This is a genomic window from Acinetobacter colistiniresistens (assembly GCF_000413935.1).
GTDB classification, from domain to species: Bacteria; Pseudomonadota; Gammaproteobacteria; order Pseudomonadales; family Moraxellaceae; genus Acinetobacter; species Acinetobacter colistiniresistens.
The window spans coordinates 1-92616 of record NZ_KE340378.1 but is presented as its reverse complement, the minus strand read 5'-3'; the positions used below and the strand labels follow the sequence as shown (position 1 = coordinate 92616).

At 41.7% G+C, this 92616-nt stretch carries 83 protein-coding genes, 1 pseudogene and 1 riboswitch; of the genes and pseudogenes, 26 read left to right on the top strand and 58 right to left on the bottom strand.

Annotated features, from left to right (window positions below):
- Positions 1 to 163: 163 nt before the first annotated feature.
- Genes F907_RS14900 through F907_RS14910 form a run of 3 tightly spaced genes read left to right on the top strand, consistent with a single transcriptional unit; the run spans position 164 to position 3937 of the window.
- Positions 164 to 355 carry a hypothetical protein gene (locus F907_RS14900; protein ID WP_016651362.1) on the top strand — a complete coding sequence of 64 codons (192 nt, stop codon included), beginning with the start codon at positions 164 to 166 and terminating at the stop codon, positions 353 to 355.
- Positions 352 to 3222, top strand: coding sequence for an HsdM family class I SAM-dependent methyltransferase (locus tag F907_RS14905; RefSeq protein ID WP_016651361.1), 2871 nt, complete (start codon positions 352 to 354; stop codon positions 3220 to 3222). Before F907_RS14900 ends, F907_RS14905 begins: the two co-directional genes overlap by 4 nt.
- Before the next feature lies 1 nt (position 3223).
- Positions 3224 to 3937 (top strand): hypothetical protein, encoded by a 714-nt coding sequence (locus F907_RS14910; RefSeq protein ID WP_016651360.1) that lies wholly within the window; start codon positions 3224 to 3226, stop codon positions 3935 to 3937.
- A 73-nt stretch (positions 3938 to 4010) separates the two neighbouring features.
- On the opposite strand, the gene F907_RS14915 is transcribed toward F907_RS14910, so the two are convergent.
- The 7 genes from F907_RS14915 to F907_RS14945 all read right to left on the bottom strand — a co-directional run bounded on the left by F907_RS14915 (position 4011) and on the right by F907_RS14945 (position 12703).
- Positions 4011 to 4427, bottom strand: coding sequence for a hypothetical protein (locus tag F907_RS14915; RefSeq protein WP_016651359.1), 417 nt, complete (start codon positions 4425 to 4427; stop codon positions 4011 to 4013).
- A 1-nt stretch (position 4428) separates the two neighbouring features.
- A complete protein-coding gene (locus F907_RS14920; RefSeq protein WP_016651358.1) occupies positions 4429 to 6546 on the bottom strand; it encodes a hypothetical protein in 2118 nt (705 codons plus the stop codon).
- Positions 6539 to 8095 (bottom strand): site-specific integrase, encoded by a 1557-nt coding sequence (locus F907_RS14925; protein WP_016651357.1) that lies wholly within the window; start codon positions 8093 to 8095, stop codon positions 6539 to 6541. Before F907_RS14925 ends, F907_RS14920 begins: the two co-directional genes overlap by 8 nt.
- Positions 8088 to 9314, bottom strand: coding sequence for a site-specific integrase (locus tag F907_RS14930; protein ID WP_016651356.1), 1227 nt, complete (start codon positions 9312 to 9314; stop codon positions 8088 to 8090). Before F907_RS14930 ends, F907_RS14925 begins: the two co-directional genes overlap by 8 nt.
- 155 nt (positions 9315 to 9469) lie before the next feature.
- Positions 9470 to 10051, bottom strand: coding sequence for a single-stranded DNA-binding protein (ssb, locus tag F907_RS14935; RefSeq protein ID WP_016651355.1), 582 nt, complete (start codon positions 10049 to 10051; stop codon positions 9470 to 9472).
- A gap of 51 nt (positions 10052 to 10102) precedes the next feature.
- On the bottom strand, positions 10103 to 11464 hold the full coding sequence (locus F907_RS14940; protein ID WP_005238204.1) for an MFS transporter: 1362 nt from the start codon (positions 11462 to 11464) through the stop codon (positions 10103 to 10105).
- 156 nt (positions 11465 to 11620) lie between these two features.
- Positions 11621 to 12703, bottom strand: a complete 1083-nt coding sequence (locus F907_RS14945; RefSeq protein WP_005275612.1) for a DUF475 domain-containing protein — start codon at positions 12701 to 12703, stop codon at positions 11621 to 11623.
- A gap of 172 nt (positions 12704 to 12875) precedes the next feature.
- Here F907_RS14945 and tenA point away from each other — a divergent pair, with 172 nt between their 5' ends.
- Entirely contained in the window at positions 12876 to 13550 is a 675-nt protein-coding gene (gene tenA / locus F907_RS14950; protein WP_016651354.1) for a thiaminase II, read from the top strand.
- Positions 13551 to 13702: 152 nt separating this feature from the next.
- Here the strand turns inward: tenA and F907_RS14955 are convergent, their stop codons facing one another.
- On the bottom strand, positions 13703 to 14056 hold the full coding sequence (locus F907_RS14955; RefSeq protein WP_016651353.1) for a DUF1304 domain-containing protein: 354 nt from the start codon (positions 14054 to 14056) through the stop codon (positions 13703 to 13705).
- A 52-nt stretch (positions 14057 to 14108) separates the two neighbouring features.
- Positions 14109 to 14681 (bottom strand): DUF2939 domain-containing protein, encoded by a 573-nt coding sequence (locus tag F907_RS14960; protein ID WP_016651352.1) that lies wholly within the window; start codon positions 14679 to 14681, stop codon positions 14109 to 14111.
- A gap of 265 nt (positions 14682 to 14946) precedes the next feature.
- Between F907_RS14960 and uvrA the strand changes: the two genes are divergently transcribed.
- Positions 14947 to 17784: an excinuclease ABC subunit UvrA gene (gene uvrA, locus F907_RS14965; protein WP_016651351.1), complete on the top strand. Its 2838-nt coding sequence runs from the start codon at positions 14947 to 14949 to the stop codon at positions 17782 to 17784.
- 488 nt (positions 17785 to 18272) lie between these two features.
- Positions 18273 to 18989 carry a YoaK family protein gene (locus F907_RS14970; RefSeq protein ID WP_016651350.1) on the top strand — a complete coding sequence of 239 codons (717 nt, stop codon included), beginning with the start codon at positions 18273 to 18275 and terminating at the stop codon, positions 18987 to 18989.
- A 47-nt stretch (positions 18990 to 19036) separates the two neighbouring features.
- Here F907_RS14970 and F907_RS14975 read toward each other — a convergent pair whose 3' ends face one another.
- Positions 19037 to 20758, bottom strand: coding sequence for a GGDEF domain-containing protein (locus F907_RS14975; RefSeq protein WP_016651349.1), 1722 nt, complete (start codon positions 20756 to 20758; stop codon positions 19037 to 19039).
- A gap of 655 nt (positions 20759 to 21413) precedes the next feature.
- Entirely contained in the window at positions 21414 to 22247 is an 834-nt protein-coding gene (locus F907_RS14980; RefSeq protein ID WP_016651348.1) for an OXA-286 family carbapenem-hydrolyzing class D beta-lactamase OXA-670, read from the bottom strand.
- A 732-nt stretch (positions 22248 to 22979) separates the two neighbouring features.
- Between F907_RS14980 and omp33-36 the strand changes: the two genes are divergently transcribed.
- Positions 22980 to 23876 carry a porin Omp33-36 gene (omp33-36, locus tag F907_RS14985; protein ID WP_016651347.1) on the top strand — a complete coding sequence of 299 codons (897 nt, stop codon included), beginning with the start codon at positions 22980 to 22982 and terminating at the stop codon, positions 23874 to 23876.
- Between the two features lie 122 nt (positions 23877 to 23998).
- Here omp33-36 and F907_RS14990 read toward each other — a convergent pair whose 3' ends face one another.
- Positions 23999 to 24649 carry a response regulator transcription factor gene (locus F907_RS14990; protein ID WP_005275592.1) on the bottom strand — a complete coding sequence of 217 codons (651 nt, stop codon included), beginning with the start codon at positions 24647 to 24649 and terminating at the stop codon, positions 23999 to 24001.
- A gap of 350 nt (positions 24650 to 24999) precedes the next feature.
- Between F907_RS14990 and msuE the strand changes: the two genes are divergently transcribed.
- Positions 25000 to 25740 carry an FMN reductase gene (msuE, locus tag F907_RS14995; RefSeq protein WP_005275590.1) on the top strand — a complete coding sequence of 247 codons (741 nt, stop codon included), beginning with the start codon at positions 25000 to 25002 and terminating at the stop codon, positions 25738 to 25740.
- A gap of 25 nt (positions 25741 to 25765) precedes the next feature.
- Positions 25766 to 26872 (top strand): dimethylsulfone monooxygenase SfnG, encoded by a 1107-nt coding sequence (gene sfnG / locus F907_RS15000; protein ID WP_005275589.1) that lies wholly within the window; start codon positions 25766 to 25768, stop codon positions 26870 to 26872.
- Positions 26873 to 26947: 75 nt separating this feature from the next.
- Here the strand turns inward: sfnG and F907_RS15005 are convergent, their stop codons facing one another.
- Positions 26948 to 27361 carry an AsnC family transcriptional regulator gene (locus tag F907_RS15005; protein ID WP_016651346.1) on the bottom strand — a complete coding sequence of 138 codons (414 nt, stop codon included), beginning with the start codon at positions 27359 to 27361 and terminating at the stop codon, positions 26948 to 26950.
- A gap of 104 nt (positions 27362 to 27465) precedes the next feature.
- On the opposite strand from F907_RS15005, the gene F907_RS15010 reads away from it, so the two are divergent.
- Positions 27466 to 28011, top strand: a complete 546-nt coding sequence (locus F907_RS15010) for a cysteine hydrolase family protein (protein WP_005275585.1) — start codon at positions 27466 to 27468, stop codon at positions 28009 to 28011.
- A gap of 55 nt (positions 28012 to 28066) precedes the next feature.
- Here the strand turns inward: F907_RS15010 and acs are convergent, their stop codons facing one another.
- Positions 28067 to 30010: an acetate--CoA ligase gene (gene acs, locus F907_RS15015; RefSeq protein WP_005275583.1), complete on the bottom strand. Its 1944-nt coding sequence runs from the start codon at positions 30008 to 30010 to the stop codon at positions 28067 to 28069.
- 284 nt (positions 30011 to 30294) lie between these two features.
- Between acs and F907_RS15020 the strand changes: the two genes are divergently transcribed.
- Both F907_RS15020 and F907_RS15025 read left to right on the top strand, forming a co-directional pair.
- A complete protein-coding gene (locus F907_RS15020) occupies positions 30295 to 30858 on the top strand; it encodes a DUF805 domain-containing protein (RefSeq protein ID WP_016651345.1) in 564 nt (187 codons plus the stop codon).
- 123 nt (positions 30859 to 30981) lie between these two features.
- The gene (locus F907_RS15025; protein ID WP_005275580.1) at positions 30982 to 31953 is read left to right on the top strand and encodes a mechanosensitive ion channel family protein; all 972 of its coding nucleotides are present in this window, start codon (positions 30982 to 30984) and stop codon (positions 31951 to 31953) included.
- On the opposite strand, the gene F907_RS15030 is transcribed toward F907_RS15025, so the two are convergent.
- The 5 genes from F907_RS15030 to prfB form a co-directional block, all read right to left on the bottom strand.
- Positions 31942 to 32652: a 16S rRNA (uracil(1498)-N(3))-methyltransferase gene (locus tag F907_RS15030; RefSeq protein WP_016651344.1), complete on the bottom strand. Its 711-nt coding sequence runs from the start codon at positions 32650 to 32652 to the stop codon at positions 31942 to 31944. The two genes, F907_RS15025 and F907_RS15030, sit on opposite strands and share 12 nt — an antisense overlap.
- Entirely contained in the window at positions 32649 to 33971 is a 1323-nt protein-coding gene (locus F907_RS15035) for a 3-deoxy-D-manno-octulosonic acid transferase (RefSeq protein ID WP_016651343.1), read from the bottom strand. Before F907_RS15035 ends, F907_RS15030 begins: the two co-directional genes overlap by 4 nt.
- A gap of 108 nt (positions 33972 to 34079) precedes the next feature.
- The gene (locus F907_RS15040; RefSeq protein WP_016651342.1) at positions 34080 to 35144 is read right to left on the bottom strand and encodes an alkene reductase; all 1065 of its coding nucleotides are present in this window, start codon (positions 35142 to 35144) and stop codon (positions 34080 to 34082) included.
- 27 nt (positions 35145 to 35171) lie between these two features.
- Positions 35172 to 35474 (bottom strand): ArsR/SmtB family transcription factor, encoded by a 303-nt coding sequence (locus tag F907_RS15045; protein ID WP_010590065.1) that lies wholly within the window; start codon positions 35472 to 35474, stop codon positions 35172 to 35174.
- 162 nt (positions 35475 to 35636) lie between these two features.
- A protein-coding gene (gene prfB / locus F907_RS15050) for a peptide chain release factor 2 (protein ID WP_096911324.1) occupies positions 35637 to 36732 on the bottom strand; the annotation gives its coding sequence in 2 pieces (ribosomal slippage) (positions 35637 to 36659 and positions 36661 to 36732; 1095 coding nt in all).
- Positions 36733 to 37140: 408 nt separating this feature from the next.
- Between prfB and F907_RS15055 the strand changes: the two genes are divergently transcribed.
- Both F907_RS15055 and F907_RS15060 read left to right on the top strand, forming a co-directional pair.
- Entirely contained in the window at positions 37141 to 37947 is an 807-nt protein-coding gene (locus F907_RS15055) for a putative porin (protein ID WP_016651341.1), read from the top strand.
- A gap of 204 nt (positions 37948 to 38151) precedes the next feature.
- Positions 38152 to 39009, top strand: coding sequence for a putative porin (locus F907_RS15060; RefSeq protein ID WP_016651340.1), 858 nt, complete (start codon positions 38152 to 38154; stop codon positions 39007 to 39009).
- Between the two features lie 50 nt (positions 39010 to 39059).
- Here F907_RS15060 and recJ read toward each other — a convergent pair whose 3' ends face one another.
- The 10 genes from recJ to F907_RS15110 all read right to left on the bottom strand — a co-directional run bounded on the left by recJ (position 39060) and on the right by F907_RS15110 (position 52427).
- Positions 39060 to 40760, bottom strand: coding sequence for a single-stranded-DNA-specific exonuclease RecJ (recJ, locus tag F907_RS15065; protein WP_016651339.1), 1701 nt, complete (start codon positions 40758 to 40760; stop codon positions 39060 to 39062).
- Positions 40761 to 41411 carry a pyridoxamine 5'-phosphate oxidase gene (gene pdxH, locus F907_RS15070; protein WP_016651338.1) on the bottom strand — a complete coding sequence of 217 codons (651 nt, stop codon included), beginning with the start codon at positions 41409 to 41411 and terminating at the stop codon, positions 40761 to 40763. It abuts the gene before it with no gap.
- Positions 41412 to 41423: 12 nt separating this feature from the next.
- Positions 41424 to 42761, bottom strand: a complete 1338-nt coding sequence (glmM, locus tag F907_RS15075) for a phosphoglucosamine mutase (protein ID WP_016651337.1) — start codon at positions 42759 to 42761, stop codon at positions 41424 to 41426.
- Between the two features lie 128 nt (positions 42762 to 42889).
- Positions 42890 to 44356, bottom strand: coding sequence for an IMP dehydrogenase (guaB, locus tag F907_RS15080; protein ID WP_016651336.1), 1467 nt, complete (start codon positions 44354 to 44356; stop codon positions 42890 to 42892).
- A 267-nt stretch (positions 44357 to 44623) separates the two neighbouring features.
- On the bottom strand, positions 44624 to 45430 hold the full coding sequence (locus F907_RS15085) for an oxygen-binding di-iron domain-containing protein (RefSeq protein WP_016651335.1): 807 nt from the start codon (positions 45428 to 45430) through the stop codon (positions 44624 to 44626).
- A gap of 164 nt (positions 45431 to 45594) precedes the next feature.
- Positions 45595 to 46170: a TMEM165/GDT1 family protein gene (locus F907_RS15090; RefSeq protein ID WP_005238156.1), complete on the bottom strand. Its 576-nt coding sequence runs from the start codon at positions 46168 to 46170 to the stop codon at positions 45595 to 45597.
- A gap of 83 nt (positions 46171 to 46253) precedes the next feature.
- A riboswitch (yybP-ykoY riboswitch) is annotated at positions 46254 to 46395 on the bottom strand.
- Positions 46396 to 46429: 34 nt separating this feature from the next.
- Complete coding sequence (locus F907_RS15095) at positions 46430 to 46717, bottom strand: hypothetical protein (protein ID WP_005238154.1); 288 nt, start codon at positions 46715 to 46717, stop codon at positions 46430 to 46432.
- Positions 46718 to 46838: 121 nt separating this feature from the next.
- Positions 46839 to 48800, bottom strand: a complete 1962-nt coding sequence (locus F907_RS15100; protein ID WP_016651334.1) for a 2-oxo acid dehydrogenase subunit E2 — start codon at positions 48798 to 48800, stop codon at positions 46839 to 46841.
- Between the two features lie 2 nt (positions 48801 to 48802).
- Positions 48803 to 51520, bottom strand: a complete 2718-nt coding sequence (gene aceE, locus F907_RS15105) for a pyruvate dehydrogenase (acetyl-transferring), homodimeric type (protein ID WP_016651333.1) — start codon at positions 51518 to 51520, stop codon at positions 48803 to 48805.
- A 205-nt stretch (positions 51521 to 51725) separates the two neighbouring features.
- Positions 51726 to 52427, bottom strand: a complete 702-nt coding sequence (locus F907_RS15110; RefSeq protein ID WP_016651332.1) for a M23 family metallopeptidase — start codon at positions 52425 to 52427, stop codon at positions 51726 to 51728.
- A 105-nt stretch (positions 52428 to 52532) separates the two neighbouring features.
- Between F907_RS15110 and F907_RS15115 the strand changes: the two genes are divergently transcribed.
- Positions 52533 to 52973 carry a hypothetical protein gene (locus F907_RS15115; protein ID WP_005275544.1) on the top strand — a complete coding sequence of 147 codons (441 nt, stop codon included), beginning with the start codon at positions 52533 to 52535 and terminating at the stop codon, positions 52971 to 52973.
- Positions 52974 to 53071: 98 nt separating this feature from the next.
- Here F907_RS15115 and lpxC read toward each other — a convergent pair whose 3' ends face one another.
- The 9 genes from lpxC to F907_RS15160 form a co-directional block, all read right to left on the bottom strand.
- A complete protein-coding gene (lpxC, locus tag F907_RS15120; RefSeq protein ID WP_005275543.1) occupies positions 53072 to 53974 on the bottom strand; it encodes a UDP-3-O-acyl-N-acetylglucosamine deacetylase in 903 nt (300 codons plus the stop codon).
- 111 nt (positions 53975 to 54085) lie between these two features.
- On the bottom strand, positions 54086 to 55267 hold the full coding sequence (ftsZ, locus tag F907_RS15125; RefSeq protein WP_016651331.1) for a cell division protein FtsZ: 1182 nt from the start codon (positions 55265 to 55267) through the stop codon (positions 54086 to 54088).
- Positions 55268 to 55431: 164 nt separating this feature from the next.
- Positions 55432 to 56694, bottom strand: a complete 1263-nt coding sequence (gene ftsA, locus F907_RS15130; RefSeq protein ID WP_005275541.1) for a cell division protein FtsA — start codon at positions 56692 to 56694, stop codon at positions 55432 to 55434.
- 61 nt (positions 56695 to 56755) lie between these two features.
- Positions 56756 to 57613 (bottom strand): cell division protein FtsQ/DivIB, encoded by an 858-nt coding sequence (locus tag F907_RS15135; protein WP_005238130.1) that lies wholly within the window; start codon positions 57611 to 57613, stop codon positions 56756 to 56758.
- Between the two features lie 7 nt (positions 57614 to 57620).
- Complete coding sequence (locus tag F907_RS15140; protein ID WP_016651330.1) at positions 57621 to 58547, bottom strand: D-alanine--D-alanine ligase; 927 nt, start codon at positions 58545 to 58547, stop codon at positions 57621 to 57623.
- A 39-nt stretch (positions 58548 to 58586) separates the two neighbouring features.
- Positions 58587 to 60032 carry a UDP-N-acetylmuramate--L-alanine ligase gene (murC, locus tag F907_RS15145; RefSeq protein ID WP_016651329.1) on the bottom strand — a complete coding sequence of 482 codons (1446 nt, stop codon included), beginning with the start codon at positions 60030 to 60032 and terminating at the stop codon, positions 58587 to 58589.
- A gap of 13 nt (positions 60033 to 60045) precedes the next feature.
- Entirely contained in the window at positions 60046 to 61143 is a 1098-nt protein-coding gene (gene murG, locus F907_RS15150) for an undecaprenyldiphospho-muramoylpentapeptide beta-N-acetylglucosaminyltransferase (protein ID WP_081402430.1), read from the bottom strand.
- 227 nt (positions 61144 to 61370) lie between these two features.
- Complete coding sequence (gshB, locus tag F907_RS15155) at positions 61371 to 62315, bottom strand: glutathione synthase (protein ID WP_016651327.1); 945 nt, start codon at positions 62313 to 62315, stop codon at positions 61371 to 61373.
- Between the two features lie 225 nt (positions 62316 to 62540).
- Entirely contained in the window at positions 62541 to 63020 is a 480-nt protein-coding gene (locus F907_RS15160) for a glutathione peroxidase (protein ID WP_004657140.1), read from the bottom strand.
- 177 nt (positions 63021 to 63197) lie between these two features.
- Here F907_RS15160 and F907_RS15165 point away from each other — a divergent pair, with 177 nt between their 5' ends.
- Entirely contained in the window at positions 63198 to 63650 is a 453-nt protein-coding gene (locus F907_RS15165; RefSeq protein WP_016651326.1) for a MarR family winged helix-turn-helix transcriptional regulator, read from the top strand.
- Positions 63651 to 63839, top strand: coding sequence for a DUF3565 domain-containing protein (locus tag F907_RS15170; protein ID WP_016651325.1), 189 nt, complete (start codon positions 63651 to 63653; stop codon positions 63837 to 63839). It abuts the gene before it with no gap.
- A gap of 275 nt (positions 63840 to 64114) precedes the next feature.
- On the opposite strand, the gene F907_RS15175 is transcribed toward F907_RS15170, so the two are convergent.
- Together F907_RS15175 and F907_RS15180 are read right to left on the bottom strand one after the other, a co-directional pair.
- Complete coding sequence (locus tag F907_RS15175; RefSeq protein ID WP_016651323.1) at positions 64115 to 65269, bottom strand: hypothetical protein; 1155 nt, start codon at positions 65267 to 65269, stop codon at positions 64115 to 64117.
- Positions 65269 to 66399 carry a hypothetical protein gene (locus F907_RS15180; RefSeq protein WP_016651322.1) on the bottom strand — a complete coding sequence of 377 codons (1131 nt, stop codon included), beginning with the start codon at positions 66397 to 66399 and terminating at the stop codon, positions 65269 to 65271. Before F907_RS15180 ends, F907_RS15175 begins: the two co-directional genes overlap by 1 nt.
- A gap of 470 nt (positions 66400 to 66869) precedes the next feature.
- Between F907_RS15180 and F907_RS15185 the strand changes: the two genes are divergently transcribed.
- A complete protein-coding gene (locus F907_RS15185) occupies positions 66870 to 67589 on the top strand; it encodes an SDR family oxidoreductase (protein ID WP_016651321.1) in 720 nt (239 codons plus the stop codon).
- A 138-nt stretch (positions 67590 to 67727) separates the two neighbouring features.
- Here the strand turns inward: F907_RS15185 and F907_RS15190 are convergent, their stop codons facing one another.
- Both F907_RS15190 and pyrE read right to left on the bottom strand, forming a co-directional pair.
- Positions 67728 to 67928, bottom strand: a complete 201-nt coding sequence (locus tag F907_RS15190) for a hypothetical protein (RefSeq protein WP_016651320.1) — start codon at positions 67926 to 67928, stop codon at positions 67728 to 67730.
- A 100-nt stretch (positions 67929 to 68028) separates the two neighbouring features.
- On the bottom strand, positions 68029 to 68679 hold the full coding sequence (pyrE, locus tag F907_RS15195) for an orotate phosphoribosyltransferase (protein ID WP_004657130.1): 651 nt from the start codon (positions 68677 to 68679) through the stop codon (positions 68029 to 68031).
- A gap of 41 nt (positions 68680 to 68720) precedes the next feature.
- Between pyrE and F907_RS15200 the strand changes: the two genes are divergently transcribed.
- Entirely contained in the window at positions 68721 to 69545 is an 825-nt protein-coding gene (locus F907_RS15200) for an exodeoxyribonuclease III (RefSeq protein WP_005270296.1), read from the top strand.
- Positions 69546 to 69970: 425 nt separating this feature from the next.
- Entirely contained in the window at positions 69971 to 70321 is a 351-nt protein-coding gene (locus F907_RS0117820) for an arsenate reductase (protein ID WP_032861808.1), read from the top strand.
- Between the two features lie 70 nt (positions 70322 to 70391).
- Here the strand turns inward: F907_RS0117820 and F907_RS15205 are convergent, their stop codons facing one another.
- Positions 70392 to 70829: a DUF2147 domain-containing protein gene (locus tag F907_RS15205; protein WP_005270293.1), complete on the bottom strand. Its 438-nt coding sequence runs from the start codon at positions 70827 to 70829 to the stop codon at positions 70392 to 70394.
- Positions 70830 to 71034: 205 nt separating this feature from the next.
- Here F907_RS15205 and F907_RS15210 point away from each other — a divergent pair, with 205 nt between their 5' ends.
- Both F907_RS15210 and F907_RS15215 read left to right on the top strand, forming a co-directional pair.
- Positions 71035 to 71946, top strand: coding sequence for an alpha/beta hydrolase (locus F907_RS15210; RefSeq protein WP_016651318.1), 912 nt, complete (start codon positions 71035 to 71037; stop codon positions 71944 to 71946).
- A gap of 271 nt (positions 71947 to 72217) precedes the next feature.
- Complete coding sequence (locus F907_RS15215) at positions 72218 to 73405, top strand: GGDEF domain-containing protein (RefSeq protein ID WP_016651317.1); 1188 nt, start codon at positions 72218 to 72220, stop codon at positions 73403 to 73405.
- 38 nt (positions 73406 to 73443) lie between these two features.
- On the opposite strand, the gene F907_RS15220 is transcribed toward F907_RS15215, so the two are convergent.
- The 6 genes from F907_RS15220 to F907_RS15245 form a co-directional block, all read right to left on the bottom strand.
- Positions 73444 to 74151, bottom strand: a complete 708-nt coding sequence (locus tag F907_RS15220; RefSeq protein ID WP_032861753.1) for a glutathione S-transferase family protein — start codon at positions 74149 to 74151, stop codon at positions 73444 to 73446.
- A gap of 1 nt (position 74152) precedes the next feature.
- On the bottom strand, positions 74153 to 74815 hold the full coding sequence (locus F907_RS15225) for an IS1595-like element ISAcra1 family transposase (protein ID WP_016651315.1): 663 nt from the start codon (positions 74813 to 74815) through the stop codon (positions 74153 to 74155).
- Between the two features lie 71 nt (positions 74816 to 74886).
- Positions 74887 to 76737 (bottom strand): protein-disulfide reductase DsbD, encoded by a 1851-nt coding sequence (dsbD, locus tag F907_RS15230; protein ID WP_016651314.1) that lies wholly within the window; start codon positions 76735 to 76737, stop codon positions 74887 to 74889.
- Positions 76738 to 76816: 79 nt separating this feature from the next.
- Positions 76817 to 77584 (bottom strand): transporter, encoded by a 768-nt coding sequence (locus tag F907_RS15235; protein ID WP_016651313.1) that lies wholly within the window; start codon positions 77582 to 77584, stop codon positions 76817 to 76819.
- Positions 77585 to 77615: 31 nt separating this feature from the next.
- Positions 77616 to 78161: an ankyrin repeat domain-containing protein gene (locus F907_RS15240; protein WP_016651312.1), complete on the bottom strand. Its 546-nt coding sequence runs from the start codon at positions 78159 to 78161 to the stop codon at positions 77616 to 77618.
- A gap of 143 nt (positions 78162 to 78304) precedes the next feature.
- On the bottom strand, positions 78305 to 78679 hold the full coding sequence (locus F907_RS15245; protein WP_005270277.1) for an HPF/RaiA family ribosome-associated protein: 375 nt from the start codon (positions 78677 to 78679) through the stop codon (positions 78305 to 78307).
- A gap of 369 nt (positions 78680 to 79048) precedes the next feature.
- Here F907_RS15245 and F907_RS15250 point away from each other — a divergent pair, with 369 nt between their 5' ends.
- The 3 genes from F907_RS15250 (at position 79049) to F907_RS15260 (ending at position 81272) form a co-directional block, all read left to right on the top strand.
- Positions 79049 to 79774 carry an outer membrane protein OmpK gene (locus F907_RS15250; protein ID WP_005270274.1) on the top strand — a complete coding sequence of 242 codons (726 nt, stop codon included), beginning with the start codon at positions 79049 to 79051 and terminating at the stop codon, positions 79772 to 79774.
- A 127-nt stretch (positions 79775 to 79901) separates the two neighbouring features.
- On the top strand, positions 79902 to 80453 hold the full coding sequence (locus F907_RS15255; protein WP_016651311.1) for a GNAT family N-acetyltransferase: 552 nt from the start codon (positions 79902 to 79904) through the stop codon (positions 80451 to 80453).
- 81 nt (positions 80454 to 80534) lie between these two features.
- Positions 80535 to 81272, top strand: a complete 738-nt coding sequence (locus F907_RS15260; RefSeq protein WP_016651310.1) for a hypothetical protein — start codon at positions 80535 to 80537, stop codon at positions 81270 to 81272.
- 301 nt (positions 81273 to 81573) lie between these two features.
- Here the strand turns inward: F907_RS15260 and urtE are convergent, their stop codons facing one another.
- The 7 genes from urtE to F907_RS15295 all read right to left on the bottom strand — a co-directional run bounded on the left by urtE (position 81574) and on the right by F907_RS15295 (position 89918).
- The gene (gene urtE, locus F907_RS15265; RefSeq protein ID WP_004776300.1) at positions 81574 to 82272 is read right to left on the bottom strand and encodes an urea ABC transporter ATP-binding subunit UrtE; all 699 of its coding nucleotides are present in this window, start codon (positions 82270 to 82272) and stop codon (positions 81574 to 81576) included.
- Positions 82273 to 82281: 9 nt separating this feature from the next.
- Positions 82282 to 83109 carry an urea ABC transporter ATP-binding protein UrtD gene (gene urtD / locus F907_RS15270; protein WP_016651309.1) on the bottom strand — a complete coding sequence of 276 codons (828 nt, stop codon included), beginning with the start codon at positions 83107 to 83109 and terminating at the stop codon, positions 82282 to 82284.
- A complete protein-coding gene (gene urtC / locus F907_RS15275) occupies positions 83110 to 84180 on the bottom strand; it encodes an urea ABC transporter permease subunit UrtC (protein ID WP_016651308.1) in 1071 nt (356 codons plus the stop codon). It lies immediately after the preceding gene.
- 4 nt (positions 84181 to 84184) lie between these two features.
- On the bottom strand, positions 84185 to 85807 hold the full coding sequence (gene urtB / locus F907_RS15280) for an urea ABC transporter permease subunit UrtB (protein WP_016651307.1): 1623 nt from the start codon (positions 85805 to 85807) through the stop codon (positions 84185 to 84187).
- 86 nt (positions 85808 to 85893) lie between these two features.
- Positions 85894 to 87171 carry an urea ABC transporter substrate-binding protein gene (urtA, locus tag F907_RS15285; RefSeq protein WP_005238077.1) on the bottom strand — a complete coding sequence of 426 codons (1278 nt, stop codon included), beginning with the start codon at positions 87169 to 87171 and terminating at the stop codon, positions 85894 to 85896.
- A 258-nt stretch (positions 87172 to 87429) separates the two neighbouring features.
- Complete coding sequence (gene parE, locus F907_RS15290) at positions 87430 to 89313, bottom strand: DNA topoisomerase IV subunit B (protein ID WP_005238075.1); 1884 nt, start codon at positions 89311 to 89313, stop codon at positions 87430 to 87432.
- 14 nt (positions 89314 to 89327) lie between these two features.
- On the bottom strand, positions 89328 to 89918 hold the full coding sequence (locus tag F907_RS15295; protein ID WP_005270254.1) for a YqiA/YcfP family alpha/beta fold hydrolase: 591 nt from the start codon (positions 89916 to 89918) through the stop codon (positions 89328 to 89330).
- A gap of 262 nt (positions 89919 to 90180) precedes the next feature.
- Between F907_RS15295 and F907_RS15300 the strand changes: the two genes are divergently transcribed.
- Positions 90181 to 91527 carry a PGAP1-like alpha/beta domain-containing protein gene (locus F907_RS15300; RefSeq protein WP_005238071.1) on the top strand — a complete coding sequence of 449 codons (1347 nt, stop codon included), beginning with the start codon at positions 90181 to 90183 and terminating at the stop codon, positions 91525 to 91527.
- A gap of 80 nt (positions 91528 to 91607) precedes the next feature.
- Here the strand turns inward: F907_RS15300 and F907_RS15305 are convergent, their stop codons facing one another.
- Together F907_RS15305 and F907_RS15310 are read right to left on the bottom strand one after the other, a co-directional pair.
- A complete protein-coding gene (locus tag F907_RS15305) occupies positions 91608 to 92156 on the bottom strand; it encodes a hypothetical protein (RefSeq protein WP_016651306.1) in 549 nt (182 codons plus the stop codon).
- A 46-nt stretch (positions 92157 to 92202) separates the two neighbouring features.
- Positions 92203 to 92520 (bottom strand): annotated as a pseudogene (locus F907_RS15310) (hypothetical protein); the annotation flags it as partial.
- Positions 92521 to 92616 lie beyond the last annotated feature (96 nt).

Genomic DNA, 92616 nt, shown 5'->3' with positions numbered 1-92616 from the left:
TGTATTTCTGTATTTCTGTATTTCTGTATTTCTGTATTTCTGTATTTCTGTATTTCTGTATTTCTGTATTTCTGTATTTCTGTATTTCTGTATTTACATCATAATCGAAATATGTTACTGTTTTTGATAAAATTTTATTTCATCTTTTTAGTCAGGAGGTTGTATGTCTAAAATTCAAAATCAACCTCATAAAGAGGGGAAAAAACTATCTGCAAAAACTGAAAGCTCATTAAATTTTAAGGTTAGTCCAGAAGAAAAAAGAGAATTTAAATTATTTGCAGTTGAACAAGGAATGACTATGCTCGCCTTGTTAAAAGAGGGATTTGAACTATCAAAGGAAAAGCGTAAAAAATGACTACTGATAGCTCTATTTCTGATAACAACACTGATTGGCTTTTTCAATTTAGCACAAATAGAGAACCACCCATTGTAGAAGGTTTGGTTTATGTAGATTCGTATACTCCTGTTGATCATCCTCCTGAAGTTGTTTCCGTAATGGAAAAGGCTCAGTTATTTGGTGCAAAAGCTGTTTTATTTGAATCTGAACAAAATGGACGGCTTACCCCTCAAGCTTTTATTTTTAGTGCTTCAGAAGGTGATTCTGATCAAGAATTTGCTATGTTACACAAACGCCTTTGGAGTTGGGGGGGAGTCCCTTTAATCTATAGGGCGACTTCTGGCTGTATTCAACTTTTTCGTTGCGCACATAAACCAGATTTTATAAAGAATAATAATGAACAACTTATTTTTAATCCTATCCGGACTTTAAAGTTAGGTACAAAAATTGCACAGAGCGAATTATGGTGGGATATTACACGACTTCGTAATGGTACAATTTGGGATAATAAACAGGCATGTGATTTGTTGTTATCTGCACACAAATCTGCACATCGTAAATTAGTAGAAGAAGTTAGGTCTCTAAGCAACTTATTAACAAAGAAAAATTTGCTAAATAGCAGTTTGCGCAGAAGACTACTTATTTTATCATTATTAATTGCTTATCTAGAAGAGCGCTCTATTTTATTACCTACCGATTTTGAAAAAATTAAAACTAATGCTAAAAGTTTTTTTGATATCTTACAGGATGGCTCTGCCCTTATAGACTTACTGTATGTTCTTGAAGACCGATTTAATGGGCATGTGTTTTCTTTAACAGATGAGGAACGCAGTTTACTTCTGAACAGTAATGATCTTCATTACTATGCCACATTAATTAATGGTTATACTGATTCAAATGGTCAACTTAACTTTTGGAAACTTTACTCATTTAAAGATCTTCCTGTTGAGTTGATTAGTAATATATATCAACTTTTTGTAAATGACACAGCTAGCTCTATCTATACTCCCCCTGCTTTAGTTCGATTAATATTAGATGAAACCTTAAGCTGGAAACGGCTTGATGATTTAATGGCAGGCACTGGTATAATTCTTGATCCTGCTTGTGGTTCAGGTGTCTTTCTAGTTGAAGCATTTAAAAGGCTTATTCTTCACTGGCGTTTACGAAATAATTGGAAAAAACCAAATGTTGATACTTTACGGCTATTAATCCAAAAAGTACATGGAATCGATCTGGAACGAGGTGCAGTCGAATTAGCTGCTTTTAGTTTATGTTTAAGCCTTTGTGATGCATTAGAACCAGAAGATATTTATAAAACCCATAAACTTTTTCCAAATCTAATGGGAAATACATTACATGCCAGCTGTTTCTTTGAAGCAAAAGAACTAGGTTTAGTTAAACAACCAATTTCCATTGTAATTGGTAATCCGCCTTTTATATCTTCACTATCGACAGAAGGAGCTAAACGTAGCTATCACTCATATTCTCTTCAACATGGAAAATTACCAGATAAACAATTAGCATACCTATTTTTACATGATGCTATGGAGATGATTTCCAGTGGTGGCATATTGGCGATGATTGAACCATCAGGGTTTATATATAATCAAAATGCTAATCAATTCCGCAATGATTTTCTTTTAAAATGGAAAGTACGGGAAATATTAGATTTCGTATCTATTAGAGGGTTATTTAAAAAAGGTGATGCTGATCCCAAAATTGTGATTGTTATTGCTGAGTCTTTAAAACCAATATCTGATGATAAAATACTGCATGCAGTATTTAGACGAAATGGTCGGGCAAAAGCGGAACAAAGATTTGATATTGATTATTACGATTTGCATTGGTTAACAAATGAGTTAGCTATTAAATCAAATTACATTTGGCGTGCGAATTTATTTGGTGGGAGACGTTTTTTATCCTTTATTGAAAGATTACAAAAATATCCTACTTTACGTGAATATGTAAAACAAAATGATTGGGATATTGGTGAAGGCTATATTGCAGGATTACAAAGCAAGCACAAACCTATAGATCATTTAATTGGTAAACCGTTACTACCCACAAATGCTCTTACAAATCAAGGGATTGATAATTCTTTAATTACCACTGTTCCTAATAGAACAATTGAAAGCCCTAGATCCGTAAGACGCTTCACTCCACCATTACTATTAATAAAAGAAAGTGAAAATTTACAAAATGATCTTTGGACTGATCATTATTTAACATATAAGAATGAAATTGTTGGCATCTCCTGCTCAACGAATGACATAAATAAACTTCAGAATGTAAAAACTTGGTTAGATAAAGAATCCATTGCTTTGCAAGCTTATGTTGCAGGTATAAGCTCTAGACTTATTACTCAAAGGGCTACTGTCATTTTTGCAGGCGATATTTTCTCTTTGCCATATTTAGAAAATGGAGATCTTGATCTTAGTATTAACGATAAAATAATTGCTGAAGATATTGTTAACTATCAAAGAGATTATATTCGTCTCGGCTTAGATTCTATTCTTATGGATCAGGTAAAAGAGGATGAATTAGCATCCTTTGATTCAGTCTTTACATCTCTAATTAATAAAATCTATTATAAAAATCAATTGAAAGAGATTGATTCTCACACTTGGTCTGGTGCAATTTGTAAAGTTTATGCTTTTGGCGAAGGTAAGATAGATTGGACAGGCTCTGAAGAGTTGCATAATAAAATCGACCTATTATTAAAAGAGCATCATGGGACATCTTTATCCATCACTCGTATAACACGTATTTATGATCAAAATTTTATATTTTTATTAAAACCAGATAATCATAGATTTTGGACTAGATCTATAGCCTTACGAGATGGTGATGATGTATTAGCCGATCTTCGGCTACAGGGGTTTTAAAATGTTGGCAGATAAAAATAACTACCAAAGCCTTACAGGAAGATTAAGCAAAGGAACTCATCTTCCAGGTGAGTGGCTAGCTACTTTAACTAAATTTATTTTCGATACATTAGTAGAATGGCGTGACAATCCTTTACGCCCAAAAGAAAGCAGTGAAACTATACTATCATCACAATTATGTAGTGATCTAAATAGTGCATCAAGACATCAAGGATGGGATTTTGTACAATTCAAACAAGAAGAACCTGACGGTGTCTACACAAATAGAAGAATTGATCTAGCTGCCACACCATGCGGTACTATAATTTGGCTCGAAGGAGTCCAATATAATCAATATCAAACTTTACTTCCCATAGAATGTAAACGCCTCCCAATCCCTACAGACCCCAAAAGAGACCCTAGAGAATATTTATATACCAATCTGTCAAGTACAGGTGGTGTTCAACGCTTTAAAACGGGGCATCATGGAGCAAAACATATACATGCTTTAATGATTGGCTATGTGCAAAAGCAAAATATTTTATATTGGAATAAACAACTAAATGAATGGGTTCAACAGCTATGTGATGAAAGCTTGCCAAATTGGTCACTAGATGATCAATGTATATTAACTGAACATAAAATGACGGAAAAAGTAGCAAGGTTAAATTCCATACATAGCCGGAGCACTCCACTTCCACCGATTAACATCACTCATCTCTGGGTGGAAATGTAAAAATCTATATCATCAACTTTAAGAAAATCTATAACGCTGATTAACTTTAACAAATTGCTTATTCAAGTATATATTAATCTGAACTTTTTTTGCTCATCGGCTCATTCAATTTAGCAATACTTAGTCCATATTTATGAGCATTGTATTGCCACACTACAAACTGCTCTAACAGCATAGCGTTTTCTTTTTCCAGTCTGGCATTCTTGACTTCCAAAGCCTCAATTCTAGTTTGAGCAATTTTTAAACTAGGAGGTAATTTCTGTGTTGGATTACTCTTAACCCGTGTAGATTTTGGTTTTTTGCATTGATCATAGGCATTCTTAATTCGTACATATTTCTGTAATGTTTGACGAGTTGGCGCAGGCACAAACTCTAGCTGTAGCTCAATAGCGTTACATAGGAGTTCCCAGGTCAATTTCTGATCTAAAGGCCAATAATCAAGAAGCTCTACAATATTCTCGATGTCTTTATCGGTTAAATGCTGTGCCATATCAAATCCATAAATCCATTTGCAATGCAGGACTGAGCAAATGTGGTTCATCCTCTATCTTTTTACGTTGAGTATTCTCAATAACGGGGATACGTTTATGACCTGCTTTTTGATATGCTAAATCGAGATGTGTAACATCGTCAGAAGGGGGCAGACTCAAAGGTGTTCCATCGGGAATGTTTGGATCATCCAGTAGAGTAATCATCTGTTCACAACGTTTGATTGTAAGCTCTCTAGTTTGCAACCAGACCGTTGCACCAGTAACATTTTTACTCACAGCCTCTTTATCCTTTACCCATAAGAGTTTTTCTTTTCTAAGTCGATCTTGAAGCCGTTTTTTCTTTTCTTCATCCCCCTTAATACAGACATGCTCTGTACAATTCAAACAGTTTCTATACTTTAGGCAGGGCTCATCAATATATGAATGTGTGCAAAGCCCAAACTCAGTTGTATGCATGGACAATGTTGTTCTAGTATTTAACTCCTGTAGAGTTCGAGGTGTAGCGATCTGGAATGCAAATGTACTATCAGTATTTACTGAACCAACCTCATTTTTCTGCATCTCAATTAAGCCATAATTACGATCTTCAACAGTTGTATGGTCATATACTCGATTTTGCTTCATATCAGCTCGGCCTGACCATTTGGCGAGTAATATGCTATCCATTCCATTAGTATTTGCTATCGTATTCAATAAATGTCGAAACTGATGGGTAGACATACTATAGTCACCATATCCCCACCGTTGAAAAATAGATTGGACATTTGATAACTCATCTTTTCCTCTTAATTTCTTTTTGGTTGGTGATAAATCTTCATTTAAGGTATCAATATGTGGTATCCATAATTCTGAGAAAATAGTCGCTTTATCACTATGGAATTGGTTTGCGAAACAACAAAATAAGGCTTCTGACCATTTAACCTGAATACCATTACCTGTTTTAAAAGGTATATAAGGAAAACCTTTAGGTAATCTATTTCTCAGAATAATATTTAAATCATTTAGGCAGACTTCGTAATCACTAATAGGAATACCTCTTGTTTTTAAAAACTTTATACCGGCGTTATTCGAGTTTTCATAAGAAGATATATCCAATCCCATCGCTAATAGTACATCAGAACGCTTTAAGAACTGATCATCAGGCACTTTAGGACAAAGCTCATGTCTTGGAAATTTATCGCTTGTCTCAAGCAAATATGCTAAATGTCTAGGCTTTTCTGACATCTTTTTTAAACGTGCAATTGCCCGTTTGGCCGTTGGAATCATGGTACTCGGAATATATTTAATGTCATACCCAAAATTTTTTTGTCCATACCATCTAATACCGAATACTTTTTCAAGATTAGAACCATCTGCCACAAGCCCTAAACTGCTCTTAGAGAGCGCTTGGACTTCTTCTTCGTGGATACAATTATGCTTTAAGAAAAACAGTTCTGATGCTCGTTCTGGTGCAGATAGAAGCAACCCAACAGCACTGGTGACAAAAATATCTCTATCTGACAACTCAGAATCTTTCCGTGAGAAAATATCAGCTAATGCAAAAATCGCATCTTCATCTGGAAGTTTAGATGCTCTATGTTCCTCGGACTCTGTATCTAATACAATTGATTTATCAGAAGGCTTTTTAATCGGATTTTTCCATTCTGGTAAAGCAACTATTTTTAATTTCCGAATAAAGTCCAATAGAATTTTTAATTGTCTACCTACATGATACGCAGAACTTGCTTTATAGTTTATCTTTGCATTCTCAGCAGCTAAGTCAAAATCTGCAATAACCAATTTAGTTAAATCAACTTCACCATATCGGTCTAAGCATATTTGTTCTATTGCCCGAATTGAAAGAATTGTATCTTGCGTTTTTAACTTACTATTAGTCCTTTGATACTTAACATACGCCTTGGCAAACTCTATAATTGAATGATGCAAAAGATTTTCAGGTGATCTATCTTTGGATGAAATACCTGTTTTGACAAAGTTTACTTCGCCTTTCCAATAATTCTTTTCAAATCTAATATCTTCATTTAATTCTGGTAACTGTTTAACAAAATCAATAAACCGCTTAATTTCGGAGTAAGGAGACTGGATTTTATCAGATAGAAAATATATTAAATTATCCATGATTAAACTCCTTACAAGCATCAATTACTTGCTGAACAGCAATAATTGTTCGATCATTCACGGCAACGATTTCAAGGTTACACCCCATCTTAACTAGATCATCTCGTTCTTGAATTAATTGCTCTAAAATCAGATGATGCGGTGCATTTGCCCAAGGCATAAACTTACTACATAGATAACATGCGATTGGCGCATAATCGTTACAGTATTGATGCGTACCACATGAGCCAACGTCACAATCCTGCTCTACGCAAGAAATTCTATTAGCATCTTTAATTTGTGATTGGGCTTCTATCTCATCCTTTACAACTTTTCCCTGAAAAGCATCTGCATATTTGCGTAAACTCTCATCCATGATAGATGATATTTGCTGTGCAATTTCTGGCACACTTTGTACATAGCAATGTGCATTTTGGGTGTCATGGTGATCCAATAATTTTGCAATGACATTTACGCCTGCTTTTTGCCTCGCAGCATTTGTACCAAGCGTATAGCGGAACCTATAAGAAGTTACGAATATTGGTTTACCTGTTTCCCTTGAACGAACCCCAAGCTTTCTTACCGCATCTTTTAATTTTTGGGTGAGTTGAACCGTGGGCAAATGAATAATTTCATTCGGTAAAATTTGCGAAATTTCCTTTTCATTGCCCCAATCTAACTCTGTTAGTTTTTCAAGATCATAAAATAATGGTAGTTCATCAACTTCCTGTTTTAATAATTCTCGATTAATTGCATTACTCAATATTTGTTCCAGAATCCGAATATGCTCAAATAAAATTTGAGCGATACTTTCACGAATTCCAACTTCACTAAAAGCAAATCGGAATCCACTAGCACTTCTAACTTTAGCTCTCGGAATGTTAAGTATATGAACTTCATTTTTATCATTAAAATTATACTTATCCGATACGTATAAGTCTTTTATCTTTAATCCTGCAATTTGGATTGGTCTTCTACCAGTCGCACAGAAAATACGAATTAAAGCAGCCTCGTAATAAGAAATCTTATTTTCTGCTAAATATTCGTTGGTTCTAGTGATAATTGCTTGAAATTCAAATGGGCTAAATGGGCCTTCATCTGGATCAAGGGAAAGGACTGCTGCTCCTTTTTCATTGCCACTTAATCTCCATGAATCCATTAAATCATAAATTTCATCATCTACTGAGGAAAAACCCAAATCATATAGTTTTTTCAAAAAAACTCTTAGCATTGCTACTTTGTATTCATCCTTTTTTGATGAATAAAAATTTTTATAATTTAAAAGACCTTTAATTGAAAAATGATCTTCTCCTGTAATATCGGAATATTTAACAATATATTCACACATGTTTGCTGTATGTGAACTTGAGCTATACTTAGCAAAATGAGCCAAAGTCATGACAATTTCTGATTGAACAGAAAATTCATAATTTCGTACTCGAGAGATATCTATAGTTTTATTGATATCTAATACCCATTTCTGATCATCGATAGTAAATTCATATCCTTTGAATGAGGTAAAGGTATTTTGTGATTCATCGAAACTATCGGTTTGAATTGATTTATTCATTTTCATCCTCAAATTTTTCTTGGATACTTAAATAAATCTCTACAGCACGCTTATTCTCTGCACGTCTTGAATATCTTCTTGCACTTTGTGAGTTAGGTATCCATCCCATCAGATATGCACGATCATTTTCAACTTGTGATTCTGTGGTTTTGCCTTTTTCCACTAGGATTTGTGACTTCTCAGAAAATTTATCATTCCAAGTATGTCTAAATGCATGAGCATGTACATTGAATAAAACAACTTTAGAAATTTCATAAAATATTTTATCTAAAGCATTGATTGATAAAGGCTGGCCTTTATTTGATAAAATCAAAAAGTCTGTTAGCTCTGCATTAGGTACTGTTGACCTATAATTTAAAATATAAGTTTCTAATTTTCTCTTCAGATTTTGATTGACTGCAATTGATCGACTTCTGGTTTTAACCAAAGGTTGATATAGCCTAGAATCACGTTCATCATGAGGATTACGCTTAATAGTAAGATATGATGTAACACCTTGAGAGGGGGTTATATCTGTAATCTTTAAATTTAATAATTCACCTTTACGACATCCAAGATATAAAAACAAATAGATAATTAGCTCATTTCTATAAGTAAGATAATCTGATGTCCAGATACGATTCTGATTATCAGGATCAACCGCCTTGAGAATTTTATTTAATTGATTACTATCAAAAGATTTGTATTCAGACTGAATATCCATGAACTTACGAGGTCTACGAGATTTTAACAAACGTTTTGTACTTGTTATTGCTGATGAATGAAGATGCGTCTCAAACCATCCAATATATTCAGCAAAATTAGTTAACCGCCTATATATTAATTGTTTAGATACATAGTCCTGAGTAACAACCAATTTTGCTCTAGATCGCTCTTTATTATTACTTTTTGGAAAACTTATGATCTTTGTTTTTGAATCTGCCCCACCTAATCGACTGCGATTGAAACTGGTTAAATTTACTATGGCTTCTATTTCGTTTAGTTTTAAAAAATCTTTACTTTTTATCCTTTGTTCCAAGTCAATTCCTAACTTATCCAACAACTGAAAGAGCAACTTAATATCTTCCAAAATAGCTGAAATTGTATTGATTGATTGACCACGATTTCTTAAATGAATGATCGTATATAAATTTGGATAAGTCATAGGAACACCATCACTATTCAAAAGAACAGCGAATCGCTCACCACTACTCATTACAAATCTTTTAACAGACATCATGGTTAAATTTAACAAAATATCTCAGTATCAAATATCATAATATATAAGTAAAAAAATTTACAGAACCATTTCTAGTATCTGTAAATTTTATTTGTAACTAACTACTAATAAAGAATAATTTAATAAACTTTACAAAACATAGTCTCTAGGGTGTGTCAGAACGGTAAATCGTCGTCTAAATCCGCAGGTGCTGCTGCAGCCGGTTGCGGTGCTGCTTTTGGTGAATTAAAACCATTACCTGCTTGAGGGCTACCTGCATAATTGCCTTGATTGCCACCAGCTTGACCATAACCACCTTGGTTGTTGTTATTGTTATAGCCCGTATTTTGGTAACCACCACCTTGGTTATTATTGTTGTTAAAACGGGGCTGATTAAAGTCACCACCGCTCTGCTCACCTTGTTGACGGCTATCGAGCATTTGCATTTGATCACCACGGATTTCAGTGCTGTAACGCTCTTGACCATTTTGGTCTGTCCATTGACGGGTACGCAATGAACCTTCGATATACACTTTTGAACCTTTACGCAGATATTGTTGCGCAATTTCACCTAAACGGTTGTGCAACACGATACGGTGCCATTCTGTTTGCTCTTTACGCTCACCCGTACTTTTATCCATCCACGATTCACTGGTTGCAATCGAGAATTGAGTCAATGATCCACCATTTGGAAAGGTTTTCGTTTCTGGATCTTTACCTAAAGTACCGACTAAAATAACTTTATTCACACCACGCATTAGCTGTCTTCATCCTATATATTTCTATGTTTTACTTTATAAGAGTTATGATTAAATGGCTACCTCTTTGCCAATCAAGTGCGTTAAATCTTGTCGCCCAGTATCATCAATGCTCTGTTTATCGACTTTAATATACGCAACTTGCTGTTCAGGCATCACCACGACTTCTTCAATACCACGAATTGCCAACAGTTTTGAAGTCCATTCATCTGTTTGTATTGCCTGAGGTAAAGGCAATACAATGGAAGATAAATATCTTGGCTGAGCCAGACCAAAACTAATCAGCAGCCATATTATAGCAATCCCCGTCAGCACACTCCACCCGAGCGCAGTATTCTGTAACATCAAAAGCTGTCCACCCAAAGTACCACCAAAGAAAGCCCCTAAAAACTGGCTACTGGCATTGACGCCCATTGCCGTGGCTTTAGATTGAATCGGTGCGGCTTTAGACAGCCACGAAGGCAATAACGCCTCCATCACATTAAAAGCAATAAAGAATAAACCCAGTCCTGCCAGCAATACATATTTAGACTCATAGCCAAAAATCAGAATCAGCAACCCGCCAATAATCCCCGCGATTGCAGTGAGAAAAATGCCGCGCATTTTGCGATATTTTTCCGCAATGATAATACTTGGAAAGGCAAAAAACAGACTGATCACCAACAGCGGTAAATAGACTAAACCATGCTTTGCCAATGGAATTTGCGCATACTCAATCAACTGCGAGGGCACATAGATAAACATCGCCGTGAGGAGTAAATGCAAGGCAAATACCGACACATGCAGTCGGTTCAACTCACCCATTTGAATCACTTGTTTGAGTTGGGTCAAATAGCCTTGTTGATAATTGCGGTGATGTCGCGTGACTTTGGGCACCAGAAGCAACATCAAAATCGCAGCCAAACCCATAATGGTGGTGACAAAGAATAAGCCAGAAATACCGACCAGACTGGTGAGCCATGGCCCTAAACTAAAAGCGACAACAAAGGATAAACCAATACTCATACCCATCGCCGCCATGGCTTTGGTACGCTGTTCTTCACGAGTGACATCGGCCAGTAATGCCATCACCACGGCAGAGACCGCGCCGGCACCAGCAATGGCACGACCAATAATCACGCCATAAATGGTGTCGGATAAGCCTGCGATTGCACCGCCAATGGCGAATAACAATAAGCCAAGCACCACCAACGGCTTACGGCTAAAACGATCAGCCAACAAACTAAAGGGGATCTGTAAAATCGCCTGAGTTAAGCCATAAACCCCAACAGCGAGACCAATCAAGGCGGGCGTAGCATATTGGTAAGATTGTCCTGCGACTGAAAACACAGGAATAATCATGAACAGGCCCAACATGCGTAAGGCAAAAATGCTACTTAAGGCAAAGGTTGAACGACGTTCTAAAGCATTCATTGTTGATAAGACACTATAACTGGCTCAGCGAATTATAAGCCATTCGCCTACAAAGGTTGTAAGAGATTATGAAAAACACAATCTTTCTGCAGAGAAAAAATAAAGGAGCGACTATCGCTCCTTTATTTAAAATAGCTGACCAAGCTGAAAACAAGCTTAAGAGGCTTGCTGTTCCCGCTTGCTATATTGAATCGAGGCAATCACCGCCCAGACAATAAAGGCCACACCAATCAGACCTGTCACAATTTCAGGGACATGTAAGCCGGTACCGCTGGCGATCATGATAAATGCCAAGGCACCAATCGCATAGTGTGCGCCATGCTCTAGGTAGATATAGGCATCCAATGTACCTTTCTCCACCAAATAAATGGTCATCGAACGGACAAAGATCGCACCAATTGCCAAACCGAGCATGATGATCACGACATCACTGGTAATCGCAAAGGCACCAATCACGCCATCAAAACTGAACGATGCATCCAGTACTTCAAGATAAAGGAAGCCACCAAAACCTGCTTTCACCACACCCGAAGCTGCACCGCTTGAGTCATGCGTCACCGCATTGCCGTCTTCATCAATCTCAGGTTCTCCACCCAATAAATGGCTCAAGACCTGCACCCCGATATACACCACAATGCCCCAAATCCCCGCCATGGTCACCGCCAAACGGGCAGATTCATCTACATTGGCCGCCATGATAATCATCGCAATCAAGGCAAGGAAAACCGACATCGCTGGCACACTGGCCAAATGCGCCAGTTTCGCTTCTAGCCACTTGAACCAGTGCGTTTCCTTACCATCATCAAAAAAGAAATTCAGGAAAACCAGCAACAGGAAAGTTCCACCAAATGCTGCAATTTCAGCATGGTGTGCCATTAAGCGTTCAGAATAGGTCTTCGGATCATTGAGAGCCAATTTGGCCACTTCAATCATGCCCATATCAGCGGTCACGGCAACAATCACCACAGGGAAGATTAAGCGCATACCAAATACAGCAACCAGAATCCCAACGGTTAAGAAAATCATTTTCCAGAAATGATCCCAACCACGAAGTACAGATGCATTGACCACGGCATTATCAAAAGATAAAGAAACTTCCATAACTGCCAAAATTGCAGTAATGGTCAATGCCTTTAACATGGTCGCAACACCCGCTTCAGGGCCGTGCGTATAGCCCCAGTAAGCAGATAGTGCCAAGCACACTACCGTAAAGAAAATTGAAAAACGAAAATGCTTCATGAGCAGCCTTTTATTCAAATCGTCGAGTTATAAAAATGTGTCTATTGTAGGCGAGTTTTCAGTAAAAGTTAGAAAAGATTGTTGCACTTGTTTTGAAGAAAAAAATATCCGAATCAGACTCTGTTATAGTTCAGCAAGATTAATTTTTTCGCGTTTTAACAGGTTCAAATCCATGACGTTTTCTCAAGATGTTTGGCAACGCAATCAAGACTTATATCAAAAAATATTGGCCCTGCCGTTTAATCAGGAACTGGCGGCAGGCACATTGGAGCGCGACGTTTTCTGTCATTATGTAATTCAGGATGCACACTACTTATTGGCTTATGGTCGAGCACTTGCGGTTGCCGCCGCAAAAGCCTATGCAGCTGATGACGTGATTCAATTTTCTGAAGCGGCTAAAATTGCCATTATTGTAGAACGCAGTTTACACAATGATTTTATGCAGGAATTTGATGTCAGCAAAACCGAGTTTGAAAACACACCACTGACGCTGGCGTGTCATCATTACACCTCTTTTCTGACGGCAACCGCATGGTCAGAAAGCTATCCGGTGATTTTAGCAGCCTTATTGCCATGCTTCTGGATTTATGCAGAAGTAGGGAAAGATATCGTCAGCCAGTCGGTTGCCAACAACCCTTATCAGGCATGGATCGATACCTACGCAGGTAAAGAATTTAATACGGCGGTGCGTAATGTAATTGCAACTGTAGATAAAGTCGCTGCCCGTTGTGATGAAGATACCTTAGCCAAAATGCATGCGGCCTATACCATGGGGGCAAAACTGGAATGGTTGTTCTGGGACGGCGCTTATCAGCAACGCCAATGGTTGGGGCTTGATCCAGCCTAAACCATACCCTTGTGCATTTTCTTTAGACATAAAAAAGCCCCACTTAAGGGGCTTAGTCGTATATCGTATCGTCCGATATACTGTATGAGGCTCATCTCAAACTAGGCGCATTAAAGCATAAATCAGATCAAATGCCTACTTTTATTGCTGGGTTAAAAAACATTCACCACAATTAAAGCCAGCAATGCAGGGATTGCCTGAATATAAATAATCTTTTTGCTTGCGGTCAGTCCGCCGTATATACCCGCGATCAGCACACAGCCTAAAAAGAAATTGGCAATTGCCGTGGCATAGTCTGCGGGTGCCAGTAATGCCCAGAATAATCCAGCAGCCAGAAAGCCATTATACAACCCCTGATTTTGTGCCAGAACCTTGGTGAGTTGTGCTTTTTCCAGACTATTGCCAAACGCTTTTAAACCATAGGGCTTATCCCACAAAAACATTTCCAGCACCAAAATATAAACGTGTAATACCCCAAGCAATCCAATCAGTATCTTCCCTAACATTTTTATTTGTCCTTATCTGTACGCTTGTGCGATATTTCAATCTATCACCAATCTATTGCAATTGCTCCATAGGCAATTGGATTTGTGTGACTTTCCAGCTCAAACCCTGTCTTTGCATGATCACATTCATCTTCGACCGCTGTTCAGCCTGTTGAATTTCCACCACAAACTGATTCAAGGACTGATAGTGACTCCGATAGTTAACCTGTTCTTGTGGTGACTGTTTCTGGGTCTCAGCCTGCACAGGTTGCGGTTCAGAGTGTGCCGAGTAAGGCAAACCTTCTTTTAACTTTTTGCCTTGCAACAACATCGAAACCCCTTGTGGGCTCACCATCATATCGACCATTTTATCCACCATGGATGAGGCTAACATCGCACCGAGTGCAGCAAAGCCTCCTTCGCGACCTCGTTCATCTGCCGGGAATTTTTTTAATAAGGCTGTATTGAATTGATCTTTAAGATTCTGGCGTACACTTGGAAAGTCCACATAATGGGCTAAAGCGGTCGTGTCCTCATTTTTCAAAGCTTGACGGATTTGATAAATCGTCAAATAAGGCAATGCATAAACATAAGCCACAACCAGCAAAAGCAGCGCAACTATGGAGATTTTCAATTTTTTTGACATGCAGCCCTCAATTTTAGCACTTTATTTTTTAATCAATGCTTGAAACCGTTCACAGATAAACTGTGATTTCACATGAAAATTTATGTTAAAAACAGTGTTGAAATCATTAATCCGACACAATCTGACGTTTAAAATCGTTTTGTTACAGCTTGAACAATTTTAAATCGTTATTATATAGAAGGTCTGGAGAAACTTCTCAGCAACACGCTGGATAGAAGCATCAACAGACCTTAATTTTTCATATTCAGCTTATTGAGATGTATTTATGAGTCAAAGTCATATCCGTATTCGAGGCGCACGTACCCATAATTTAAAAAATGTGTCACTCGATATTCCACGTGACAAGTTTGTGGTGATTACGGGACTTTCTGGCTCAGGTAAATCCTCCTTGGCCTTTGATACCTTATATGCCGAAGGTCAACGCCGTTATGTTGAATCGCTTTCGGCTTATGCACGTCAATTCCTGTCACAAATGGAAAAACCAGAAGTCGATTCGATTGAAGGTTTATCTCCTGCAATTGCGATTGAACAAAAGTCAACCAGCCACAACCCTCGCTCGACCGTGGGTACCATTACCGAAATTTATGACTATTTGCGTTTGCTCTATGCACGCGTGGGTACGCCGTACTGCCCAGAACATGACCTCCCTATGGTGGCACAAACCATTTCGGAAATGGTCGATGCAGTAAAAAGTCTTGAAGAAGGTACTGCACTGATGTTGCTCGCCCCTGTGGTACGTGAGCGTAAAGGTGAATACACCCAACTGTTTGAACAGCTCCAAGGTCAGGGCTTTGTGCGTGCCCGTGTCGATGGTGAAATCATTGATATCGATACCCCACCAGAACTGGATAAAAAGAAAAAGCACACCATTGAAGTGGTGGTGGATCGCTTTAAAGTGCGTGATGATCTGGGGAACCGTATCGCAGAATCCTTTGAAACTGCCTTGCGTTTAGGCGGTGATATCGCGGTTCTATCCTGGATGAATGGCGAACACCCTGAACGCGTATTCTCAGCTAAACACTCTTGCCCAGAATGTGACCGCGCTGTGGCTGAACTTGAGCCACGCCTATTCTCCTTCAACAATCCATTTGGTGCCTGCCCAGTGTGTGATGGTTTGGGAACCCGTAGCCATTTCAGTGCGGACAAACTGATTCCAAATCCAGAGGTTTCGATCAGCCAAGGGGCAATTCGGGGTTGGGACAGACAGCGTCCGTATTACTACACCATGCTGCAAAAAGTCGCAGATCATTTCAATATTGACCTCGATCAACCATGGAATCAGCTGGATAAAGACACGCAAAAGAAATTCCTGCAAGGCACAGGCAAAGAGAAAATCGATCTGAGCTATATCGATGAACGAGGTCGTAAACACAGTCGGGTGCAGGCCTTTGAAGGAATTTTGCCGCATCTGGAACGTCGCTATCGTGAAACCGAATCGAATTATGTACGTGATGATTTGGCACAGTATCTGTCGAATGCAGCCTGTGATGCCTGTGGTGGTTCACGTCTGAATGAAATTTCGCGCCATGTTCGGGTGAAAGACAAGACCATTGCCCAAATTACCAAGATGTCGATTGGCGATGCTGAACACTATTATCAAGACCTGAACCTTGAAGGAGCCAAAGGTGAAATTGCCGATAAAATCTTTAAAGAGATCCGTGAGCGCTTACATTTTCTGGTCAGCGTTGGCCTAAATTATCTCAGCTTGGCACGTTCAGCCGAAACTCTTTCTGGCGGTGAAGCACAACGTATTCGTCTGGCGTCACAGATCGGTGCAGGTCTTATGGGCGTGATGTATGTGCTGGATGAACCATCGATTGGTCTACATCAACGGGATAATGATCGCTTATTACAAACCCTGATTCGTTTACGTGATTTGGGCAATACCGTGCTGGTGGTTGAACATGATGAAGATGCAATTCGTGCCGCTGACCATATTATTGATATCGGGCCAGGTGCAGGGATTCATGGCGGTGCCGTGATTGCTGAAGGCACCTACGATGAGTTGGCCAATCATGCCGACTCACTGACAGGTCAATATCTTTCAGGTAAGTTGAAGATTGAAGTACCGAAACAACGCACCTTGTCCCCTCGTCCAGATGAAGTGATCAAATTGTCTGGTGCAAGCGGACATAACTTACAAAATGTCGACTTGACCATTCCTCTTGGCATCATGACCTGTGTGACGGGGGTTTCAGGTTCAGGTAAATCAACGCTGATTAACCGTACCTTATTACCTTTAGCTGCAACTCAACTGAATGGCGCAACCACATTGACTGCGGAAAAGTTTGATTCAATTGATGGCTTACAGCATCTGGATAAAGTGGTTGATATTGACCAGAGTCCAATTGGGCGTACCCCTCGTTCCAATCCAGCCACCTATACCGGTTTATTCACGCCGATTCGTGAGTTATTCGCACAGACACCTGAAGCCAAAGCACGTGGTTATAGTGCAGGCCGTTTCTCGTTTAACGTGAAAGGCGGTCGCTGTGAAGCCTGTGAGGGTGACGGTATGATCAAAGTGGCGATGCACTTCCTGCCAGATATGTATGTGCCTTGTGATGCCTGTCATGGCAAGCGTTATAACCGTGAAACCTTAGAAGTCGGTTATAAAGGCAAGAACATTTCAGATGTATTGGAAATGACCGTGGAAGATGCAGCGGAGTTCTTTAGTGCGATTCCTGTGATTCATCGTCGTTTAGATACCTTGACCCAAGTGGGTCTGGGTTATATCCGTTTGGGTCAAGCAGCAACCACCCTTTCTGGTGGTGAAGCGCAACGGGTGAAACTGGCACGTGAATTGGCCAAGCGCGATACCGGTCGAACCTTGTATATTCTGGATGAACCGACTACAGGTCTGCATTTCCATGATATCGCCAAGTTGCTCGATATCCTGTATGAGCTACGCAATAAGGGCAATACCATTGTGGTGATTGAGCATAATCTGGATGTGATCAAGACTGCCGATTGGGTCGTTGACTTAGGTCCTGAAGGCGGTTCGGGTGGTGGCCAGATTATTGCTGAGGGCACACCAGAGCAAATTGCTGAGGTTGCAATTTCACATACAGGTCGATTCTTGAAACCGATGTTGAAATCAGTTTAATTACTGTGCAAATATGAGGGTAAATTTAAGCTGGTTCCATCTCTCTAGCTTGAATTTACCCCATCCTTTTAAGGCAGGCACTCATTCACGGATCAAGTCTATTTAACCGCAGCAATATCAATCCAGGCTTGCTTAGCACCAAGCCCAGTTAAAGTACCATGTACTGTTCCGCTATTTTACAATCAACAAGACTTAAAACGATAAAAAGACCCAAGCATCATTAACCCTTACCTATATGTTAGTTATTCTAAATATTTTCGTTTAAATAGTGTACAGCTCAATTTTCAAACCAAGATAATTGTATTAAATATAATGGCTATAGAGCGTTTTATTCAGCATAGAAAAATACGCTCTCTTTCTTAGATCTACCCTGTTCACAGCTTAAAGGAATATCAATCAGCGATGGAACTGCAAAGCGGATAAGTTAAGCAGAAATAAAGAATAACTTATTCAATAAAGTCCTTTGTTCATCCAGAGCTTATTGTTTTATGCCTAAACGCTATATTCCAGTTAAAGAACGTTGGCAGCATTACCATGAAGCATCCATTCTGGCTTTTGTTGGAGGATGGGTGAATACTGTGGGATTTATTGCCTTATTCGGTATTTACACCAATCATGTTACCGGTTATATCGTTACCGCAGGTAAAGAAACCATTCTGGGTGGACTCGGAGTATGGGCCTTATTTTTGGGCAGTTTTATCCTAACCATCGGCATCACGGCTTGGTGTGAACAACGCTGGAAACAGAGATATCCGAATATTCTTCTGGCTTTTTTGATTACTGAGACGCTCTTGCTCACCCTGTTCATGCTGGCTGGTATTTTTTTCAGTCCATTTGAGAGCTTAGTGGACACGGGTGCAATTATTACGGCAATGCTGGGCATTTCTGCCATGGGAATCCGCAATGCTGTCATTCGTACTTTATTATCATCTATGGCAACCTCTACACTGATGACTGGCAACATTGCTCAACTGACCATTGATACCGTCATCGCGTATGGTTCAACCACCTCATCCAGCGAAACCAAGGATTCAGCTCGGCAGAATATTTCAAAGATTTTACCGAGTGTGCTTTCCTTTGCCTTCGGTGCATTGCTAGGCGCCCTCGCATATATCCTGTTTTCTTTTATCTGTATCATTGTGCCCATCTTGCTCATGACTTACCTGTGTTATCGAGAGTCGGACTTTGGCTTTTCACAAGCATAATAAAAAAGAATAACTTGAAGTTAGCGCAAATAAGCGAAGGGCGAAGATCAAAACTGTACGGCATTCTTCCCTTTCGACTTCGCTTTTAATAACGATTGATCCGCTTTTTCTAACAGTTCTAGCCAACTCTGCGCCCCTATCGCAACGCCAATACTGACCGAAACCTGAATCGACTCAGCCCCATTCAAAACCATAATCCGCTCTTTTAAAATTGCCGAGCGAATACTCTCAGCCACGACGCTTGCCGCACCCATTTGGATATTTTCAATGACCACCAAAAACTCATCACCACCATAACGCACGATTAAATCCGACGCCCGCACATTATGTTTCAGCTGATCGGCAATCATGCTAATCACCTGATCCCCCACAATATGTCCATACTGGTCATTCACGAACTTAAAATTATCAATATCAATGGCAATCACACAGGTCTGTGACAATGACTCAGGCTTGGATTCAAGCATTTGAATATATTCATCCAGAGCCAAACGGTTAGCAACGCCTGTTAACACATCCGTATTTGCAATTTTCTTCAGTTGCAACTCCATCGTATCACGCTGCTTTAGCATGCCTTTTAATTTATCAATCGCTTCAAATAGCGAGAAAAACTCTTCCTTATTATTTTTATTTACAGGAAGCACATCCGAAGTCCCCGAGAGACGCAAGATCATATTACGGGCATGAATCAAAGGACTGAATACTCTTCTCTTGGCATAAATCATAGTGAAAATTGCAATCAGCAAAGATAGGCTTGAAATACACAGGGTAAAAATAAACTGTCGCTTCGCTAACTTATTCTGCTCAACGGCTACAGCAATACTGTAATCAAGAATATAATTTTGTAGATCCATGACTGGGGTAAATTTCCCCACCATCCGTTCAGTCAGTTCAGTCCCCGAGAGAAAGTATGCTTTATTGTTTTTACTTTCATCGAGCAAACGCGCAATAATCGGTAATCCCCGATCTAAAAACTCCGTTTTCACACGTCGATATAAACTTACATATTCTGGCGTTTTCGATTGTTCAGGCTGAATGGTATCAATTAACTCCCAAAGATAAACCGCTTGATGTTGGGTTTGTAATGCTCTTGCTCGGTTTTCATCTGGAATTTTTTCATCAAAAGTCACCGGCGCCATAATATTCGAGGCAATTCGTCCTGCTTGGTCGCGCATATCGGTCAGTATCAGGATTGAGGTAAAGTAATTCGACATGCTGCTGTTCTTGCTATTTGAACGCACCAACAACCAAGTTAAAAACTCACGACTTTCATCCCAAACACTGAACATCGATAAAATAGCATGATCATATTGTTTTGACGTGCGCTCATTCTGTGGGGTATTGGCATATACATCGACAATATGACGTGCTGTAGCTAACTTAACTTTTAAGTCCGTTTCCAACTCATGCGCAATCAACTTAAACCCATTTTGTTTTAACACCTCAATCGTGTCATCAATTTGCGCATCAACCCCGTTACGGTATCCTTCTAATTCTTTTTGATTCTTCAATAAGACATCTGCTTGGCTTGACATCACTTTATTTGAAGGTGCCCGCTCTCTGGAAATCTTATTCGCTGTTTTGACCAGCGCTCGAAGACTGGTAATTTCCGTCAGGGTTTGCTCAGATTTTATATATTCTTGATAGCTATTGATAATTAAAGGAAGAGAGAGATAAAAAATTGAAAAGATAATGGCAATCATACAAAAGAAAAGACGACGGCTAATCTGCTCAGAACGTAATTTTGAGCTTTTTAATTTACGCCCCATTCACACACCTTGCACTTTTCAAAAACGATCTCAATGGATTTTTAAACAGAACTCAATTTTACCTGAATTATAAATCACACTACCACGCTTAAACCGAGGTTTTTGGTTACAGTCATCAAGACTGATTTTATTTAATCGCTGTTTCAAGCGCTAAATTATTACTCAGGATTAAATTTGAGAATGATTTTTATTTAATTTAAATCATCTAAACTATTTATATTTCTATAATAAATATTTTAAAAATTGGATAAGGATTTAATTCAAGATAAAAATCAGAGCACTTTTTTCTGAATAACTTGATCTAAAATGATCTTAGAATTAATACTCATAATACCGCTCATCTTATTCAATTTATTAATAATGAATTGTGAAAACGCATTCAAGCCCTTAGTGGCAACATATAGCCCATCATTCACTCATCTGCAAGCACATCTGCAAGAAATTTAGAACTTTTAGACCAGTTGCATTTGAATCGAAAAATCCTATTTAAAAAATAAAAATTATCAATTTTACAAATCACCCTTCAAGACAGATAATTTAAGCATAGAAAGATTTGAGAATTTAAAAGCGAAACCCTCTAGGATGTTTCTCTCCCCAAGCTAAACATCCTTTCTCAACCCAGCTTTCCCCAAAAGTTGGGTCTTTTTTTGAATATTTAATTGGCTAACAATCCCAGCTCTTGCAATGCTTGATAAACAATCACTTTACGTGCATCTGCATGCTCAGGTTGGCTCATTTGCATATTCAGTGAAAATGCAATGATTTTGCCATTTGGCTGTTCAATCCAACCTGTCCACCATCCAACCTGCGGGGTAACGTCCATGCCCCAACCGCTCTTGGCATAGATCTTGGTTCCCTGATGCTCATCCACCAATAACATGCCTTTCACTTGCTGTTGAGTTGACTGGTCAAACGGTAGTTTTTGCTTGGCCAATGCATAGACAAATCGAACTTCTTCTACAGGTGTAATTTTCAAAGGCCCGACCAACCAAAAATTATCGACTTGGGTTCCAATATTTTTATTGCCATAGCCAACACGCTTCACCTCACGGGTCATGAGTTCTAGACCAATGCGTCGCGCTAGCTCCTGATAGACAGGTACAGCCGATGCCTGCATAGCTTCAGCTAAACTTAAATCTTTTTCCCAACTGCTAAAGGCACGTTTTTGACCATCCCATTTAAAGACTTCATTTGGCGTGGTTTTATGATGCTGTATACCAATCAGTGCATTCAGTATTTTAAAGGTTGAGGCTGGGATAAAACGTTGATCTGCACGGCGTGTTGCATTGCCGTATGTTTGAATTTGTTTGCCATCATAGATGACCAAAACCCCTATTGTTTGCGCCTGCTGGAATAAATTCGCCACCCGCTGTTGCTCATTTAATGACACGACTTGCTGTTTTTTTTGGCTAGAACTCTGACAAGCAGTCAATGGAAGGATCAAAATTAATGGCGTAAGAAGCGCTAGGCATTTTAATTTTTTCGACATGATCATCAAACAGGAAAAGTGGAATAAATTCGCCACTATAAGGCTTTTAACAGACTTATTCTGTAGCGTTATCTCATCTACAATTTTAAAAAACAGATAAAAAAAAGCTCAGCCTTGGGGAAAGCCGAGCTAGTAAAACAGTGATGTAAAAACATCAAAATACTTAAAAGAAAATGTTATGAGATATTTAAATGCAAATTAGATATCCCTTGCTTTGTATTATGTGAATCAGCTCTCAAAAAGTAAAGTTGATTAAATAGATCGGATTTATTGTTACAATCGATTTTGTTAATTGATCATTAAAAGTCCGATTTTCTCGTGATTTTTAGTTTATATTAATTGAGAATAAGTATCATAAAATTGTAAAGTTTGTCGCAAAAAAAGCGAGAATAGAATTTGATCTCACATTTTCTACCGGTGGATTATGACATTAAGAAGAATTAATTGAATGAAAAAAACGATCAATATTATCGTTTAAACCAATTAAAAAAAGAGCGATGTGACATTATTATTTCATTCATTATCTTGTGCAAAAATAAACTTATCTATTTGTTAGATATGTATTTTATAATTGGTTGACAAGATTACTTTCAAGTGATTAATTTTCAACCACAACTCGGTCGAGATTTACGCACTGATCCCACGGCCCAATTTATTACATTGACTTCATACTTTGTTACAATACAATGGCTCCAACTTTACTCTTTAATTGTTTTAAAGCTGGAAATCATTATGAAAAAACTCGGTTTAGCCACTGCTCTAGTTTTAGCCATGACCGGCGCTCATGCATACCAATACGAAGTTCAAGGTCAGTCTGAATTCATTGAAGCAAAAGCTTTAAATGATCAAGACTATACTGGTGCTGCTAAAGGTACTTACTACTTCAAAAATGTAGATGCTTCTAAAGGTCCTTTAGCTGAAGCTGCATTCTTAAACCAAGCTTCTAATGTTTCTGCTGCTTATAGCTATGCAAAATTAAGCGGTGATGAAGTACAAACTATTAAGAACAACTCATTTGGTGTGAAAGGTGAAGCTTACCTTCCAACTCCATATGTACCTGCTTATGTAAGTGCTGCATATAACCACTCTCAAACTAAAGTTGAAAACTTTAAAGACAATGGCGACCGCTACTCTGTAGAACTTGGTGCTATGGTTGTACCTAACTTCTTGGTTGCTGTAGGTTATGCTCGTGTTGCTGACCAAATTGCTTTAGATGCAAACAAAGTTCTTGAAAATGGCGTATTCAGCGCTGTAGCTGATGCAGCAACAATTGGTGACAAACAAGACGTTGTAACTGCACGTACTAAATACGTAGGTAACATCGACGGTACAAATATGGCTGTAGGTTTTGAAACTGGCCTTGTATACGGCGAAAACCAAGCTTACGGTTTAAAAACTGATCTTTATGTAACACCTCAGTTAAGCGTTGGTGCTTCTTATGCTGAAGCAAACTTCAGCAAAAACCCAGCTAACGACAACTTCTCTCCAATCAAATCTGCTTGGGGTGCGAACGTAAACTACTTCATTACTCCAGCTGTAGCTGTAGGTGCTAGCTACGTAAATGCGAATGCAGTACATGCAAACGTAGATACGCAAACTGTTGGCTTAAACGCGAAGTTCCGTTTCTAATATTGAGTTAAGATTCTCATTTGAGAAGACTTAATTCATAATAAAAAACCAGTTCTGATGAACTGGTTTTTTATTCTCTGAATCTCAATAAACTGTGAGATTCAGATACTCATTTGAAAGTATTACATCTTCTTATCTTCAATATTCAATGCACTGATCGCCAAAACCGCCTGAGTACGGTTCTGTACGCCCAATTTACGGAAGATTGCAGTTACATGCGCTTTAATGGTTGCCTCAGATACCTCTAGTTCATAAGCAATTTGCTTATTCAGTAGGCCTTCTGCCACCATCATCAATACACGGAACTGCTGTGGAGTCAGCGATTGTAAACGTTCCGCCAAAGCGGTTTCATCTGCTGCACGAGGATCAAAGCTGGCATGACTTGGTAAATTCGGCGGTAACCAAATCTCTCCCTCTAATACATGTTTAATCGCTTCACCAATATGACTTGGATGTGAAGACTTTGGAATATAACCCATGGCACCGTGTGCAATGGCACGTTGAATAATCGAAACTTCTTCGTGGGCTGAAACAATAATAATTGGAATCGCAGGATATTGCGCGCGCACATAAACCAAAGCAGAAAAACCTGATGCGCCCGGAAGGTTCAAATCCAGTAAGACCAGATCAGGCTCTGCACCATGTTCTAAACGCGCATAGAACTCATCAACATCGGCCGTTTCCTGGATCTGCGCTTGTGGCAAACTATAACGAACCGCTTGAATCAAAGCATGTCTAAAGAGTGGATGGTCGTCTACAATTAAAATATTCATAAGCGCTTAAGCTGTCTGCAAGTACGTCACTGTACGATGTTTATTTAAATTCAATCCGTCTAAGCCTATTTTCAATTACAGCTGAGGTCAAGCATAAGCATTGATTTATTTCCTTTTCGCGCAAAATAAATCAAATATTCATATAAACCACACCAATATCATCATAAATAAAAAAACAACGATAAATACTCAGTAGAAACAGTGAATTAAATATTGATTGTTATCAATCTAAAGCAAATTATGGATATATCTATAAAAAAGATAAGCTTGCAGCATTTCCTTATTTTACAGCCGAGGTCGAGCTATAGATAAATAAATAGCAATTCGAAATGATCTTTTAGGCCGTTATTATGTCCAATCACAATACTCCCTTAACCCCACTCAATATCGTTGCTGTATCTGGCGGTTTAAACAGTCCATCAAAAACAGAAAGTCTGGTTCAGGCGATTCTGGATGAACTTTCAGAAGCAATTAATATCAAAGTACATTTTGTCAAACTCAGCGAAATTGGACCTTTACTCGGTGGCGCAATTTATCGCAATCAGCTACCGCAACGGGTACAAGATGATCTTGCTGCGGTGGAAGCAGCAGATGCCCTGATTGTCGGCACCCCTGTTTATCGTGCATCTTTTACAGGTTTATTTAAGCACTTCTTTGATTTTGTTGAACAGACGGCGTTGGTCGATGTCCCTGTATTACTGGCCGCCTCGGGTGGTAGTGACCGTCATGCACTGGTGTTAGAGCATCAATTACGCCCACTCTTTAGCTTCTTTCAGGCACAGACATTGCCAATTGGGGTCTATGCAACAGATCGTGATTTCACCCCTGAATATACCGTGAAAAGTGAGCAATTATCTGATCGAGTCACCTTGGCGGTGGCGCGTGCCTTACCGATTCTAGAATGGGCGCCAGCTAAAGGACAGCGTGCTGCAGCCATTAAAACCAAAACTGAACAGGCCAATCAGAATCTCGGGATTAATAAACAGATTGAGCAGGCAGAAGTACTCCCCTCTGCGGCCGTCCCTGATCTGGATGCAGCTGAATCTCGCTTACATCCCAAGTCAGCCAAGAATTTAACCCACGTCGCATAAACCTGATTAAATGGAGGATACAACGATGACGACAACAGCATCCGCAATTAAATTTGCCTACTGGGTTCCCAATGTGAGTGGTGGTCTCGTTGTAAGCAACATTGAACAACGTACCGACTGGAGCTATGACTATAATGTTCGTCTCGCACAGGCGGCAGAACGAAGCGGTTTTGAATATGCGCTGACCCAGATCCGCTTTACCGCAGGATATGGCGCAGAAAACCAACATGAATCAGTGAGTTTTAGCCATGCGCTACTGGCGAAAACTGAAAAACTTCGGGTGATTGCTGCCATCCTGCCTGGCCCCTGGAAGCCCGCATTGGCTGCCAAACAGCTGGCGACCATTGACTATCTTAGCCAAGGGCGTATTGCCATTAACGTGGTCAGTGGCTGGTTTCGTGGCGAATTTGATGCCATTGGTGAACCTTGGCCTGAACATGATGAACGTTATGTGCGTTCAGAGGAATTTATCCGCACCTTGAAAGGGGTCTGGAGTACTGACAATTACAGCTTTGATGGTAAGTATTACCAGTTTCAGAATTACACCCTCAAGCCGAAACCACTGCAACAACCTTCGATCGAAGTGTTTCAGGGCGGTAGTTCCCGTGCTGCACGAGATATGGCTGCACGGGTATCCGATTGGTATTTTACCAATGGCAATAGTGTCGAAGAAATCAAAAAGCAGGTCGATGATGTGCGCAGCAAAGCCAAACAGGCCAATCGGCAGGTCAAGATTGGGGTCAATGCTTTTATCATCGCCCGTGATACGGAAGAGGAAGCCAGAGCGGTTCTGAATGAAATCATTGCACAAGCCAATGTTGAGGCGGTGAATGCCTTTGGTGATGCCACCCGTGAAGCTGGCGCAGCAGCACCCGAACGTGAAGGCAACTGGGCAAAATCAACCTTTGATGATCTGGTGCAATATAACGATGGCTTTAAAACCAACCTGATTGGCACACCGCAACAGATTGCAGAGCGGATTGTGGCCTTAAAAAATGTGGGGGTGGATCTTGTTCTTTCTGGCTTTCTGCATTTCATTGAGGAAGTTGAATATTTTGGAGAAAAAGTTCTACCGCTGGTCCGTCAACTCGAACAACAACAGGAGCATCATCTCGCAGCGAAATCAGCTTAGTTTTCAGCGTTAAACAAGAAGAAAAACAAAAGAAATACACATCCTCCCCAAGGCTCGGCTTGGGGCTTTTTTATTTTAAGTCGTCTCAATTTCTCGCATGACTGTTTCAACTGAATAACGACACCATTTCGATAACTGTTCAATAAATTCATTTAATTGCGATGGATTAAAATGGCTGACAATCATATAGCAGGCATTGCCAAGAATTTTAAAACACTCGTCCACCTGTTGGTATTGTTTAACCAGTCGTTCAACCTCGATAAAAGCTTGCTGATCATTCATAAACAGTTGAATGAATTGTTTATGCTCGTATTTTATCGCGATGGTGTAGTTTTTAATCACACCCACATCCATCAATTGAGCAATTCGCGCACCAACAGCCTGCCCTGTACGATGTACGCGCAATCCAATTTCTTTATGGCTCAGGCGAGAATCCTGTTTTAAAAGTTCAATAATTTTTAAGTCGATCAGATCAAGTTCAATATTCATTTTTCAGTACGAAATAAAACCAGTAACAATGCTTTCACCCGAATATAGCCGATTTCTCTGTTTCACCCTATGCTTGTTTTATCTTAATCTTGGAAGTAAACATAATGAAACAGGCCTTACTGATTATTGATGTGCAAAACGATTATTTTAAAAATGGCAAAATGGAACTGGTCAATCCAGAGCTTGCCTTGCAATATACCAACCAGTTAGAAGATCATTTTATCCAAAACAATTTACCGATTATTTATATCCAGCATATTAATCCTGCCTCAGCCAGTTTCTTTCAGGAAAATACCATCGGTGTTGAATTGCATCCTCAGCTTAAAGCTACTGACAGTTCAATTATTATCGAAAAGCATTTTCCAAATAGTTTCTTAGACACCGATCTTCAAAAAGTACTGGAACAACATCAGGTAGAACAACTAGTGATTACCGGCATGATGACCCATGTCTGTATTGATTCGGGGACACGTGCCGCCAAAGAACTGGGTTATCAGCCGATTGTGATCGCCGATGCCACCGCAACCCGTGACCTTGAGTATGATGGCAAAACTGTCAAAGCCGCTGATGTGCAAACTGCTTTTCTATCGGCATTAGGCTTCTTTGCGACAGTACAAAATACCGAAGATTTTTTAGCCACACATAAATGATCCACATAAAATAGAAAGAGCGCTTCATCAAGCGCTCTTGTTCATTTGAATTGATTTATCGGTTTGGATAGACCGTGGCAATTAAAGCCTCTACGACCGCAGGCTCAGCCAGCGTTGAAGTATCCCCCAAACTATCCAGCTCATTGGCCGCAATCTTTCTCAAGATACGGCGCATGATTTTGCCTGAGCGGGTTTTAGGTAAAGCCGGCGCCCAATGCAATGCATCTGGGGTTGCCACAGGACCAAGCACTTTACGCACCCAATTCACCAACTCCTTACGTAGCTCTTCAGATTCCGCCACATCGGCCTGTAAAGTCACAAAGGTGCAAATCCCCTGACCCTTAATTTCATGCGGCATCCCGACCACTGCAGCCTCAGCCACCGCCTCATGTGCCACCAAAGCGCTCTCGATCTCGGCAGTACCCAAACGATGCCCTGAAACGTTGAGGACATCATCGACACGTCCCGTAATCCAGAAATAACCATCCTCATCCCGACGGGCGCCATCACCAGTGAAATAGCAGCCTTTAAAAGTAGAGAAATAGGCTTCAATAAAGCGTTCTGGGTCGCCCCAAATGGTTCGCATCTGTCCAGGCCAAGAGTCTTTAATCACCAGATTGCCTTCGGTTGCACCTTGCAGCTCATTGCCCTCACCATCCACCAGTGCGGGTTGCACACCAAAAAATGGACGGGTTGCCGAACCAGGTTTGAGTGCGGTTGCACCTGGCAGTGGTGAAATTAAAATCCCGCCTGTTTCAGTTTGCCACCATGTATCGACAATTGGACAACGCCCTTCACCGACCACTTCGTGATACCAGTTCCATGCCTCTGGGTTGATTGGCTCACCAACTGAACCCAGTAAACGTAGGCTACTACGATTACTTTCACGGACATAGGCATCACCCTCACGCATCATGGCACGAATCGCAGTCGGTGCCGTGTACAGAATCGTAATGTTGTGCTTATCAATCACATGACCGATACGTGCCCATGTCGGATACTGTGGAATCCCTTCAAACATCACCGTGGTGGTGGCATTGCTCAATGGACCATAAAGCAAATAACTATGCCCTGTAATCCAGCCCACATCTGCGGTACACCAATACACATCATCTTCTTTTAGGTCAAAGACTTCTCTAAAGGTCGTATTCACATACACCAGATAACCGCCAGTGGTGTGCAGTACCCCTTTCGGTTTTCCGGTCGAGCCTGAGGTATATAGAATAAATAGCGGATCCTCGGCTTTCATCGGCTCGGGTGGGCAGTGTTCATCCACCTCCATAATCGCAAGGTGATACCAAATATCACGGTTCGCATTGAACTGAATCGGATTACCAGTACGATGTACCACAATCACATTTTGGACACTGTCCGTTCCAGCAATCGCTAAAGCCGCATCCACATTTTCTTTGAGTGGCAGCAACTTACCGCCACGCATCCCCGCATCGGCGGTAATGACCAATTTCGCCTGACTATCTTCAATACGGCTCGCCAATGAATCTGGCGAGAAGCCACCAAAAACCACACAATGCACTGCACCAATCCGTGCACAGGCCAACATGGCAATGGCTGCTTCAGGCACCATTGGCATATACAGCACCACACGATCGCCCTTGCCAATGCCTTGTTTTTTGAGCACATTGGCAAAACGACAGACTTCATCATGCAATTCAACAAAAGAAATAATTTTATGGCGCGATGGATGGTCACCTTCCCAAATAATGGCAGGTTTTAATGGATTATCTTTTAAATGACGATCTAAACAATTTGCAGAGACATTCAACTCACCATCGGCAAACCATTCGATTTTAAAGTTATCTTGCTGAAAACTGGTATTCTTCACCTGCGTAAAAGGCTTGATCCAGTCAATTTTTTTTGCTTGTTCCGCCCAAAAAACTTCAGGCTGTTCAATGGATTCCTGATAACGTTTGAAATAGTCTGCTTCCGAGATTCTTGCCGTTTCTTTGAATTTATCAGGCACTGGGTAGATGTCTTTCATAGCTTACTTCCTTGGTCTTTTATCTCATATCCTAGATGTTCTCACCTATTCTTTTGGATATGTTTTGTTCTCTCTTGCAGTATGGGCACCATTTACAAAGGCAAACAATGCGGCTTTGGTCGTAGAAGTTTTATACTGTTCCGACGGACTTATTTTCAAAAATTTACTCAAAATAATTTAAATTTGAACTGCTTGTCTATGCTTTTTGTTTTTAAAATAAGTGATTATTTTGATCATTGCCTAGATCTTAAAAGATTTAATAATCAGAAAAACAGGAATCGCTCATGTTTAATCCCGAATCACCAGCCCCAACCCTAATCTCTACAGATCAGCCACTTTCACCAAACGGGCGTTTCAACCGCCTCAGTTATATTGGTTGGTATGGTTTACTCAGCCTAATTTGTATGGCTGCTTTTCTCGGTATCTTTGCCTTCGCGGGCATCTTTACGACCAGCAACATCGATGAGGCTGTATTTTCGGCCTTCTCCGGCATCACCTTCTTTGCCTTTATTGCCCTTTGGCTCATCACACTTTATTTTCAAATTGTATTCTTAATTCGCCGTTTGCATGATCTAAATAAAACAGGTTGGTTGAGCTTGCTGTTATTGGTTCCAGTCCTCCAGTTCTTGTTTACTTTATATGTCTTACTTGCACCAGGAACACCTCATCGCAACGACTATGGCGATGTACGTCCATCCCGTGCTTGGGAAAAATTACTGGCATGGATCATGATTCTGGTCAGCTTGCTGATGATGTTCGGTATCTTCACCTTTGCTTATTATTTTGCCAGCCCAGATCTGTGGGATGCTCCAACACAAATCCTTCAAAATACGACCGGATATTTCTAACCCGCGCTATTCTGTCTGATGATGAGTGGAAGTCAAAACTTAATTTTGCATGCGTATCAGCCATAAATTCTTTATGATGGCTCCCCTCATTTACTCCTTCCTTTGCGAAATAGAGATCTTGCTGTGGCAAACCAACAAACAACCTTAACTGAAGTGGCAAAAGATACTGGTGAACTGATCCAGCAAGCTAGTGCCAAGACGACTGAAACGGTGCTCGCACATACTGAAAAGTATCATGATGCCTATACCACGATTGATAAAATCATCGATAGTTTCTGGGAACGCGTACCCTATATCGGTATCGCGATTACGGTTTTCATTATTTTTTGGTTACTCACTAAATTATTCAAATTTTTTATTCGCAAGACCTTAGAAAATCGTAGCTATACCCGTCAGAATTTGGTGTTGGTCCTTAATCGCGTCGGTAGTACGTTTATCATCTTCTTTGGTTTCCTGATCGCATTGGTGATTGCCATTCCGGGTTTCACCCCTAGTCAGTTGATTGGTGCTTTGGGAATTGGTTCTGTCGCAATTGGTTTCGCTTTTAAGGATATTTTCCAGAACTTACTATCCGGGATTTTGATTCTGATCAGTGAACCCTTCCGTATCGGCGATGATATTGTGGTGAATGGTTTAGAAGGCAATGTTGAAGATATTCAAATTCGTGCCACTTTCTTACGTTCACCTGATGGCCGACGTATCGTGATTCCAAATGCCACCGTCTATACCAGCGCGGTCACTGTGAATAATGCCTATCAGCGTCGCCGCTGTGAATTTGTAGTCGGTATTGGCTATGAAGATGATATGCAAAAAGCCAAGAAAATTATTCTGGATATTCTGGATCGCAACCTGAATGTACTCAGTCAACCAGGCTTCTCGGTCAATGTCACTGCACTGGCAGATTTTTCGATTAATTTGACTGTGCGCTGGTGGGTGAATACCACTGAAACAACGACTTCGGCATCAATCAGTGAAATTCAGGAATTTGTCGTTACAGCTTTTGATGAAAAAGGAATTTCGATTCCTTATCCGGTACAGGAAGTGAAAGTCTATCGTGGCGATCAAATTGAATCGAGTGACAACTCAGACAAATAAACGTCCAATAATATTCGATACCGCAGTTTCTGTTCGCAAAATCCGGTTGCCTAAGCACATGGCTTGGCAACCATTTTTTTGCAACAAATCAACTTCATAAGGAATAAATCCGCCTTCTGGGCCAATAATCAAACTACACGCATGTGGAATCGCATATGGCATTTTCTGCTCGGCATAGGGATGCGCCACATAGGCAGGCTGGTCTTCGCGAATCAACGTTGGTAAAACATCTTCAACAAAAGGTTTAAAGCGTTTATACATCTGAATGTCTGGTGCAATGGTATCACCAGCCTGTTCTAGCCCCAGAGTCACATAATCATTCAACTGCTGTAAAAACGGCGTTTGCCAATAACTCTTATCCACTCGATAACTATGAATCAGGCTGATTCGTTCTACCCCTAAAGTCACTGCATCCATGATGATACGGCGCAATACTTTGGGGCGGGGTAAAGCAAGAATCAAATGTACGGGTAGCTTTGCAGGAACTGCTTCTGTTTGAATTGGACGAACCGTAATAGCTTGTTCCGTGATACAGACAACCTCGGTAAGGTAGCGCTGCCCCGCTCGAATGCCAACTTTCAGGGTATCACCAACATTGAGCTGTAAGTGCTGACGTAAATGCTGTAATTGTCTGGAGTAGTTAATCTGCCATGCGTCCATCGAGCTGCATTGTTCGGCTTCAAGTAACACAATATTCATGATGCAGCTGTGCGTTGTAAGTAATGATCAAGACACTGAATATGCTGTTGTAAAGAACCTTTATTCGCCTGCAAAACCTGCTCTGCCTGTTGAACCAATTGCTGGGCCTGAACAGTATCTTCTAGGCAAGCCAATAATTGCTGTGCCACCTGCTCCGCATCCGCTCCAATCAAAATACCCTGTTGCGCCACAAACTCATCCACAATAGTTTGAAAATTAAAATAACGAGGACCAATCACTGTAGGTACATTCAACACCATCGGTTCTAAAATATTATGCCCACCGCCCGGCTCATTCAATGAACCACCAACAAAACAGGCTTGGCTGAGGGCATACCAGAGCCACATTTCTCCCATACTATCGGCAAGAAAAACTTGAGTATCCGCTTGGATGGATTGTTGCAAACTCCGGCGTTGGGTTTTTAAATTTAAACTTTGGCACGCCTTAAATAATACTTCATCAAAGCGTTCTGGATGTCGTGGCACCACAATACAGAGTAAATTCGGATTTGAATTTAAATGCGGCTGTAATTGTTTGAGTAAACTTTCTTCTTCAGGGGCATGGGTGCTCGCCAAGGTGATGATTTGACGATCGGCCAGTTGCCAATCCTGCTTGAGTTGCTGGGCTTGCGCGACAAAATGTTCTGGTGCAGTGATATCAAATTTAATATTGCCAACTACCTGACTTTTGGCTGGATTGAGGCCTAAATCGACATAACGCTGTTGCGTTGCCAGATCTTGTGCCAGCAACCAAGTAAGTTGTTGCAGCATCGGTTGGGTTAAACGGCGAACCTTGCCATAACCTTTGGCCGATTTCTCTGACAGGCGTGCATTGAGTAAAATACAGGGAATCTGTTGCTGTTGTGCTGTGGCAATTAAATTTGGCCAGATCTCTGTTTCAACCAATGCCAATAGTTTGGGTTGATACAGATTAAAAAATTGTTTTAGTAATACTTTTTGATCGACAGGCAAATACACCGCCTGAAATAAATCCAGATAAGGCGCTTTTAAAAACAGGGATTTTGCCCGAGCTTGCCCAGTCTTGGTGGTATTGGTCACCAAAACCGGATGGCCTAATTTTAAATAATGTTCAATAAGAGGCTGTGCCGCGTTGGTTTCACCGACTGATACCGCATGAAACCAAATTGCCCCTAAATTTTTAGCAGGCTGAAACGGCCCAAAACGCTCGATACATTCTTGTTGAAACAGCGCATCAGTTTCTGCCCGTTGTTTGATTTTCCAACGGTATAAGGGCTTGAGACAAGCCAATAAAACGTTATACCAAAACGGTGTTTGCTGTGCTGCTGTGTTCTGCGCCATCCGAGACCATAATTGACTATGTGATTGCTGCTCATTATGCGGAATTTAAAACAAAAACTCATGCGATTTTGGTAAATCGCATGAGCCATTTTACAGTTTTAAAGCAAATTAAGCTTCTAACTGCTCATAAGCAGGATAATCGGTATAACCCTCAGCACCCGCACCATATAAAGTTTGTGGTTGAAGTGGATTTAGAGCTAAATCATGTTGTAAACGTTCAAATAAATCTGGATTCGCAATGTATTGTTTACCGAATGAAACTGCATCGGCTTGGCCTGTCGCCAAAATACGTTTCGCAGAATCCGCCGTTAAACCTTCATTGGCAATCCACACCCCTTTAAATTTAGGACGTAATTTAGGTAATAAGCTATCTGCAGCTTCATATTCACGGGTAAAAATAAAACCCACTTTACGCTGATCTAATTGCTCGACCACATAGCCAAACGTTGCCAACGGATTCTCATCACCCATATCGTGTGAATCACCACGCGGTGCAAGATGTACACCGACTCGACCAGCACCCCATACCTCGATAAAGGTATCCACCACTTGAAGCAATAAACGCGCACGGTTTTCAATTGAACCACCATATTCATCATCACGCTGGTTGGTGCTGCTTTGTAGAAATTGATCAATCAGATAGCCATTGGCTGCATGCAATTCAACACCATCAAACCCAGCGGCTTTGGCCTGTTCAGCTGCATTTCTATATTGCGCTACGATTTCTTGAATTTCTTCATGAGACAACGCACGCGGTGTCACAAAAGCACGTTTTGGGCGAAGCAAGCTCACTTCACCCGCAGGTTGAATGGCACTTGGCGCTACAGGTGTATCACCGTCCAATAAGTCTGGATGTGAAATACGACCGACATGCCAGAGCTGAACCACGATTTTTGCGTCTTGTGCGTGCACAGCTTCAACAATTTTATGCCATGCCTGTGCTTGTTCTTGCGACCATAAACCCGGCGTATTGGCATAGCCCGCTGCCTTTGGGCTAATCACGGTTGCTTCGGTAATGATCAGGCCAGCATTGGCACGTTGTTGGTAATATTCCACCATTAAATCATTTGGAATACGCTGTGCACCGCTACGCGCTCTGGTTAATGGAGCTAAAACCAGACGGTTTTTAATCGTGAAATCACCTACTTGCAAAGTAGAATTTAGTTCAGCCATGATCGCCTCAACTTACACTTCTTCGATTTAAAGTGCTTGTTTTAAATGTTCGATATATTGCTGAATCAAAGCTTCATTACGCGTGAAATAGGACCACTGTCCATATTTCTCGACCTTGATCAATCCTGCCTGTTGTAGTACAGACAAATGATTCGACATGGTCGATTGCGCAACTTTTCCTAAACGTTCGATGTGCCCTGCACATACACCCCGTTCAAAACTACCACCACATTGCTCAACGGGTAGAAATTGCTCAGGCTCTTTCAACCATTGCAAGATCTGTCGACGTAATGGATTGGCTAAGGCTTTGCTTATAACATCAATATCCATAGACTCACCACGTTTCTCAAGCGGCAACGCTTTGTTCAGCACCTGAATCCAGTATATCGAACTTTTTAAATATTAATATCCATTTTTTTCGATATTAATATCATATTTTTTCGATTAACCAGCCGATGCTGAACGAGATTGCCGTTTTAATTGGATTAAAACTTATAAACCTTGCTTCAAACTTGCTTCAATGAACTTATCCAAGTCACCATCCAACACAGCTTTGGTATTGGAATTTTCAACTCCGGTACGCAAGTCTTTAATACGTGAGTCATCTAACACATACGAACGAATCTGACTGCCCCAGCCGATATCTGACTTCGAATCTTCCAAGGCTTGAGCAGCTTCATTACGCTTGCTCATTTCGAGCTCGTAGAGTTTGGCACGTAATTGCTTCCACGCGTGGTCACGGTTAGCATGCTGTGAACGCTGGTTCTGACAAGCCACTACGATCCCTGTCGGTGCGTGCGTTAAACGAACGGCAGAATCGGTTTTGTTAATGTGCTGACCACCCGCACCTGAAGCACGGTAAGTATCGGTACGAACATCGGATGGATTGATATCAATCTCGATATTGTCATCAATCTCAGGTGAAATAAACACTGCTGAGAATGAGGTATGACGGTTGTTGTTGCTGTCAAATGGTGACTTCCGTACTAAACGATGTACGCCACTTTCGGTGCGCAACCAACCATAGGCAAACTCACCATCAACACGGATGGTGGCTGATTTAATTCCTGCCACATCACCGTCAGAGACTTCCATCAGCTCAGCTTTAAAGCCATGACGTTCGATCCAGCGCAAATACATACGTAATAACATCGACGCCCAGTCTTGAGCCTCAGTACCACCCGAACCAGATTGGATCTCAAGGAAGCATGGATTTGGGTCCATTGGATTGCTAAACATACGGCGGAATTCAAGATTGCCCAGAGCTTCTTCAGCACTGTCTAACTCAGCCTGAACATCCAACAATAAACTTTCATCATCTGCTTCAACCGCAAGGTCAAGCATAGCCTTAGCATCATCTAACTGTTCAGCAAGACGATCAAACACAGCAATGGTATTTTCTAAACTGCCCTTTTCTTTGGCGATGGTTTGAGCACGGTTTTGATCATTCCAAATCGCAGGGTCTTCTAATTCTCTTAAAACTTCTTCTAAACGCTCAACCTTTAGATCGTAGTCAAAGATACCCCCGTAGTGTTTGGCTACGATCAGCTAAATCTTTCAATTGAATTAAATACGGATTAATTTCCACGCGTGTTTTCTCACAATTTTTTCACTTAATCCGCTATTTTAACATAACTGTTTTAGCCGACACAGCCATGTGTTTTTGAATAATTTGCTTTCTTAAAATCAGCTTTATAAATAAATTTATTTTTGTTTGAAATGTTTTCTAACCCCGATTTAGGCTGGCTCAATGTATAAAAAGTAGACTAAATTCACTAAAATACACAATATCTCCTAAGTTTTAATAAATCAAAACAATCCATTTTTATTAATAAATATCAATAATATAAAATGTCAAAATTACAAGTCAATTACATTTGTACAGTTTGATTACCTTATCAAGATTGACGATCATGAAAATTACTCTAGACTCAAGTTGTAACAAAACATGTATCTGTGTTTAACACTTGGTTTAAATCTTAATGAGGAAACAACCATGAAAAAATTAGCAATTGCATCAGCACTTTTATCTGCAATCGCAGTAACTGGCACTGCTCATGCTTATCAAGCTGAGGTCGGTGGTTCTTATACCTATAAAGACCAAGATCGTTTTGGTGACAGTGATCGTTTCAGCGTAGATGGTAAGTATTATTTCAATCCAGTACAAACACGTAATGCACCACTTGCAGAAGCAGCGTTCCTTGACCGTGCTAGCAATGTAAGTGCACAGTACGCTTATGAAAAAGATGATGCCATTAAAAACAACCAGTATGGCGCAGGGATTGAATACTTCGTTCCAAACTCTGATTTCTACTTAAGCGGTAATATTGGTCGTGAAGAAATCAAACCAAATAGCAACTACCTTGATGGCAAAGTAAAAGTTAACCACTATGCGGGTGAAGTGGGTTACTTACCAGCACCGGGTTTATTAATTGCTGCGGGTGCAAAAACTGTTGACGTTAAAGACGGTGACCGTGAAACTAGCCCAACACTTCGCGCCAAGTATGTAACCAAAGTGGGTCAGAATGACGTCAACCTAGAAGCTTATAGTGCTTTTGGTGACAACAAAGAAGTGAAATTAAAAGGTGATTACTTCATCGACAAAACTTTAAGTGTTGGTGTTGATTACCAAAAACTTAAATATGATGACACAATCATCAATTCGAATGAATGGGGTATTTCTGCGAAGAAATTCTTCAATCAACAAGTGAGCTTAGAAGGCCGTGTAGGTTTCGGTAACGACAAGTCATATATTGACAACGATTACACTTCTTTCGGTCTTCGTGCTGCATATCGTTTCTAATTTTTGAAATCGAAATTGCAAACATAAAAAACGCCCTGAGTCATTCAGGGCGTTTTTTTTCAACCAGCCTTTCATCCATTCCCCCCTTATTCCCTGTGCTGTCTTTTAATATTTTATGCGTTAAAGAATTGACGGTTATATATTTTTGACTACACTAGCGCCTGTAACAAAATATGTATTATTTTTAAACGGGGAAAATAACAAATGAAAAATTTAAATCTTCTTGCAGTACTTATGAGTGCTTGCTTTGCAATCAATGCCCATGCTTATCAAACTGAAGCCAGTGGTGCATATGAACATATCAATATGGATGATGGCAAAGGCAATAGTGCCGTGATCAGCGCTAAATATTATTTTAATCCGGTACAAACCCGAAATGTGCCTTGGGCAGAAGCAGCGTTCTTAGATAAAGCTTCGAATATTGGCGGTGGCTATGCTTATAGCAAGCTCAAGGATGACCAAGATTTCGGTGATTTACAATTTAATATGCTAGGACTACAAGGTGAGTTCTACGTTCCAAATACACAGTTCTATCTTTCTGGCGCCCTACATCGTACCAATGTTAAAGTGACAATCAATGGAATCGGCTCAGACTCCAAAAAGAGTGATGGCTATAACTTAGAAGCAGGTTTCTTGCCAATCTCTGGATTACTCCTTGCTGTTGGCGTTGCAGATTTATCAGATAGCTTAAACCCTGTACAGGTTGCTCAATACGGTTTTACCAGCACACTTTCAAACGCAGCAATCGTGTCTGGGGAAAATGACGATACTGCTGTTTCTTTACGTGCTAAATATGTCGCACAAATTGGTGGCTACTATACCAACTTTGAAGCGCTCAGCTATATTGGTGATGAAACAACCTACCGTTTAGGTGCAGATCTTTATCTTGATCCAACGCTCAATGTTGGTGTCTCATTTGCTGACTCTACCGCAAAAGACTCAGACAGTGTGTTTAATATTCATGCTCAGAAATTCTTCACACCACAATTTGCTCTAGGTGTGGGTTATACCACCACAGATGGCGTGGATGCTTTTGCGCTCAATGGAACGGTTCGTTTCTGATACTGGCTTCATCAAAAATGGCAAAAAATCCGCTCGTAGGAGCGGATTTTTTATTGTTTTAAATACGCAACTTGTAATTGCAGACTGGTGTTACCATTAAAGACATTACGTTCCAAGGTATAAACCAAGTCTACATACCCCAGCATCGGGTTAAATTCAAACCGATCCATGGCATTAAATGCAATCGCATCAATCGAATGTGAGCCTACCGCAAGTTTTAGTTTGAGATGCTGATCTTTGAGCCAGCGATAATCAATCACTTTAAAGCGCCCCTCAAATTGAGGAAGGGGGAATTTTTGTCCCCAAGGCCCAAGCTGTTCAATCCAGTCCAAAGTTCCAAGATGCAAAGCTGAATCGCCTAATTCACCATCGGTCCATAAGGTCGCTTGAAACAACTCCTCATCCATGGCCGCAATAGACTGAATAAACACCGCTTTGAATTCATCAAAGTGCTCTTTTTTCAGCGTCAAACCTGCCGCTGCCGCATGACCACCAAAATGACTAACCAGATGTGGATATTGCTCCGCAACCTGCTCAATGGTGTCACGAATATGAATTCCATCAATCGAACGTGCTGAACCTTTAATATGGATGCCATCTTCATCAGGAGCAAACACCAGACTTGGCCGGTGGAACTGCTCTTTTAATCGTCCCGCCACAATCCCAATCACCCCTTGGTGCCATTGTTGATCAAACATTACCAAGGCAGCAGGTAAATGCGCTGTCTCAAGTTGTACATGTTGCAGTGCTTTCAACGCTTGCTGCTTCATTTCCGATTCAACTTGACGGCGTTCCATATTGAGCTGATTCAATTGTTGTGCAATCGGATAGGCTGTTTGCATATCGGCAGCGAGTAGACACTCAATCCCGATGCGCATACTTTCCATCCGACCCGCCGCATTAATACGAGGCCCCAGTACAAAACCTAAATCCTGCGCACGTAAACTAGCGGCATCACGACCCGCAATATCCAATAAGGCTAAAATGCCTGCACGACACTGATGTTGCTGAATGCGTTTTAGTCCAGCATCAATCAAGATACGATTGTTGTAATCCAGTGTCGCCACATCGGCATAGGTACCCAAAGCCACCAGATCAAGATACTGGGTGACTTTGCTGCTGCTTTTACCCTGCTGACTACGAGTGCTGGCTAGTCGTGCTAACACATAAAAAGCAACACCTACCCCAGCCAGTGCTTTGCTGGAAAAGTCACAACCCAGCTGATTCGGATTAACCACTGCTTCGGCACTCGGTGTCGGCTTGGTGGTTAAGTGGTGGTCGGTGATAATCACCTGCATTCCCAATGCCTGTGCCGTTTCCACACCCGCATGACTGGAAATTCCATTATCGACTGTAATCAAAAGATCAGGTTGATAACTGTGCTGAGCCAATTCTGCAATTGCTGGCGTAAGTCCATAACCATATTTAAAACGGTCAGGCACCAGATACTCTACTCTGGCACCCATGTCTTGCAACACGAGAACCATCAACGCGGTACTGGTTGCACCATCGGCATCATAATCCCCGACAATCACGATCTGCTTTTGCTGATCAATGGCTTGATCGATCAAGGCAACCGCCTGCTCCAAGCCTTTTAAATCAGGCGAAAGGAGATACTTCAGTTTCAGCTCTAGTTCTTGTTCTGACTGAACGCCGCGTCTTGCTAAAATTTCAGCGATAAATGCAGGCACGCCCTGAAACTGTTCAGGGCGTGTCAGTAAGGGTCTTTGTTGAATTTGAATCTGGGTCATTTATGGCATCAAACGTTGTATAGTCCAAACACCGTTCTGTTTTTCATAACTTAAACGGTCATGTAGGCGATTTGGTCGGCCCTGCCAGAACTCATAATAATCCGCTTCGAGGCGATAACCGCCCCAGAATTCAGGTTTATCCAGCTCAGCTTGGGCTTGAGTTTGCAACGCTTGAAAGCGTTGCTGTAATAACTCCCGGCTTTCAATCACACCACTTTGTGGGGTACTGATATGCGCCGCAATCTGACTGTCACGCGGACGCTTATGGTAATAATCCGTCGACTCTTGTGCAGAAATCTTGATGACTTTACCACCGATACGCACCTGACGCTCTAGACTAGGCCAGTAAAACAGCAGTTCAGCATAGGGATTTTCAGCTAAATCTAAACCTTTCTGGCTGTCATAATTGGTATAGAAGTCATAACCTGCTTCTGTCGCGCCACGTAGCAAGACCGTACGCACATGCGGACGACCTTGTCGATTTGCCGTTGCCAAGGACATCGCATAGGGTTCATGTAAATGAGCAGCCAGTGCATGATTAAACCAATTGAGGAACTGCAAATGAGGTTGGCCACTCACTTGGCCTTCATGTAACTCACCTTGCTCGTAGCTCAAACGCAACTCACTCAGGTCTTTAATGACATCATTCATAAATGCACTCCATTAAGCAGCTTGAGCGTGGGCACGTACCGCATCGGCCAGATGATGCGCTAAAGCCTCAACTTCTTGTTGCTGATCACCTTCCACCATGACACGAATCATAGGCTCTGTGCCCGATTTACGAATCAATAATCGACCACGCCCTTTCAATTGCTGTTCAGCCTTTTCGAACTCAGCGACCAAGGCTGGAATTGAATAGGGATCAATCATGTGCTGTAGGCGGACATTGACCAATATCTGAGGGAAGAGTACAAAACCATCAACCAATTCATGTAAAGCTTTACCCTGTTCAACCATCACAGTGAGCACTTGTAAAGCCGCAATAATTGCATCACCAGTAGTGCTCTTATCTAGGGTTAAGATATGCCCTGAAGGCTCAGCACCCGTTACCCAAGCATTTTCTTCCAGTGCTTGTAACACATAACGGTCACCCACATTGGCACGGACGAAGCCTACCCCTGCTTTTTGCAAAGCCAGTTCCAATGCCATATTGCTCATCACCGTCCCCACAACACCTTCTGGCTTATTTTGTGCCTGCGTTGCAAGGATATACAGGATATGGTCACCATCAATCAACTGACCATTTTTAGCCACCATCACCACACGATCCGCATCACCATCAAAGGCAATACCGAGGTCTGCATCATGCTCAAGCACAACCTTTCGTAACTGTTCTGGATGGGTTGAACCACAATTTTCATTAATATTTAAACCATCTGGTTCATTAAATAATGGAATAACTTTGGCACCTAACTCACGGAATACCGATGGTCCTACGCTATAGGCTGCACCATTGGCACAATCCACCACGATTTTTAAATTAGATAAGTCGAAATGGTAGGGGAAGGTCGATTTACAAAACTCAATATAACGGCCATTGGCATCTTTAACACGAACACTCTTCCCTAGGTGAGCCGTATCATCAATCACAATCTCTTTCTCAAGCTCTTGATTAATTTCGTCTTGTAAAGTATCTGGTAGTTTTTTGCCTTCACTAGAGAAAAATTTAATCCCATTATCAAAATAAGGGTTATGTGATGCTGAAATGACAATCCCTGCATGTGCATGTAACGCACGGGTTAAATGTGCAATCGCTGGGGTTGGCAAAGGGCCTAACAAATGTACATAGACGCCTGCTGCATTTAGGCCTGCCTGTAAAGCTGCTTCCAAAATATAGCCAGATAAACGCGTGTCTTTCCCTAGCACCACAATCGGTTTATTTTTAGGGCTATTTCTTTTTAATACTGTTCCTGCAGCAAAACCTAGTTTTAATGCGAATTCTGGCGTAATTGGCATTTGTCCAAATTTACCGCGAATTCCATCAGTACCAAAATAACTCATCTTTTACTCACTTTCTTATCTTTTATATGGTGTCTAACCATAATCTTTCCTCATCTTGTTCACTTTACACCAAAACGAAAAAACCGTCAGCGAACTGACGGTTTATCTGTCAACAAAATTACTAAAAGTTAACCAACACGGTAGTTTGGTGCTTCTTTGGTAATCGTAACGTCATGAACATGTGATTCCGACATTCCTGCTGAGGTAATTTTCACAAATTTTGCATTTTGACGAAGATCTTCAATCACAGATGAACCGGTATAACCCATTGATGAACGTAAGCCACCCATCATTTGATGGACGATATTGCCCATTGGTCCTTTGTATGGCACTCGGCCTTCGATGCCTTCTGGGACTAACTTTTCCGCACCCGCTTTAGCATCTTGGAAGTAACGGTCAGCAGAACCAGATACGCCTGCCATTGCACCCAATGAACCCATACCACGATAAGCTTTATAGTAACGACCTTGGAAGAACTCAACTTCACCTGGCGCTTCTTCAGTTCCTGCAAGCAGTGAACCGACCATAATCGTGCTCGCACCTGCACCAATCGCTTTCGCCATATCACCAGAAAAACGAATACCGCCATCTGCAATCAATGGGATTTGATCTTTCAGTGCATTGGCGACGCTATCAATCGCAGAGATCTGCGGCATACCGATACCTGCCACAATACGCGTGGTACAGATCGAACCTGGGCCAATCCCCACTTTAACCGCATCTGCACCTGCATCAAGCAATGCCAAAGCTGCATCACCTGTCGCAATGTTTCCACCAATCACTTGTACTTGCGGGAAGTTTTGTTTCACCCAGCGGACACGTTCGATCACACCAGCAGAGTGACCATGTGCAGTATCGACCACAATCGCATCAACACCTGCTTCCACCAAAGCTTCTACGCGGCTTGGTGTTTCAGCACCAGTACCCACTGCAGCACCAACACGTAAACGGCCCAAATCATCTTTGCAGCTGTTTGGGTAACTTTCAGCTTTACGGAAGTCAGTGACCGTAATTAAGCCTTTCAGCTCATGGTTTTCACCAACCACCAATACTTTTTCAATACGGTGTTTTTGCAATAATGCTTGGATATTTTCTTTCGACTCGCCTTCACGTACAGTCACGAGGCGATCCTGACCTGTCATGATATTACTTACAGGCTGCTCAAGATTCGTTTCAAAGCGTGTATCACGACCTGTCACGATTCCAACCACTTTGCCATCTTTTACAACTGGTACACCGCTAATATTATTCGCTTGGGTAATCGCAATTAGCTCACGAACTGTGGTTTCAGGGGTAACCGTAATTGGATCTTTCACCATACCCGCTTCGAATTTTTTCACACGACGGACTTCAGCGGCTTGTGCTGCGATATCCATGTTTTTGTGCAAAATACCAATACCACCATTTTGGGCCATCGCAATTGCCATGCGTGACTCAGTCACGGTATCCATTGCAGCAGAAACGAGAGGGATATTAAGTTGAATTCCGCGAGTTAAACGTGTCTTTAGGGAGACATCTTTTGGGAGAACAGTTGAGTAGGCAGGAAGTAATAAGACATCATCGAAGGTTAACGCTTCTTGAACGATGGTCAGCATAACAATCTCACTGGTAATTTCCGTGAGCTATTATAAACAAATTTCGATGTGATTTTCATTTTCTATGATGAAAATAATTTTAACTGCATGCTGATCTAGGTTCTACACCCTCACTTTTCGCTTCAAATCCTAAAAAACAACCTGCCTTTTGCGCATCATTATTTTTTATTTTCAATAGCCTAGTGCCCAAATATCGAAAGCATCGAGTGGAGCAGCGACTTGGCTGCCTCATGCCCCAATAAAACGTTACATTTCACTCATCACCACTTAACTCATCGCAGTAGGCAAACTAAAAACATATTCATTCATCAAGTCCACACCACATTCCAATGTTTCGATCCAATCTAAAAATTGATTGATCATGTCCTTCCCGACAAAAGCCGTACCATGCTGCGGTACAATCATCTCCACATCCATTTGTCGCACCATATTGACCCATAAACGAATCACCTTATTGGAACACATATAGCGCTGGTGGAAGCCTTTCATCTTTTTAATATGTGCTTCAAAATCAGTAATCGGCACACTGGCATCTTCGACGATCGAAGCCCCCATATCCCCCGAAAACAGAATTTTTGCGGTCGGATCATAAAACTGAAAGTTTCCTACCGAATGTAGGAAATGCGCAGGGACAGCCACAATACTGGATTCACCTAAAGCAATAATCTGTCCTGTATCTGACAATTCAATCAAGCGCTCTTCCCAATTGCCCTTCATGCGGTCACTCATAAAAGCTGAATTCAAATGGGGTAAAAAGCGCGCCCACAACTTGGATGCCACCACTTTGGCATCGGTATACACCAACCAGCGCGGCATTGAGGTAATGATGTCAGGATCTTGATGAGAGGCCATCACATAATCCAGATTTTTTAGTTTGGTGTAACGATTGAGTTCCATGGTTAAAGGCACATAGGTGAGATCACCACCTGGATCCAGAACAGCGGCACGCTCATGATCAATAATTAAAAATTGATTGGCCTGAATACCTTCCCCTTTCACCAAACTGGTAAAACTAATGCATTTATGTATACCATTATCAAATAATATTTGCGATGTTGTCCGTTCAAAACTCATAACTACCCCAGAAAAATTCTTTAAATATGAAATATTTTTAATTCCATAATAAAATAATGGGATTTAGTTGATGTTTCAATCAGATATTTGACTTTTATCCTAAATTGATAAGAAAAAACCCATCTCTTCTGGATGGGTCTTGATGGATTTGAGATTCAATCTGCTTAAAGGAAATAGTGTTGTACCAAAGCTGAAACACCAACGATCAAGAAAATTGCAGCCCCAATTTTATGAATCAATGAAATCGGTAATTTATCAGCTAATTTATCACCAATAAACACAGCAGGGGCATTGGCAAGCATCATACCGAACGTAGTGCCCAACATCACCCAAAACACACTGTCGAAACGTGCTGCTAAAGCGACGGTCGCAATCTGGGTTTTATCACCAATTTCAGCCAGGAAAAATAGAATAAAGGTGGCACCAAACACCCCAAATTTCTGCCATTTATTGATGTTTTCCGTTTCATCACCCAACTCATCTGGAATCAGCATCCAGATCGCCATCCCAATGAAACCAAGCGCCAAAATCCATAACAAAACTTCAGGACTGAGTACTGTAGTAATCCATTGCCCTAAAACAGCAGAAATACCATGGTTGATCGTGGTGGCCAGTAAGATAGCAATTAAAATCGGAATCGGTTTACGGAAACGTGCTGCAAGCAAGAGAGCAAGTAGTTGCGTTTTATCGCCCATTTCAGCGAGGGCAACAATTGAAGTCGAGATGAGAAATTCATACATGATTGAATGCTCTGGCTAGCAAAATATACCGATGACCTACCCCTCCTGCTAGCCAAAATCAAATAGATTGATGCAGAGTGGTAAATCAAAGGTCTTGCCAACAAAAGCACAGCTGAAAAGCTGTTCTTGGTTCTTTGCTATGATGACCATGTTCAGTTGAACAATTATGTTGATCATCACCTCTTTACTTTGCGTAAAGAGCGGCTACTCCCCAATGAAGTGAGTTCATTCTATCAAACAATAAAATCGTTTTGAATCTTTATGAGCAAAATTTTTGGTAACTCCAGAGCAACACGCGGGCGAGCCCCAAAAAGAAAGCCAAATAGGCACTTAAACCTAAAAAACCAAAACTGCCCCAGCCACTGGCACCTCCAATATGTTGCGCCTGATATTCCATCATCATCACGATGGTCGCCACAAAGACTTCTAAGCCCATAACAACATACATGACCCACTCCCAAGGGAAATGCAGAAAGCTCACCCATGCACCCATCAAGACAAAAACAATGAGCAATAGCGGCAACATCACCCGATAAATCACCAACATCCGTGCTCCTGCAATCAATGAAAATCTATTTTCCATCCAACATAACATAAATAAAGTCGTATATTTTCAGCCTAAAAATAGAAAACCCCGCGTATGCGAGGTTTTCTAGATTCAAATACGATTAGAGCAATAAGCTACGAATATCTTTTAATAACTTGGTTAGCTTATTGGTAAAACGCGCAGCATCCGCACCATTAATCACACGATGGTCATAAGACAAGGATAATGGCAACATCAGGCGTGGATCAAAGTCTTTGCCATTCCAAACCGGTTGCATGGTTGCAGGTGAAATACCTAAAATCGCGACTTGCGGCCAATTCACCAATGGCGTAAATGCGGTACCACCAATACTGCCTAAGCTGGTAATGGTAAAGTTGGCACCCTGTAAATCTTTCGGTGACAATTTACGATCACGCGCTTTCTGGCTGAGTTCCGCCAATTCAGCTGCAATTTGCTTAATTGATTTCTGGTCAGGATTACGCAGTACTGGAACCGTTAAACCATCTGGCGTTGCAACCGCAATCCCCATATGAATTTCGTTACGCAACAATACTGACTTCTGATCATCAGCCAAATGGCCAGCGAAATAAGGTTCTTCTTTCAACAAGTGCGCGACTGCTTTAGCGATAAAGGCCAAAATCGTTAAGCTAAGACCCTGCTTTTTAAAGCCATCTTTCAGTTCGCCACGCCATGCTTCGAGTTCGGTAATATCTGCTAAATCAAACTGTGTCACTTGTGGAATGAAATTGTTCAACAACAATTGCGGTACAGACACTTGCTGTAAACGCGTCATCGCTTTCACTTCACCGCCACCAAATGCATTAAAGTCTGGCAACTTCGGTAAGCCCGAAGCCACTGGCGCAGCTTGAGAGGTCGATGCAGGCTGTGGTGCAGTCAAACGCGTTTTCACATAGGCAAAAACATCGTCCTTCATCACGCGACCATGCTCACCAGAGGCTTTGACCTGTCCAAGAACTACACCTAACTCGCGTGCCAGTTTACGTACCGCTGGGCCAGCATAGACTTTGGCATTGTCTGCTTCTTGCTCTTTGGTCAGCTTCTCAGCTTGCGCTGGGGCACTCGGTGCTGCTGTCGGTACTACCTGTGGTTTTGCTGGTGCAGCAGGCGTCGCGGCTGGTTGAGCTTTTGGCACTGCTGCTGGTGCAGCAGCCTGACCACCACTCACCTCAATTGTTGCCAAAGCCATGCCTTGACGAACTTCTTGATTGGCAGAGACATGAATTGCTTTCACAATTCCTGCTACTGAGCTTGGCACTTCAACCGAAGCCTTATCTGACTCAACCACGCATAAGCTTTGTTGGGCTTCAACGCGATCACCAACATTCACCAGAATTTCTGAAACAAGTGCTTTTTCTACACCCAGGTCAGGTACTTCAATTTCAACATTACCTGTTGAGATATTCGTTGCAGCTGGTGCTTCTGTTGTTGCGACTGGCGCTTCTGTTTGAGCAGGTGCTGCTTGTGGTTCTGGTGCAGCAGCCGAACTCACAGTCTTGACCTGTATCAAGACCACGCCTTCCTTAATGCTGTCACCTTCTTTTATTTGGATCGCTTCCACAATCCCCGCAACCGAGCTTGGGACTTCTACCGTCGCTTTATCTGATTCAACCACAACAATACTTTGTTCAGGTTCAATCTGATCACCGACTTTGACCAACACTTCAGCAACTAACGCTTTTTCTACACCAATATCTGGAACTTTTACATCCACAATCTGGCTTGAAGTCGCTGCTGGAGCAGCAGCTGGTTGCGCTTTTGTTTCGGCTGCCACAGGTTTTGCTTCAGCTTTTGGCGCTTCCGCTTTCGGTGCTTCGTTGGCAGGTGATTCAGCAGCAGACTCAGACTCTAATTCAATCAATGCAACGCCTTCAGTGACTTCATCGCCCTGTTGAACCAGAATACTTTTCACGATACCGGCCGCAGTGCTTGGTACTTCTACCGTTGCCTTATCTGATTCTAAGACCAAAAGGCTATCATCAACCGCAACACGGTCGCCGACTTTGACCAAGATTTCTGCAACCAGTGCTTTATCTACGCCAATATCAGGTGCTTGGATTTGCATGATTATTTCCCCTCACCTGTTTGCGTTTCATTGTATTCAGCAACGGCCTGAACTTCTGGATGCGCTTGTGGCGCCCAAGCCACTGGACGGTCAGTATCTAACTCAAAGTTAGAAATTGCATCTTTCACTAAACGTGCATCAACTTCACCTTCGTCCGCTAGTTTTTTCAACGTCGCAACCACAATATGCGCAGCATCAACACCAAAGAAACTACGTAAGTTGGCACGTGTATCTGAACGACCGTAACCATCTGTACCTAATGCAACAAATGGACGACCATCTGGGAGATATGCACGGATCTGTTCACTATATGCACGCATATGGTCAGTCGCAGAAACGACAATACCTGCTGTACCACGCAACTGTTTAGATACCCAAGATTCTTTTACGTCTTCAGTCAGTGGGTGTAAGCGGTTGTATTCTTCACATGCCATACCATCACGTGACAACTCATTGAAGCTGGTGACACTCCAAACGTTTGAATGGATTTGGTATTCATCACGCAAGATTTTCGCAGCTTTAATCACTTCACGAAGAATGACACCTGAACCCAATAATTGCACAGAGGCTTTTTCGTCTTTTTCGAACAAGTACATACCACGTTTAATGCCTTCCTCAGCGCCTTCTGGCATTGCAGGATGCTCGTAGTTTTCATTCATTACGGTTAAGTAATAGAACACTCGCTCTTGGTTCACATACATTCGTTGTAAACCGTCGTGTACGATCACTGCCAATTCATAACCAAAACATGGATCATAAGATACACAGTTTGGAATGGTGTTCGCCAAGATATGTGAATGACCATCTTGGTGCTGTAAACCTTCACCGTTCAATGTGGTACGGCCAGCCGTTGCACCGAGCAAGAAACCTTGTGCCTGTGCATCACCCGCAGCCCATGCGATATCACCAATACGTTGGAAACCGAACATTGAGTAGTACATGTACATTGGAATCATCGGCAAGTTATTGGTTGAATAACTGGTTGCCAACGCAGCCCATGCACTCATTGCACCCGCTTCGTTAATTCCTTCTTGCAGCATGTGGCCGTCACTTGCTTCACGGTAATGCATTAACTGCTCTTGGTCTTCTGGGGTATATTTTTGACCATGAGCGGCATAAATACCGAGTTGACGGAACATCCCTTCTAAACCAAAGGTACGTGCTTCATCTGGAACGATCGGTACGACACGGTCTTTAATGGCTTTTTCTTTCAGTAAAGCAGCAATTAAACGAACCATCAGCATCGTGGTCGATTGTTCTTTACCACCAGAACCATTTAAAACAGCATCAAAGACTGATAATTCAGGAATCGCTAAAGTTTCACTCTCACGACGGCGTGCAGGTAGGTAACCCCCTAATGCTTCACGACGCGCCTTCATATACTTCATTTCTGGAGAGTTTTCACTTGGGCGGTAGAACGGGAGCTCTTCTAACTTATCATCTGTAAATGGCAGGTTAAAACGGTCACGTACATATTTCAAAGAGTCGATCTGCATTTTTTTGATTTGGTGAGTTTTGTTCACCGCTTCAATTTCTTCAGACAAACCATAACCTTTAACCGTTTTTGCAAGAATAACGGTGGGTTGACCTTTGGCTTTCATTGCTTCTGCATAGGCAGCAAAAACTTTGTACGGGTCATGACCACCACGGTTAAGATTATCAATGTCTTCATCGCTTAAATCTTTGACCAGTTCCGCAGCTTCAGGGTACTTGCCAAAGAATTTCTCACGAGTATATGCACCACCTTTTACTTGATAGCGCTGATACTCACCATCTACAGTTTCTTCCATGACTGCTTTTAAAGCACCAGAACTGTCTTGCGCAAGCAGTGGATCCCAATGACGACCCCACACCACTTTAATCACACGCCAGCCCGCACCACGGAATAACGATTCTAATTCTTGAATAATTTTACCGTTACCACGTACAGGACCATCGAGGCGCTGTAAGTTACAGTTCACCACCCAAATCAGGTTATCCAGCTTTTCACGGCCAGCCAATGAAATTGCACCTGTACTTTCTGGCTCATCCATCTCACCATCGCCCAGATAAGCCCAGACTTTACGATCTTCTTCTTTGATCAAGCCACGATTCATCAAATATTTTTGAATGTGTGCCTGATAGATCGACATGATTGGACCCAGACCCATGGATACGGTTGGGAATTGCCAATAGTCTGGCATTAAATAGGGATGTGGATAGCTTGGTAAACCATTACCGCCCACTTCACGGCGGAAATTACTTAACTGTTCTTCATTTAAACGCCCTTCAAGGAAAGAACGTGCATAGATACCCGGTGCACAGTGACCTTGGTAATAAATCATGTCGCCGCCGAAATTATCTGAGGCAGCGCGGAAGAAATGGTTAAAGCCCACATCGTACAAGGTCGCAGACGATGCGAAACTTGCAAGGTGACCACCGAGATCATCCCCAGTCTTGTTCGCACGTAATACCATCGCCAAAGCGTTCCAGCGAATCAAGGCACGGATACGGCGTTCCATATCCTGATCGCCAGGCATCGCCGGTTGTTCTGCAACTGAAATGGTATTGAGGTAAGGTGTATTTAAGCGCTGGATTGGCACATGTTTCGCAATTGCCCGTTGGTAAAGTTTTTCTAGTAAGAAAGCAGCGCGTTCCGTGCCCATGTGTTGTAATACAGAATCAAATGCTTCTTGCCATTCTTGGGTTTCTTGCGCGTCAGAGTCGCCATAAAACGCCATACAATTCACCTTTTCCCTTAAGTTATTTGTCGACCCTATTTTTATCATGTTTTGCTTTGCAAGGGGTATTGCCCTAGCTGAATGCAAAACGCCTTATTATTTTCTGACAAAATAGTCATTGACCGAAATGAAACAAAACACATAAAAAATCGCCAATAAAGGCGATTCTTTCTTCACATTGATATACAACTGTTAACAAATTACATTAAGGCAACATTGCTAAGTAAGTAGATGGATTTTTACGTTGACCATCTTTCACTACTTCAAAATGTAAATGCGGCCCGGTACAACGACCCGTACAACCGACATTGGCAATATGCTCACCTGCGCTGACGCGATCACCCGCGTTCACAATCAAACGAGATGCATGCGCATAACGAGTGATGTAACCATTGCCATGATCAATTTCAACATATTGACCATAACCTGTACCCCAACCTGATTTAGTCACCACACCAGGGCCAGTGGCATAAATTGGCGTGCCTGATGGCGCAGCGAGATCAACACCTGAATGATGACGCGTTGAACCGAGTAAGGTGCGATTTCCCCAAGAAGAACTCACACGTCCTTCTTGCAATGGATGACTGACCAACCAAGAGTAACCCGTATTGGCAGAGAATGAAGCTGCATTATCCTGAGATGAAATCGCTGAACGACCATATTTCTTTTCGATCGAGGCGTTATTCAATTCAATGGTTTTTTCACGTAATTTAATTGACACATTCGATACGGCTGGCAGATCCATATCAGCAGAATGAGTATAAGAACCTTGAGCTAAGGTTTTAGAGAGTTGCTCTAAACGGTCATCGCCTGTAGCCTGACCAATGTTCTGATAATCCGCGAAAGCAACCGAAGCAGCTGAAGCAGCCAATGAAAATGCGAGTAAAATACGACGCGTATGATGCATAAAAAACCTCTTGAAACCGTCCTTCAAACGTTCCTTTATCATCTCTTCCTTGATAACAGCTGAACCAAACGCTTAAGATGGACACATCACCTCCGAGGAAGTTCCATGTCTGAACCTAACAACGTTTTCCAACAGAAAGGACAACACATAAAAACTGGAAACTTAACGTTTCTGACGACGCAAGTCACACAATGGAAACAACTTACGAAAATTATTCAACCCTTACTGCCCCAACCAGAGCAATGGCAGGTTGTTTGTTATCAACATGGTGTTTTGATCATCACTGGTGAAAATCAAGCAATGATTAGTCAACTCAGCTATTTACAAAGCCACTATGTTGCGCAGTTAGCTCAGCTCGAAGGACTCAAGGAATTACGAAAAATCCAAGTTCGTTTAAGAAACAAGACAACTGCCTCTCGTGAACCCTCTCCCCCAACAAAAGCACTTACATCAGAGACCCAAGAGCTATTGCGCAGTGCCGCTGAATATGTGAGCGACCCTAAGCTTAGCCAAGCTTTGCTACGTTTGGCAAGCAATAAAAAGTAAACTGCATATATTAAGTGTTGGAATACACACTCTTTTTATGTGACAAAAATCTCATATTCAATTGTTATAATATAACATAGACAATAAAAGACAATGACTTATGTCACACTTACATAAGGAATTGGACAATCACTCTCGTTATTAAATGTTACAATTTCATAGCTGCTTGGATCGTTTTGAACATTGCGCAGTAACTGATTGTTTAATGCATGACCCGACTTATAGCCATCAAACTTGGCAATAATTTGATGCCCAAGCAAATATAAGTCACCGACTGCATCTAGAATTTTGTGACGAACAAACTCATCGGCAAAGCGCAAACCTTCCTCATTCACCACCCCGGTATCATCGACACCAATGGCGTTTTCCAAGCTTGCACCCAGCGCCAGATTATTGGCTTTTAGATAATCCAAATCTTTCATAAAACCAAAAGTTCTCGCCTCACTCACTTCATAGACAAAAGTTTCAGTCGAGAAATCAATCGTAGCGGACTGATATTCTTTGGCAAAGGCAGGATGGTCAAAGTCAATGGTGAAATTCAGTTGAAAACCCGAATGCGGAGAAAAAATGGCTTTTTTATCGTCAATTAAAGCCTCAACTGGCTTTAAAATACGAATGAACTTCTTTGGCGCATCTTGCTCCGCCAATTCACCCTGCATCAGCAAATAAATAAAAGGGCCTGCACTGCCATCCATAATCGGAACTTCAGAAGCGGAGACCTCTACAATCAGATTATCAATCCCCAAGCCTGCAATGGCACTCATCACATGTTCAATGGTACCGACTTTGATATCTTCACGAACCAGATTCGAGCACATAAAGGCTTCTTGAATGAGTAAAGCATTCGCAGGAATCTCTACAGGGGGATTTAAGTCGATACGGCGAAAGACAATACCTCCATCAATATGGTGTGGAACAAAATTAATCAGCACCTTTTGACCACTATGCAGACCAATCCCGCTCGCTTTCACCACACGCTTGAGAGTACGTTGTTTCAACATGCCATACCAACTTCATTTGCAAAAACCGATATAACTTAGCATATTTTGCCATTTTAAAAAAATAAAAAAGGGGGTAATTACTTACCCCCTTTCGCTAAATATATGATTTTATTATTTACGCTGTTGATTTTTCAGATAGTCTTGAATGCTCATTGGCGATGAACGTGGTGTAGAACTTGCCGCAGCAGTTGCCGGTGCATCTGCATTTGCACGTTTACTGATCGCTGGAACATCATCTTCATCAACCGACTGATGCGCTGCTTGAGCAGAAGGTGTATGGGAAACCGTAGCACGTCTTTTCTGATCAACTTCACTAGCATTACGGGTTAAACCTGTTGCAATCACAGTGACACGCAACTCATCACGCGCGTCTGGATCAAATACCGTACCGTAGAAGATTTCGCCTTCATCCAAATCAACGATCTGGTTGACGACATCAGTAATAATTTCTGTTTCACGCAGGGTAATATCATCACCACCCGTGATATTAATCAATACGCCTTTTGCATTGATAATATTCACATTATCAAGCAATGGGCTACGGATTGCCTGCTCAGCAGCTTGGCGAGCACGATCTTCACCACGGCCCAAACCAGCACCCATCATGGCATAACCACGGGTACTCATGGCGGTTTTCAAGTCAGCAAAGTCAAGGTTAATATGACCACGATTGACCACCAAGTCAAAGATACTGCGAACAGCATTCAGCAATACATCATCTGCCTTTTTATAGGCATCTTTCATTGAAATATCACCATAAACGCTGAGTAAACGCTGGTTTGGTATGATAATTAATGAATCAACGTGTGCTTCTAAAGCATCAATGCCTTTTTCAGCAGACTTCTGGCGACGACGACCTTCAAAGTTGAATGGTGTAGTCACTACACCCACCGTCAAGATGCCCATTTCTTTGGCAACTTCAGCAACCACAGGTGCTGCACCGGTACCTGTACCGCCGCCCATACCTGCGGTTACGAAGACCATGTCAGTCCCTTCAAGGTGCTGACGAATCACTTCACGGCTTTCTTCCGCTGCGATTTGACCCACCTCTGGATTTGCACCCGCACCTAAACCACGCGTACTTTGTTCACCCAATTGAATTTTGAATGGGGCATTCATACTATCCAGTGCTTGTTTATCTGTATTTGCACAAACAAACTTTACACCTTGAATATCTGATTGCGCCATGTGTTGCACGGCATTACCACCGCCACCACCAACACCAAATACTGTGAAACGGGCTTGACCGTTGCCATTGTCTAGTTCATCTTCTATAAATTCAAATGAGGCCATGACCTTTAGATTTCCTAATATTAATGGCAGTTACTTCAGCCCGTTACTGCCCTGATTTTTAAACAACTGATGTTTAGGATGCTGTTCAATAATCGCTAGCTTGTCAAGTACAGTGGCAGATTTCGAACAACTTCCTAACAAATTTTCCCAAAAATAACTACAACTTAAAAGATGGCCTTTAACTTGCTATTTAATGCATTCCAACCATTGGCAACACGATCAACAAAACTACGATCGCTTGCCTCTTCTGGTTCTTCTACCGTATCTTGCAAATCACTCTGACTAAACATCAACAAACCCGCTGCAGTTGCATACATCGAACGACGCAATGCTGGTAAATGTTGATCATCTGCATAGACTTGTAACGGTGGATTACCCAAATGTGCAGACACACCCAACATACGACGTGCCAAATTCACCATGCCTTCAATCTGACAGGCATCACCGGTCAGTACCACACCATGATAAAGCCCATGAATTGCACCGCTATGTTCCAACTCTTCACGAATTAGACCAAATATTTCTTCATAGCGCGCAATGATAATTTCTGCAAGCTCAATACGACTGATGGTTTGTGTACCATCAATCCCTTGTACCTGAATCATGTGATCGGGTTTGACCACACTCATATCCACGCAGCCATGTAAAATCTTGATGCGTTCAGCTTCTTCAGTGGTGGTCTGTAAAACAGCGGCAATATCACGAGTAACATTCTCACCACCACGCGGAAGCGTACGAGCCAAAGCCAAACGGCCATCCAGATACACGGCAATATTGGTGATACCTGCACCAATATCGACCAAGCAAACCCCATACTCTTTTTCGTCTTTCAGCAGGCTGGCTTCTGCCGTTGCCAAGCAAGACACCACCATTTTCTCTACCCCGATATTGGCCCCCTTCATGGCGCGATCAAGGTTTTGCATGGTGCTGATTGGCATCATCATTAGCTGATAATGCCCCGTCATGCTATGCGCCGACATATTGACTGGGTTTTGCACCCATTCAGCCGAATCGCCTAACTCAAATCCCAACGGTACAGCACTGGCCAAATAATAATCTGGCGAGACATGGCTGGCTTTAGCCAATTCTAAAGCTCTGACCACTTCATTGGTGCTAATAATATGATCGTGGTTGGCAACTGGCGTACGGCCTGAAGCATAAAAACTTTGTAATTCAGTACTTGGAATCGACACCCAAGCGCTATGAATACGGCATTCAGCCATATCCTCCGCTTCGGATACCGCATTTTTAATGGCCGCAATCACTTTGTCTAAGCTAACAATCTTGCCCTTAACCATACCTCGGTTGCGAGCAGTTGCCATGCCAATGACTTGGATCTTATCCGGTGCATGGACCTTACCAATCAAAACTGTGACTTTATGAGTCCCAATATCAATCGCAACAACTGAGGGAACAGTTTCACTCATTACTTCAATACCATATCTTTAGTGTTGTTTAGGACCACTGCCCTTTATTTTAAGCCACGTATTATGGCTTTGCCTGAATTGCCCCTGCAAGGCTTGTGTCATCAATCGTTACAACTAACTGACCGTTGACAATCTTTGGCGGAGCCGCGTTTTTCCACTGAATGGCAAGACCATTCCGATAACGCAGATCAATTGCCGTGATTTTTGACCATACAGGTTTTAAATCCGTTTGTGCCAAATGGCTTAAGCGCTGCAGCTTGTTCATGGTTTGATCCTGATCCACAATAATCCGCAGACCTGAATCAAACTGCATAAACCAGGTCATACGCTCGGTTAAATACAATTCTTTTAATCTCAAATTCGCTGGATGAAACAATTGATTAATTTCATTATAGCGACGCATCATCATTTTGGATTGGCTGGCTGGCCCATGTAAAAGTGGCAAATTTGGATGTGCTGTTGGCACCGCCTCACTAAATACATCACCATTGTCACTGAGCAAACGCCCTGTTCCCCAACGTGCAATCGCATGGCGCGGCATCACCCTCACCCGAATTGCATTTGGCCATGCTCGTGACACCACCACACGATCAACCCATGACACTTTTAAGGCTTGATCGCGAATTTGTTCTAAATCTGAAGTGAAGTAGTTATCTTTAATAATTGGATTTAGATACTGAACCAGTTGCTGATTCTCGACATCAGAATTGGTCCCAACCACTTGCAACTGAGCTGCGCGAGCATCAGTCATAACTTTATATAAGCCAAACAGCCCCAGTGCCAGTACTGCAAAAGCAATGACCAGTAGCACCCAACCCCCCGCATTCACCATCTTTTGTCGAGGCGAAGGCGGCTTCTCGTGAATCGAGCTAATGGCTGGCCGTGTTTTACGGCGCATCGAGGCAGGTAGTTGAGCCATAATATAGTTAAGCCGACTTTGCTAAGGTTTGCTCTAAAATCGCAACACAGAGCTGATCAAAGTTATAGCCCACTGCTTGCGCCGCTTTTGGCACCAACGAGTGACTGGTCATACCTGGAACTGTATTTACCTCTAATAACCAGAAGTTACCTTGCTCATCCTGCATCGCATCAATACGACCCCAGCCTTCTGCACCGACCGCTTGGAAAGCGCGTAAGCAAAGTGCCTGTAAGCTTTTTTCTTCTGCTTCGCTCAGACCGCAAGGAATGCCATATTCCACATCATTGCGTTGATATTTGGCTTCATAGTCATAGAACGCAACATCTGCGGGTGGTTGCAAACGAATCACGGGTAAAGGCTGACCATTCAGGAATGAAATGGTGAATTCACGACCTGTGATCCATTTTTCTGCCATCACCACCGCATCGTGCTGAGTGGCTTTTTCAATCGCAGCAGCAAAATCTTCAGCTTTTTCAACTTTACTCATGCCAACGCTTGAACCTTCATGCACCGGCTTGATAATCACTGGCAAGCCCAATTCTGCAATCACAGGTTCAAGATCCGTGTCTTTGGTAATGATACGGTAAGGTCCCGTTGGCAGATCACTGCCCTGCCAGATTTGCTTGGTTTTGACTTTGTCCATGCCAATCGCAGAACCTTGTACACCCGTACCGGTATATGGCAGGTTTAACCATTCCAATACGCCTTGAATCTGGCCATCTTCACCACCACGACCATGCAATACGATAAAAGCACGATCATAGCCCACCAGTTCAGTCACACTACGATCTTGTGGGTCAAATGCTTCTGCCTGTACGCCCGAACGCAATAACGCCTCTAAAACGGCTTGACCACTGTCCAACGACACAGCACGCTCAGCCGACTTCCCACCAAACAACACAGCAACTTTGCCGAATTTTGCAGCATTTGACACGTTTATATCCTTAAAACTTTTAATATTCACAAAACAAAATTATTTGGCATACAAGCGATGCTGAGCCAATTCTACCGAAATTGCACCGACGTTACCCGCGCCTTGTGTTAATAACAGGTCATTTGCTTGTAACACTTTTTGTAAAACGTTCGGTAAATTGCCTTCGACTGGATCGAGCAGAATCGGCTCAACCTCACCACGTAGACGAATACTGCGTGCTAATGCACGACTGTCAGCGCCTACTATCGGCTTTTCGCCCGCTGGATAAACCTCAAGCAATAATAATTGATCCACTTGCGATAACACATCGACAAAGTCATCAAAACAGTCACGAGTACGGCTAAAACGGTGCGGTTGGAACAACATCACCAAACGGCGATCTGGATGGCTGGCACGTGCCGCTTTAATAGTAGCTTCAACTTCTTTTGGATGGTGACCGTAGTCATCCACCAACTTCACCAAGCCTTCGCCCACTTCAAATTCACCCTGAACTTGGAAGCGACGACCCACACCACTAAAACCTTCTAAGGCACGGCAAATCGCACCATCAGAAACACCTTCATCAGTTGCCACACCAATCGCAGCCAATGCATTCAAGACATTATGCAAGCCCGGTTGATTGATGGTGACACGCAATGGCTCACGGTCTTTACGCAATACGGTAAAGTGCGACTGCATGCCTTCTTGTTCAACATCAACCGCACGAATATCGTTGTCTTCATCAAAACCATAGGTCAAAACTGGACGACCAACACGCGGTAAAATCTCGCGAATATTGGCGTCATCACCACAAACCACAGCCAAACCATAGAATGGCAGGTTATGTAAGAATTGAATAAAGGTATCTTTTAACTTATCGAAGCTGCCTTCATAAGTGTCCATATGATCTGCATCGATATTGGTTACAATCGCAGCCATTGGTTGCAAATACAAGAAAGAGGCATCTGACTCATCGGCTTCTGCGACGATAAAACGGCTTTCACCGAGTGCAGCATTTACACCCGTACTATTCAGCAAACCACCAATCACATAGGTCGGATCAAGGTTTTCTTCTGCCAGCATGGTGGTCAACAAACTGGTGGTGGTGGTTTTGCCGTGTGTGCCTGCAACCGCAATCCCATGGCGGTAACGCATCAATTCACCCAGCATTTCCGCACGGCGTACAATCGGAGTCCGCTGTTCAATCGCTGCTTTAATCTCTGGATTTTCTGGATCAATTGCTGTCGACACCACCAACACATTGGCATTTTTAATATTGTCAGCCGAGTGACCAATAAATACTTTAATCCCATTGGCTTCGAGTTGAGCCGTGGTTTTCGATGCTTTAATGTCTGAGCCTGAAATTTTATAACCTTGGTTACTCAATACTTCGGCAATACCGCACATCCCCGCACCGCCAATACCAACAAAGTGGATATTTTTAATACGGCGCATTTCTGGCACTTTAATCAGCTTTTTGGCTTGGCTTGGATTTGTAGGAGACATAGATAAACTCGAATTACAATTTTTTAATCAGATCAACCACATGCTGTGTTGCATTCGGTTGTGCTTGTTGACGTGCTTTAACTGCCATTTCAGACAGGAGTTGGCGATTTAATAAGGTTGCTAACAACTCATCCAAAACAGCAGGTGTCATATCTGCTTGCTGGCAAATCTTGGCAGCACCGGCATTGGCCAAGAATTTTGCATTTGCGGTTTGGTGGTCATCTACCGCAATCGGTAAAGGAACAAAGATCGCAGCCAAACCTGCGGTTGCCACTTCCGTTACCGTTAAAGCACCGGCACGGCAAATAATCAAATCAGCTTCACTATAGGCCTTGGCCATATCCTGAATAAAAGGTTCAACCTGAATATTCAAACTGGCAGGGGCATCTTGATACAGGGCACGTGTGGCATCTTGCTTGTTTTGGCCACATTGATGGAACACCTTCAGCGGCACAGTGGCCTTTTTCAAGGCCTCAGGCAAACGCTCATTCAGTGCCTGTGCACCCAGTGACCCCCCCACAATCAGAATATTCAGTGGCAGTTGTTCTTGTTCACGGGTTTGATAGCGCCAAGAAGGATTTAAAATCGCAGTGATTTCCGCACGTACTGGATTGCCAGTGGTCACGACTTTATCACTGTTTGCAAAGGTATTTGGAAATGCCTGACATACGGTCTTGGCAATACGCGCCAATTGGGTATTGGTAAACCCTGCAATGGCATTTTGCTCATGAATCACGACAGGAATACCGAGTAAACGTGCAGCCAAACCACCCGGCCCTGCCACATAACCACCGAAACCAGCCACAGCATCGATCTTGAGCTGTTTCATATAGCGCATAGCGCTTAAAGTCGCTTTTAAAATTTTAAACGGTGCACTGATTTTACGTAACAGGCCATTACCGCGTACACCTTGAATATCAATCTGATAAATCGGAATATTTTGATCTTTGAGTAACCGATTTTCCATTCCTGTCGGAGTTGCCAGCCAAGAGACCTGGCAGCCCTCTTGTTGCAGTTGTTTGGCAACAGCAAGTGCAGGAAAAACATGTCCACCTGTACCAGCGGCCATCATCATGACATGTTTAGGTTTGTTTTGTGGGGAATTGGTCACAGTCTAATTCTTCAACTCAAAAAAAGAAGGTTATCGTCTATTGTTTTCGGAAGTTATTTTAATCCTAAAGCTTCATTCACGAAAAGCGAATTTCACCTGTTTACAACAGAAAGCTGTGCTTTTTTCGATTCTTTGTTAAAAACAAGGTTCTGCCGATATAGAAAAGCCCGTTTAACTGCCAATTACACTGACATTCAAACGGGCAATTCGGTCAAAAATGCAACTTTTTAGTTTTTACGACCAGCTTCTAAAACATCGAAAAGATCATCGGCAATGGACGTCCCAAACTGTGCATCAATCTCACGGATACAGGTTGGACTAGTGACGTTAATTTCAGTCACATAATTACCAATCACATCCAAACCCACAAAGACCAGCCCTTTTTCACGCAGGAATGGACCAACTTTTGCGGCAATCAACTTATCATTTTCAGTCAGTGGACGCGCTTGACCCAGACCACCAGCGGCCAAGTTCCCCCGCACTTCACCATTTTGCGGAATACGCGCCAAGCAATATGGAATCGGTTCACCATTGACCATCAAGATACGTTTATCACCTTCGACAATTTCAGGGATATAGCGTTGCGCCATGATTGGACGTGTGCCCATTTCCGTAAGCATTTCCAACGTCGAACCAATGTTCACGCCATCTTGGTATAGGCGGAAAATCCCCATGCCGCCCATGCCATCCAAAGGCTTCACAATGACATCGCCATGTTCTTTGATGAACTCACGAATCAGACTTTGTTGTGAGGTCACCAAGGTTGGTACTTGTAGTTCTGGGAACTGCGTGGCAAATAACTTTTCATTACAGTCACGTAGCGATTGTGGTTTGTTGATAATCCACACCCCTTCACGCTCGGCCTGTTCCAGAATATAAGTGGTATAGACAAAGTTCATGTCGAACGGTGGGTCTTTACGCATCAACACCACATCGTAATCTGCCAATGATTCTTTGCGCTGCTCGCCTAGCTCATAGTAATGGCTATAATCTTCAAAGACTTTTAAAGGTGAGATTAGGCCAAAGGCTTTGCCTTGATCGATATATAAATCGTGCTGTAATGCATAACCCAATTCATGTCCGCGACGGCTGGCCGCCCATAACATTGCCATGGTTGAATCTTTTTTGAGATTCACAGTTTCAATCGGGTCCATCACCACCAGTACACGCATATTCTGACGCTCGTATTTTTAATCTTGGCAAAAAGTATAGCGAAGTTTGCAGTCAATCGTGAAACAAGTTGTATAAATCTTAAAGATTAAAAAATCTATTTTGTTCAATTAATTACAACATATTAAAAATATTCAGCTTTATGATTTAATTTGTTTCGGAAGAGGAAATCACCAGTGGATGCATCGTAGACCAGTCATTTCCATCTTCCTCATTTTCTGGCCTATTTATCGCAAGAGCTTTTGAATATCTTTGGCAATTTTTTCAGGTTTGGTGATTGGGGCGTAGCGTTTAACCACTTCACCTTTTTGATTGATCAGAAATTTAGTGAAGTTCCATTTAATACTGCTGCCTAATAAACCTTTGGCTTCAGAAGTGAGGTATTGATATAAGGGATGTGCGGTTGGGCCATTCACATCCACCTTGGCAAACATCGGGAAAGATACGCCATAGTTGCGCTGACAAAAGCTGCCGATTTCTTCATTGCTGGATGGATCTTGATTGGCAAATTGGTTACATGGAAAACCCAGGATCACCAGCCCTTGTTGTTGATAGTCCTGATATAGCTTTTCCAAGCCTTCAAATTGTGGTGTTAGACCGCACTGGCTTGCGGTATTCACCACCAATAAAACTTTGCCTTGGTAATCTGCAAGGTTCTTTTGTTCGCCTTCTAACAGTTCAGCCTGAAAATCATAAATCTTGCTCATAGGTGTTCTCTCATCTATCCAATATGGAATTGCTCATAATAATTTGCTGAATCATTCAGCTTGCTTATTTAATATTGCACACAATTATCTTGCGTGCAAGTTTATTATGCGCAATGTACTTTTAAAGCAATCCAATTTATACTGAATGTTCAACAACCGAGTCGAGGAAAATACATCATGGCTGACGTTTCATTTTTGGATAACCAAGTGTGTTTTGCCATGTATTCCGCGACCAATGCGATGATTCGCCAGTATCGCCCTTTACTGCAGGAATATGATCTGACCTATCCGCAATTTATTGTATTGCTGGCTTTGTATGAGCAGGACAATGTGATGTTGTCTGAGATTGGGCAAAAGACTTTTTTTGATTCAGGAACGTTGACACCGATTATTAAAAAACTTGAAGAAAAGCAGTTTTTAAAGCGTGTTGCGGTCAAAGAAGATGAGCGGATGAAAAAAGTTGTGTTGCTAGAAAAAGCACTAATCTCAAAAGATGAAATTACCCTGATTCCGTTTAAGCTCGCCTGCTCATTGGGTATGGACCCGAATGATTTAGTGGCGATTCATAACTTATGCCATCGTTTTTTAAAGGGTTTAGAGCACTCTAAACTCGAGAGTCTAGAAAATTAAATGCAGCAAGCGATTGTGGGTTTTCATCTCGATGAGGAAGGACATTGGGTTGCTGATCTCGCCTGTGGGCATGGGCAACATGTGCGCCATGATCCACCGTGGCAGAATCGCCCTTGGGTGTTAACCGAACAAGGGCGGAATGAGAAACTAGGTGTGATGTTGGAATGTAGGAAGTGTGAGGAGGTATGATTCGGATAAGAGATTTTATGTTAAATGATATTCAAAAGTATATGTTGGGAAAAATTTTAGAATTCCCTTTTTGTGTAGATATAGCTAACCAAGTTTTTTATGACACATAGATATTATTTATAAATTTAATTATATCAATATCTTATAATTTAAAATATGTAATCTAAAAGTTGATTTAGCTATAACACAGTTATACATGGCTCTGAAGCTCAATATTAGGAGGATAGGTAGCAAGTTTAAGAATTGTCTCTTACTAACTATTCGGGCACGTACATTTATTCAGAAAAGATAACTTTAAATTTATGATTAGAGAATATTTCCATTGTTGTATTTTTTATAAGGGGTAAAGAAATATCTATCATAAAATTTTTACTCTCTTCATTTTCAGAAAATATAAATTCTCCAAATTTTTTGTGTGCTATAGAGCATCTTATTCTATAAATAAAATATGCTATAAAATTATTTATAAAATCAATAAAGCTTTTTTCATCACTTTTAAATTTTTTATTTTTAGAGATTTCTAAGTATTCACCAATGTTTCCAGGGTCATCTAATTTACATTTTTCTATGAAGTCATTGAACTTACCTCTAACAACGGAGTCTTTAACTGGGCTAGATTCTTTACCGTATTCATATAAAATTTCTTTAGTTATTCCTGGGTAATCATTAAATGATTTTATAATTAATTTTAATAGTATAATTTTATTCGTGGTAAATTCAGAAATTAGATATTTTAAAGAGTCGATTTCATCTTTATTTAATTTCTTATAGATAGAGTTTGCTTCAGAAATATTATTGATATCAATCTGTCTTAACTCTCTTAAAAATATTAGATTAAATAATAGTTCTATATTATGATAATTTTTTAGGAATAAATCAAAAATACTATTAGAATTAATAGCTGTTTTTGAATTCATTAAGTTTAGATCAGTTGGAAATTTAATTTCTAGATCAGATAAATAAATTTTTTCAGTTTTTTTAGATGGTGTTAGAGTATATTCTGTATGGTTGAATCCCCCCCATAGACTTTCTTTTCCATAAAATTGATTGAAATAAATTTCAGCATGATTTTGATAAATAACTAAAAAATTATTTTCTAATTTATTTGGAATAAGACCTTGTTTTTTATAAATATTCCAAATAAACAAGATTTCATCTGCTGTAAAATTGCTTAAACTAACATTAGGATCATCTATTCTATTCGTAGATACAATATAGCCAATATCTTGACCATTTAAAGATAATTTGACGATCTCCTCAGTAGATAAATGACATTCCATGTCATATACATTGATAATAATTTTATTATCATATAGTAAGCTACTAAAATCATGGTTAACGTAATTGTTAATAGTTAAAGAGCTATTAATATCATAGTCACTAGCTTCATTATATGCTCTAATGAAGAATTCATCTCTATCTGTAAACATTATATTGCAGCCGCATCCCAACTAGCACTAAAATCAAATTCTCCTTCTGACCTGAAAAATTCTTTAAACATAGTAAATATATACTTCCTTCTTGCTGAACCAATATTAACTTTTCTAGAGTTAATACCTTTTATTAAATTTTGATATTTTTCTAAACTAAAGTAATCATAAGGTGCACCTTGTTCAATATAATTATGAAGTTGATCTATAATCACATTAAGAGAATTATCTACTTTGTCTTTTTTACCACTTTTAATAAATACTCCTGCTGCAGCAAAAAAGCTTAACATTACATTTTCACTTCCAAGCCAATAAGAGCCATCTTCGCTGTTTGGTTCATCTTTATATAAATCCCAGGCAAGTGCATCAATTATTGTAAATTTATTTAAAATTTCAATGAAATTATCAAAGTCCTCATTTATTTTTTCTTTTGTAGATTCAAATATTTCATTGTTCTTGATTTGGTCATTAACAATATTTTCATTATCTTGTTCTGGTGTTGCTTTTAAGAAAGCATAATATGCTGATGCAATATTATTTAAAGGATATTTGTTTGCAGAAACACGTCGTCTACTTTCACGTTCCGTATACAAGTCAATTCCTGTAACTTTCTCCTCTATAGTTTTTCTAGTAGTTGCAAAAAGTAAATCTATTTGATGACGCATAGACATCGCTTTTTGACCAGAGTTTAGGACAATCATACGGTAAACAATATTCTTGAGGTCAGAATCTAACCAATATTCAAGTAATAATGTTTGTTCATCTTTAAAGGTAATACCTTCATTAGAAACTTCTTTTAAAATTATAGTTCTTTGAAGCCCATCTAAAATATCAACGATACCCACATTTGAAGCCAAGGTCTTTTCTATTTCATGATGATTGTCTAATTTAGCGAGCAAATCACTTACATACTCATGCTTAACAGACAACGTAATTGAAGGTAACAAAGCTCCTTCAATAATGTCATTTTTTAATCTTGAATATCCCTTGTGATTTTCCCTTTTTCGTTGAAGCTCAAAATCCTCAAAATTATGACCAATAATTTCTAAATATTTATCGGGTGTGGTTTGGCAATATATAATATGGGCTCCACTTTTTAAATCTTTCGCAGTTCCTAAAATTTTAAACATCGTTCTAAACATCTTAAAAATTTAACTAATTTTATAGCATATTTTATAAAATATAGATTTTCTTTATTTCGATTCAAGTAATTAAGATGAGTATGATTTTTCATTCATGATTAAGATTTTCTACAATTAACATAATACGCCTTATGCGAATTTTTTGAATTTTTCTATTTAGTATCAATATCTTAAAATAATTCGTTCTAGAGTTCAGCGCACTAGAACGGCTTTTACATGATTTTTCACGTTCCACGCTTATTTTTCAATCATTATTTCCAATAATTCGTTAATTAAACTCAAAGAAGAAAGAAGCCCCTCTGCTTCCTTTCCCATATCTAAAACTTAGATCCCATATTTTTCACGATAAGCTTACATATACGCCAAGGCGTATTCTAGAACACTAATTTTAAGTATTGACCTCAAGCCAACTTGAGCTTTTATAGTTACCCATTGATCTCAAAAATACGGGGAGATGGATGGATAACTCAAGTAAAACGTTTCTTATATACGGTGTCAGCAAAGGCCTAGGAAAAGCCATTGTTCAAGCAGTACCAAAGCCAACAGATACCATCTATGGCGTATCTCGCAGCCAACCACAACAAACTCCAAACCTAAACTGGATTTGTGCTGATCTGTCCAAACCAGAGCAGGCTGTAAGCGATGTAAAGGCAACAATTGGACAGCAAAAACTTAATGTGCTGATTTACAATGTGGGTATTTGGGAGCAACAAGCATTTAGCGAACACTATAATTTTGAAAATGTTTCTGCTGCTGAAATTAACCAAATCATCAATACCAATATCAGCACCTGTATCCTATCGATTCAATCATTCATTGAAAATCTAAAACTCTCCGACAACGCTAAAATTATTCTGATCGGCTCAACGTGGGGGGTTGATAATCATAACGGTAAAGAACTTGTTTTCTCCGCTACCAAATTTGCGTTAAGAGGTATTGCGCAATCACTACGAGAAATCTTGCGTGAGCACTTGATTGGCGTCAGTGTAATTAACTTGGGCTATCTAGCCAGTGAATATGAGATTGATCAACCTACTCAGGATGTTTTAGAACAAACCAAATATTCTCTCATCCCTTTAACCGATGTGATTCAGGCGATTCATTTTATTCTTTCAACCAGTAAAGCAACTTGCATTAAAGAAATCTTGATGCCGGCGATGTTGGATCAGAATGTTTGATTTGTCTCTTAATTTCTAGAGAGCCAACCATACCCCTCCACCATCTTTAAGATGATAGAGAGCATCTATGATAGTAATTCTGGCAAAATCAAACTCAATTGATCTTAAAAACTGCTATAAACCATATCAGTTACAGCTTTATAATTTTTGTTTCACCGTTTTAATGTACTGAATCGCAAAAAAGATAGCCAATATAAAACATACAACAGCAGCTATAAGGCTAATCAAAGGCTGTATTGATAATGAAATGGCTAGACTTGAAGCGATAGCAAATACAACCATCAAAATTAAATATTTTAACTTTTTCGCTTTAATCTCTTCTTTTTTATAATCATACATTTATTAAATTTCTCTGCTTTAAATAATCAATTACTCCAAATATAACGACATAGTAAATAAAAAAGGAAGCCTTCGCTTCCTTTTCTTTTACATCTAAAACTTAGATGCCATATTTTTCACGATACGCCTGCATATTGGCTAAAGCGTCTTTTTCGCCTTTTGCATCTAAATAATCCATCAAATCTTTCATGGTAATCAATGCATGTACAGGAATTTCGAGTTCTTTTTGCACTTCCTGAATCGCAGAAAGCTGACCTTGACCACGTTCTTGGCGGTCTAGCGCCACCAATACACCTGCAATTTCAGCACCTGCATTTTTTAAGATGGTCACGACTTCACGAATTGCCGTTCCCGCAGTGATCACATCATCAATGATCCAGACCTTTTGACCTGCAACCGATGCACCCACCAACACACCGCCTTCACCGTGATCTTTGGCTTCTTTACGGTTAAAGCCCCACGGTACGCTTTTGCCATGCACTTGAGACAATGCCACAGCTGTTGCTGCAACAAAAGGAATCCCTTTGTACGCTGGGCCAAAAATCACACCAACATTGTCACACTGCACCAGTTTGTCGGCATAGCCTTGCGCTAACAAAGACAGTGCTTCACCATCGTTTAACAAACCTGCGTTAAAGAAATAAGGACTGACACGGCCTGATTTTAAGGTAAACTCACCAAATTTAAGCACTCCACGTGATAATGCGAGTTCGATAAAAGCTTGCGGATGAAATGACACAGGCGTTGTCATATAAGGTGCTCCAAATTCTTCAATTGAGGTTAAACAGACGTATGATACCAAAGGATAGCTATCCAAGTGATGTAAAAATTCTTCGAGTCGTTTCAATTAACGTAAATGGCTTGCGTTCATCAGTCACCAAAGGCCTGCTCGAATGGTTAGAACAGTCGGGTGCCGATGTGGTGTGTATGCAGGAAAGCCGCATCACCCATGAGCAATGGACCGATAAATTTAAACCTGAAGGCTGGTATACCCACCTGTTCCCTGCTGAACGTGCAGGCTACGCAGGTACGGCGATTTATAGCCGTCTGCCATTCGTATCGGTAAAAGATGGTTTAGGCTTCGAACTCGCTGACTCTCAGGGCCGTTTTATCACCGCTGAATTTGATTTAGGCTTGTCACAAACTGTTCATATTGCCTCGTTATACTTGCCATCAGGATCAAGCGGTGACGAAGCGCAAGCACGCAAAGACGTGTTTTTACAAGAATACGCCAAAATACTCAAACAGTGGCGAGATGAAAATAAATCAATCATTGTCTGCGGGGACTACAATATCGTGCATAAACGCATCGATATTAAAAACTGGTCAGGTAACCAGAAATCATCTGGCGTATTGCCACATGAACGTGCTTGGCTCGATCATATCTATGATGAGTTGGGTTATGTGGATACCTTCCGTGAAGTTCGCCCTGAAGCAGAATTGTATTCATGGTGGTCAAATCGCGGTCAAGCGCGTGCAAAAAATGTTGGGTGGCGTATTGACTACCAAGCCTGCTCTCCAGACTGGAAAGCACGTACAACAAATGCGTGGGTATATAAAGAACAATGGTTTAGCGACCATGCACCGGTAATTATCGACTATAAAATACACGAATAAGTGAACACTTGTTCACTTAGGTCGCTTCTTTAGCTTACAGAACTTGTCGCTTTTGTGTATTTTTATTTCACAGCTAGAACGGCATTATAGCTTCACGGCACAAGGAAGCGGTCAGGATGACCAAAAAGGGATAGGAAGCCGTAGGAAGATAAAATAAACTTAGATTAAGTTTATTTGCATGGATGAGACAATGGACGTTGAAATGAGACCCGCATAATCAGGAAGATTATATGCGGGTTTTCTCTTTTCTAGATCTTCGTTTTTCTTTGTTTGACCTGTCTGAAGCATGTGTACTCAAAGCATATTATCATTTCTGCTTCATACACCTGACCGATCAACCTAATCAAAAATTTCAACTGGTACACTCCCCTACTTTTACGTTAGGCTTTGAGCCATCTTTTTTATTGTTTTCTATGGTTTTTCACATGTTCAAAATTTATGGCATTAAAAATTGTAATTCGATGAAGAAAGCCTTTGATGCATTGCAAGCCAAGGGTATCAATTACGAATTTCATGATTACAAAAAACAAGGCATTGATGCAGAAACTTTGGCGATTTGGCTAAAAGAGATCGGTGCAGACAAAGTGCTGAATAAAAAAGGCACCACTTGGCGTAAATTAAGCGCAGATGAGCAAGCACACGCGACCAGTAATGAGCAGAACCTGATTGAAACCCTGATCGCGCAACCAAGCCTGATTAAGCGCCCTGTAGTGCAAACTCCAAAAGGTTTTGTGATTGGCTTTGATGAGGCCACCTATCAAGCCTTATCCGCTTAAACGCTAAAGATGAGCAGAAATAAAAAAACCGAGTCAGTGCTCGGTTTTTTTATGGTTTAGCTCTCGCGGATTAATTGGCACGAATCCAGGTTTGGTTACGACCTAAAGCAGCAACACCAATATAGCCACGTAATTTCAGCTTCTTCCCGCCTTCTAGGATTTCAGCTTTCAATCGATAGGTTTTACCGTTTTTAGGGTCAATAATGGAGCCATTGTCATAGCTTGTCCCACCGACATTTTTAAGACCATGTACAATGGTTAAACCTTTCAATGGCTTATTGTGATAGGTTCCTTCACATTTAGAGCAGGCATTCTCCTGATCTGCAACTAAATATTTTTGAATAGATGCAGTCAGTGTTCCATCCTTTTGTTCCGTAAACTTCACGATTGCCTTTGGCTGCTTTGTTTCATCATCAATCGTCTGCCAAACACTGCCGTTTAGCGCATCTGCCGCATTGGCAAAAGTTGTTAAACCAAGCAATCCAAATGCTAAAGCAATTTTCTTCATTTTTGTAATATCCTTAAGGGTCTTTCAAACTCAAAGTATTGAGAACTTCGATCAATATTGCAATTCTTGATTATGACTATTTGGTATAACCTGAGTAAGGGTGACGTAGCGCACAATTTTTTTCAGTTTTTATCGTAACGCTTAGGCATCGCTTATCTTCAAGAATATTCTTATTCCGATACTGATCTAACAATATGGAAAAATTATGAAACTTGCTACTGTTTGGAAATATTATTTTACTGAATCCTTACTTAAAGCGGCAATTCGGACACCAAGTCAATTTAACTTGGCTCCCAATGCTTTACGTCCGCTTCTGGATCAACTGTGTCGCGTATTTCCACACGATCCAACGGTACAAATCCGTTCAATACGTCTGGCCGGTGTACGTGGTGAGGAAATTAAGGCGCAAGCTACAGCAACTCAGCTGATTTTCCATATCCATGGCGGTGCTTTCTTCTTAGGGAGTTTGAATACCCATCGTGCCCTGATGACCGATATTGCCGCACGTACCCAGATGCAAGTCATTCATGTTGATTATCCTCTTGCGCCCGAACATCCCTTTCCCGAAGCGATTGATGCGATTTTTGATGTCTATCAAGCCTTGCTGGTCCAAGGCATTAAACCGAAAGATATCATTATTTCAGGCGATTCTTGTGGTGCCAATCTGGCTTTGGCCTTATGTTTACGTCTCAAACAACAGCCTGAGTTGATGCCAAGTGGCCTGATTCTAATGTCACCTTATCTTGATCTGACCTTGACCAGCGAATCGCTACGTTTTAACCAGAAACATGATGCACTGCTGTCAATCGAAGCCTTACAAGCCGGCATCAATCATTATCTCACGGACAATATCCAAGCCGATGATCCACGTGTTTCACCACTCTTTGATGATTTAACAGGACTGCCACCCACTTTGGTACAAGTTGGTTCTAAAGAAATTCTATTAGATGATTCAAAACGCTTTAGAGAAAAAGCCGTGCAAGCCGATGTCGATGTCAGCTTCAAACTGTATACGGGCATGTGGCATAACTTCCAGATGTTTAATGCATGGTTCCCTGAAGCAAAACAGGCTCTGGCTGATATTGCTGAATTTGCTCATGCACTTGATCGGGATTGATTAAAACAAAATCGTGTAAAAAATGGTCAGCTATGTCTGACCATTGTCACTGTTAATTCAATTTTGTCATTATAAAATAAAAATGATTGGATATTTAGATAATAGCCTATTTTTCAAGGCATTTTTCCCGTCCTGATTTGCATTAAAACCTCATCACTGGACTTTTTTCTCATTCTAAAGATGCTATTGTTATTTCAATAATCGTTCTTCGATATTTTGAGGACAAATCTACAGTTGCTGGGAATCTCATTGCATAAAAGGATGCATGCCAATGGTCAAGATTCGTTTTAATCGGTCAACTGACACAAAAAGATGGGGCTTTCAGCTTTCTTGGGAACATCATATTGTCGTCAATTGGACCATACTCAAAAAAAGTATTTTATTATTGATACTTGCCGCTTTTATGAATCTGTTCTGGATCAGCTGGGACATTTTTGTCTTGGTCAATCCACAGTATTCAGAATGGGTACATTTGAATCTGGTACGTTCACAATTATGGACCAGTTTGATCATGCTGGGCATTCTGTTGTTGCTGATCATCCCTTGCCATATTTTTAGAGAACAACTTTGGGCGCAAAGCTTTTTACCGATTCTCAGCGTACAGATTTTTACTGCGATGTTATGCCATAACAGCTATTTGGTCGGAAGTTTCAGTCCGGCAACAATGGTGGGTTATGTCAGTGTTGTGGGTGTGGGCTTAGTACTGTTTGACCGTAGAATGGTGTATTGTGCGCTCATTCCAGCAACGCTTGCGCTGCTGTTCTGCAATTATTTAAGCATGATTGGAGTCCTGACCTACGCACCGCTGTTTAATATGCAGCATCTTAACCAAGTCCCCATGCACCCGTTTTGGGTCGGTAGCATGATGTTTTTCTTATTGCCGATCATGTTGGCCTGTTTATTTTTGTTTGAAATTTTGCTGACGCAATGGCGAACACGGGAAATGACAATTCAGATCCTCAGTCGTCTGGATCCCTTAACCAATGTATTCAATCGACGCAGTATCGACAGCTATTTAGAAAAATTACATCAGCAGCCTGATCCCTTATATTCAATTATCCTGCTCGATCTGGATCATTTTAAAAGTATTAATGATCACTTCGGTCACAGCATGGGCGATCAAGTCTTGGTGCAAGTGGCCAAATGTCTCACCCATAATCTGCGTGATCAAGATGTGATTGGTCGTTTTGGCGGAGAAGAATTCATTCTAATACTGCCCAACACCACCACGGCACAAGCACACAATGTGGCAGAACGTTGCCGTCTCGCAATAACCCAGCTACATTTTATCACCGAGCAAAAACAGGAATTTGTCATCAGCGCTAGTTTTGGCATCAGCAGTTCGCTCAGTGCTGATGCACCTCATCTGATTATCAGCCAAGCCGATCAGGCCCTGTATGCGGTCAAAGCCGCTGGCCGCAATCAGGTGAGAGTTTTTACGGATCTGATCAGCAGCTAACACCATGAAGGCTTTGCTACGCCTTTATGGTCAAAGCGCTATTTACCTTTTAGAAATTCTTCACGGTGTTGACGATAGGGCTCATCAAAAGGCACAAACATCTGTTCTTGTTTGGCTTCGGCAATCCATTGCTGTACTGATGCCAAAGACAAGATTTTTTGCGTATAGGCTTGGCTAGACGCGGAAAGTGGCAGTTGGTAGCATTCAAAACGCATCACCACAGGCGCATAAAAGGCATCTGCGATACTAAACGTGTCGCCACATAAAAAACTGTCTGCATTCGGACGTTGTGACCAGATCTGATCAATCCGCGCCACATCGGCACGCAATTGTGGCTGTTCTGCCCAAAGCTGTTTGCCGATATGTGCCAGATCAGCTTCGACATTCATCGGGCACAGATTGCGTAGGCTTTGAAAGCTACTATGCATTTCTGCACTGATACAACGCGCCCGTGCACGTAAGGCTTTTTCTTGTGGCCATAATTCAAGTTCAGGATGCTGCTCGGCAATATATTCACAGATGGCCAGACTGTCCCAAACCGTCAGCTCACCATTCACCAGCACAGGGACTTTGCCTGTCGGGTTCAATTTTAGAATTTCTGTTTTAAACTGGCTGTCTGGTTCAAAATCATCAAACTGAATCAAATGCTCCTGAAATGCAATGCCTGCTTGTGTGAATAAAATCCACGGACGCATTGACCAAGTAGAGTAATTTTTAGGCTCTAGACTAGCAGATTTACACTTAATTTTACCTAATGAGGTTCCACAGCTCAGTTGCTAACTCATTAGGTTCCCTCATCCAACGCCATTCAGTTTCTTTAAGATGATAATCAAAGTACTCTTTTGATATGCCGTTAAACTTTGCTAGCCTTCTTTTACAAAAGCTCCAAAATGATTCTATTCCATTTATATGGCATTGTCCTCTAGCAAACTCATTTGCTCCGTGATTTACCCTAAAATGCTTTGAATAACCCACATCAACAAGACCATTATAGCCACGCCATCCATCACTATAAATCACACTCTCAAGTGAAACTTTACCAATTATAACCTCTTGTAAAGTCTTCATTTTACAGTCAGGTACGATTTCAGTATAGACGCGCCCATTACGTTCGAATATTCCAAATACTGGCTGTTTTAGAGTCCCACGACCACGCTTTAACTTTCCATGAAACCCACGTTGCCTTTTCGCTCCAAAATAGCTTTCATCTACTTCTATTGAACCAACAAACTTAGCTCTTAAATCTGTTTGATGATCATAGATAGTTTCTCTAAAAAGCATGTACCAATAATTAATCGTATTACGATTTAAATTGAGTAATAAGGCTGTTTTGGAAGCAGGAATATCAACACAAAAGCATTGAATAATTTTTTTAATCTTGTAGTGACTTAATTTACTGTTTTCTATCATTATTCTAGACTAACATAATTATTCTGCTAGTCTAGAGCCATTTTTATTACCAATAAAGAGCTGATACATTGTTATTGTTTCCCTTTAAATAAAGCCAGTTGTTGTAATAGCTCGCTTTTTTGAAATGCGCCAGTTAAGCGCAGCGAGCGAATTTCTTGTTGTTGCTGATCTAAAAACAAATAAGTGGGTGGTCCTAAAATATCCCACTGTGCCAACAAGGCTTGATGTGATGCATCGTAGTGGCTTAAATCCAGTTTAATCAAATAATAGCCTGATAATGCTTGTTGCACCTCTGCATCTTTTAAAATGCGATGCTCAATCGGCTGGCATGCTACACACCAGTCCGCATAGACATCAATCACAATGCCACGATCTTTGGGAGCATGGGCAAGGATTTGCTGAAATTCAGCTGCCGTCTGTGCTACATGCCAGTCAGCCAATTTATCTGCCTGAACCGAGCTGAGATTTTGAATATGCTGGTATTGGTTAAACGCCAATGCCGGAATGGCTAAAACCAGCAACACCGCATACAGCCATTGCAGTTTAGATTTCTGTCCAAATAGACGATACGCCGCATAAATAATAAAGGCCAAACCGAGAATCAGGCTCAGCATTTGAATCGCCAGTTCCGGCAATAACGGACGAATAAAATAAATGCTCAATGCCAACATCAGAAAGGCAAAAATGACTTTGATTTGATTCATCCAGTCGCCAGCTTTGGGTAAGGCTTTCGCCCCCAACACACTGGCGAGTAGCAAGGGAATTCCCATGCCAAAACCCAGTGTAAATAGCAGCAGCGCACCTTGCCATTGGCTCTGCGTCTGCGAGATAAACAGTAACACCCCTGCCAAAGGTGCAGTCATACACGGCCCCACCAACAGGGCAGAGATCATGCCCATGACACTGGCGCCGACCAAGGTCCCGCCCTTTTGATTGGATTGCATCTGATCCAGTCGATTAACCCAGTTCTGCGGCAGTTTTAACTCAAATAAACCAAATAGATTGAGGGCAAATGCCACGAATAATAGACTAAATGCAATCAGCGTTGCAGGTTGCTGTAACCAACGCTGAAAATTCAATCCCGCCGCAGAAGCAATTAAACCCAATACCGCATAGACCAAGGCCATACTGACCACAAAAGTCAGTGCAATCGACCATGCTTTCACCCCTTTATTGTCTCGTACAATCAAGGAGGTCAGAATGGGTAACATCGGCAAAGAACATGGGGTAAAGGCCAATAAAATGCCCAAACCCAAAAATAATAAAATGCTATAGGCCAAGGAATGCTGTTCGAGTGCGCTGGACCATTTTTGGTCTTGTGCCATACCAACCGAGTTATTTGAATTTGAGCTTTGTGCAGTTGGCTCAGCTTGCACGTCATCCTTGTTTGCCGTTTGGGCATTTAAGGCGCTCGATGAGCGAGCCACATCTAAAAAGCTTTTTTTGCTATTTGCACTGACATTCTGAGCACTGACCAAGCCATCGGCATCGGTCTGAAATTCAATATTTTGCGGAGGATAACAAATCCGGTCTTTGGCACAGCCTTGCCAAGTCACCCGATAATGCTGTGATGCCTGCGTCGGGATGCTAAACTCCGCTTGCTGATAATAGACTTGGCTATGGCCATAGTTCTCATCATACTGCTCGACTGCTTTAGGCAATGTTAATGCAAGTGGCTGATTGCCTTGTTGTACTTCAAATTTATGTTGATAAAGATAATAGTTCGGCTGAATTGACCAATGTAAACGCGCCTGATTCGGCTGCGTCGATTCAACTGTAAATGCAAATGCCTGTTCAGGGCTCAGCAAAGCTGCTGATGAATTCGCTTGCGCGTAAGCCAACGACCCACATAACAGCAATAAGGTCCCCACAAACCAACTCATCAGTGGGAAACAATTACCACCTTGAACAGACATTTTCATGATTATCTCACTGTTATTCTCCTGAGCCTCCCTGCCACTTATGCAGAAGTGAATTTAAGAGAATTCAGGAGCATTGTTGTTAGAATAAAACCGACACGCCGAAGCCACCGTTATAACCTTTCTGATCCCCATTGAGATCAACCCCAATGCTGGCATCCAATTGCATACGATTATTCAAGGCATAAATCAGACCTGTGCCTAGACCATATTCATAGTCTTGACTCTCTGCTTTACGGTAAACAAACTCAGAATAGCCCGATAATTTACCTGCAATTTTATAGTCAATGGTTGGAATCGCAGTCACCGCCCAATTACTGTTCTGCGCTTCATAACGCATGGTAATCGAGGTACCAATCAAATCACTGAACTTATATGCCACGGCTGAGGTTAAGCTATAGATATCATCATGTGCCGTGAATTCATCATTGCCCGTTGCAATAATTGCTTCGGCCAATAATGCCATCGATAAACGGTCATCTTTTAAATCAATGGCTTTTTTCAAACCGATACTGACATCGCCTAAACCATTGCTTTCTTTTGTCACGCCTGCACGTTTGTACTGCTGCCAAACAGGCCCTTGCCAACCGAGTTGTAATTCCAGGCCATCTGCCAAACCAGTACGCAATAACATGTCACCATTCAAGGTTAAAGTCTTGTCTTTGACTCCATTGACACTCCCCTCGTGGTAGCTAACCGTTGGCAAACCCTGCTCCCAGGCTAACTGCCCGACAGGAGTAATCCCTGTACTGATCCCCGAACCAGGGCGATCAAAAGAAAAGTCAGCCGCAAAAGCCGTACTTGCCAGCATCGATGCTGTAACCAAGCTCAATGTTTGAAATGTTTTCATCATGTTCCTCTTTGTATTTTGCTGGCTTCGCTTATGCGCTGAGCTCTTTTGACATTTTTGCACCATGTTGACGTAGCAACTCCAATGTTGCACGCTCTTCCTGCAATGACTCAGACCAATCGATTTCATCAAATTCGCAATCAAAAAATAATTGACTGATCGATGATAAAACAGTGAGACCTTCTTCATCACGGGTATTTGGATCGACTTTTTCATCAAGTAAACGTTGAACCACAGGCACGCAGGCAGAACTTGCTGCATCCCAAAGCGGACCATAAAATTCTTCTGCGTCCCATAAATGCAAATTGGCTTTGGCTTGAATGAGCACATCTAAAATGTCTAAATAAACTTGCAGCTGTTGTTGCTTTTCTGTTTCGCTCAAGGGTTTTCCGGCTTCATAGGCCTCACAGATTTGTTCCCACCAGACAAATAAACCATCACAAATGACGGAAACTGGGGGACCTTGTTCCGGGTCAATAAAATTCGGATCAAGTCCTTCAGCAAGTAAAGCTCGCACTTGGTCTAAATCGAGTTGTTGTATGGCTTGCACCAAGGCCTGCTGCTGCTTATTTAACATGACCATTTCTCACAATATTTTTTAATGGGTCTATTATGCCGAATATCCTGACAGGATTTTATAAAAGCACCTAAAAAATCATGTATAAATTTGATACAGGCATAAAAAAAGCCCCAAACAGGGCTTTTTTTATGCGTTGCCTCTTAGGCTTCATCATCTACTTTTACATCATCATCGACATCAACATATTCGGGTAAACCACCACGGTGGTGCTCTTTTTTCTCATAGAGATGCTCCAAACTACGTTTCAGTTTATCAATCGCACCATGGATCGAGTTATCAATATTTGCTGCTTTATGTGTCACTGCAACAGGTTTCATTCCTGCTGGACGAGCCTCAATCATACAACGTTTGTCATGATCGCCCGTTTTCTCCCCGTTCTCATCACTAATATGAACCGAAAAATGTGTAATACGCTCGCTATAGCGTTGAAATTCTTGTGTAAGTTCTGCACGAACATAACTGATTAAGCGTTCACTACCTTGAATGTTTTTATCTGTACGGATTTCAATATTCATAAATATCTTCCTCTCTTATCTGTGAGACGGTGCTACAAAACTTTCTTATTTGGCACACTTTGAGCATGCGATCATTCAGTGCAGTTGTATATTTTGATTATGTAAATACCTGTTGTCTCCTCGCTTGCATCTGTTGCTTTTCAGTATGTAAGAAGATCTTCTATAACTTCAATATCTGTCTTTCCTTACAAATATGCAAGCTGATTTTTGACATTTTGATGAAATCTTCAGCAAAAAGAGCATTATTTTTACCCCCTGAATCACCTGCTTTGCCATATACAATTCTTTTGTTCATTTGGTCAAATTTGGCTTTATTTTTGCTTAATACCTTGTATGCTTTACACGCCTTTTTGGGGGGAGATTTTTTAAATGCAATTGAAGCAACTTACAGCGGTATGTTTATTGGGATCAACAGCAACTTTTGCGCAAGCAAAGCCGATTTGGCAAGACTTTAGCTTGACCGGACTATATGGTGAAAACTATGAAGTTGTTGATAAAAAACAAACAACATTGACCGTTGAGTATGCGGCAAAAGTTAAATATGCCGATGTCTTTTTCTTTATGGATCGTATGCGTGGCAGCGATGACCATAAAAGCACCTATTTCGAGCTTTCTCCTCGTTTAAGCCTCGGTGAAATTTCAGGTCAGAAACTTGCGTTTGGCCCGATTAAAGATGTATTGATCTCAACCACCTGGGAAAGCAATAACGACGATTTCTCTAGTTTTGACAACTTCTTGTATGGTGTCGGCTTCGATCTTGCAGTTCCATATTTCCAATATATGAATGTCAACTTCTATCGCGCCAACAACGAAAAAACTGCTGATGACTATCAAATGACCATCGCTTATGCTTTGCCATTTAAAGTATCAAATGAAGACTTTTTGGTGGATGGTTTCCTTGACTGGTCGACTGGCGAGAAAGATCATGCCAGCGAACTGAACTGGACCACGCAATACAAGTGGAATCTAGGTAAACACATTTCACCGGATACACGTCTTTATTTAGGTGTTGAGCATTCGATTTGGAATAACAAATTCGGTATGAAAAACCGTGACGAAAACAACGTCAGCGCTTTAATTAAATACCACTTCTAAACGCTTTAGAATGTTAAAAACAGCAAGGAATTCCTTGCTGTTTTTATTTGTATCACCGAATATTAAGCATCGTTGATTTTGGTTCTATCAACGTTGTATCTATTGATTGATGTGATGACCTTCGCCCATGTCTGTAAATATTGCTCTTGCCCCATCTTGTGTAGCTGCACCCTTCAAAATTCGTTTTGCCACCGTTGATGACCTTGAGACAATCCTTGCCATCTATAATGCAGAGATTCTCAATGGCACGGCGAACTGGAATGATCAAGCTGTTTCACTTGCGGATTATCAACAACGCTTCCATAACATGCAGCAACAGCATTTTCCCATGATTGTGGTTGAAGACCTGAATAGCCATCAAGTCGCTGCTTATGCCTATTACACAGCCTTTCGAACCATCAGCGGCTATCGTCAAAGCATTGAACATTCTGTGTTTGTTGACCCCAGCTATGCACGCCAAGGTCTGGGCAAGGCCCTGATGCAACAACTGATTCATCTGGCCAAACAGCAAAACATGCATATCATGGTGGCTGCCATTGATAGTGAAAATAAGGGCTCGATTGTGCTACACGAACAGCTTGGTTTTGTCCAAACAGGCTATATGCCGCAGGTAGGACAAAAGTTTGGGACATGGCGGGATTTGGTCTGGATGCAACTGCAACTCACAGAATCTCCATAAAAACCTTACTTTTACCGTACTGTCAGGCAACTCTATTATGGCTTAAAATGAAAACAAGACTTCATTTCAAAAATAGCCAAAATGATTAAAACATCCCAACTCGGTCTGTGCCTCGTCATGGCAATCAGTTCAAGCGCCAGCTTTGCCGAATTTTCTTTTGAGCAGGAATTACAGCAAGGTTGTGCCAAAGTGAAACAATATGCACAAGCAGGTAAAAAGTTTTACGATCAAAAACAATATCTCAAAGCCGCCAAACAATTTGAAGACCAAGCAGCATGGGCGCATTTTTGTCAGGCCAATGCAGATGAAAGCGGTATTCAGGTCAGTGACCGAGATATTGAAATCGCCAACAATAATGTCGGCTTGAGTTATGCCAAGTTAGGCAAACCGCAATGGGCAAGCGTTTGGTTTCTCAGAGATAAAGACTCGAAAACCAGTCAATACAACTTAAAACAATTGCCTAAACCTAAAATATCCTCTGACCTACAAGGGACTTATGTCCGTGCCAATGGTTTTGGACAATGGGATTATCTCAAGGTCAGCAAAAAACAGAATCAATATCAGATCGCCTTCGATGGCTACTACTTCGGGCTGCGCGGTTTGATCTATGGTCCGAATATGGGGCAATTCGAAACGACCATGCCACTCAAGTCAAAGCAAGCCAGCTATCGCTATGAAGACTGTCAGATCAAACTCCAATTTGCCAATGATGCAAAGCTTGGACAAAAAATTGAGGTTGAACAAAACAATGGTGAGTCCTCATGTGGCTTTGGACACAATGTCTATGCAGGCGGAACGTTCTATAAGGTTGAAGGTTAACAAACCATCAAAAGTCAGCCTCAAATATGATACTCGGAAATGTCATCTACAACCTGAGCAAGCTAAAGCGACTAAAGCTTTAGCGAAGCGCAAGAAAAGTTGCAATAAAGATTGAGCAGCTTTAATCACTCATTGCATAGGTGATAAATGCCTTTGCCCTTACGAAGCTTCAAACGCTTCTCAGGGCGAAACCAAAGTAGGGCGAACCGCAGGTTTATCCTAAGATTAGATATAAAACAATAAGATTCCACAATGATCACTGTTTAATCAGGCCGTAGGCCGAAAATCTCTTTCGAGTGTTTTAAATCGCCACCAACTCTCGAATCCCCTTCTCAGGCATCTCCTCCCCCCGCCCTTGCGCAATCACCTGCCCACGCGCCATGACGGTATACGCATCTGCCAACTCTTCGGCAAAATCATAAAACTGCTCTACCAGAATAATCGCCATTTCGCCCTGATCGGCCAGCTTACGAATCACCCGACCAATATCTTTAATAATCGAGGGCTGAATCCCTTCGGTCGGTTCATCCAAAATCAAAACACTCGGCTCTGAAGCCAAAGCACGGGCAATCGCAAGCTGTTGTTGCTGCCCACCGGATAAATCACCACCACGGCGATGTTTCATTTCATCCAGCACAGGGAAAATTTCATATAAATGGCTTGGCACTTTACGGGTCTTGGCTCCTGAAAATTTCGCCATACCAATTAAAATATTTTCCTCTACGGTCAAGGTTGAAAAGATATCACGACCTTGCGGCACATAGGCCAAACCCGCACGCACCCGTTGCTCAGGGGACATTTTGGCGATGTCTTTGCCATCCAGCAGGATTTGCCCCGACTTAATCGGCAGAATGCCCATCAAGCATTTCAGCAAGGTGGTTTTGCCCACACCATTACGTCCTAGCACCACACTGCATTCACCCACAGGCGCGTTAAAAGACACATCACGCAGAATATGACTGCCACCATAGAATTGATTGATTTGTTTCACTTCTAGCATGTGTCTCTCCTAGCGTCCTAAATACTTTTCAATCACATCTTCATTGGCCTGAACCTCTGCCAATGTGCCCTCGGCCAAGATTGCCCCTTGCGCCAGTACCGTGACTTTCTCACTGATGGTGTCAATAAAGCTCATGTCATGCTCGACCACTACAAGAGTATGATTTTTCTTCAGCTCCAGACACAGTTCAGCCGTGCGCTCAGTTTCAGCATCGGTCATACCAGCAACAGGCTCATCCAGTAAAATTAACTGCGGTCGTTGCATCAGCAACATGCCAATTTCCAGCCACTGTTTTTGTCCATGTGAAAGTAACCCTGCTGGCTTTTGCACAAATTCCTGTAAGCGGATCTGTTCCAGACTTTCATCCAAGGCCAATTGCGCTTCTGGATCTAAACGGGAAAATAAACTTTTTTTCACCCGTTTATCTCGAGGTGCTGCCAACAGTAGATTTTCCATGACGGTAAAATTTTCAAATACGGTTGGTTTTTGGAATTTTCGACCGATGCCCGCTTCAGCAATTTGCTCGGTACTCATTTTGGCAAGATCATAGTTTTGCCCAAAAAATGCCGTGCCTGTGGTCGGACGAGTTTTACCAGTAATCACATCCATCAAGGTGGTTTTACCCGCCCCATTTGGCCCGATAATACAGCGTAATTCGCCCTCAGCAATGTACAGCGACAGATCATTCAAGGCTCGGAATGAGTCAAACCAGACACTGACTTTTTCCAGATACAAGGCAATGCCGTGGCTAAAATCCGCACCTTGTGGCTTGGCACGACCATAGCCCTCACCCAGTTGACCGCCATGTTGAGCTGAGTCTATTAATACATCACTCATTTAGTCACGCTCCTTTTTAAAACGGTCAAATAAACCAATGACACCCTTAGGTAAGAATAAGGTCACCACGATGAACAACGCACCTAAGATCAATAACCATGCTTCTGGTGCAGCCACTGTGAAATAGGTTTTCACTGCATTGATTAAACCAGCCCCTAAAATTGGGCCAATCAAGGTTCCGCGTCCACCCGCAGCCACCCACACCGCCATTTCGATTGAATTGACTGGGTTCATTTCACTTGGGTTGATGATGCCCGCCTGCGGCACATATAATGCCCCAGCGATACCCGCAATCACCGCCGACAGTACCCATGCCGACAGCTTGTACCACAACGTGCGATAGCCAAGATATTGCAAGCGATTTTCACTATCACGAATTGCACCCAAGACCCGTCCATAAGGACGATTCATCAGTTGGCGCAGACCAAGGAAGCACAACATCAACATCAATGCCGTCACAAAGCATAGCGTGGCACGCATCGGTGCAGAGGTGATATCAAAACCAAGAATGGTCTTAAAACCCGTAAAACCATTATTGCCGCCAAAGCCTGTTTCATTGCGGAAGAACAATAACGCTGCGGCAAAGGTCATGGCTTGAGTAATAATCGAAAAATACACACCTTTGATTTTGGAGCGAAAGGCAAAGAAACCAAAAATAAATGCGATCAGACCAGGAACAAGAATGACTAAAGCCAAAGCCCAGGCAATATGCTCGGTACCGACCCAATACCATGGCAACTCCGTCCAACTGAGAAAACGCATAAAATCAGGCAGCCCATCGCCTGCGGATTGACGCATCAGGTACATGCCAAAGGCATAACCGCCCAAAGCAAAATACAAACCATGCCCCAAGCTCAAAATCCCAGCATAGCCCCAGACCAAATCCAATGCCAAAGCCACCAAGGCCAAACACATGATCTTGCCAATCAAGGTGATCCAATAAGCAGACAGATAAAAGGTCGAATCAGGCGACAACAGATGCAACCACGGCAACAGCAACAGCACCCCGAAACAAACTGCAATCGCCACGGCGCTATACGGTTTGTCGGCAAATAAAGAAGTGATTTTCATGGGCTTACTCCACAAAACGGCCTTTGATGGCGAACAAACCTTGTGGACGCTTTTGGATAAACAAAATCACAAGAACCAAGAGAATAATTTTTGCCAGCACTGCACCTAAACCAATTTCCAGCACCGTGCCACTAATGCCCAATCCAAGGGCTGCCAATACCGCGCCCCAGACTTGACCAACACCACCGACCACGACCACAAGGAAGGCATCAATAATGTAATTTTGCCCAAGGTCAGGTCCAACATTACCCACCTGCGCCAAGGCACAGCCTGCCAACCCTGCCAAACCTGAGCCCAGTCCAAAGGCCATCATGTCAATTCGTGCAGAACGGATACCCACAGCACGCGCCATTTGACGGTTTTGGGTCACAGCTCGGACAAATAAACCAAAACGGGTTTTATTGAGTAAAAACAGCAGCAGTAATAGCACCGCAACAGTAAAAGCAATAATCGCAATTCGGTTATAAGGTAGCATTAAGCTTGGCGTCACCGCGATGCCACCACTGAGCCATACCACGTTAGAAACCTCGACATTTTGCGCACCAAACACCATCCGCACCAATTGCATCAGGATCAGACTCACCCCAAAGGTCGCAAGTAAAGTCTCCAATTGTCGACCATAGAGCGGACGGATCACGGTGCGTTCAATCAACATGCCCATCAAGGCACTAACCAGAAAAGCCGCAGGAATTGCCGCCAATAGATACCAGTCCACCAGCCCCGCAAAATGGGTTTTAAAAAAGCTTTGAATCACATAGGTGGTATAGGCACCGATCATGATCAGCTCACCATGTGCCATGTTAATTACCCCAAGCAGACCATAGGTAATGGCTAAGCCAAGTGCCGCAAGCAGCAAAATGCTGGCGGTACTGAGGCCAGAAAAGATATGGCCTGACCACTCACTGATTTGTAGTCGGGTTTTAATTTTATTGTGTGCATCCAACAACGCTGCCTTCAATGCAGGATTGCTTTGTGGTTGTTGTAAAGTTTGAGTGATTAAGGCAAACACATCAGGACGATTGGAATCCGCCAAGACTTTTACGGCTTCAAGCTGGGTAAACGCATCAGGACTGTTAAAATCCAAACGGGCTTTGAGCTGTGCTAAACGTGCTTTGACCTGATCATTTTTTTCATTCAGATAAAGCTGCTTCACCATCGCGACATCGAGTTCAGCCAAATTATTTTCTAAAATATCCACCGCAGCCAAACGTTGCGAGGCATCTGTAGAATTCAGTTTGGCCTTGGCCTGACCAAAATTCAGCGCCTTGCGCAGAGTATTGACCAAAGTGACTTGGGTGAGATCGGCAGGCCAATTTTCAATGGCTTGCTGTGCGGGGTAACTGAACAGTTTGTCATCATTTTTTAACAGATAGGTATTGCCTGCACTGTCGGTATACAGCTCATTTTGATCAATATAGGCGACCAGTTGATCCAGCTGTTCAATACTGGCAGGCCATTGATTGAGCATGGCACGACGCGCCGCAAAATCTGACTTCACAAAGGTCTGAATCGCATCTTGAGAAGCTGTAGACGTCACGGTTGTTGCGGATGTGACTTCTGCCCATGCTGGACTAAACATTATCTGTGCCATGATGCAGAGCAGTGCCAAAACATAGTGTTTCGTCATAGAACTCCCCCTTATTTTTACGGTTTTAAATAGATCAAAAAGTCAGAACAAAAATGCCTGCTGCCAACACAGCAGGCGAAAAAACTTTATTTCGGGATATACGGACTCCAAGGCTCGGCCTTGATGGTTTGCGGTGTTTTGTAGACCACATCAAATTGGCCATCCGCACGGATCTGCCCAATCATCACTGGCTTATGTAGATGGTGATTGCTTTCATCCATTTTGAGGGTATAGCCTGATGGGGCAGCGAAGGTCTGACCCGCCATCGCATCACGGACTTTGTCGACCTCAGTCGTGCCCGCTTTTTCAACGGCTTGCTTCCACATATTGATCCCAACATAGGTCGCTTCCATCGGATCGTTGGTCACGACTTTGTCGGCATTTGGCAATTTGTATTGCACTGCATATTGTTTGAATTTATTCACAAACTCGGTGTTCTTCGGATTTTTCACCGACATGAAATAATTCCATGCTGCTAAATGACCGACCAATGGTTTGGTATCGATCCCACGTAATTCCTCCTCACCTACAGAGAAGGCCATGACTGGAATATCGGATGCTTTAATGCCTTGGTTACCCAATTCACGATAGAACGGCACATTAGAATCTCCATTAATAGTCGAGATCACCGCAGTCTTTTTACCCGCAGAGAACTTCTTAATATTGGAAACAATGGTTTGATAATTGCTGTGACCAAATGGGGTGTATTCTTCCATGATGTCGGCATCAGCCACGCCTTTCGACTTCAAGAAGGCACGTAAGATTTTATTGGTGGTGCGTGGATAGACATAATCGGTGCCGAGCAACACAAAACGTTCTGCTTTACCGCCTTCATCCCCCATCAAATATTCAACCGCAGGAATCGCTTGTTGATTCGGTGCTGCACCGGTATAGAAGATATTTTTAGATTGTTCTTGGCCTTCATATTGCACTGGGTAGAACAACAAGCCATTCAACTCTTCGACCACAGGCAGCACTGATTTACGCGAAACGGATGTCCAACAGCCAAAAATGACTGCGACCTTATCTTGAGTAATCAACTGACGGGCTTTTTCTGCAAACAATGGCCAATCCGACGCAGGGTCAACAATCACAGGTTCTAACTTTTTACCCAGTACCCCACCATTGGCATTGATTTCATTGATGGTCATCAAGGCGGTGTCTTTCAGCGAAGTCTCTGAGATCGCCATGGTGCCTGAAAGTGAATGCAGGATTCCCACTTTAATGGTGTCGCCGCTTGTTGCGGGTGCCGTCTTGGTTTCTGTTTTGGTTTGTTCTGTTTTTTCTGCTGGTTTTGAACAGCCGACCAGACCGATTCCCATCATGGCAGCCATCAGTACGGACATCGACAATTTATTTTGCATCTTCCTCTCCACCCATCAATATTGTGATTTTTACTGGGTGGAGTTATTCAATTTTTATGCCAACACAATAACCAATTGTTTTTTATTATATTTAATCAAGGTCTCTGATTATTTCATGGATCTTGTATACAACATTGCATACAAAAAATACGCGATGAACTAAAATGATGCAAATTTGTTCAGCTCGAATCAGAATCAAGCAGCCAAAGAAAAAGCCAAGCATCAGCTTGGCTTTAATCGGTGCATGGCTCAAGCCATTTAGACAGTAATATCAGCGAGATTACCCTTTTGCTCTAACCAGTGTTTGCGGTCAGCTGAACGCTTTTTCGCCAGCAATTTATCCAATAAACCTGCGGTTAAATGCGCATCATCCAAATCCAACTGCACCAAACGACGGGTGTTCGGGTCCATGGTGGTTTCACGCAACTGACTGGCATTCATCTCACCCAACCCTTTGAATCGGGTGATCTGCGGATTTTTATTGCCCTTGACCTTCTTCAAAATGCTTTCAAGCTCATCATCGTCCAAGGCGTAGTACACTTCTTTACCAATATCAATACGATAGAGCGGCGGCATCGCCACAAACAAATGACCTTCTTCAACCAAAGTCGGGAAATGTTTGACAAATAAAGCACATAATAAGGTGGCGATATGTAGACCATCCGAGTCCGCATCGGCAAGGATACAGATTTTGCCATAGCGTAATTCAGACAGATCATCACTGCCCGGATCAACGCCAATGGCGATGGCAATATCATGCACTTCTTGAGAAGCCAGCACTTCGTCCGAAGAGACTTCCCAAGTATTCAGAATTTTTCCGCGGATCGGCATAATCGCTTGGAAATTCTTGTCTCGCGCCTGTTTGGCACTACCGCCTGCAGAATCTCCCTCGACAATAAACAGCTCACTGTCTTCACGAGTTAAGCCGACACAGTCTGCCAACTTTCCAGGTAAAGCCGGGCCGGCAACAATCTTTTTACGTTCAACTTTTTTAGCGGCTTTGAGACGACGTCCGGCTTTGGCAATCGCCATTTCAGCCAATTGCGTCGCAATCTCCGCATGTTGATTCAGCCATAAAGCAAACGCATCTTTGGCGATGTTCAGTACAATATTAGAGGCTTCACGACTGGATAACCGTTCTTTGGTTTGGCCCGAGAATTGTGGCTCTTGGAATTTCAGCGATAGAATAAAATTCACCCCATCCCAAACATCTTCCGCAGACAACTTCATATTACGTGGCAACAAATTGCGTAATTCACAGAACTCACGCAAAGCCTCCGTCACACCCGAACGTAAACCATTGACATGGGTACCGCCTTGCGCGGTTGGAATCAGGTTGACATAACTTTCCTGAATCTGCTCGCCACCTTCGACATTCCAGCAAATCGCAAACTCACAGGCCGCGCGGTCTGCTTGGCCACTACTGACAAAAGCAGGATCAGGCAAGATGTCCCGATCTTGCAGTTCATCCATCAAATAGTCGACCAGACCATTTTCAAACTGCCATTCAATCTTTTCTTTATTAATTTTATCGTCATAAATAATCTTTAAGCCCGCGGCTAAAACGGCTTTGGCTTTTAAATTATGTTTCAGCGCTTTCAGTGCAAATTTAGGGCTATCAAAATACTTGCCTTCAGGCCAGAAACGCACCGTTGTACCCGTTGCGCGCTTGGCCACTTTACCTTCAAGCACCGATAAAGGAGCAACAGGCTCACCTTGTTCAAAGGCCATTTGATACAGGTTACCCTGACGCTGTACCGCAACTTCAACACGTGTCGATAGCGCATTCACCACCGAAATCCCAACCCCGTGCAATCCCCCCGAAAACTGGTAGTTATCGGTGCTGAATTTGCCACCGGCATGCAATTTGGTCAAAATGATTTCGATACCACTTTGTCCATATTCAGGATGGATATCGACAGGCATCCCCCGTCCATTATCTTCAACCGACAATGAGCCATCTTCATAAACCGTGACACAAATTTGATTGGCGTGCCCTGCAAGCGCTTCATCGACTGCATTATCAATTACCTCTTGCGCCAAATGGTTTGGACGTGAGGTATCGGTATACATGCCTGGTCGACGACGAACTGGATCTAAACCAGAAAGAACTTCAAGGGATTGTGCCGTGTATTGTGTCACTGGGTCTGACTTCCTTATTGGAGGGCTGCCGATAAAAATTCGAGAACTAAAGGTAATTTTTCTTCAAAATCATCCATTGCATGATTACCATCTGCGTCGGTTAAAATCAATGATGATGGATGAACAGCACTATAATAACGTTGAGCTTCACGATAATCCAAGACTTCATCGCCTTGTTGCAACAGCACCAGAATTTTATCAGCATGATTGAGTTTCGTGTCAGCAATCGATTGTAATTGCTGCAATTGATCGGCATCAAGCGTCCATGATTCAGTGACTTTGAGCGGGATTTGCTCAATCCCGAATAAATCTTCGAATAATTGCCATGGTTGCATAGCTGGATTGATCAGTACAGCAGGACAGGCATATTTGGCGACAAGATATGTCGCGTAAAAGCCTCCAAGGCTACTTCCAACTAAAACCACTTTATCAGATGGTAAATTTTCGATAAGCTGCGAAAGTTGTGTCAGTACCTGCTCGGGCGTTTGATTTAAATCAGGTAAATGCACCTGTATCGTGTCATGCTGTGCACAAAATTGTTGCAGCTGTTGCCCTTTTACTGACATCGGACTGCTGCGAAAACCATGTAGATAGATAATTTGCATACGCACCCAAATAGGCAATAGCTTGACATAAAGTGAAATAAATCACATTATTTTGATTAATTGTTAATCAAACAACAATATAAATTACATTTAAGCTCGATATTGTCTGACACAAAAAACGATACTGTACTCCGTTCATCAGTATTCTAAAAAAATTACGCATGAAAGACATAAGATGTAAGCGTTTGTTGTAGTTTATCTAAACAATATTCAGAAAAATCACTTCAAACCTTCGGTATATATCAAGGATGGGGAAATTAATATGCCAAGTTTAACACCTCTGCATGAAACTTATTGTAAGTGGGATCGCACGCCCCCAAGTCAGGCAGATGTTTTGGAGGGTTTGGCACAGCTGGTCAGTACCAGCCTCAGTGGCGTACACGAACTGATTCAAGTGGTACAAACCGAGGTATTAAGGACAACGCTCGGTTTAAGTGCACAAAAAGCCAAACAATTACAAAAGCACCCACAACTGCAAAAATTTTATCAGTTCTCTTATGTAGCACTGCAAAAATATGGCAGTCACTTTCTTGCGCCCAATTTACGTCGCATTATTGAAAAATTTCCAGTCTTACATGACAAACCTCTGACTCCCACACTGCATTTTTTAGTGGGCGCACTGAATGGAATTTTTGGTGATTTCTTTTTAAAGCAACACAATCCAATGGCCTTGCCAATGGTGCTTTATGATCACTATGGTTCTTTACAGCAAGGCGAGTTAACCGGACGTGTGGTAATTCTTGCCCATGGTTTATGCATGAACCATTTGACCTGGTCTAATCATCGCTATGGCGGGATTGGTGAACGCTTACTTGCGCAACGAGATAACAACACCATGTTGTATCTCAATTACAACACCGGACGCCGAATTTCTGCCAATGGCCGTAGTTTTGCCAATACCTTAGAGGATTTGGTGCAACGTAACCCACGTATCACCAGTATTGACCTGATTGGCCACAGTATGGGCGGCTTGGTTTCACGTAGTGCCCTGTTTTATGGCAAACAGAATCTGTATCAATGGGTTCATATGGTCGAGAATCTGGTCTGCATCGGTTCGCCTCATCATGGTGCAGTACTTGAACGCTTTGGTTTCGTCTTGCAGGACAAACTCGGCGGCTTCCCCTTTATCAACTTGCTAGGTCAGTTGGTGAATGTGCGTAGTAATGGCATACTCGATCTGCGTTATGGCAGTGTTCGTGATGATGACTGGGAACACAATGATGCCCGCATTGGTTTTGCTGATGACAATCGCAAACCCGCTCCGTTACCGTCCCATATCAATACCTTCTTGATTGCAGGGACTTTAGAATTTGAGAAGTTACGGAATAAAGCGCTGTCTGTGATTGGGGACTATTTGGTCAGTGTGAAGAGTGCTTTGGGTGAACACCAGAATCCACGTTTTCAGTTGAAGTTGCCTGATACGCATAAAGCAGTTTTTTATGGGCTGAATCATTTTGAAATTCAGTATCATTCGAGTGTGGCCGAACAGATTACGCGTTGGTTATACCCAGATGCCAGAGAAAAAGTTGAGGCCGGTGTACAAACCCATATGATCAATGTCCCGCATAACTATACCTTTGATGATTTAGAAGGCATTGTTGAGACCTAAACGATAAAAGCTCAGTTAGATTTTAGCTGAGCTTTTTTCGGTCAAAAGCTGTAACAGGCTCAATCATCTAAGGAATAGCTTTACTTCACAAATTCACCTCGGTCATTTAATTTCAGTTTTAGATCTTTTCCATCTTCTTTATATAAAATTTCATACTTCTGATTAATCACAATATTTTGAGATGCATCTAAGGTAATGCTTTTAACCAAACCAAACTTGTTTACTGTTGTCAGATTTATTTCTGGATTTCCTGCTTCACTTGAAGAAGGAGATGCAATTAATAAAATGCCTGCACTTGTTTCTGGGAAAACGACTGAATCACCATAACGTGGGTTGATAAAGTTATAAACTTTGATTAGACGAACACTATCAATCAAATTGATTGAGCCGCAGTTCATTCTTTGTGCCGATAAAATACAGTTAAGATGTGCATTTGAGTTATAAGGAAGCGAAGTGATCAGGAAACCATCATCATTTTTTAACTTTGTAGAAATTGACGGGCCTTTTTTTATTTGGCTTTGATCGGAAATTTCATGTTTCTTTTCTGGCGCATTGCTACAGGAAGAAGCTAAGAGACTTAGACTGACCAAGCCTAGAATGTAGGTATATTTTCTATAGGATGAAGTCATAATAAATTCCTTTAAAATAAAATACCTAACCAAAATCTAAATTAAATTACTTAGCTTGTTTTTCAGCAGACAGAATTCCTGTTGTTTCACAACCTAAAGTCGACGAAATACATTTTAAGCTACCATTTAAAACAGCCTTGAATTGGGAAATTTTTCCATCTTTATAAGTTTTAACATTTGCAAGATAAGTATACTGTCCTTTCTTAATGTCATATGTTACCTGATCACCCATGAGTTGGTCTGTTTGTTCACTCTTATCTTCACTATCAGAATGTATAACGGGTATTTCGGTAAAATTATTATTATTTATATTATATATAAAAACAGTGACTTTATTACTTTTAAACGGAACTTTAACATAGTTATGCAAAATACTGGATAAAACGACCACCCATTCCTGTTCGTACCATACCAGTCATTCCTATTCGTGCTATACCACAGCAATCAAAATAATAGGGAG

Coding starts and splice junctions, on each gene's coding strand:
- F907_RS15240 (WP_016651312.1), bottom strand. CDS start 78,161: ATGTTAAATAAGCAGCAGCAGGCCTTGGTGCAAGCCATACAACAACTC.
- F907_RS15250 (WP_005270274.1), top strand. CDS start 79,049: ATGCAATTGAAGCAACTTACAGCGGTATGTTTATTGGGATCAACAGCA.
- lpxC (WP_005275543.1), bottom strand. CDS start 53,974: ATGTTGAAACAACGTACTCTCAAGCGTGTGGTGAAAGCGAGCGGGATT.
- F907_RS15210 (WP_016651318.1), top strand. CDS start 71,035: ATGAAACTTGCTACTGTTTGGAAATATTATTTTACTGAATCCTTACTT.
- F907_RS14955 (WP_016651353.1), bottom strand. CDS start 14,056: ATGTTAGGGAAGATACTGATTGGATTGCTTGGGGTATTACACGTTTAT.
- acs (WP_005275583.1), bottom strand. CDS start 30,010: ATGAAAGACATCTACCCAGTGCCTGATAAATTCAAAGAAACGGCAAGA.
- F907_RS15055 (WP_016651341.1), top strand. CDS start 37,141: ATGAAAAAATTAGCAATTGCATCAGCACTTTTATCTGCAATCGCAGTA.
- F907_RS15115 (WP_005275544.1), top strand. CDS start 52,533: ATGTCTGAACCTAACAACGTTTTCCAACAGAAAGGACAACACATAAAA.
- F907_RS15215 (WP_016651317.1), top strand. CDS start 72,218: ATGGTCAAGATTCGTTTTAATCGGTCAACTGACACAAAAAGATGGGGC.
- F907_RS15045 (WP_010590065.1), bottom strand. CDS start 35,474: ATGGATATTGATGTTATAAGCAAAGCCTTAGCCAATCCATTACGTCGA.
- F907_RS15085 (WP_016651335.1), bottom strand. CDS start 45,430: ATGAGTTTTGAACGGACAACATCGCAAATATTATTTGATAATGGTATA.
- ftsA (WP_005275541.1), bottom strand. CDS start 56,694: ATGAGTGAAACTGTTCCCTCAGTTGTTGCGATTGATATTGGGACTCAT.
- F907_RS14910 (WP_016651360.1), top strand. CDS start 3,224: ATGTTGGCAGATAAAAATAACTACCAAAGCCTTACAGGAAGATTAAGC.
- pdxH (WP_016651338.1), bottom strand. CDS start 41,411: ATGAATGATGTCATTAAAGACCTGAGTGAGTTGCGTTTGAGCTACGAG.
- sfnG (WP_005275589.1), top strand. CDS start 25,766: ATGACGACAACAGCATCCGCAATTAAATTTGCCTACTGGGTTCCCAAT.
- guaB (WP_016651336.1), bottom strand. CDS start 44,356: ATGCTGACCATCGTTCAAGAAGCGTTAACCTTCGATGATGTCTTATTA.
- ssb (WP_016651355.1), bottom strand. CDS start 10,051: ATGCGTGGTGTGAATAAAGTTATTTTAGTCGGTACTTTAGGTAAAGAT.
- F907_RS15005 (WP_016651346.1), bottom strand. CDS start 27,361: ATGAATATTGAACTTGATCTGATCGACTTAAAAATTATTGAACTTTTA.
- murC (WP_016651329.1), bottom strand. CDS start 60,032: ATGTCTCCTACAAATCCAAGCCAAGCCAAAAAGCTGATTAAAGTGCCA.
- F907_RS15225 (WP_016651315.1), bottom strand. CDS start 74,815: ATGATAGAAAACAGTAAATTAAGTCACTACAAGATTAAAAAAATTATT.
- F907_RS14960 (WP_016651352.1), bottom strand. CDS start 14,681: ATGTCAAAAAAATTGAAAATCTCCATAGTTGCGCTGCTTTTGCTGGTT.
- glmM (WP_016651337.1), bottom strand. CDS start 42,761: ATGAGTTATTTTGGTACTGATGGAATTCGCGGTAAATTTGGACAAATG.
- F907_RS15205 (WP_005270293.1), bottom strand. CDS start 70,829: ATGAAGAAAATTGCTTTAGCATTTGGATTGCTTGGTTTAACAACTTTT.
- F907_RS14970 (WP_016651350.1), top strand. CDS start 18,273: ATGCCTAAACGCTATATTCCAGTTAAAGAACGTTGGCAGCATTACCAT.
- gshB (WP_016651327.1), bottom strand. CDS start 62,315: ATGCGTGTACTGGTGGTGATGGACCCGATTGAAACTGTGAATCTCAAA.
- F907_RS14930 (WP_016651356.1), bottom strand. CDS start 9,314: ATGATGTCTGTTAAAAGATTTGTAATGAGTAGTGGTGAGCGATTCGCT.
- F907_RS15110 (WP_016651332.1), bottom strand. CDS start 52,427: ATGCATCATACGCGTCGTATTTTACTCGCATTTTCATTGGCTGCTTCA.
- aceE (WP_016651333.1), bottom strand. CDS start 51,520: ATGGCGTTTTATGGCGACTCTGACGCGCAAGAAACCCAAGAATGGCAA.
- F907_RS15260 (WP_016651310.1), top strand. CDS start 80,535: ATGATTAAAACATCCCAACTCGGTCTGTGCCTCGTCATGGCAATCAGT.
- F907_RS15255 (WP_016651311.1), top strand. CDS start 79,902: ATGTCTGTAAATATTGCTCTTGCCCCATCTTGTGTAGCTGCACCCTTC.
- F907_RS15185 (WP_016651321.1), top strand. CDS start 66,870: ATGGATAACTCAAGTAAAACGTTTCTTATATACGGTGTCAGCAAAGGC.
- uvrA (WP_016651351.1), top strand. CDS start 14,947: ATGAGTCAAAGTCATATCCGTATTCGAGGCGCACGTACCCATAATTTA.
- F907_RS15295 (WP_005270254.1), bottom strand. CDS start 89,918: ATGCAAATTATCTATCTACATGGTTTTCGCAGCAGTCCGATGTCAGTA.
- msuE (WP_005275590.1), top strand. CDS start 25,000: ATGTCCAATCACAATACTCCCTTAACCCCACTCAATATCGTTGCTGTA.
- F907_RS14925 (WP_016651357.1), bottom strand. CDS start 8,095: ATGAATAAATCAATTCAAACCGATAGTTTCGATGAATCACAAAATACC.
- F907_RS15100 (WP_016651334.1), bottom strand. CDS start 48,800: ATGCAAATCCAAGCACCTGATATTGGCGTAGATAAAGCACTGGTTGCA.
- F907_RS15165 (WP_016651326.1), top strand. CDS start 63,198: ATGGCTGACGTTTCATTTTTGGATAACCAAGTGTGTTTTGCCATGTAT.
- F907_RS15305 (WP_016651306.1), bottom strand. CDS start 92,156: ATGACTTCATCCTATAGAAAATATACCTACATTCTAGGCTTGGTCAGT.
- tenA (WP_016651354.1), top strand. CDS start 12,876: ATGACGTTTTCTCAAGATGTTTGGCAACGCAATCAAGACTTATATCAA.
- F907_RS15090 (WP_005238156.1), bottom strand. CDS start 46,170: ATGTATGAATTTCTCATCTCGACTTCAATTGTTGCCCTCGCTGAAATG.
- F907_RS14905 (WP_016651361.1), top strand. CDS start 352: ATGACTACTGATAGCTCTATTTCTGATAACAACACTGATTGGCTTTTT.
- F907_RS15060 (WP_016651340.1), top strand. CDS start 38,152: ATGAAAAATTTAAATCTTCTTGCAGTACTTATGAGTGCTTGCTTTGCA.
- F907_RS15180 (WP_016651322.1), bottom strand. CDS start 66,399: ATGTTTAAAATTTTAGGAACTGCGAAAGATTTAAAAAGTGGAGCCCAT.
- urtD (WP_016651309.1), bottom strand. CDS start 83,109: ATGAGTGATGTATTAATAGACTCAGCTCAACATGGCGGTCAACTGGGT.
- F907_RS15020 (WP_016651345.1), top strand. CDS start 30,295: ATGTTTAATCCCGAATCACCAGCCCCAACCCTAATCTCTACAGATCAG.
- F907_RS14945 (WP_005275612.1), bottom strand. CDS start 12,703: ATGAAGCATTTTCGTTTTTCAATTTTCTTTACGGTAGTGTGCTTGGCA.
- urtB (WP_016651307.1), bottom strand. CDS start 85,807: ATGACGAAACACTATGTTTTGGCACTGCTCTGCATCATGGCACAGATA.
- F907_RS14980 (WP_016651348.1), bottom strand. CDS start 22,247: ATGTCGAAAAAATTAAAATGCCTAGCGCTTCTTACGCCATTAATTTTG.
- pyrE (WP_004657130.1), bottom strand. CDS start 68,679: ATGACAACGCCTGTGTCATTTCATCCGCAAGCTTTTATCGAACTCGCA.
- F907_RS15200 (WP_005270296.1), top strand. CDS start 68,721: ATGATACCAAAGGATAGCTATCCAAGTGATGTAAAAATTCTTCGAGTC.
- F907_RS15190 (WP_016651320.1), bottom strand. CDS start 67,928: ATGTATGATTATAAAAAAGAAGAGATTAAAGCGAAAAAGTTAAAATAT.
- F907_RS14975 (WP_016651349.1), bottom strand. CDS start 20,758: ATGGGGCGTAAATTAAAAAGCTCAAAATTACGTTCTGAGCAGATTAGC.
- omp33-36 (WP_016651347.1), top strand. CDS start 22,980: ATGAAAAAACTCGGTTTAGCCACTGCTCTAGTTTTAGCCATGACCGGC.
- F907_RS15040 (WP_016651342.1), bottom strand. CDS start 35,144: ATGGCTGAACTAAATTCTACTTTGCAAGTAGGTGATTTCACGATTAAA.
- F907_RS15030 (WP_016651344.1), bottom strand. CDS start 32,652: ATGAATATTGTGTTACTTGAAGCCGAACAATGCAGCTCGATGGACGCA.
- F907_RS15135 (WP_005238130.1), bottom strand. CDS start 57,613: ATGGCTCAACTACCTGCCTCGATGCGCCGTAAAACACGGCCAGCCATT.
- F907_RS15300 (WP_005238071.1), top strand. CDS start 90,181: ATGCCAAGTTTAACACCTCTGCATGAAACTTATTGTAAGTGGGATCGC.
- F907_RS15035 (WP_016651343.1), bottom strand. CDS start 33,971: ATGGCGCAGAACACAGCAGCACAGCAAACACCGTTTTGGTATAACGTT.
- dsbD (WP_016651314.1), bottom strand. CDS start 76,737: ATGAAAATGTCTGTTCAAGGTGGTAATTGTTTCCCACTGATGAGTTGG.
- urtE (WP_004776300.1), bottom strand. CDS start 82,272: ATGCTAGAAGTGAAACAAATCAATCAATTCTATGGTGGCAGTCATATT.
- F907_RS0117820 (WP_032861808.1), top strand. CDS start 69,971: ATGTTCAAAATTTATGGCATTAAAAATTGTAATTCGATGAAGAAAGCC.
- recJ (WP_016651339.1), bottom strand. CDS start 40,760: ATGACCCAGATTCAAATTCAACAAAGACCCTTACTGACACGCCCTGAA.
- F907_RS15245 (WP_005270277.1), bottom strand. CDS start 78,679: ATGAATATTGAAATCCGTACAGATAAAAACATTCAAGGTAGTGAACGC.
- F907_RS14990 (WP_005275592.1), bottom strand. CDS start 24,649: ATGAATATTTTAATTGTAGACGACCATCCACTCTTTAGACATGCTTTG.
- F907_RS14940 (WP_005238204.1), bottom strand. CDS start 11,464: ATGAATGCTTTAGAACGTCGTTCAACCTTTGCCTTAAGTAGCATTTTT.
- F907_RS14915 (WP_016651359.1), bottom strand. CDS start 4,427: ATGGCACAGCATTTAACCGATAAAGACATCGAGAATATTGTAGAGCTT.
- F907_RS15235 (WP_016651313.1), bottom strand. CDS start 77,584: ATGAAAACATTTCAAACATTGAGCTTGGTTACAGCATCGATGCTGGCA.
- ftsZ (WP_016651331.1), bottom strand. CDS start 55,267: ATGGCCTCATTTGAATTTATAGAAGATGAACTAGACAATGGCAACGGT.
- F907_RS14900 (WP_016651362.1), top strand. CDS start 164: ATGTCTAAAATTCAAAATCAACCTCATAAAGAGGGGAAAAAACTATCT.
- F907_RS14920 (WP_016651358.1), bottom strand. CDS start 6,546: ATGGATAATTTAATATATTTTCTATCTGATAAAATCCAGTCTCCTTAC.
- F907_RS15170 (WP_016651325.1), top strand. CDS start 63,651: ATGCAGCAAGCGATTGTGGGTTTTCATCTCGATGAGGAAGGACATTGG.
- F907_RS15095 (WP_005238154.1), bottom strand. CDS start 46,717: ATGTTGGTGATTTATCGGGTGATGTTGCCGCTATTGCTCATTGTTTTT.
- F907_RS15160 (WP_004657140.1), bottom strand. CDS start 63,020: ATGAGCAAGATTTATGATTTTCAGGCTGAACTGTTAGAAGGCGAACAA.
- F907_RS15010 (WP_005275585.1), top strand. CDS start 27,466: ATGAAACAGGCCTTACTGATTATTGATGTGCAAAACGATTATTTTAAA.
- F907_RS15175 (WP_016651323.1), bottom strand. CDS start 65,269: ATGTTTACAGATAGAGATGAATTCTTCATTAGAGCATATAATGAAGCT.
- urtA (WP_005238077.1), bottom strand. CDS start 87,171: ATGCAAAATAAATTGTCGATGTCCGTACTGATGGCTGCCATGATGGGA.
- urtC (WP_016651308.1), bottom strand. CDS start 84,180: ATGAAAATCACTTCTTTATTTGCCGACAAACCGTATAGCGCCGTGGCG.